The organism is Rhizobium sp. R693 (genome assembly GCF_002211315.1).
Classification (GTDB): Bacteria; Pseudomonadota; Alphaproteobacteria; order Rhizobiales; family Rhizobiaceae; genus Rhizobium.
This window is the reverse complement of record NZ_LOKY01000012.1, coordinates 112,381-225,055: the sequence shown is the minus strand read 5'-3', so window position 1 is coordinate 225,055 and position 112,675 is coordinate 112,381. Positions and strand designations below refer to the sequence as shown.

The following is a 112,675-nucleotide window of genomic DNA, read 5'->3' as shown; positions in this document are numbered from 1 at the left end:
AGCCGTCCGCCCAACCGCATTCAAACAGCTCCTATCGCCTGGATCAAAATACCGGGCTTGTGAACAATCCGCAGGAAGCGCGACAGACGCAGCGGATGGTACACAAGTCTAGACCGCGTCGTAAACGCGATTGGCGGCAAGAGCAAGCGACCCATTCGAGTACGGGAGAACGCTTAGCCTATGACTTCGTAGCAGACCTTTGCCGTGCCGGTGCTGACCATACCAATGTTCTGGGCGGCAGCGCGGGAGAGATCGAGCACGCGACCGCGAATGAACGGGCCACGATCGTTGACGCGAACGACGACACTGCGGCCGTTGTTGCGGTTGGTAACTTTCAGCTTCGTGCCAAATGCCAGTGAACGATGTGCTGCAGTATTGATGGCGGGGTTCATACGTTCCCCGGAAGCGGTTTTGGAGCGAAGTGCGTACCATGAAGCACCACCACAACCATTTGCAGCAAATCCTTCAACGGGAAGGATGGTAGAACAGGCTGCAATAGTTGTTGCGGCGACAATAGAACGGCAGATTTTCTTCAAAACGGATTGTCCCTCAACTGTTGAACTCGCGCCTTGTGGGCGGTGGGAGGGTTGAATCCGGCCAAGTGTGGCGAAAAAGTGCCCCCAATTATCACGGAATATTACAGAGCGTAACATTTGTGATGACTAGATGCGCGGCAGGGCGCCGTTGAAAATCAAGGAAATGGGAAAAAAGATAATGAAATCAAGTAAAATTCGAACGTTTTTTGCAAGGCCATATCCACGCAACTCAAGATCACAAAATTAACGAAAATAATTTTGCGTGATTGCCATAATTACTGCCCCATTTGAGCAAATTCAGGGGCTGTTAACCATAAACCGGTGCTGTATTTTGTGCGGCAAGCGAGCGAGGTAGAATTTTTCTGCCTTTTACCGATTTGCCCATGACGGGATTTAGCAACCGAAGGACGCAAATTTTGCAACCTGCTCCCGCTTGGCAAGCCGGGCTCCGATGCGCAAAGTGATACCGACCGCCCCTACATCAGATAAAAATCCGCAGGCCCTGTCGAAAACGACAGACCTCAGGCGTCTTTACCTTGCAAGGCCGCAACGCGCTAGCTGCGATGCGCCTCGTTTAGTTTTGGCAGGGAGGCTGCGAAGTTATGAGCATACCCTATCGTTGGATTATTGTTGCCGCCGGCGCATTGATGACTTGCGTTGCGCTTGGCGCGATGTTCTCGCTGGCGATTTTCCAGGAGCCCATCGCAATCGAAACCGGTTGGTCGCACGCGGGCATCGCGAGTGCGATGACACTGAATTTTATTGTCATGGGGATTGGTGGTTTCCTTTGGGGCACCGCAAGCGATCGCTTCGGTCCGCGCATTGTCGTTTTGATCGGCGCTGGCGGCCTTGGCCTGGCGCTTGTCTTGGCAAGCCGCGCGGGGTCGCTCCTGCAATTTCAGTTGACTTACGGCATTCTGGTCGGACTTGCCGCCAGCACCTTTTTTGCACCGATGATCGCGACGACGACCGGCTGGTTCGAGAAGAACCGCAGCCTTGCCGTCTCGCTGGTGTCGGCCGGTATGGGTGTCGCGCCGATGACGATCTCGCCCTTCGCACGCTGGCTGATTTCCGCCTATGATTGGCGAACCGCGATGCTGCTGATTGGCGTCACCGCCTGGGTGCTACTGATACCGGCAGCCTTGCTCGTTCGCCGGCCGCCGGCGGAAGCAGGCGCCGCCGCCGCCGCCCTCATATCGAACGGCGAGCAACCCAAGCTCTCGCAGGTGTTCCGCTCACCGCAATTCATTGTGCTCGGGCTGACATTCGCCGCCTGTTGTGCGGCGCATTCAGGCCCGATCTTTCACATGGTCAGCTATGCCACTATCTGCGGCATTGCACCGATGGCTGCCGTCAGCATCTACAGCGTCGAGGGGCTCGCGGGGCTGGGCGGACGGCTACTCTATGGCGGGCTTGCAGACAGGATCGGCGTGAAGCCCGTGCTTGTGGCCGGCCTGCTTGTCCAGGCGATTGCGCTGGCAACATACCTCTTCGTCAGCCGGCTCGGTGAATTTTATGTTCTGGCAATCATCTTCGGGAGTGCCTATGGCGGCATCATGCCGCTCTATGCTGTGCTTGCGCGGGAATATTTCGGCCCTCGCATCATCGGTACAGTGTTCGGCGCTGCGACCATGCTCTCCAGCCTTGGCATGGCATTCGGTCCGCTGATCGGCGGCTGGATCTTCGACACGTTCCACAACTACTCGTGGCTCTTCATCGGATCCGCGCTGGTTGGGCTCGGAGCGGCGGCGATCGCGCTGGCGTTCCCACCGCTCTCACGGGCAAAGACGACCGAACCGGCTCTCAGCGCCTCGGCCTGAGGCGCCGCTATCCTCGCCAGCTGTTGCTCTGCATCAGCTGTGCGAGGGAGGCGGGATAATTCGGGAAGGCGAATGTGAAGCCCGCCGCCTTGAGCTTGGCGTTCGAGACCCGCTTGTTCTCGCCGTAGAAGGACCGCGCCATCGGCGTGAGTTCGGCAGTCTCGAAAGGCTGCTCCGGCGGGGGCTCGACGCCTAGAAGGCGCGCGGCCTCGACAATGACGTCCTGTGGTGGGCCGGGCAGGTCGTCCGTCACGTTGTAGATGCCGCCGAGCCCGTGCGCGGCGAGAAACTGCGTCGCTGCGCCGATATCCTCGACCCGGATCCGATTGAAGACCTGATCCTTCTTGATCAGCCGTCGCGCGGTGCCACGTTCCAGATTGCAGAGGGCATTGCGGCCCGGGCCGTAGATACCGGAGAGTCGGAGAACCGCCGCCGGGATACCGACCTCGGTGCCGATGGCCATCCACCCATCTTCCGCTTCCAGCCGCTCCTTCGACCGGCCGGAAACCGGCGTGCAGGGCGTGTCCTCGGTGACCCAGTTTCCCTTGTGATCGCCATAGACGCCGACAGTCGAGAGGTAGCCGATCCACCGAAGCTTGGGCATCATCTCGCGCAACCGATTGCGCGTCAGTCCTATCAATGGATCGCCGCTTTCCCGCGGGGCAATGGATTGAACGAGACGCGTCGTATCGCGCATTGCCGCGCGCAAGTCGTTCCCCAGGGTTTCGCCATCGAAAAGGAACGCGTTAATGCCTTGGGCGCGCAGGGCAGCTGCCTTGTCGTCCGTCCGTGTGGTCCCGGATACGCGCACTCCATCAGCTATGAAGGCCTTGGCGATTGCCTTGCCCGAATAGCCGCAGCCGAAAATCATCACATCCATCACACAGCTCCTGCTAGCCGCCATTCGTTCAGGACATCGCTGTCCGACTCATCTGGCCTTTGTGCCGCAAAGGCAGAAAATTCACCAGCCTCGAGAAGGCGCGAAAGCGCCCACACCGCCATGCCCCGCACGACGGGCGAGGGGTCCTGCGACAGTGCCTGACATCGCTCGACAAATCGGCGGTCGCCCGAATTGCCGGCGGCGATGAGTACATTACGGATGAACCGATCGCGGCCAATGCGTTTGACCGGCGAACCGCTGAAGAACATGCGAAAGGCGGCATCGTCGAGGCTGAGCAGATACTCGATCGATGGCTCCTTCAGATCCTCGCGGGCCTGCAACTTCATTTCGGATGCCTCGTGGGCAAACTTGTTCCACGGGCAGGCGGCGAGGCAGTCATCGCAGCCGTAGATTCGATTGCCGATCAGCGGACGCAAAGCTGGATCGATCGGGCCCTTGTGCTCGATGGTCAGGTAAGAGATGCAGCGCCGCGCATCGATCTGGTAGGGGGCCGGAAAGGCATTGGTCGGGCAGATGTCGAGACAGGCGCGGCAGGAGCCGCAGTGGTCGACTTCGGGACTATCGATGTTCAGATCCGCGGTCGTGAACATCGAGCCGAGGAAGAGCCAGGAACCAAGCTCACGGCTGACGAGATTGGTATGTTTGCCCTGCCAGCCGAGGCCGGCGGCGGCTGCCAGCGGTTTCTCCATCACCGGAGCGGTATCGACGAAGACCTTCACATCAGCCCCGGCGCGCGCCGCAAAGCGCGTCGCGATCTCCTTGAGCCGTCCCTTGATGACGTCATGATAGTCGCGGTTGCGCGCATAGACGGAGATCGCGGCCTTGTCGGGCTTTGTCAGAATTTCGCGGGGATCCTCGTCAGGCCCGTAATTGAGGCCGAAGACGACAATCGACCGGACATCGCTCCAAAGCGTGCGCGGATCGCCGCGCCGGTCGCGGGTTTCCGCCATCCACTCCATCGTGCCATGCCGCCCCGCGTCGATGAATTCGCCAAGCCGCTCTTTGGCCTCCGGTATGGCATCGGGTCGGGTGATGCGACAGAGGTCGAATCCGAGAGCCTTCGCCTCCGAGCGAACGAAGGCGGTGAGAGTGTCGCGGCGTTTCTGTTCCTTGTTTTCCGTGGCCATCGAAGGCCCTCGTCAGAAATCCAGATCGGCGTAGTGCGAAACCGGTGTCAGACCGCGCACGCGTTCGGTAAGCAACGGCCGGAAGGATGGGCGTGACTTCAAGCGCTGATACCACTCCTTGACAACAGAAGCTTCCGACCAGTCGATCTCACCGAGATAATCGAGAATGGAAACGGCGGACGCCGCCGCCAGATCGGCATAGCTCATGCGGTCACCCGCCAGCCACTGGCGCGAGCCTGCGAGCCATGTGAGGTACTTCATGTGCTGGCGGATATTCGCCCGCGCCGTGCGAAGGATCTTCGAGTCGGGCGCGCCGCCTCCCTGGTCCGCCGTCATCTGCAGCTTGTAGACGCGCTCGCGGGCAAGCGGCTTGGTCACGTCGGTTTCCATCTTCTGCATGAACCACTCCGTCAGTCGGCGGATTTCGGCGCGCTGAAACGGATCTTCGGCAAGTAGGCGGCGATCACGCTTGAGCACGCCATGCGTCTCGTCGAGATACTCGGAGATCACGGCAGCGCCGCACAGCGCCCGCATACTGTCATCGACGTAGACCGGCAATGTTCCAGCCGGGTTCAGCGCGAGGAAGTCCCGGCGCTTCTCCCATGTCTGTTCCTCGATCAGATCTGCCTGATAGCCGTACTCCGTCAGGATCAGCCGAACGAAGCGTGATGCGGATGACATGGGGTGATGATAGAGCGTGGGCATCGATTCTCGGATTTTTGAGGGGTGTGGCACGTTGCAAGAGCGCGATCATTATAGCGCCCTAGTCATGACTCATTCGTTGAAGCTATAGGAGCTTGGCCCTTCCAATACAAGCGAGTCGGGTTGCGGACTGCCCGACAAAGGACGTCGACCTGCCCGGAAACTGTTTTTTACTTTTTCGCCCTGCCTTCGTCACTTCCAGACGCCATAACCCCACCGAACGCCCCCGACCAAACTCCACGGAGACAATTCATGGAATATGTGAACTCTATAATTCTAGGCATAATAGAGGGAATTACCGAGTTTCTGCCGATTTCGAGTACCGGACACCTTATCATCGCGGAGCAATGGCTCGGCCACCGCTCGGATATGTTCAACATTGTTATTCAGGCCGGCGCGATCCTCGCCGTCACCATCATCTACTGGCGCCGCCTGCTGGACCTGGTTCTCGGCTGGCGCGATCCGCGCAACCGTTCCTACGCCGCCAAGCTGATTGTCGCATTTCTCATCACGGCGATCCTCGGACTTGTCGTCAAGAAGCTCGGCTTCGAGCTACCCGAGACAGCGACGCCGATTGCCTGGGCACTGATCATCGGCGGTATCTGGATGATCTTCGCCGAATGGGCCGCGGCGCGCCGACCACCCCATAAGGAGATCACCTGGCTCGTCGCCATCCTTGTGGGCATCGCCCAGGTGGTTGCCGGCGTGTTCCCGGGAACATCACGATCGGGTGCGACGATTTTCGTCGCGATGTTGGCTGGTACCGGCAATCGTGCGGCAGCGACCGAGTTCGCGTTTCTGGTCGGTATCCCGACCATGTATGCAGCGAGCGCCTACGAATTGCTGAAGACCTTTAAGGATGGTGGAGCGGCAAACGAGGACTGGACGAGCCTCGGGATCGCTTTCGTCGTCTCGACGATCGTTGCTTTCGTCGCTGTAAAATGGCTGCTTTCCTATATCCGCAGCAACCGCTTTACGATGTTTGCCATCTACCGCATCATTCTCGGCGGCATTCTGCTCGGCATGGCGGCGACTGGGGCGATTGCCTGAGACGCGTGCTGATTGCCGCAGTCGCGCAACGACCGTGTGGATATAGCGGGTCTCAGCCTTTGATCGAACTGCGGATAAAGAAGAACCGGCGCGAAAGCGCCGGTTTTGTTATCGGCTGATGGAGCCGGTTTCGCAGGGATCGATGCCGTAGGCTGGCGAGCACTCACCCTTCACCGCTGCAACCGAACCGGGTGCAATGAAAGACCCTGCCAGAATAACCAGCGCCGCGCACGCAAACAGAAGCGCGATTGACCTACCCATCGAAGAAAGCCTTTCAAAAGTCGTTAGCGCGCCGTCAAGGCGCTGAGTCCATTGGGAGACGCGCGGGGTGTGTAGTCAGTGGAATGACAAATAGCAATAAATGTTCCTGCTAAATTTGGTGTTAATTCCGCTAATTTTTTCGTGCGGCTTTTATGCAACGAGTGCCTGCCGGACATGGAGAAAAAAGCATCCACAACTTGCGCGATTCCGGAAAACTCTTCCAAGAAAAATGCCGCCCGCGAGTTCGCAAGCGGCACTGCTAATTAGACGATAAGCAGTTGGCCTCAAGCGGCCTTGCCCGATCCGGTATACTGGCCGTGCGGACGATAGTGCACAAGATACGAGCCGATGACCGAACTCACCAGGGTTGGCGTGACGCCGATGCCCTTCAAGGTGCGGCCCTCGGCTTCCGCTTCTTTGGAGACGACGTTGTTCTTCTTCAGAAGACGTACCTGATCCGCGGTGATCGGCGGCGTGACGAACGGAACGAGCGAGGCAACACTGCCGATCAGCGAGGCAATGCTGAAAGGAAGCGAGACCAGGCGATTCTTGCGCCAGGTTGCCTTGAGCATCATTTCGAGACATTCGCGGAACGTCAGCACTTCGGGTCCGCCGAGTTCGAAGACTTCGCCTGCGGTCACCTTGCCCTCGACGGCCTTGGCAACGGCCTGGGCGACGTCGACGACATAGACTGGCTGGAATTTCGTCTTGCCGCCACCGATCAACGGCAGGAAGGGCGAGATACGGGCCATGTCGGCAAACTTGTTGAAGAAGCTGTCCTCGGGACCGAAAACGACCGACGGGCGGAAGATGATGGCATCCGGTTTGATCGCGTGGATCGCCGCCTCGGCGCGACCCTTGGTGCGGGCATATCCCGAATCGGAATGCGCGTGCGCGCCGATCGCCGAGATATGGATCAGTTTCGCGCCGACGCCGCGGGCCGCCTCGGCGACGGCACGTGCACCGAACTCCTGGACTGCTTCGAAGGAATTGCGGCCGGCCTCGTGCAGGATGCCGACGCAGTTGACGACAAAGTCGGCGCCTTCGACGGCGCGGTCGACCGAGTTGCGGTAGCGCAGGTTCGCCTGGACGAAGGATATCTGGCCGACATTGCCGATCGGCTGCAGGAAGCCGGCGAGGTCAGGCCGGCGGACGGCAACACGAATGCGATAGCCGCGCTTTGCCAACGCGCGGACGATATGCCTGCCGATGAAGCCGGACCCTCCGAACACGGTGACGAGTGGCGGCAGGTTGGCAAGGGTCATGGCAGGCTCCTCGAAAGGCTCAATTGTTTGGTCGATCTGGTTTCGTCTTAGACCAATCGCGGTGCGACGAAAAGGGCTATCGCGCCGCAGTTCTCACCGCTGAGAACCCGTTCTAGACGCCTTCGACGACGACCATCTCGGCGTCGGCGACTTCCTGGCGGATTTTCGCCGCGATCTGGTATTCCGGCGAATTGTAGCAATCGACGGCGTGCTGCATCGAAGGAAACTCGATCACCACGTTGCGTGCCCGCGCCTTGCCTTCAAGCTCGGTGATCGCGCCGCCACGGGCGAGGAAGTTGGCGCCGTACTTTTCGAAGGCCGGCTTCGCCGCCGCGACATAATCCTTGTAACGCTCCGCATCGCGAACATCGACGCGCGCAATCCAATATCCCTTTGCCATCTTAGATGCTCCCTGGCTCACTGATTATTGAAGGGCAGCCGACATCTCGGCGAGGATCGCCCGGGCAGCTTCCTTCGGATCGGCTGCCTTGACGATCGGGCGGCCAACGACGAGATGGCTGGAGCCGGCCTGCAGCGCGGCAGCCGGCGTCATCACGCGCTTCTGGTCGCCCTTGTCGGCACCGGCAGGGCGAATGCCCGGCGTGACAAGCGCCATGTCGAGGCCGATGATCTTGCGTACGGCCGAGGACTCCTCGGCGGAACAAACGATGCCGCCCATGCCGGCGAGATGAGCCTGTTCGGCGCGGCGCAGGACCAGCGTATGCGGATCGTATTCGTAGCCGGCGGAAATCAGATCCTGCTCGTCCATCGATGTCAGCACGGTGACGCCGAGGAGGCAGAGATCAGAGCCCTTCGCGGCCTCGACCGCGGCCTTCATGGCCTTCGGATAGGCGTGTAGGGTCAGCATCGACATGCCCATCTTGACGATATTTTCAACGCCTGACGCGACGGTGTTGTCGATGTCGAGCAGCTTCATATCGAGGAAGACCTTCTTGCCGCTCTTGGCAAGGTCGCGCGCGAACTCCAGGCCACCGGCAAAGGCGAGCTGATAGCCGATCTTGTAGAAAACGACGTCGTCGCCAAGCGTATCGACGATCTTTTCGGCTTCGCCAAGCGTTGGAACATCCAGCCCGACGATCAGGCGTTCGCGTGCATCCATCTCACATCCATCCATGCCACTCTTCGATGGGCGTCCAGTCGCACGATAGCCGCTGATCCGCAAGGCTGAAACAATAGAGATTGCCACCGCCGCCCGGCTGGTCGCCGTCGCGTTGGATGGGGCGACCCTGCAGATGACACTTCAGCAACGTGCCGACACCCCCATGCCCGATGAAAGCAACAGGCGAGGTGGGATCGTGCGACGCGAGAATATCGGTGACGGCCGAGACAATCCGCCGTTGCGCGTCGATGGCGCGTTCCCAGCCCCTGAAGCTCTCTGCGGGATGCGCAAAGAACCAGTCGGCCGCCTTCTCGAACTCCGGCGGCGGCAGGAAGCCGGTTGCCGAGCGGTCGTTTTCATGCATGCCGTGGACGATCTCGATGGTCAGCCCTGCCGTGGCGGCAAGGATCTCGGCGGTCTCGATCGCCTTCGTCTCGTCGCTGGAAATGATGCGCCGCAACTGCTTTGCCCAGTCGCTTTCGGCCGCTTTGTGGGCGCGCGTAGCGCCAATCTCCGACAGCCCCCATTTTGGTACGGGGACAGCCGGATCGATCTTCACTTGCGGATGGGTGATATAGAGGCCGAACAAAGGTTCAGCCGCGCCGGTAAATCCAAAGCTGCGCCGGCGGAATGTTCCGCACGATGAAGTCGAAGTGCTGTATGTGATAGCGATCCGGCCGCGCGATGATCGGCGAGACCGGGCCATAAGAGATCTGGACGACGGGGCGGCCAGCCGGCAGACGGTCGAGCAGACTTTCGAGAAGCGCGATGCGGGCCTGCATCGGGAAGTTCAGCAGCGGGACGGCAGACACGACGGAATCAAACTTCTGATCCTTCATGGCGCCGAGCGTCTTGTCGAGATTGAACGCATCGCCATTGATGAAGTTCACGCCCGGATAGAGTCGAACCAGGTGCTCGTAGAAATCCGTTGAATACTCGACGGCGACCAGGTTCTCCGGCTTCACGCCCCGTCCGAGAATCGCCTTGGTGATCGCGCCCGTGCCGGGTCCGAGCTCGAGGACTGGCAATCCGGAGTGCAGGTTGACGATGCTCGCCATCTTGCGTGCGGTAATGGAGGAGGTGGGAACAATCGAACCGACAGTCTTCGGCCCCTGCATCATTCCCTTGAAGAAGCGGATCTCTTCGTCAAACTTCTTGCCCAGCCGTTCCTTCAGGCGCAACGCCATTCCACCATCCTCCTAGATATGCAGCAACAAAGCAGCCCGGTCTTTAATTGCAGTTAGTCGGGCCGAAAAACAAGGCCAGACGTCGCAATTGGCAAAGTTTGTACGGCAAATGCGACGCGCGATTAGACGCGCATCGGCATCAGCACGTAGAGAGCGTCGTCGCCGGTCGTGTCGCGAATGAGCGTCGGCGAGCCGGCATCGGCAAGCAGGAAGATCGCTTCCTCGCCGGAAAGCTGTGCCGTAATGTCGAGCAGATATTTTGCATTGAAGCCGATTTCCATCGAGTCGGTATCATAGCCGACCGCGACTTCCTCGGTCGCGCTACCCGAATCCGGATTGTTGACGGTAAGCAGAAGCTGGCCGTCGGAGATGGCGAGCTTGACTGCCCGACCGCGCTCGGAAGAGATCGTCGAGACGCGGTCGACGGCCTGCGCAAACGTCGTGCAATCGACGCGCATTTCCTTGTCGTTGTTGGCCGGAATGACGCGCTGGTAATCCGGGAAGGTGCCGTCGATCAGCTTCGAGGTCATGACGATCGAGCCGATGCTGAGGCGGATCTTGGCGTCGGAAACTTCGACGGTCACGATCGCATCCGGCACATCGACAAGCTTCTGCAGTTCGCCCACGGTCTTGCGCGGGATGATAATGCCGGGCATGCCTTCCGAGCCGGACGGCGCATTCACGTCGGCGCGGGCGAGGCGGTGGCCGTCGGTTGCGACGGCGCGCAGCTTCAGGTCGCCCTTGCTCTCGATGGTGTGGAAGAAAATGCCGTTGAGGTAGTAACGGGTTTCCTCGGTCGAGATCGCGAACTGCGTGCGATCGATCAGCATCTTGAGGTCGGTCGCCTTCAGCTTGAAGGTGTGGCTGAAGGTACCGGCAGTGAGGTCAGGGAAGTCGGATTCCGGCAGGCACTGCAGCGAGAACTTCGAGCGGCCGGACTGAACCGACATCGAGCCGCCATCGGTGCTGGTCGCCAGCAGGACTTCGGAACCATCCGGCAGCTTGCGCACGATATCGTAAAGAAGATGGGCGGGAACGGTCGTTGCGCCGGCCTGTTCGACATTGGCTGGTGTCGCTTCGGTCACTTCGAGATCGAGATCGGTCGCCTTCATGTCGAGGTTCTGGCCCTCGGCGCGCAGCAGGATGTTGGACAGGATCGGGATCGTGTTCCGGCGTTCGACCACGCGATGCACGTGGTTCAGCGACTTCAAAAGGTTGGACCGCTCAATTGTAATACGCATGGGATGCTACCGCTTTCGACCGTTACTGCTTGAGCGCGCATGTTGCGCGCCGCAAGGAATGCTTTTGCCCAAGAGGGACCAGAGAGTGGACAGGCAAAATGGCAGGATTTTGCGACCGATTGCAAGAGGTACCAGCGGAAGCGTCAATGCAATTGCCGTTTTCCCGCGCAATGCTCACAGAAATCGCAGCGGCCTTGCCGAACTGCAAGACCTCGCCCATAAAGGCGCGAAGTCAAAGAAAGTGAAATTGTCTTGAGCAATGACGATGTGATGGCCGAAGGTGGCAGGCAACGCAGCTTTCGCCTGCACAATATGCCCATTCCGGCACGGCCGTTGCAGCCGGCGCTTTACCTCGTCGCGACGCCGATCGGCAATCTCGGCGACATCACGCTGCGTGCATTGGAAACACTTGCGGGCGCCGATGTGCTGGCCTGCGAAGACACCCGCGTCACCCGCGTCCTGCTTGACCGCTATGGTATTCAAAACCGGCCCTATCCCTACCATGAACACAATGCCGACGAGGCCGGGCCACGGCTCTTGCAGGCGCTGGAAGCCGGCAAGTCCGTCGCTCTCGTCTCCGACGCCGGGACGCCGCTGGTCTCGGATCCCGGCTATCGTCTTGCGCAAAACGCCATCGAGGCCGGCTATCGTGTCGTGCCGATCCCCGGGGCTTCGGCGCCGCTTGCCGCTTTGGTCGGCTCCGGCCTGCCCAATGACGCCTTTCTCTTTGCCGGGTTTCTGCCGACCAAGGACAAGGCCCGCCGCGATCGGCTGGCCGAATTCGAGGCCGTTCCCGCAACGCTGATGTTCTTTGAATCGCCGCACCGTATAGCCGCAACGCTGGCCGCCGCCGCCGATGTGCTCGGCGGTGATCGCGCCGCATCCGTCTGCCGTGAATTGACGAAGACCTACGAAGAGTTTCGGCGTGGCACGCTGGCGGAGCTTGCTGGCCACTATGCCGACGTCGACAGCGTCAAAGGCGAGATCGTGCTCGTCGTTGGTCCGCCTCCCGAGCGCGTTGTCGAAGCCGCGGATGTCGATGCGATCTTGGCCGACCTGGCCAGGACTTTACCCACCTCCAAGGCAGCCGCCGAAGCCTCGCGGCTCACGGGCATTTCCAAGAAGGAGCTCTACCAGCGCCTCCTCGACATGAAGGGTGGCGATGGGCGATAGGGCTGCCGCCAGCGACCGCCGCAGGCTCTCCGCCGGGGTTATATCTCCGAGTATCTCGCCGCAATCTATCTCATGCTGAAGGGGTATCGCATCGTCGCCCTGCGCTACCGTACGAAGCTCGGTGAGATCGACATCATTGCACGCAAGCGCAATCTGGCGATTTTCGTGGAAGTGAAGGCGCGCCGTGACCACATGAGCTCCATCGACGCGGTGTCGCCAACGGCGCAGAACCGCATCAAAGCTGCCAGCGATCTGTGGTTGGTGAGGCAACGCGATTATGCTGTGCTTTCGCAGCGTTACGACATTGTGGCCATCCTGCCTGGCCGCCTGCCGCGCCACTTTCCGAATGCCTTCTGAACTGCTTGCAATCGCGTGCAAAAAGCCTCCACTGTAACACTCCTGTCATCAAACCATTAAGGAGGCGTCATGGAAGGCCTCTATTGCACTCCTCACCCCAACAACTGGTGGAGAGGGATTAGCCATGTTCAAGAAGATTTCCATGGCCGCAATGGCGGTCAGCTTTTCGGCCTCGTCGTCCTTTGCTGCGACCAACATCACCTGGTGGCACGGTATGGGCGGCCGCAACGGCGAAGTTATCAATGAGGTTGCACAGAAGTTCAACGCCGCCCAGTCGTCCTGCGCTCTGACCCCGGTCAGCAAGGGCACCTACGAAGAAGCGCTTGCTGCCGGCATCGCTGCCTTCCGCTCCGGCGAGCAGCCGAACATCCTGCAGGTCTTCGACGCGGGTGCCGCAACCATCATCAACGCCAAGGGTGCTGTCGTTCCTGCCGAAGATCTGATCAAGGACGCCGGCTACAAGTTCGATCGCAATGCCTTCATTCCGGGCGTTCGTTATTTCTACGCTGCCGCTGACGGCAAGTTCGTCGGCATGCCGTTCAACTCCTCCGCTCCGATCATGTACATCAATCCGGAGGCGTTGAAGAAGGCTGGCGTCGAAGCCCCGAAGACCTGGGAAGAGTTCGAGGCGATTGCGCCGAAGCTCAAGGAAGCCGGCTATATCCCGCTCGTCCAGTCTCAGCTGACCTGGGAGTTCACCGAGAACTTCTTCTCGCGCAACAACATCCAGTTCGCCAGCAACAACAACGGCTACGACAGCGTCGTCGACACCAAGCTCAAGGTCACCGACCCGAACCTCATCATGATGTTCGAGAAGCTGAAGGCTTGGTCCGATGAGGGCTACTTCAAGTACTACGGTGCCGGCTGGAGCGACAACCAGAAGCCCTTCGAAGAAGGTAAGGTCGCCCTCTGGGTTGGCTCCTCGGGCTCCTTCGGCGGCCTGAAGAAGACGGCTACGATGCCCTTCTCGGCAACTTTCCTGCCATACTGGGGTTCGATCAAGGGTGCCGGCACCCACAGCTTCATCGGCGGTGCTGCACTCTTTGCGATGTCCGGCAAGTCGGCTGAAGAGAACAAGTGCGTTGCAGACTTCTTCCAGTTCCTGACCTCGCCTGAGATCCAGAAGTTCTACCACCAGGCAACCGGTTACGTCGCCATCACCGAGGCAGCTTACGAGCTCGCCAAGAAGGAAGGCTACTACGACAAGGAGCCGGTCGCTGAAGTCGGCATCAAGCAGCTGAAGCTGGAAGACGGCGAATGGTCGAAGGGCTACCGCCTCGGCTTCTACCCGCAGATCCGCGAAATCATGGAACGCGAATACGGCCGCATCTTCTCGGGCGAAACCTCCGTCAAGGACGCTTTTGACACCATCGAGAAGGAAGGCAACCAGCTCCTCGAGCGTTTCGCCAAGACGGCCGGCTGATCTAGCCGATTGCTGAAACAACGGTTCCGGAGGCGCCCGCCGTCTCCGGAACCGCTTTGCAAAAAGGTCCCGCCATGAAGCGCGTGCAGTTTTCGTCGCCAACGCTGCCTTATCTCTTCCTGCTGCCGCAGATGGCGGTCATTTTCATTTTCTTCTATTGGCCGTCCGTCCAGGCGGTCAAATCCTCGTTTTTCCTTGAAGATCCGTTCGGCTTCGGCTCCAGCTTCGTCGGCTTCGACAACTACAAGGGCGTTCTGCAAAGCGCTGAGTACCGCTCGATCGCCGGCTTCACCGCCATTTTCACGGCGCTCGTTACCTTCTTCTCGCTCTCGCTCGGCCTGCTTCTTGCCGTCAAGGCCGATGCCGTCATCCGCGGCAGCTCGACCTACAAGACGCTGCTGATCTCGGTGTATGCGATCGCTCCGCCGGTTGCGGGCCTGATCGGCATGATGTTCTTCGACCAGCACATCGGCCCGTTCGTGCGTTTCGCCGCCTTGTTCGGTTGGGACATGAAGATTGGCCTCAACTACTTCGACACGGCTTTTGCGATGGTGGTCGTATCCGTCTGGAAGCAGATCCCCTATAATTTCATCTTCTTCCTCTCGGGTCTCCAGGGCATTCCCGTTTCCGTTCGCGAAGCCGCGGCGCTCGACTGCCGCTCTGGCTTCCGCCGGTTCTGGACCGTGATTTTGCCGCTGCTGGCGCCGACCGCCTTCTTCCTCTTCGTCATCAACGTCACCTATTCGCTGTTCGATACCTTCGGCATCGTCGACGTGATGGTGAAGGACAAGGCCGCCAACAACCCGATCACGCTCGTCTACAAGGTCTATATGGATGGCTTCCGCGGCAACGACCTCGGCGGCTCCTCGGCCCAGTCGGTGATCCTGATGATCGTCGTCTTCGTGCTCACCGTCTTCCAGTTCCGCTTCCTTGAGCGGCGCGTTCACTACAATTGAGGAGCGCGGAATGTACCGTCTCAAGATATTCGACCACGTCATCCTGCTCTGCGGCGTCTTCGTGATGATGGCGCCCGTCGTCGTTGCCTTCTTCACCTCAACGCATGATGCCGCCGAAATCCATCGCCAGGGTCTGACCCTCACCTGGGGCAACCATTTCGCCGAGACCTACAGCACCGTGCTCAATCGCGAAGGCGGCTTCACCGGACAGGTGACAGGCATGCGCATGCTGATGAACTCACTGATCCTTGGGATTGGTTTTGCCATCGGCAAGATCATCCTGTCGATGCTCGCAGCCTATGCGATCGTCTACTTCCGTTTCCGGCTCGCAACTCTGTTCTTCTGGATGATTTTCACGACGCTGCTGCTGCCGCTCGAAGTCCGTATTCTTCCCTCATACGAGGTCATGCACCAGCTGCACTTGATCAACACCTATACCGGCATGATTGTGCCGCTTTTGGCGTCGGCCACAGGCACTTTCTATTTCCGGCAGTTCTACAAGTCGATCCCGGATGAATTGCTCGAGGCAGCGCGCATCGATGGCGCCGGTCCGATCAAGTTCTTCTTCGACGTGATCGTGCCGCTCTCGAAGACGATGGTGGCCGCCATCTTCATCATCATGTTCGTCTACGGCTGGAACCAGTATCTCTGGCCGATGCTGATGACCAACGACGAGAGCTTCTACACGCTGGTGCGCGGCATCAAGCAGATCCTGCTGGTCTGGGTCGGTGCGCAGATTCCCGATTACAACGAAGCCTTCGCCATCGCGATCCTCGCGATGCTGCCGCCTGTCATCATCGTCGTGGTGTTCCAGCGCTGGTTCATCAAGGGCCTCACCGAAAGCGACAAGTAAAGGAAACGCCGATGGCCGCCATCGAAATCAATCAGGTCTCCAAGATCTATACCGGGGACGTCCATGCGGTGAAGTCCGTGAACATTGACATCAAGGACGGTGAATTCATCGTCCTTGTCGGTCCCTCCGGCTGCGGGAAGTCGACGCTTTTGCGCATGGTCGCTGGGTTGGAGGAAATCTCCAAGGGTGAGGTCAAGATCGGCAACCGTGCCGTCAACAAGGTTGACCCTGCCGAACGCGACATCGCCATGGTCTTCCAGAACTACGCGCTCTATCCGCATATGACCGTTTACGACAATCTCGCTTACGGCCTGCGCAACCGCAAGACGCCGAAGGCGGAGATCGACGCCCGCGTTGCTGAAGCCGCCCGCATGTTGCAGCTTGAGGCCTATCTCGAGCGCAAGCCGCGCGCCCTTTCGGGCGGTCAGCGGCAGCGCGTCGCCATGGGGCGCGCGATCGTCCGGAAGCCGGCCGCCTTCCTGTTCGACGAACCGCTTTCCAACCTCGACGCCAAGCTCCGTGTTTCGATGCGCGGCGAGATCAGGCGGCTGCAGCGCCGTCTCGGCACGACCTCGATTTACGTCACCCACGACCAGCTGGAAGCAATGACCTTGGCCGACCGGTTGGTGGTTTTGAACGGAGGCGAAATCGAGCAGATTGGTGCCCCGCTCGACGTCTACCATACCCCGGCCTCCACCTTTGTCGCGAGCTTCATTGGTTCTCCGGCCATGAACCTGCTCAAGGGTGAGCTGCATGGCGACAAGCTCGCCTTGGGGCCAAGCGTGATCGACCTTGCGGGTCATGCGCCCGCATCCGGGCCCGTGACCGTCGGCATTCGTGCCGAGGACCTGCGCCTTGCCGGTCCTGGCGAACATGCCATGACGGTCGCGATAGGCTATGTGGAGGAACTCGGCTCCCAGCGTCTCGTGCACGGAAATCTTGGCGATCAGCAGCTGACGGCAGTCCTGTCTCCTGAAATAGAGTTGAAGTCCGAACTGCGGCTGATCGTGGCTGCCGAGAGACTGCATTTCTTCAACCATGAGACCGGGAAGCGCATCGGCGAAACGGCGTCTCCGCGGGCCGTCGCGGTGAAAACGGAAATCGCCTGACGTCTTCTGCTGATCGATCGCTCAAATTGTACGGACCGCCTGTACGGTGCCTTTACGACTCTCTGCTATCCCGACGCGGGTTTGATAGCGGCGGGGGTTGCTCATGGGTATTCATATGATGCTGGCAAGCGTGGTCGCGATGGCCGCGCGAGTGGTGCCTTTCCCGAATCTGCCGCAGCCAGAAGCAAAGACATTCGTAGCGAAGTCCGGGGACAACTTCGTCATGCACGTGACACCGATCAATCCGGACTGGATTGTCAGCGGCAATCCGCAGGCGCGCACCGGTGAACATTCCCGCAGCAACGACGATGCAGCCTATACGGCGATCTGGGACTGCACCGCCGGCGAATTCCGCTGGTACTTCTATTGGGACGAAACGGTGATGATCCTTGAAGGCGACGTCCATATCGTTGCCGAGGACGGCACGGAGCGCACGCTGAAGGCGGGCGACGTGGCGTTCTTCGCGGCGGGCACCTGGGCAAGCTGGCGCGTGGACAATTATGTCCGCAAGGTCGCGTTCCTTAGAAAGCCGTTTCCGAAGCCGGTTGCGCTTGCCTATCGGCTCCGCAGCCTGTTGCGCGGCGAGGCGCCGAAGAGCGGCATCGCGGCCTGAGGAATTCGCCCATCCGCCGCGCCGGACGTCATTGATTGGCGTTGCTTTCGGTGCCTCTGCAGCCTACATCTGTCCGGCATCAGCTAAGGGACGGAAATGGCCAAGATCAAGAATGTAGCGGTCCAAATGGACCATGTTGCCGGCATCAATATTGCGGGCGATTCCACCTTTGCGATGAGCCTGGAAGCACAGGCTCGTGGCTACAAGCTCTTCCATTACACGCCTGACCGCCTGAGCTTCAGAGATGGCAATCTGTACGCCACCGTCGAGCCGATGGTGCTGCGCGACGTCAAGGGCGATCACTTCGAACTCGGAGCGCCCGAACGCGTCGATCTCTCGACGATGGATGTCATCCTGCTGCGCCAGGACCCGCCGTTCGACATGGCCTATATCACCTCGACGCACCTGCTGGAGCGGATCCACCCGAAGACGCTCGTCGTCAATGACCCGGCCTGGGTTCGGAATTCTCCCGAGAAGATTTTCGTCACCGAATTTGCCGATCTGATGCCGAAGACGCTGATCACCAAGGATGCGGCCGAGATTCGCCGTTTCCGCGACGAGATGGGCGACATCATCTTGAAGCCGCTCTACGGCAACGGTGGCGCCGGCGTCTTCCACTCCACTAGAGACGACCGCAACCTGTCGTCGCTGCTCGAAATGTTCGGTCAGCTCTTCCGCGAGCCCTTCATCGCACAGCAGTATCTGCCTGATGTGCGCAACGGCGACAAGCGCATCCTGCTCGTCGACGGCGAGCCGGTCGGTGCCATCAATCGCGTCCCCGCTGAGCACGACAGCCGTTCCAACATGCATGTCGGCGGACGCGCCGAGGCGACTGAACTGACGGCACGCGAAATCGAAATCTGCAAGCGCATCGGCCCTGCGCTCAGGGAACGCGGCTTCCTCTTTGTCGGCATCGATGTCATTGGCGACTACATGACGGAGATCAACGTCACGTCGCCGACAGGCATTCGTGAGGTCCGCAAATTCGGCGGCGCCGATATTGCCGCCCTCCTGTGGGACGCGATCGAGCGGAAGCGCTAAGCGTCTCCTCGTAACCGCGTGCCGCAACGGGGGCGCGGTTTTTCGAGGGTAATCGCCCGTCTGCATATTTCCCACTCTACGCGATCCGGATAAATCGCCCGGCTTGTTCTGCCTCTGCAACCTGCCACAACCTGACCACATCGCTGGCTTGAATCTGTTCCTTTATTGTTCTTGGTTCATTCCGGTTTCTATGCCAGATTGCAATTGGCGACAATGATACGTCGTTAAACTGCAGTGTAGTGGGTTGCGGCACAGGGGATTGGGGCATGGTCGCACGCGTCAGCACGGTTGCATTTCAGGGCATTGAGGGTGTTCCGGTCGAGGTTCAGGTCATGGTCGCACCCGGGCGGGTTGTGACCCAGATCGTCGGACTTCCCGACAAGGCGGTGGCGGAAAGCCGCGAGCTCATGCACGCGGCGCTGCATGCCTCCGGCTTGGCGCTGCCCGCCAAGAAGATTACGGTCAATCTGGCGCCGGCGGACCGGCCCAAGGAAGGATCTCATTTCGACCTGCCGATCGCCCTTGGTCTGATGGCTGCCCTCCGCGCCATCCCAGCGGACGCGCTCTCCGATTACGTGGTGGTTGGCGAACTCAATCTGGATGGCACGATCGCTCCCGTTGCCGGGGCGCTGCCGGCGGCCATCGGCGCCAATGCCATCGGCAAGGGTTTGATCTGCCTGGCCGAAAGCGGCGCGGAGGCAGCCTGGGCAGGGCGTGATATCGATATCCTCGCGCCGCGCACCTGATTGCGCTTGCCAATCATTTTCGCGGCACGCAGGTTCTCTCCCATCCCGAACCGGCGTTCCGCGCGAATGCCGCCAGCCTACCGAATCTTGCCGACATCAAGGGGCAGGAGAGTGCCAAGCTGGCACTGGAGGTGGCAGCGGCCGGCGGCCATAATCTCTTGATGGTCGGCCCCCCAGGTTCCGGAAAGTCCATGCTTGCGGCGCGACTGCCCTCGATCCTGCCGCGCTATCGGCCGCCGAACTTCTGGAAGTCTCGACGATCCATTCGGTAGCCGGGCAACTATCTGGCGGAAAGCTCTCGGATCGGCGTCCGTTCCGCACGCCGCACATTCGGCGACGATGGCCGCCCTTGTCGGAGGGGGCTTACGCGCAAGACCGGGCGAGGCGTCGCTGGCTCATCACTGCGTTCTGTTTCTCGATGAGTTTCCCGAATTTTCGCCGCAGGCGCTCGATGCCTCGCGGCAACCGCTGGAGACGGGCGAATGCATCATCGCGCGCGCCAATCATCGTGTGGCCTATCCAGCCAACATTCAGCTTGTCGCGGCGAATGAACCCGTGCCGCTGCGGCATGGCGGGCGAACCCGGTCATAGCTGCGCATGCGGCCCGCGCTGCATGACCGACTATCAGGCACGGATATCAGGCCCGCTGATGGACCGCATCGATATCCGCATCGATGTGCCTGCCGTCTCCGCTTTCGATCTCATCCGACCGATGCCGGCCGAAGGAAGCGCGGATATCGCCCGCCGCGTCGCCCGTGCCCACGGCATCCAGCAAGCACGTTTTGAAGCAGCAGGGTCGGTGGGTATCGGCACTAACGCGAAATGTTCGACCGCCATGATCGAGAAATACGCCGCGCCGGATTCGGCTGGCGTGCAATTGCTCCGCGACGCAGCCGAGAAAATGAAGTTCTCGGCGCGAGGCTATCATCGCGTGCTGAAAGTGGCCCGCACCTTGGCTGATCTCGACGGGAACGAAACGGTGGGCCGCTTTCATCTTGCCGGGGCAATTTCCTATCGTATCGCAGGGGAACGATTGACGACGGCAGCCTGAAACGCAAAGGGGCGCCAAGAGGCGCCCCAGCTTCGATAGTAAGGAGTAGCTTTTTAGCTGCCGAGGCCGTCGAACAGGGCGGTCGAGAGATAGCGTTCGGCAAAGGACGGGATGATCACGACGATGTTCTTTCCGGCATTCTCCTCGCGGCTGCCGATTTTGATCGCGGCCGTCAGTGCCGCGCCGGAGGAGATGCCGACCGGCACGCCTTCGAGCTTGGCGACCTCGCGGGCAAGTTCCAGCGCCTCAGGGCTGCTCACAGTGACGATTTCGTCGTAGATGTGGGTGTCGAGGATTGCCGGCGCAAAGCCTGCGCCGATGCCCTGGATCTTGTGCGGTCCTGGCTGGCCACCGGAAAGAACCGGGGATTCCGCCGGCTCGACGGCCACCACCTTGATGCCGGGCTTCTTCGATTTCAGCACCTGACCGGCGCCGGTGATGGTGCCGCCGGTGCCGATACCGGAAACCAGGATATCGACCGCACCGTCGGTATCGTTCCAGATCTCCTCGGCTGTCGTGCGGCGGTGGATTTCCGGATTGGCCGGGTTTTCGAATTGCTGGGGGATAATGGCGTCAGGGAGGGTCGCCGCCAGCTCCTCGGCCTTGGCGATCGCCCCCTTCATTCCCTTGGGACCTTCAGTGAGCACGAGTTCGGCGCCGAGCAGCGCCAGCATCTTGCGGCGCTCGATGGACATGGTTTCCGGCATCGTCAGGATCAGTTTGTATCCCTTGGCAGCCGCGGCAAAGGCCAGCGCGATACCGGTATTGCCCGATGTCGGCTCGATCAGCGTCGTCTTGCCGGGTGAAATCTTGCCCTGTGACTCCAGCGACTCGATCATGGCGACGCCGATACGGTCCTTCACGGAAGCGATCGGATTGAAGAACTCCAGCTTGGCGAGGAGGTTGGCCTTGACGCCCTTCGCCTTGGCGAGCTTGTCGAGCCGCACGATCGGCGTGTCACCGATGGTTTCGGTGATCGAGGAATAGATACGGCCGCGGCCCGGTTTCTTCGACATGAGGCTCTCCCTTGGTGAAATGTGCGGAGAGAATAGGGTCAAAGACGGATGGAGGCCAGTGCGGCTTCATCCGCCAGACTCGGTCAGGCGAGAAAAAATCCTTTAGGAACCGGGCTTTGCCGAATGAATTTTTCAGGCCGCGCGGGTGGCAATGAAGGCTGCTGTGCCGGCGAGAATACCTGCGGCCGTCTTGTTCAGCGCCGCCAGCGCACGCGGCTGCTTGAGCATCAGCCGGGCGCGTGACGCAAGCAGCATATAGGGTATCAGAACCACCAGCAGGACGACGAAGGTGGTCGCCAAAAGGACGCCATATTCGCGAAGCCCGATGCTGTTGATGTCGATCAACGTCGGCACCAGTGCGACGTAGAAAAGCATGGTTTTGGGATTGCCGAGCGTCACCAGCAGGCCGGACAGGAAGCTCATGCCGACATTGCTCGCCTTCTTGGCTGCGATGTGCTGGGGCAGCAGCCCGGCCATCCAGAGCTTGTACGCGATGTAGCAGAGATAGAGCGCACCGGCGATCTTGATGACAATGAAGACTTCGGTGAACGTTTGTGCCACGAAGGCAAGCCCGAGAATGACGGCGGTGAGATAGGTCATATCGCCAAGCACAAGGCCGAGGCCCATGAAAAACGTCTCGCGAAAACTCGAGCCGAGCGCACGGGCGACGATCGCCGTGATGGCCGGTCCAGGAATTGCCGCCGCAATAAAGAGCGCCGCTGCGTATGCGAAAAGGGCGGTAAACGACATGACATGAGCTCCTGCTTCAGTCGCCTTCTACGCCTCGGCCCCATTGGTTTCAAGCATCCGAGTTCTGTCGCCGGGTTGCGCTTGCCGCTATTGACGCTCGCGATTGTGGTTCTAGTTCCAAGGCGGTGATTACGGCTGGTGGAAGCTGACAATCGAAGGCGATCTCTGCTCCGACACCTGCCAATGTCCGCCGCTCGCCAAAGGAGGAGACACCTGATGAGCCCCACCGCAGCCGAAAAGCGCAGACTCGCCCCGCTTGCCACACCGACGGATCTGAAGAGCAATGCCATTCAGGATATCTCGGCCGCTCTGGCCGCGCTGCTGGCGGATGTCTTCGCGCTCTACATCAAGACGAAGAATTTCCATTGGCATATGTCGGGACCGCATTTCCGCGATTACCATCTGATGCTCGACGAGCAGGCCGAGCAGATCTTCGCCACGACGGATGCGATTGCCGAGCGCGCCCGCAAGATCGGCGGTACGACGCTGCGCTCAATCGGCCATATCGGCCGCCTGCAGCGCATCAACGACAATGACGCCGACTATGTCACGCCGGAGGACATGCTGGCGGAATTGCGCGACGACAACAAGCAGCTGGTATCGCTATTGCGCGAGACGCACGATGTCTGCTCCGAGCATAATGATTTCGCCACCACGAGCCTGCTGGAAGTCTGGATTGACGAAGCCGAGCGCCGCACCTGGTTCCTGTTCGAGACGACGCGGCAGTCGAAGTAGCTTCGCTGGCAATGATCAGCCCGCCCGCGGGCGCAACAGCTGCGCGGGCGTCCAGCCGAGGTTCATACCTGCCGCGGCGACAAGGATGACGGCTGCACCGACCAGTTGCAGGGGCTGCAACGCATGTCCGAAAGCTACCCGGTCCACAAGGATCGCGGCGATCGGATAGATGAACGACAGCGCCCCTGTCAGATGGATCGGCAGCTTCTGGATCGCGCCGTAGAGCAGCACATACATCAGCCCGGTATGTACGACACCCATGGTGATCAGGATCGACCACGACTGACTGTCCCCGGGCAGGTCAGAGAAATTCATGGTCGGCAGCAGCATCAGCACGCCGGTGGCAACCTGGATCAGCGCGATAAGATGTGGCGGCGTGCCTTTCAGCCGTTTCGCTGCGAGCGCCGCGAGGGCGTAGAAGAACGCGGCGCCGAGTGCCAGCAGGATGCCGAGGCCGTAACCCTCGTGCCCGCCCGCGGTGGCCGGCTTTGCTTCGACGATAGCCGCCATGCCGGCAAAGGCCAGAGTCAGCCAGAACAGCTTTGTGGCGGTGATCCTTTCGCCAAGAAACAAGGCGCCCAGCGCAAGCAGCATGAAGGGTTGCGTGTTATAGACGGTCGTCGCGATCGAAATGGATGCATGGCTGTAGGATGCGAAGAGCAGCAACCAGTTGAGAACGATGGCGACGCCGCCGAAGACAGCGATGCCCGCCGATTTCAAGCTGATGATGCCCGGACGCAAAAGCCCCATACCGGCGCAGACGACGAGCAGGCTGACTGCGCCAAAGAGGCAGCGCCAGAACACCACGCCACTCACCGGTTGACCCGACATCACCACGAACCAGCCGATTGTCCCCGATATCAGCATTGCCGCGGTCATCTGGGCGGTGCCGGTGCGAATCTCGCTATTCATCACGTCTCTCCATCTCGATGGAGAAAGATTATTGTGGTCACGCCGCAATTTATATAGGTTGCATGAGGTTGATCGTGTCAATGACCTATCATTGTGAGGAGTAATGTCTATTTCGGCTAATGATAATGTTATCGACGATGTCGATCGGAGAATATTGGAAGCACTGGCCGAGAATGCGCGCATCTCGTTGAAGGAGCTGGCGCAGGCTGGCGGACTGTCTTCGCCCAGCGCCGCCGAACGCCTCCGTCGCCTGGAAGAGCGCGGGATCATTGCCGGTTTCACCATCGATATCGACGCCACAGCACTCGGATATCCGCTACAGGCGATCGTGCGGGTTCGGCCGCTGCCGGGGCAGCTGCATGTCGTTCAACGGATCATCCAGGACACGCCTCAGTTCGTCGAGTGCGACAAGGTCACGGGCGACGATTGCTTCATTGCCCGGCTTGTCGTTTGCTCGATGGCGGAGCTCGACACGATCCTCGATAAGGTGGCGGAGAAGGCCGAAACAAGCACCTCGATGGTCAAGGCATCGCCGGTCAAGCGTCGTCTGCCACCGCTCTCACGGCAGCGATAATCAGAAATCGGCCATCGGGGAGAGCATGGCCGGTCGATCGAATGCGATGGCCCGGGGCGCACGGATCATGAGATGCGTGTAGCTTTCGAGGGGTTGTGCCTGCCCACTCCACCCGAGCTTGTCGGGGCAAAACAGCACGTCGACGACTCCCGCGTCGATATCGAGCGCTGCGATGATTGTGGCAAGCGAAGGGATATCGGCGCCGACGACGTCGAGCAGCCTGAAATGTCCCGGCGCTTCCATCTTCCACGCAACTGCCGCCTGTTCCCGTCTCAGCCAACTGATCCTGACGCTGGGATCGAGCTGCGTGTTGATCACAAACATCGCGGCGCTCTCACGCACGGCAAGCACGTCCGAGACTGGTTCACGTGTCTTCAGGGCGGCCCGCAATAGTTCGAGATCTGTCTTAGTGAGCGGATCGAGATGTCGGGCCGGCAGCTGCGCCTTCGACGCAACCGGCGCGTTGCCGGAATAAGCATGCAGCGAAAGCGAGCGGAATCCGTAAGGTTCATATAGCGCCGGTTTATCCGTGTAGAGGACGATCGCTTCGAAGCCTTTCTCCTCGCACCAGGCAAGCGCCTTTTGGGTCAGGTCGCGATAGAGGCCAAGTCCGCGCCAGGGCGGCCGAACCGCACCGGATTGGAATGCGGCAGCATTCACCGTGCGGCCGTTGATGACAAGCGGCATGGCGAAGGCCGAAAGATTGGCAGCAAGCCGGCCATCAGCGGCAAACCAGCCGAATGGCATGCTGCTCGGGTCGGGTCTGCCCATTTGCTGCAGAGGGCCGATGTCGATGTCGAACGTGTCTTTCAGGAGATCGACCAGCGCCTGCCAGGCCTTGAGATCGTCGAAATAATCGCGACGGAAGGTTAGGCCGGAACGATCGATGTCCTTGGAGCTCATACTCCGGTTGATCCGAAGCCGCCTGCGCCGCGTGCGGTGGCGCTCGCCTCGGAAATCTCTGAGATATGTGCCTGGATCGCCGGGGCAATCACCATTTGCGCGATGCGCATGCCCCTGGTGATCTCGAACGGCCCCTCGCCGAGATTGATCAGTAGAACCTTGACTTCGCCGCGGTAGTCGCTGTCGATTGTTCCGGGTGTGTTGAGACAGGTGATGCCGTGCTTGAAGGCCAGCCCGGAGCGCGGACGCACTTGGCCTTCGTATCCCTCGGGAATTTCGAAGATAAAGCCAGTTGGCACTAGCGCGCGCTTTCCGGCCTCGATGATCATCGGCGCACCTGCGTCAACGGCGGCGCGCAGGTCCATGCCGGCCGCCCCCCTGCTTTCGTAGGCGGGCAGATCGAGATCCTGGCCGTTGGCGAGGCGGATGATGTTGAGCGTCGGGCGCGTATCGGTATGGATTGTCATGGGGCATTAGTTTGCGTCCGAAGCGCCAAGGTCAATTGCAATGCCGGGCTTTAATCGCTAGATACGCCGCAATTCCACAGGATTCACATCATGGCTGAAAGTCTCGCCGAGGCGGTCTCCCGCCGCCGCACATTCGCTATTATCGCGCACCCGGACGCGGGTAAGACCACGCTGACCGAAAAGCTGCTGCTGTTCGGCGGCGCCATTCAGCTTGCCGGCGAAGTCAAGGCAAAGAAGGATCGCATGCAGACGCGCTCCGACTGGATGAAGATCGAGCGCGAGCGCGGCATCTCAGTCGTCACCTCGGTGATGACGTTCGAATACAACGACAACGTTTTCAACATCCTCGACACGCCCGGCCACGAGGACTTCGCGGATGACACCTACCGCACGCTGACGGCCGTCGATGCTGCGGTCATGGTGATCGACGCCGCCAAGGGTATCGAGCCGCGGACGCTGAAGCTGTTCGAGGTCTGCCGTATGCGCGACATTCCGATCATCACCTTCATTAACAAGATGGACCGTGAAAGCCGCGATCCTTTCGAAATCCTGGATGAGGTCGAGGAAAAGCTGGCGCTCGATTGCGCGCCGGTCACCTGGCCGATCGGTCGCTCGAAGACCTTCTGCGGCACCTATCATCTGGCGAACAACGAGGTGCGCGCCTCCGACACGCAGGAGATCATGACCAAGGTCACCGATCCCGAGATGGTGTCCCACCGCCTGCCGGAAAACGAGCGCGACGCCTTCGTCGAGGAGACGACGCTGGCGATCGAGGCCTGTAAACCCTTCGACAAGAAGGCCTTCCTGGAAGGCCATTTGACGCCCGTTTTCTTCGGCTCGGCGCTGCGCAATTTCGGCGTTCGCGACCTTATCGATGCGCTCGGCGAGTTCGCCCCGCCACCACGCGATCAGGTCGCCGACATCCGCACCGTGCAGGCAACCGACAACAAGATGACCGCCTTCGTCTTCAAGATCCAGGCGAACATGGACCCGAACCATCGCGACCGTATCGCCTTTGCCCGCATCTGCTCCGGCAAGCTCGAGCGCGGCATGAAGGCGAGGCTGTCGCGCACCGGCAAGCAGCTTGGCCTCACCGCGCCGCAGTTCTTCTTCGCCTCGCAGCGTCAGCTTGCCGACACGGCCTATGCCGGCGATGTCGTCGGCATTCCCAATCACGGCACACTGCGCATCGGCGATACGCTGACGGAAGGCGAGTCGTTGGTGTTCCAGGGTGTGCCGAACTTCTCGCCCGAAATCCTGCGCCGCGTGCGCCTTGAAGACGCCATGAAGGCGAAGAAGCTCAAGGAAGCGCTGCAGCAGATGGCGGAAGAAGGCGTCGTTCAGCTGTTCCAGCCGGAGGATGGTTCGCCGGCTATCGTTGGCGTTGTCGGCGCGCTGCAGCTCGATGTTCTCAAGGAACGCCTGATGGCCGAATACGGCCTGCCGGTCTCCTTTGAAATGTCGCGCTTCTCCGTCTGCCGCTGGATTTCCGCCGATCAGCCTGCTGAGCTCGACAAATTCGTGACCGCCCGTCGCGGCGATATCGCGCGGGACCTCGACAACGACCCGGTATTCCTGGCGCAGGACAGCTTCTCGCTTCGCTATGAAGCCGAGCGCTATCCGGCGATCAAGATGGCCGCCCTCAAGGAATATCACGCCATCAAGGCGGCGTGATATTGGATCGGATATAGCGATCTGCCATGATGCCCTTTTGGAGCGTTTCATGGTTCGAGAGAATGAAATCAGAGAAAACGAAGTCGCCGTCGAACTGCCGCCGGCGACCGATGCCGGTCTGGTGTTCATCGGGCGTATTCTGACGCCCTGGACCTCGCGCAGGGAGACGCCGCGCCAGGGACGGCACGACGGTCCGCTCTGCAGGATCGAGATTTTCGAACCGTGGAAGCAGGCCCTCCAGGGTGTGGAGGCCTTCGAGCGGCTGGAAGTGCTCTATTGGCTGGATCGATCGCGGCGCGACCTCGTTCTGCAAAGCCCGGCCAACAGCGGGAAGGTGCATGGCACCTTTTCTCTCCGCTCACCGGTGCGGCCAAATCCGATCGGTACCTCGATCGTCAAGCTGGAAGGGGTCGAAGGTGGCGTCTTGCTGGTTCGTGGATTGGATTGCCTTGACGGTACGCCGCTTCTCGATCTGAAGCCGGACCGTACGCTGTTCAAGCCGATCGCGCCGCCGCAGCCCGGAGATTTCCAGACCGGCGACGACGCGGTGCATTATTGCAAGAAAGCCTGACGATCAGTCGACGGCGATCATGACATTCGGGGACTGTCGCAGCTGGAGCCTCCGCCGCAATCTCACTCGCCACGCGGATAGCGCTGGCTTTCCTCCAGCACGTTCAGGTCCATGTGATTGCGCATGTAGCGCTCGGAAGCCCGCTGCAGCGGCTGATAATCCCAGGGATAGTAAGCGCCGTTCCGCAGCGCCTCGTAGACCACCCAGCGGCGGGCCTGGCTTTCGCGCACGGCGGCATCGAAATTCTGCAAGTTCCAGCGTCTCTTGGCCTGGGCCGTGAGCCCCGCGAGAACATCGGCATATCCCGCATCGCATGCGAGGTTGTTCAATTCTCTTGGGTCGGCCTCGAGATCGAACAGCATCGGCGGGTCTTTGTCGCAGAGCGTCAGCTTGAAGCGACCGTCCCGCAGACAGACGAGCGGGGCTTCCGACCCCTCGGCGGCATATTCCATCGGCACCGGACCACGACCGCCGGTGCCAGTTGCGAGTGGCGTCAGGTCCTCGCCATCCGTCCACGGAGCCAGCTTGGCAATGTCGATACCCGCCAGCGCCGCGAGCGTCGGCGTCACGTCGAGCGTCGAGACCGGCTGCTGTATGAAAGCCGGTGCCCAGCCCGGCGCCGCGATCGTCAGCGGCACCCGCGACGAACCATCGAAGAAGCACATCTTGAACCAGAGGCCACGGTCGCCGAGCATGTCGCCGTGGTCGGAAACGAAAAGCACGATCGTATTGTCCGCCATCCGCCCGCGATCGAGGACATCGAGGATTTCGCCGATCTTGTCGTCGATGTAGGAAATATTGGCGAAGTAGCCCTGGCGTGCGCGCCGGATCTGCTTCGGCGTGATGTCGAACGCATCATAGTCGCAGGCCTTCAACAGGCGCTGGGAGTGCGGATCCTGCTGGTCGAAAGGAATAGCATCGACATCAGGATCGAGAGCAGGGGAATTCTCGTACAAGTCCCAATATTTGCGGCGCGCGACATAGGGATCGTGCGGGTGAGTGAAGCTCACCGTCAGGCACCAGGGGCGTTCGTCGTGACGGCGCGACAGGTCGTAAAGCTTGCGGGTCGCGTTGTAGGCGACCTCGTCGTCATACTCCATCTGGTTGGTGATTTCGGCAACACCGGCACCCGTGACCGAGCCGAGATTGTGGTACCACCAGTCGATGCGCTCGCCGGGCTTGGTGTAGTCGGGCGTCCAGCCGAAATCGGCGGGGTAGATATCGGTGGTCAGGCGTTCCTCAAAGCCATGCAACTGGTCCGGGCCGACGAAATGCATCTTTCCCGACAGGGCCGTGTGATAACCCGCCGCGCGCAAATGATGCGCGAATGTCGGGATATCGGATGCGAATTCGGCGGCGTTGTCATAAACGCGAGTCCGGCTCGGCAGCTGCCCCGACATGAAGGATGCACGAGCCGGCGCGCAAAGCGGACTTGCCGTATAGGTGCTGGCAAAGCGTACCGAGCGCTCCGCCAAGGCTTTCAGATGCGGCGCATGAAGGAAATCGGCCGGTCCGTCGGGAAACAACGTGCCATTGAACTGATCGACCATCAGAATGAGAATATTCGGGCGCGCCATGCATGTCGTCCTTGGGTTCGGGATCGGGAACTTAGCCGCGTCTGCGGAGCCATGCCAGTCCGCCTCGACCGGAAGCGCGACAGGAATCTCGGCCTCATCTCGCATATGCCATTTGATTGCTTTATTGATTATCGATATCGAATGACCTGTGAAGCTGGCATTTTTTGATATCCCCTCTAAGGATTTTTTATGGAAAGCCGCCGCGTCGAGCTTGGTTGGATGCGCTTATTCGCTGAAATCGGCAAGGCCGGTAGTCTGTCGGCCGCGGCAGGCGTTCTCGGCCTGACGCAGCCTGCCGTCAGCTATCAGATCCGCCGACTGGAGGAACAACTTGGCGTCAGTCTGCTGAAACGACAGCATCGCGGCGTTGAGTTGACGCCGGAAGGCCAGCGCCTGCTCGATGTTGTGGCAAGAAGCGTCAGCGAAATCGACGAGCTGGCGCGGCGCTTCCGTAGTGAAGCGGACAGGCCAACGATACGACTGCGCACGGACTTTGCGTTTTCTTCGCTCTGGCTGATCCCACGGATGCACGCGTTTCGCACGCTTTACCCGGATGTCGACATTCAGATTGTCGCGACACAACGAACGGAGAAAGGTCGTTCGGACGACGGCGATGTTGCCGTGGTTTTTGGTCGGCGATCGGAGTTCGATCGCGGCGCGGTTCTGCTCTTGCCGGAAAAGGTCGCGCCGGTCTGCACCCAAGGCTTCCTTGATCGCTACGGCCTCCTCTCAACGCCTGATGACCTTGCGCGGGCGCGTTTGATACATCTCGACACCGAGGAACCGTCGCCCTGGTTCGACTGGCGGCACTATCTAGCGGAGCTCGGTGTCCGTCGCGATAGTCAGGCGGGGCAGGGGGACCTAAGCTTCAACACCTACTCGCTGGTGGTGCAGGCGGCGATTGGCGAACAGGGCGTCGCCATTGGATGGATGGGGCTCGTCGACTCGCTGCTCGCGACCGGCATGCTGAAGACCGCCGGTCCCGCACTGGAAGCGCCCGATCGGGGCTATTGGCTACTCCCACCACGCGCGCGCGACGCCCAGAGTGATCTGCTTGCGAAGTGGCTGATGGCAGAGGCCGGCATCGCGTGATGCTGCCCGCCCTCAAGCGACGAGGTCATCGAGGAAATCTTCGCACCAGCGCGATACGTCGTGCACCAGCAGGTGATCCATCATCCGCTGCCAACGTTCCTGGCGTTCCTCAAGCGGCATATTCAAAGCCCGTGCCAGCGCGTTGGCTGTTCCCTCGATGTCGTAGGGATTGACCAACAAGGCGCCGTTCTTCAGCTCGCGGGCCGCGCCGGCGAAGCGGGAGAGCACCAGCACGCCGGGATCCTCGGGGTCCTGGGCAGCGATATATTCCTTTGCAACGAGATTCATGCCGTCACGAAGCGGCGTGACCAATCCGACCTTTGCCAGGCGGTAAAGACCGGCGAGGATCGGGCGGCTGACCGAGCGATTGATATAGCGGATCGGTACCCAGTCCACCGTCCCCAGCGCACCGTTCACCCGGCCAGCCTGCTCAGCGACGGTGCGTTGCATCTGTTCGTATTCAGGCACTTCCGAGCGGGATTTCGGTGTGATCTGGAGATAGGTCACCTTCCGCTGATGAGCCGGATTATTGAGGATGAAACGCTCGAAGGCATCGAGGCGCTGCGTGATGCCCTTGGAGTAGTCCAGCCGATCGACGCCGATGATGAGGTCGCGGTCCCTGATGCTCTGCCGCGCCCTCTGCACCAGATGGTGGCTGCCGGCCTTCTTGGCGAATTCGGCGAATGCGGCCGTCTCGATGCTGATGCCATAGGCCCCCCCCTTGAAAACCTTGTCGTTTGCCGTGAACCGGCCGTCCCCAATCGCATCGCCCATGTCCTCGCGGCGAAGGCACCCGGCAAAGTTTTCGAGATCATGGTCCGTCTGAAAGCCGACGAGGTCGTAGGCTGCCAGACCATGCATAATCTCCTCGTGAACCGGCATGGTATAGAGCACATCCGCCGGCGGCCAGGGAATGTGCAGGAAGAAGCCGATGCGGTTCTTGAAGCCCATTTGCCGTAGTTCGGCGGCCAGCGGGATCAGATGGTAGTCATGCACCCAGATGATGTCGTCCGGCCGCAGCAGCGGCGCCAGTCGATGCGCGAAGAACCGGTTGACGCGGAAATATCCCGCCATCTCCTTGCGGCCGTATTCCGCAAGATCCAGCCGATAGTGACAGATCGGCCAAAGCACGCGATTGGCGAAGCCGTAGTAGTATTCCTCGACGTCCTTGCCGGTAAGATCGGTCAGGGCGTAGGTAATCTTGCCCTCTTCCGTCAGGGACAGCGGGCCCGGCTCGTCGTTTCCGCTCGACTTTCCGGACCAACCCATCCAGATACCGCCCCGTTCCTCGAGTGCCGCCTTCAGCGCCACCGCCAGTCCACCGGCGGTGGCTGCGCCCTCCTTTGTCGGGGCTGGCACGCGATTGGAAACAATGACGAGACGGGACACAAAAATTCCTTTCCTGGGAGGGGCAGCACGTCGTGCTTGGGATCAAACGGCGAACTGCGCGATCAGTTCCCGCACCGCCGACGCGGAAGGCAACGTCAGCGTGGCGGCGGTTTCAGACGGCGAGCCGACCCGAACGGAGTGGCCGCCGTGGCGGTTGGCGACGCGAAACATCGCCTCGTCCGTGACGTCGTCACCTATGGCGATCGGACGCCTGCCGGCAAAGGGCGGCATCGACAGAAACACCTCAACGGCGTGACCTTTGTCGGCGCTGGCCGGTCGGATTTCGAGAACCATCTTGCCTCGCTGCAAGGTCCAGTTCGCTCCGGCCCTGGATAGCAGTCGCTCCATGATCGGCTCGACCTGCGCCTGCCTCTCCGGCGCCAGACGGTAATGGGCGGCGACGGCCGCTCCCTTGTCTTCCACAAGCACGCCTTCCAGGCCTTCGGTCTCCTTGCGGAGATCCGTCTTCAGAGCCTCGAATGCGGCTGATGTCTCGGCCTTGGCGACTTTGCCGTCGGGTCGGCGCAGTTGGGCGCCGTGCAAGCCGGCGATCGGAAATCGGAATGGCGAGAACAACTCGTCGGCATAGGCGAGTGCCCGTCCTGTAACCAAGGCAAGCGCTCCGCCGAGCCTCTGCGACGCGGCATCGAGCGCCGTCGGCAACCACGGCGGAACGACGATCGCATCCGGCATGTCGGCGAGGTCGAGCAAGGTCCCATCAATATCCAGAAAGAGAGCGCAATCTAGAAGGGAGGACGAAAGAGCGCTCAGCAATTCCATCTGCGCTGACGCCGGCTTCGGCACCGTGGCAGGAAATGGCTCACCGGGGTATGACATGGTGTCTTACCTATGTCGGTATCCAGCGAAGGCAACCCGAGTGATCAAATGTTGCGAGGAAATCTCAGATTTCCTCGTGCAATCCCGAAAGCAAGCGCACGTTCACTCAGCTGGCATTGCGGCGGAATGCCCTAAGAAAGCCTTGGCATCGGCCGTGAACGCTGCGCGCTGATCTGCTCGCGTATAAAACATGTGGCCGCCTCGATAGACTTTCAGCGCCACGCGTTCACCGGCAAGCGAAGGTGGCAGGTGATCAACGACATAACGGCTGACACCATAGGGCGTGACGAGATCGCTGTAGCCGTGGGCGATCAGCAGGCGGAATTTCGGATTGGAGGCGAGGAGCTGGCGGATGTCGTCTGTGACGCTCGCCTGCAGCCTCGAGCCGCCGCCGCGCTCGCCCCATTCCCACCTGCGGCCGATATCGGAGTCCAGCAGCGAATAGGTCATTTCGGTTTTGAAGCTGAGTTCATTCCGTGCGTAGTCGGCAAAGGCTCCGCCATAGGCTCGGGTGAAGCCGTCGAGGATCGCATCGTCGCCACGGTCGGAATCTGACTCCGGATAAGGATCGGGCGTCGAGAACGCCGCGTCGTAAGGGCTGACGACTCGGCCGTCCTGGCCTGATTTCTTGGCATAAGCATTACCGAGGAAGCCGCGGTTCTTCGCCACGACATCTTCGGGAATGCCGGTCATGCCGGCAATCTTCCCGTAGAAGGCTTTGGCCGCGTCACCGGTCGGTGCAGGGCCGGCGAGCGTCGTGAGATAGTCGTCAAGCGCAAATTTCTCCACTTCTCTTTGCCGTGTTTCATCAAACGCGTTGCGTCTGTCCATGTTCGCTGCGGCAAGCGACGGGAATTCGAGTGCCGCGCCAAGTGCAAACTGATCGGCATTGAACATCAGTTGCCCCTCGAGCAGCGGGGAAAGCATGATCGCGCCGGAGATGATGATGCCCTGGCTGTCCTTTAGAGCGCCAGCCACCTTGGCGGCGCGAAAGCCGCCATAGCTCTCGCCGAGAAGATACTTGGGCGAGCCGGATCGGTTGTTGTGTGCGACATAAAGAGCGATCGCCTTTGCGATGCTCTCCGCGTCGGAATTGACGTTGTAGTATTTGGAGGCGTCGTCGGCCTTGGCGGTCCGGCTCCAACCCGTTCCGATCGGGTCGATGAAAACAAGATCGGTAAAGTCGAGCCAAGTGTGCGGGTTGTCGATCAATCTTGCGTCGGCCCCGTCGTCGCCTTTCGGGCCGAAATCGAGGACACGCGGCCCCATAAGGCCGAGATGCAGGAATGCCGACGCCGCACCCGGGCCGCCGTTGAAGGCAAAGGTCAGCGGGCGGTCGGGGGCGCCGTTCTTGGCGACATAGGCCGTGTAGAATATGGCGCCTGTTTTGGTGCCGTCTTGTGCGAAGAGGTCAAGCGTCCCGGCTGTGGCCACATAGTCGAGGGGCCGGTCGCCGATCTTTATTGTGTGGTGGGTGACCGAGTCATCAGGCAGCAACTTCAGCACGCCCGGTGAGGCTTGTGTGCTAGGTTCGTCCCGACCGTCCTGCGACATAGCAGGAGCCAGCGGCGCAAGCAGCGCTATTGCAAGCAGAATGGCGGACAGGAAACGCAAGACTTCTCCTCCAGCAGAAGCGGCATGGGAGGCGTCAACCTAGCATCGCGCGATTGGGGAGGAAATCAACAGATGGTGAGGCGGACGTCAGTCCGCCTTCTCAATCGTGCGCGCATTCACATATTGCGCCCGACCAGCGTTCCAGCCATTGATGGCGGCGCCGGCACCAAGCACCACGAAAAGCACCGCCGACCATGCAAAGCTGCCGGTCCAGCTCCGGATGAGCCCGACCACGAGCGGACCGATCGCAGCAAGCAGGTAGCCGACGCACTGCGCCATGCCCGAAAGGTGGGCGGCCACATGCGGATCGCGCGAGCGCAGCACGATCGTCGTCATGGCGACAGCGATCAGGCCGCCCTGACCGATGCCCTGCAGCACGGCCCAGACCCAGACGGTTGAGAGCGGCGCAAACAGCAGGCCGAACAATGCAACGACGGCAACGGCGCAAAGCGACGCGTTGATCACGCGCTGATCCTTGCCGCGTACCGCGACCTGCGGGGCAACCAAGCATGCCGCGGCCTGAACCATCACCGATACTGAAACGATCGCTCCGGCGGTAACAGCGTCAACCCCGCGCTCACGCAGGATCGGAACGAGCCAGCCGAAGACACAATAGGCCAGGGCTGATTGCAGCCCCATAAAGAGCGTGACCTGCCAGGCCAGGCGGTCGCGCCAGAGCCCTTGGACGGAAAAGCCGCTACGCTTGACCTGATTTTTGGTGGACAGCACTTGCGGCAACCAGATGATCGCGACGATCAGCGCAGGTAGTCCCCATCCTGCCAGCGCACCGGAGAGAGAGCCGCCGAGAATGCGCTCGAGCGGCAGCGTAAAGCCCGCGGCGCTTGCCGCGCCGGCGCACAGTGCCATCGTGTAGAAGCCGGTCATCAATGCGGCACGATCGGCAAAGTCACGCTTGACCAGGCCCGGCAGCAGCACGTTCCCGACAGCGATGCAAGCGCCGGCGAGAGCGGTGCCGGCGAAGAGCAGCGGAATCGAGGAAAAGCCACGCAGCGCTGTCCCAAGCGCCAGCAGAACGAGCACGCCGAGAAGCGTGCGCTCTGCGCCGATCCGCTGAGCAAGCCGCGGCGCCAGTGGCGAGAAGGCGCCGAGGCAGACGACGGGCAGCGTGGTCAGCAGGCTGGCGCCGAGCGACGAGAGGCCGAGTTCGGTCTTGATTTCGGGCAACAGAGCGGAGGCACTGGAAAAGACAGGACGCAAATTGAAAGCAATCAGAACAAGGCTTGCCCCGAGCAGAAATCGCACCGCGGTGCTGCTGCCAACCGGCGGTTGCGGCTGCGGGACGCTATCGGCTTCGGCGTCGATAAGCTGTTCGTCCGCCAGATCGTAGGCGTAGGCGGAATCCTGAAGGGGTGTTGTCATGAATGAAGCATCCGGTCGAGAGCGCTGATGATGGGGGCCATGAAGCGGCGAACGGCTGCATCGGCCCGTTGCGGATCGCCGGTGGCGATCGCGTCGATGATGTCGGCATGCGCCCGCATATCAGGTTCGGGAATCTCGGCATCCAACGTCGCCTCAATGGTTTCGGCAATCGAGGCGGAAAAGAACTGATAGATTTCGATCATCGCGCGGTTGGCGCTGGCAGCAATAATCGCCTTGTGGAAGGCAAGATCTCGTTCGACGAAGGCGCTCTTGTCGCCATCTTCGAAATTGCCTCGCTTGGCGAGAAGTACCCGTAACTCCGCAATGATCTCAGGGGTTTGTCGTACCGCCGCCAGTCTCGCGGCCTCAACATCGAGCGCGCACCGGGCTTCGAAGAGGTCGCGCAGACCAGCGCGGCGCGCCATCGTGAGCGGCAGCCTCGTATCCGTGGTCGAGAGCACGTAGGTTCCAGAGCCCTGGCGCGTCTCGAGCAGCCCTTGCGACACCAGCACCCGCACCGCCTCGCGGACTGTGCCGCGACTGACGGAGAGCATGGACGATAGCGTTGCCTCGTTGGGCAATTTCTCGCCAACGGCCCACCGCTTCCCCAGGATCTCGGCGCGGATTGCCTCAATGGCCGTCTCCGCAAGCTTCGTTTTTGCAAGTGGTTCCATCGCCCATATTCGTAAAGTCATCTGATGACTTTACGAATACTCCCGGAGTATGGCCTTCGTCAATGCAGTGCTGAAAATGGAAAAGGGCCGCGTGAAGCGACCCTTTCCATGAGTTCTGGCCCTGTAAATGGCCGGACCGTCAAAGCGATCCTAGGAAGGTGGGCTTAGAGCGAGGGCTGCCTCGCTTTCATCACCACTTCCATGCCTTTTACGAGGTCTGAAATCTCATTAGACATTGGATCACCTTCCTTTCGTTCTGTTGTAGATGAGAAGAAGGTAGGATGATTCGCCCGCGATGCAAGAAAAAATCCCGACCAAGGTCTCGCCACAACTTTCGGGCTACGCGATTTCATCTCCGCGCCGCTGGCAATACTGCAATGTTTACAATGGTATATTGCCGTATTGCATCGACGTGCGGCTTCAACATCAAGGCCTGTGGATTAAGCCGGCTCAATGTGCTGCTTTGATGAAGGTGCCGTTCTGCAGTTCTCGCATCGCCTGCATGATCTCCTCGCGGGAGTTCATGACGATCGGCCCGTGCCAGGCGACGGGCTCCTCGATCGGCTTGCCTGAGACGAGCAGAAAGCGAATGCCTTCGTCGCCGGCCTGCACGGTTACCTCGTCACCGCTGTCGAAGACGACGAGCGTCCGGTTGCCGGACATATCACGGATGTTCAACTCTTCACCGTTGACTTCCTTCTCGACACGGACGCCGAACGGCTTGGAGGCGTCGCGGAACGTGCCGGAGCCTGCGAAGACATAGGCAAAAGCGTTGCGGTAGGTGTCGACCGGCAGGCGCTTCTTCTTGCCTGGCGGCACCGAGACATCGAGATAGATCGGTTCGGCTGCCACGCCATCGACCGGGCCCGCCTTGCCCCAGAAGTCGCCGCATATCACGCGAACGGCCGTGCCGTCGTCATCGACCACAACGGGAATGTCGGCGGATTTGACGTCCTGATAGCGCGGCGCCGTCATCTTCAGCGACGAGGGCAGGTTGGCCCAGAGCTGGAAGCCGTGCATGCGTCCGGCGAAATCGCCCTTCGGCATTTCCTGGTGCATGATGCCGCTCCCGGCCGTCATCCACTGGATGTCGCCGGCGCCCAGCAGACCGCGATTGCCGAGGCTGTCGCCGTGCTCCACCGTGCCGGCGAGCACATAGGTGATCGTCTCGATGCCGCGGTGCGGATGCCAGGGAAAGCCGCGGATATATTCCGCCGGATTGTCGTTGCGGAAATCGTCCATCATCAGGAACGGATCGGTCATCGACGGATCTCCGAAGCCGAAGACGCGATGCAGCTTCACGCCGGCGCCTTCCATGGTCGGAGTTGCAGTGCTCATATGCTTTACGGGACGGATCGACATGGCATCCTCTCGAAGGTTCAACTTGACCGGAAATATAGCCATCGATCCGGCCTCTGCGAAACCAGCGGAGGCGGGAACGCACTGTTCACAAAAGAAGATGCGGCATCGCGCAATGTGATCACGCCAACCGTCAGAAATTTGTCATCTTCTGCTTGCAAGCCACAACGCGGTTCAGATCTTATTAACCATCAGATTCGACAATTGTTGTCGCGTTTCAGCATTTCTTCCGCCTCCAACGGAGCGGATTCCGGAGTGGAAAGAGCATGTGTCGCTGGGCAGCCTATCGCGGAGACCCCCTCTATCTGGAGGAGCTGGTGTCCTCGCCCGCGCACTCCCTGATCGAACAGTCGCATTGCGCCACCCGGGCCAAGACCCCAACCAATGGCGACGGCTTCGGCATCGCCTGGTATGGCGACCGCCCGGAACCGGGCCGTTATCGCGATACCTTGCCGGCATGGTCCGACTGCAATCTGAAGAGCCTTGCGCGGCAGATCCGCTCACCTTTGTTCCTCGCGCATGTGCGCGCGGCGACGGGTGGCGGCACCCGTCGTGACAACTGTCACCCTTTCACCTTCGGCAACTGGTCCTTCATGCACAACGGCCAGATTTCGGGCTTCGAACGGCTGCGCCGTCCCATGGAGGCCATGCTGGATGATGAACTCTTCACCGCCCGCGGCGGGACGACCGATTCCGAACTGATGTTCCTGCTCGCCCTGCAGTTCGGTCTGCAGCAGACGCCGGTGGCCGCGATGGCGGAGATGATCCGCTGCGTTGAAGGCCTTGCCGAGAAGCTGCTTGGATCGGTGCTGCTGCGCTATACCGCGGCCTTCTCCGATGGCAAGGCGCTCTATGCGATCCGCTATGCGACGGACCGCAAGGCGCCGACGCTTTACGCCTCACCGCTCGGCAAGGGTTATTGCCTGGTGTCGGAACCGCTCAATGATGACGTCGATGCCTGGGCGGAAATCCCGGACGGCAGCGCGGTTACGCTCGGCGACAATGGTCTCGATATCGCACCGTTTCGTCCAGTACAGGCGGTGGCAAGGACCGGCCCGCTGGCGATCACTGCTTGAGTCTTTCGGCAATCATTGCCGCCAGCCTCGTTGCGACCTCTTCCTTCGCAAGATCCGGCCACAGCTCGATGCCACTGTGGGTGACGATCTTCACCCTGTTGCGGACACCGCCCATGATGCCTGTTGCCGGCGAAACATCGTTGGCGACGATGATATCGGCACCCTTACGATCAAGCTTTGCCCTGGCGTTACTCTCGACATCCTGGGTCTCGGCCGCGAAGCCGATCACCAGTTTTGGCCGCATCGTGTGATGGCCGACCGTCTTTAGAATATCGGGATTTTCAGTCAGCGCGAGCGTCGGAATGGATTCGCCCGGATGCTTCTTGATCTTCTGGTCGGCGGCTGATGCAACGCGCCAGTCAGCGACGGCCGCAACCATCACGGCAACATCGGCCGGCAGCGCGGCAAGCACGGCATCCCGCATTTGGTCCGCTCGCTCGACATGGATCACCTTTACGCCGACCGGATCCGGAATGGAGACCGGTCCGGAAACAAGCGTCACATCCGCGCCGAGCGTCGCAAGTGCTGCGGCGATCGCATGTCCCTGACGGCCGGAGGAGCGATTGGCGATGTAGCGCACAGGGTCGATCGGCTCATGCGTTGGCCCGGAAGTGACGATGGCCCGACGACCGGCCAGCGGCTTCGGCCGATCGATGAGCAAAGTTTCTGCCGCAGCAACGATCTCCAGCGGCTCGGCCATGCGGCCCACACCTGCTTCGCGGCTCTCCGCCATCTCGCCTGGCATGGGTCCGATGAAGCGAATGCGGTCGCCGCGCAGGGTCTCGACATTACGCTTCGTCGCGGGATGCGCCCACATATGCGGGTTCATGGCGGGTGCCGCAAGCACCGGTCGGTCGGTCGCGAGCAGAACGGTTGAGGCAAGATCGTCCGCAAGCCCGTTTGCCATCTTGGCGAGCAGGTCTGCCGTCGCTGGCGCGATCACGACAAGGTCGCAATCGCGCGCCAGCCGGATATGGCCGACATCCTGCTCGTCCTGCCGTGAGAAAAGGTCGGTGAACACATGGTCGGCAGCAAGCGCGCCGACGGCAAGCGGCGTCACGAACTCTTGGGCGCCCTTGGTCATCAGCGGTCGCACCGACGCGCCGCGCTCCCTGAGCCGCCGAATCAGGTCCAGGCTTTTATAGGCCGCGATCCCGCCTGATATGATGAGGAGGATGCGTTTGCCGCTGAGAACCATGGCTTTTTCCATCGACTATCTGATTGCATCAAACCCTAAGCCTTTGGGGAATAATAAGCAATCGGCACCGGAAGCGTTATCGGTCGCAGTGACAATGCCGCCCTTCTGTGGCATGGAGCGAAGCATGGGGACCATGCGGAGCATCTTGCGCGATCGGGTGTCGGCCAGCGCCGTCGCGCTGTTGTTCGCCTGTCTGCTTTTGATCCAGGGGCTGCTGAGCGGTACTGCCCAAGGTGCCATGGCGGCGTCCGCCGCTGATCCCTTCACCGTCATTTGCTCCTCGGACGGACACGGTTCCGTCAATGATGCCGGACACGGTAATTTGCCGGCGAAGAAAGCGCCGGAATGCCCGTGCGGCACGCTCTGCCGCCTGGCATCTGCAGCCATGCCGGCAATTCTCGGCGGGCAGGCGGGTCCTCTTTATGTCGCGGTCGAGACCGCGATCGACACAACGATCCGAGCGGATGAAGTCGTTTCTCTTGCTCTACGCGGACGAATCGCCGAACCGCGTGCGCCTCCCATCATGGCCTGACGTCGTCGTCGTCCGCCTCCACGCCTGTTGCGCAGAGGTCGATTTTCTTACGTTGGGAGTCCTCCATGTCCGATCTTATTATCGGTCGCGAGAGTGTTGGCGCTTCGGTGCGCTCCGCCTCCGACCTCTACCGCGCTGTCTGGCGTTGGCATTTCTACGCAGGCCTTCTCGTCCTGCCTTTCATGATTACGCTGGCAATCACCGGCGGCCTTTATCTCTTCAAGGATGAGATCGATGCGGCGATCCATTCCGATCTCAAGCGCGTCGCAGTGCAGCCGGGCGTAAACCGCGCAGCGCCTTCAGCGATGGTGGCTGCCGCCCTTGCTGCCCACCCCGGGATCGCGGTCAAGTTCACCGACCCGGCCACGCCCGACGCCTCTGCCGAAATCACCGTCGGCACCGAGGCGGAAGGCAAACTTGCCGTCTACGTTAATCCCTACACCGCTAAAGTGCTGGGTGCATTGCCGGATCGCGGCACCGTCATGTGGACGATCCGCTACCTTCACAGCTTCAAATATTTCGAAAGCTACGCACGCATGCTGATCGAGATCGCCGCCGGATGGTCGATCCTGCTGGTTGCCACGGGCATCTATCTGTGGTGGCCTCGTCGGCAGACCGGGGGCGTTTTTTCCGTTCGCGGCACGCCGAAGCGGCGGGTCTTTTGGCGGGACATGCATGCCGTGACCGGCATCTTCGTCGGCTTCTTCATCGTCTTCCTGGCCATCACGGGCATGCCGTGGTCCGGCATCTGGGGCGGCAAGGTCAATGAATGGGCGAACGGCAATAACTTCGGCTATCCCGCCGGCGTCCGCGTCGCCGTACCGATGTCCGACGAGCACCTCGATCACATTGCCAAGACCTCGTGGTCGCTGGAGCCGGCGCAGGTCCCGCAGTCTCCTGGGCACGCGCATCATGCACAGCCGATCGGTCTCGACGCCGCCGTCGCCACCTTCGACCGTCTTGACCTGCATCGTGGCTACGCCGTCAACATACCGACCACAGCGGATGGCGTGTTTACCGGATCGGTCTATCCCGATGACCTTACCAAGCAGCGGGTCGTACATCTCGACCAGTATTCCGGAACGCCGCTGATCGACATGAGCTACGCCGACTACGGCCCGCTCGGAAAGTCGCTCGAGTGGGGCATCAATACCCATCTCGGCCAGCAATTCGGGCTTGCGAACCAGCTCGTGCTGCTTGCCGCTTGTGCGGCGATCATCCTGCTTGCGGTTTCGGCTGCGATCATGTGGTGGAAGCGGCGCCCGGCGGGCTCGCTCGGCGTCCCGCCTTTACCTGCTGACAAGCGCGTGTTTCGCGGTCTGATCGCGATACTCGCTGTCGGCGGGGTGATCTTCCCGCTCGTGGGCCTGTCGCTCATCGTTATGCTCGGCTTGGATTGGCTCTACATCAGGTGCAGAAAATTACGATCGACCTGACATCGCTGGGAGGCGGACACGCTCGCGTCGCCTCCGGTCGATAGACAGCAGAAGGGCTGCGGATGAGAGGATCCGCAGCCTTTTTCACGCACCTCTGATAGCTGCCCTGTCCTAGAGGTTGCTCATCCCGCCATCGATGACGAGTTCGCTGCCGACGATGTAGGCAGCCTCGTCGGAGGCGAGGAAGATGATGGTCTTGGCAACTTCGCCGGCATCGCCGAAGCGGCCGACCGGGATCTGTGACTGGATCTGCGAAGCCATCGCCCTGGAGTCGGCTTCCGACATGCCGAACTTGCCATAGAGCGGTGTCGCGATCGGACCGGGGCTAACCGCGTTGACGCGAATGCCGCGGCCGATCAGTTCGCCGGAGAGCGTCTTTGCAAGCGTCAGCAGTGCGCCCTTGGTCAGGGCGTAGACGCTTGAGTTCGGCATGCCGATATGGGCATTGATCGACGTGTTGAGGACGATCGAAGCCTGCTTCGAAAACAGCGGCAGCAGTGCCTGGATCAGGAAGAACGGGCCCTTGACGTTGATCGCGATCGACTTGTCGAAGGCTTCCTCGCTCCATTGTTCGAGCGGGCCGAATTCGGCCACGCCGGCATTGACGAAGAGGATATCGAGATGTCCGAAGGCATCCTTGATCGCGCCGGCGACGGTCTTCTGGCCGGCGGCATTGCCGGCATCCGCCTGGATGACCAACGCCTTATCGCCGAACTCGGCGCGGGCCGCCTCGACACTCTTTGCGCTGCTGCCGGTGAGAGCGACACGAGCGCCCTCGGCGATGAATTGACGGGCAGTTTCGAGGCCGATGCCGCTGGTGCCACCAGTGATGAGGGCCGTCTTGTCTTGTAGGCGTGCCATTGTCGCGGGTCCTTGTGATTTGGGCGGGCCAGCGGCCCTTTGATGTCTGGGAGAATGAGACGAAAAGTCGGCTACGATAATCCGCTCTTTCGGAGAGCGTCCACAGTCAGAGCGGATAATCCGTGGCCTCAGGTGCGGGTAATCGATGCGCCACCGTCGACCAGCGAAGCCGTGCCAGTGACGAAGCTGGAGTCGTCGGATGCGAAGTAGAGCACGGAGCGGGCAAGTTCCTCAGACGCTGCGACACGTTTCAGTGCATGCAGATTGGTGATGAAGCTCTGCTTGTCCTCAGTGTCGTTCATCTCACGATACATGTCGGTGTCGACAGCACCCGGCAGAACCGCGTTGACGCGCACGTTCTTTTGGCCGAACTCGGCAGCGAGCGCCTGCGTCAGGCCGATGAGGCCTGACTTGCTGGCGGCATAAGCGGCGACGCCCGGGAAGGCGAAGCTGTAGCCGACGAAGGTCGAGGTGAAGATGACTGAGCCGCCGCCGTTCTCTTCCATCTGCCCGATCTGGTGCTTGGCAGCCAGAAAAGACGCGGTCAGGTTGATCGTCAGCGCCTCAGCGAAACCAGCCTCCGAAACGCCGGTGCTGGGGCCTGCTTCGCCAAGGATGCCGGCATTGTTGAAGGCAACATCGAGCTTGCCGTAGCGGCCAACCGCGGTAGCAACCAGCGCCTTGTGATAGTCTTCCGAGCGTACATCGCCGGCAACAGCCACGGCCTGTCCGCCAGCTGCTTTGATCTCTTCGACGAGGCTATCAAGTTCTGCCTGGCGGCGCGCGCCGACAACGACCTTTGCGCCTTCGGCGGCAAAGAGCTTGGCGGTTGCACGGCCAATGCCGGCACTCGCGCCGGTGACGATGGCGATTTTTCCATTCAAACGGTTCATTGTTCCATCTCCAGTGGTGGGTTGGGTTGGGATGGCGATTGCCGTCCCTTTCGATGGGCAGAAGATGGCATTTTCCATTCGTTCGGATTAGTCTCCAAATGGTGGAACTCGAATTCGGATTTGCCGAACGATGATCAGGGTTGAGGGAATAACGGCTTTCGTGGCGATTGTGGAATCCGGCTCGGTCAGTGAGGCCGCCCGGCGCCTGCGGCTGTCAAAGTCCGTCGTCAGCGAGCGGCTGGCGGAGCTCGAACGATCGCTTGGCGGTGTGCTCCTGCATCGCACCACGCGAAAACTCACCCTGACGGAAGACGGCACGGCCTTTCTGGAACGCGCGACGCGGATCGTCCAGGAAATCGAGGAAGCCACCGCCGAGATGGCGGTACGCCGCGGCACGCTTTCCGGTCCGCTGCGCATCGCCGCTCCCGTCACCTTCGGTCGCATGCATCTTGGCCCCGCACTCTACCCGTTCCTGGCCGAGCACCCCGACATCCAGCTGCTGCTCGACATCGACGACCGTCGCGTCGATGTCTCCTCGGAAGGGTATGATGCCGTGATCCGGCATGGCCCCATCGTCGACTCCCGACTGGTGGCGTGGAAGCTTAGCCGCAGCCGCCGGCTTTTGATCGCGTCACCGGACTATCTCAGCCGCCATGGTGTGCCAAAGACCCTTGCCGAGCTCGACGGCCATAAAGGCATTTTCTATACCAATCGGGGTGTCGCGGACTGGCGGTTCCAGACGCCGGATGGAGCGATCGTCGTGCGGGCAAGTCAGGCCCTCGGCATGAACAACGGCGACATGATCCGCGATGCCGCCGCCGCCGGTCTCGGCATCGCGCTTCTGCCAGCCTTCATCGCTGGTCCTGCAATCAGCGCGGGGCAGCTACAGGAGATCGACGTCGGCTACAAACCGGAAGCCGAGTTCATCTATATGGCGCATCCGGAGGGCCGCAATCCCTCCGCAAAGTTGCGCGCCGTCGCCGACCACTTACGCAAGACCTTCGGCGATCCGCCCTATTGGGATCCTGCCGGCTGATCAGATGAGGCTCATCATGTTTGCTGCGACGCGCGAGCGCTGAGCCCTCAGCACCGCAAGGCCGAGACGCGCTACCAGTGGCGGCCCCTCGATCGGCCGGTAGGCCACGCCATCGAGGGCCAGATGGGCGATCGAGGCCGGTACGATCGAGACGCCGAGATCGGCGGCGACAAGATTGACGACCGATGGGATCTGCGGCGCCTCCTGTGTCACCATCAACTCGAAACCGGCATCGCGGCAGCCGCGCACGATGTCGTCATAGAGGCTGAGGCCAACCGTGCGTGGGAACAGAATGAAAGGCTCGCTGGCAAGTGCCGAGAGCGGCACCTTCTCGTATTTCGCGAGCGGGTGGTGCGCCGGCAGGGCGATCAGCATCGGCTCATCGGCCAGCCGCTTCAGCGTGACGTCTTTCGGATCCTCCAGACCTGGCCTGATGAAGGCAACGTCGATTTCCTGCCGCAGCAGTTTCTCCATCAACCAGTTGCTATTCATCTCGCTCAGCGAAAGGCTGACATCGGGCCACTGTCCGCGAAAGCGGCGGATTGTGCCGCTGACCGCCGTGTTGAAGGCAGAGGATGCGGTAAAGCCAAGCGCCAGCCGCCCCGTCTCGCCGCGCGTCGCACGCTGTGCTGAGAGCTTCGCTTTCTCGGCCGCCGCGACGGCAGCCCGTCCTTCCGGGAGGAAGGCATAGCCTGCCTCCGTCAGCTCCGCCCCGTGCGGAACGCGATGAAACAGCGCGGCCCCGATCTCGTTCTCAAGGTCGCGGATTTGCTGGCTGAGCGGCGGCTGGCCGATGCCGAGCTTCGCCGCGGCGCGGGTGAAATTTCCCTCTTCGGCCACCGCCAGGAAATAGCGGATATGGCGCAACTCCATCGGTATCTCCAAAAGATATCAAGAATGGCAGTGTCATATATTGGACAAATGATGGCGCGCTGGCTAGATCAAAAGGCGTGAAAGGTTGGTGCCCTCATGCAACGCGCCGCAGACAAGCTCTTAGACGTCTCCGAAATCCACCCGCGTCCAAATCTCCAGCTCGTGCGAACGACGGCGGAACCGCAGGACAAACAGTTCCTGCTGCGCGGCACCTCGTCCTATCGGCGCGCCAGCCTTGCACTCTTCCTCTCCGGCTTTGCTACCTTCTCGCTGCTCTATTGCGTGCAGCCGCTGATGCCGATCTTCGCTGCGGACTTCGCAGTCAGCCCAGCCGCGAGCTCACTGTCATTGTCGCTGTCGACCGGTTTCCTCGCCGTCGCCATCTTCTTTGCGGCGGCCGTCTCCGAAAGCTTCGGCCGCCGCAGCCTGATGTTCGTCTCTCTGCTTGGCGCTTCGCTCTGCACGATCGCCTGCGCCCTCGTGCCGAGTTGGCACACGCTGCTCGTGATCCGTGCGCTTGAAGGGCTGTTGCTCGGCGGCGTGCCGGCCGTTGCCATGGCCTATCTCGCAGAGGAGATCGATCCCCGTGGTCTTGGCGCCTCGATGGGCCTTTATATCGCCGGGAATGCGTTCGGTGGCATGGCTGGCCGCGTCGTCACCGGCACACTGGCTGAATTTTTCTCCTGGCGCATCGCGTTGGGTGCGCTCGGCCTGCTCGGCCTTGCTGCGGCAATCGGCTTCTTCCTGCTGCTGCCCGCATCGCGCAATTTTACGCCGCGCAAGGGTTTTGATGTCCGGTTTCACGTGAGGGCCTGGGTCGGCCATATCAGCAATCCGGCACTGCCGCTGCTCTTCGCCATCGGCTTTCTCGCCATGGGCACCTTCGTCACGGTCTACAACTACATCGGCTTCCGCCTCGTTCAGCCGCCATACAACCTCAACCAGACAGAGCTTGGCCTGATCTTCACGGTCTACCTCTTCGGCATCGCCGCCTCGTGGATTGCCGGCATGCTCGGCGACCATATCGGTCACTTCATCGTTCTTCCGGCCGGCATCGCGGTCGCGGCCTTGGGTGTGGCAACAACGCTCTCATCCTGCCTGCCACTGATCGTCTTGGGCATCGTGCTGCTGACATCGGGCTTTTTCGTTGCTCACTCGGTGGCTAGTGCGCTCGTCGGGCGCCTTGCGCGTGCCACGAAGGGACATGCTTCCGCGCTTTACCTGCTGTCGTACTACGTCGGCTCAAGCGTTGCCGGGTCGGTCGGCGGCTACTTCTGGGGCGCCGACGGCTGGAATGCCGTCGTGCTCTTTACGCTGTCACTGCTTGGGCTCGGCACGGTGGCGGCGCTTGTCGCCGCAAGGGTGGCGAAACGGTAGTGATCATTTTCGAGAAACCATAAGCCGACTACACGCTTTTCAGCGTGCGCCGCGCCTGCTGCGACGCCGTCATGCCGCTACCGAGATACCAGAAAACAGAGATCAGGATAATCACGCCACCAATGATCGTGGAGAGAGTTGGCGTCTCGGAGAAGGCGAGCCAGACCCAGAGCGGGCCGAGCACGACATCCAGCAATCCGATCAATCCGGCCTCGCTGGATGGGATATAGCGGCCGCCGGTCATAAAGAGCAGGTAAGCAATTCCCGATGTCGTCGATCCGAAGACGGCAAGCACCAGGATTTCCTGCGGGCTCGGCAGCGTGTGAGACATCAAGGGCAGGCAGAGCAGCACACAGAAGCCGGATCCAAGCGCGTTGACCGGCGCCAGCCGCAGTGCGGGATAGCGCCGCGCTGCCACAAGCAAGATGCTGAAGGTTAGTGTCATCAGAAACGCCAGCGCATTGCCGGCAATGTCCTGGGGTCTCGCTCCGAAACCTGCAACGATAAGGACGCCGACGAAGGCGATCATACTGGCGATAAGCACACGTTTGCTGATCTTCTCCCTTAGCCAAAGATAAGCGATGGCTGCGGCGACGAAGGGAACGGTCGCATAGATCGCCAGAACGTTGGCCACGGTCGTCAGTTTCAGCGCGCCAATATAGCCATACATCGAAATGGCGGCCATCAGACCAAAGAGGGGATAGAAATAGAACGGCACCTTGCCGGGCTCCGCGCTGATGCGCTTCTTGGCCAGAATGATGATCGTCAGTGCCAGCCCGCCGAACAGCGAGCGCCATCCGAGCACGGTCCAGACATCGAGGTCGAGCGCGCGGACGAAGAGCCCCGCGGTGCTCCACATGATCGTAGCAATGCTGACGAGGAGCATACCGTAGGCGCGGGGCTGCATGGCGGGTCCGTTCGTTGGAGGCAGCGTCGGTTCGACATCCGACGATCTCTACCAGAGGCACACGACCGGCGATCGATCCGTTGCGCCACGCCATAGCGTAATCCGACAGAAAATGCGTCCGAGACAGGCGCCGCGAACTATCCGAGGCGGATGTAGGGAACGCCCTTTTTGGCGACCTCGTCCAGCGCCTCGTCATAGCCGGCGTCGGCATAGCGCATGACGCCAAGTGCCGTGTCGTTGGTGAGCGCATGGTCGAGCCGCTCGTCGGCGGCATCGGTGCCATCGGCTACGACGGTCACGCCGCAGCTCGTCATGTAGCCGGCATAGCCTCCACCGCCGGAATGGACAACGACGAGATCGGCCATCGACGAGCAGAGCATCATTGCGTCGATCAGCGGCCAATCGGCGATCGCGTCGGAGCCGTCCTTCATCCGCTCGGTCATGATGTTCGGATGCGCCATCGCGCCGGCATCGAGATGATCGCGCGAGAAGGCGACGGGTCCTTTCAGCTCACCGCCTGCGACGAGTTCGTTGACCCGGCGGGCGAGCATCGTGCGCTCGCCGTGGCCGAGCCAGGCAATGCGGGCCGGCAATCCCTCGAAAGGCACATGCTGACGCGCCAGCCGGATCCAGTTGGTGACGATCTTGTTCTCGGGGAACATTTCGAGCAGCAGATCATCGATCCGGGCGATATCGCCTTCCTCGCCCGACAGTGCCATCCAGCGGAAGGGACCGATTGCCCGCGCAAAGAGCGGCCGCAGATACGCTTCGGTGAAGATCGGAATGTCAAAGGCGTTGGCGACGCCGCCCTCTTTCGCCTGTGTGCGAATGAGGTTGCCGTTGTCGAAGACCTCGGCGCCCTTCTTCTGGAAGTCCAGCATGGCAGTGACGTGCTGCACGATCGAAGCACGGCTTGCCGCCATCAACTGGCCCTGGCCGTCGTCGCGCAACTCGCGAACCTGAGCAAGGCTCATGCCCTTCGGTACGTAGCCGTAGACCAGATCGTGCGCGGAGGTCTGGTCGGTGACGATATCGGGCACGATCCCGCGCCGCGCAATTTCGGGATAGATTTCCGCCGCGTTGCCGACGAGACCGACGGATAGCGCCCGCTTTTCCTTTACGGCGGCGTCGATCATGGCAAGTGCGGTATCGAGATCCGGCGCGATTTCCTGCAGGTAGCCGATCTCTTGCCGCTTCCTGGCGCGCTCGGGATCGATGTCGACGCAGAGGATGGCGGCGCCCGCCATGCGGCCGGCGAGCGGCTGCGCGCCGCCCATGCCGCCGAGCCCCGCCGTCAGCACGAAACGTCCGAAGAGATCGCCGCCGAACCGGCGCTCGGCAATGCGCATGAAGATTTCATAGGTGCCCTGGATGACGCCCTGACTGCCGATATACTGCCAGGCGCCGGCCGTCAGCCCGCCCCAGCAGATCAGCCCCTTCCGCTGCAGCTCGTAGAAGACCTCGGCCTTCGCCCATTGCCCGACGATGTTGCAGTTCGCCATGATGACGAGCGGCGCCTTCGCGTGCGTCTTCACAAGGCCGATCGGCTTGCCGGACTGGATGAGCAGCGTCTGGTCCTCATCCATTTCCGTCAGTGCCTTGACGATGCCCTTGTGCGCGGCCCAGTTGCGCGCGGCCTTGCCGAGCGCGGCATAGACGATGAGATTGTCGGGATCCTCGCCAACGGAGAGGACGTTTTCGAGAAGCCGCAGCAAAGCCTCCTGCCGCCAACCCTTGGCGCGCAGCTCCGGTCCGCCCGGAATCGGAAATTTCGGATGACGTGGATTGGGCTTCGGCATCTGGTCGTTCCTCTGTCTCTGTCGTTTTGGCCTCGGGGCCGATGTTTCGTTCACTTGGCGGGCAGTGAGCGCACGAAGGCCATGGCGGCCTCCAAGAGACGGCGCCGCATATCGTCATCGGCGTAAATCTCCACGCCGACCCTGACCCAGCCGTGCATGGCACGGCCACCGGAAAGCATCTGCGCGGCGCCGGGCAAGTCGAGCGCCCAGCCGTCGTTACCTTTGCCGAGGCGGATCAGCAGACCGTCCTGTCGGGCGCCGCAGAGGAGATTCCCGTCGAGCAGGAAGGCCAGCCCGCCGAACATCGGCTTTTCGCTGAGACCGGACATGGCGCCCAGCTCTTCCCTCAGCAATTCCTCGAGTCCGACGTCCCGCGCCATGCGATCAGGCCTTTGCCGCGAGCGCGTAGCGGGCAAGCTCGATGCCCATCGCCTTCTCCACCGGGGGGTAGACGGTCGGGTCGAGAACGCTGGCCGACAGCGGAATGATGCTCATCGGCACATGCAGGATGAAGACATGCATGCCGCCCTTCAACTGGCCGACGCTCAGCGGTTCGCCCTCGGGCGAGAGGGTTGTGATGACAGAGGGGAAGGTCGCGATCCGTTTGCCCTCGATGTCGTCGACGGCCATGTATTCGTTCATCACATGCATGGTCACCGCCTTGTCGCCGGAGCCGACGGCGATCGTGCCGATGTCGAAGGCCTCCTTGGTATAGACGACGTCCTTCTTGGTGATGATGCCTTCTGCGAGGATGTGGCCGCCGGTAGTCTTACAGATGGCGTCGATCACGGCCGAGCCGCCGACCTTTTCGGCGGCGATGATCGCTTCGCCCAGCGCCAGGGCCATCGAGATGCCGCCAAGTGCTGCGTGGGTGCGCACATAGGAGGCGCGTAGCGGATTGCGGCAGCTGGCGATGAAGCCGCCCGACTGGTCGGAGGCCGCGCGCAGGATCGGGGAGATCTTCGCCGTCGCCCCCTTCACGACAAGCTCGATGTATCGGTTCTCGGCGCGGTTTCCGCCGACCGCCGTCTGGATCATCTGCTCGGGCGAGCCCGCCATGCCGATCGAACCCATGTCGCCGGTCGGATGCGCGCGGATATCGCCGACGGCATCGACGACCTTGGTTCCGAGAATGGCGGAGGGCAGCCAGCCGTTCAGCGTCGACGACTTGCCGTTCTGGCCGATGATCAGGCCGGACAGTTTTTCGCCGAGTTCGTCCTGCAGCAACTGCACGGCCTTCACATAGTCGATACCCTGCATTTCCCAGGGGGTCGTGGAGGCGGGCGCGCCGATTGCAGCGGCGGTCGCGATCCAGTCGTCGTCCTTCAACTCGTCGATCGATACGAGTTCCGGCTTGCCGACGTTGACGGCGGCATAGCCGAGCATGCGGCCATGATCCGCCCAGCCACCGCCACCGGCGGCATAGACCGATCCGCCCTTGACGGCAGCTTCGACATCCTTCTCAACGAGTATGCGTCCCATCAGGCATTCTCCTGCTTCAAGCTCTTGTCCATGTCGATGACGGCTTCGAAAAGCACGGCCGCGCCAAGTGCGATGTCATCATTGTCAGCCCATTCGTCGGCGGAGTGGCTGCGCCCCTCCTTGCAGGGCACGAAGATCATGGCGGCAGGTGCTACCTTGGCAATCCAGGCCATGTCGTGGCCGGCGCCCGAGGCCATGCGGCGGTGTTTGGCGCCGACGGTTTCGCACGCCTTTTCGAGCGTTTTCAGCAGCCCTGCATCGCTCGGCGTCGGATAGTTGTCGGAGACGCGCATCGGGCTCTTGATCGACGCTCCGTAAGTGATGGCTAACTTTATGACATGCTCGTCCAGCCATTCGCAGAAGGCTTCCATGTCGTTGCGAACCTCCGCGCGCCCATCGATCAGCAAGACGACCTTCGAGGGAACGACGTTGGCCGCATTCGGCTCGATCCGGAACTCGCCGACCGTCGCAGCGAAATGCCCCGGTGTCTTCGCGCGGGCGGCTGCGGCATTGCGGATATCGAGAACCAGTTGCGCGGCGGCGACCAGCGCATCCGAGCGGCTATCCATCGGCGTCGTCCCGGCATGGTCGGCGCGCCCCTCGACGACAATCTCGATCCGGGTAATCCCGGCAATCGCGGTGACGATGCCGACATCCTTCCTCTCGTTCTCAAGGACCGGACCCTGCTCGATATGCAGTTCGAGAAAGCCGGCAATATCCGGCCTGTTTTGCTGCTGCAGCACGCCCGGACGGCCGCCAACCTCGGCAATCGCCTCGGCGAGATCACGCCCATCAGTCACGCGCGAAAGCCAGGCTTCCGGCAGTTGCCCGGTCATTCCCCGGCTGCCGATACAGGAAACGCCGAAGATGCTGACCTCCTCCGCGAGGAAATCGACGATCTCCAGGTCGTGATCGAGCTCGATGCCCTTGTCGCCGAGCGCACGAGCCACCTCAAGTGCGGCCACCACGCCGGCAATGCCGTCGAAGCGGCCACCATCAGGCACGGTATCCGAGTGCGAACCGAGCATCATCGTGCCGAGCCCTTCGATAGCGCCCCGCCGCTTGCCGATCAGATTGCCGCCGGCATCGATCCTGGTCTCAAGGCCAGCCGCCCGCATGCGCGCTTCGACATAGGCGCGCCCCTCGAGAAAGAGCGGCGAGAAGGCGCGGCGGGTCCAGGGATGACCGGGTTCGGTAATCCCCGCCAGGGCGTCGATATCCTCTGCGATACGATCCGCGTTGACCGGCAGGTTTTTGCTCATTCTGCGGCTCCGGCGATCACCTGCCTTGGCAGCGGACGCACAAATTGACCCGTGCCCGGTTCAGCCAGCACGGTCGCGCCGTCGGTGATCTTCTTGCCGCGCAGATAGGTCGCAGCGACCGTCCAGGGAAGGCGGATGCCGTTGTAGGGGCTCCAGCCGACGACATTGTTGCCGCTGGCTGCTGCGTCATAGACCGTTTCGCGCGGCTCGAGCACGACGATATCAGCGTCCTTGCCTGGCGTGAGCGCGCCCTTGATATGATCGAGGCGGAAATGCTTCGCCGGGTTTTCGGCCATCAGCTTGGCCGCCCAGGTCAGCGGGATGCCGCGCTCAGAGGCGCCCTTGATGAAGAGCGGCACCATCACTTCGAGCCCGGGCACGCCGGACGCGTTCGCGAGCATGTCAGGGTTGGTCTTGCGATTTTCCGACCAGCTGACGTGATCCGTCGAGACCAGCCAGACATTGCCCTCGGCGACCCTGCGCCACAGCGCCTCGACCTCGGCGCGCGGCCGGATCGGCGGATTGATCTTTGCCTTGCCGCCGAGGCGCTTGACGTCGTGTTCCTCGTCCAGCGTCAGATAATGAATGCAGCACTCCACCGTCGCCTCGAAGCCGTCGCGGCGATAGGCGCGAGCGATGTCATAGCCGCGTCCGAGCGAACAATGGACGACATGCGACGGGCAGCCCGTATTGGCGCCCGTCTCGAAGATCGTGTGCATCGCCAGCAGTTCGGTGATCGGCGGCCGCGACAGCCCGTGTGCCCGCCAATCCGTGATCCCGCTTGCCTTCACGCGCTCCATATAGGTGCGCACAGCCTCGTCATCCTCGTTGTGAACGCCGGCCGTCAGCCCCGTCGGGGCGATCGCCGCAAAGCATTCGTCCAGCAGGGCAGGCGGAATGCGTGGGAAGCGTTTCGGATCCGTGCCGAACGTCGAAAACTTGAAGGCGGCAACGCCTGCATCGACCATTTCGGCGATCCGCTTGGCACCTTCCTCGGGATCGATGGTGCCGTAGAGCGCAAAATCGACCCGCGCCTGCGGGCCGGCATGGGCGATCTTCTTCTTCACGGCTTCCGCCGAACACACAAGGTTGCCCTCGTCGTAGGGCATGTCGACGATCGTCGTCACGCCGCCGGCAGCGGCCGAGCGGGTCGACCAGATGAAGTCCTCCTGATCCTTTTGCGACAGCGAGTGAACCTGGGCGTCGATGGCTCCCGGCAGGATCAATGCCTTGCCGAGGAGATGGCGTTCGCGCGCGGCAGGCGGCACACCGAGGCCGATTTCCGCAATCTTACCATCGCGGACGGCGACGTAACCGGCTTCCAGGATGCGCTCCGGCAGAACGACCGTGCCTTGAAGAACGAGATCGAAATCAGCCATGCCGCTTTCTCCGTGGCACTATTGAAGGGATCAGATGGCGATCGGTTCCTGGGTCAGGCGCTGCTCGATGCGCGCCAGCGAGCCGAGCGCAAAGAAATCGTCGAAGGATGCAATCGGCACCTCTTCGATGAGCTTGGACATGAAGGCATCGGAACCAAGCTCCTCCTCGATCGCTTCCACTTCCGCCGACAGCGGCCGGTCGACCGTGTAGAAATCCGCATGCTTGCGAACGACATCGTAGAGCATTCCGCCGACGCCCTTCGGCTTGTCGCCGAGGATGTCCACGGCCTGTGCCGAAAGCAGCGCTTCAAGCGCGGCAAGGCGCATCAGGGCGCGCATCTGGCGTTCGAAACGCTCGATCACCAGCGGCAGGAACGCCGCCTCGTCCTCGAGGCCGGCCGCAACCACCAGCGACTGCGCCGAAACCGGGTTCGACATCGACAGCACGCGGGAAAAGATTTCGCCGGCCAGCTTGATGATCGGGCCGAAACCGGTGGCGATACGGCCGGGCGGCACGAGATTGACCGGCAGGTCGCGGCGCTGGCCGTTGCCGAGCAGGACGCAGCGGTTAAAGGCGTTGCGGGCGGCATGCGCCATACAGAGGGCGGCCGATTCTAGCAGGATCGTCACGTCAAGCGGCAGCGACCCGCCCGAGGTCATCACCCGGCCCTCGACGACGACGGGGTTGTCGTCGGAGCGGCCGGTGGCGGCCAGGATCTTGTGGCCTGTCGTCAGCAGGTTCTCGATAACGGCACCGAAGACCTGCGCGATCATCCGCAGGCTCAATGGGTCCTGAACGTGGGTTTTGACTGGCCATTGCCAAGCGTCCGATGCATTGCAGAGCCAGGAGCCGATCAAAGCCTCCCGTGAGGTGCCGACATGGCGAACGGAAAGCCACGGATCGCGGGAGGCGCCGAGCGCGCCTGAGGCCATCATGCCGGAGGCCAGCAGCACGCGAATGGAAGCGGCAGCATTCCGCGTCGCGTCCGCTGCTGCCGCAAAGCTCACGGCATTGACGCTGAGCGAGGCCAGACTGTCACGTGGGGCCATGGTGAAGGGTTTCATGCCGGCAGCGGCGAAGGCGTCGGCGGCCTGCATGCGTTTGCCGCGATGGACGGCTTCCCCGACTCCCGTCAGCACGGCGCCGATCTGTCCCATGAGGCCGATATCGGCGCAGCCAATGGAGCCGGTGCGGCGGACGACCGGAATGATATCCGCCTCAAGCATCTGCATGTACGCATCGACGAGTTCTGGTGTGCAGCCGACTTGCCCCGTCAGCGCAGTATTGATGCGGATGGCCATCGCGTTGCGCACGACCGAGCATGAAAATGGCGTACCGGTGCCGAAGTGATGCGCCCGCACCAGCCCGAGATTGAAGGCGTCGAGATCTTCGGGAGACCACTCGACATCCTTCATGGCGCCGACGCCGGTGGTCGCGCCGTAGACGGGCATCCCGGCCTTGATCGCATCCTCGACGATCCCGCGCGCGATCTCGACACGGGCCATGCCGGTTGCTGAAGCTGAAAGCGCCGCCTTTCCCGATCCAATCCTCACCATCTCGACAAAGCTGAGCGGTTGTCCGGAAAGTTCGATGCGGGGGCGTTCATGCTTCATCTGCCATATCTCCTTGAAAAGTGAGACTATGCGACGGCGCTATCTGATGGGATATCCCAAATATCGAACACAGCATGCCTTTGCATGCGATGGATCAGGTCACCACCCAGGCTATATAGAGAAGGGTGAGCGCGATAATCCAGAGGGCGAACCGACCGGAGCGATTGTGGCGCGCTTCGGATCTGCCGATCGCATCGGCCGTTTCGGCGTCGAATCGCAATCCGTGCTCGCTCATCTGCAGCAGTTGATGGTGGAACTTCTCCGTCTTGGCGGCAATCTCGGGTGCGGCTTCGGCAAGCTTGACCGCCGCCTTCAGCCCGTCCTTGAGATCGGTCACGATGCGCTTCGGGCCGAGGTTGTTGCGGATCCAGTCACCGACGACTGGTTCGGACGCCTTCCACATGTTGAAGCGTGGATTGAGCATGCGTGACACGCCTTCGACCACGACCATGGTCTTCTGCAACATGACCAGTTCCGGCCGCGTCGCCATGTCGAAGAGTTCGGTTACCTCGAACAAGAGCGTCAGCAGCTTGCCCATCGAGATGGTTTCGGCGGGCTGGCCATGGATCGGCTCACCGATCGCGCGGATCGCCTGCGCGAAGCTCTCAACATTGTGGTGGCCCGGCACGTAGCCTGCCTCGAAGTGGACTTCCGCGACCCTGATGTAGTCGCGGGTGATAAAGCCAAAGAGGATTTCGGCCAGGAAGCGGCGTTCCTTTTTCCCCAGTCGTCCGACGATCCCCATGTCGACCGCGACGATATCGCCATGCTCGTCGACAAAAAGGTTCCCGGGATGCATGTCGGCGTGGAAGAAGCCATCGCGCAGCGTGTGGCGAAGAAACGACTGGATCAGTGTGTCGGCAAGCAGGTTGAGATCGTGGCCCGCAGCACGCAGGGCCTCGACATCAGACATCTTCACGCCGTCGATCCACTCCATGGTGATCACGTCGCGGCCGGTGCGCTCCCAATCGACCTTCGGCACACGGAAGCCTGGGTCTTTCTCGGTATTCTCTGCAATCTCGGAAAGGGCAGCCGCCTCAAGGCGCAGGTCCATTTCGACCTTGGTCGTCTGCTCCAAGGTCTTCGTGACCTCCACCGGCCTCAGCCGCCGGCTTGAAGGCATGAAGCGTTCCTGCATGTGAGCGACGAGATACATCGCCTCGATATCATGCGAGAAGCGTTGACGTACGCCGGGGCGAACGACTTTGACGGCAACTTTCTTGCGTCCAGCGGGCGTATCGACTTCGGCGGCATGCACCTGGGCAATCGAAGCCGCTGCAATCGGGTCTCCGAAGCTTGCGTAAAGCTCCTCGATCGGGCGGCCGAGAGACCCGGAAATGCTCGCCTTGGCGGCTGCGAGCGGAAAGAACGCCATGCGATCCTGAAGCTGTGACAGATCATCGGCGAACTCGACGCCAACGACATCCGGGCGGGTTGCCAGGAACTGCCCGATCTTCACATAGGAAGGGCCGAGCCTTTCAACGGCTTGCGCCAGTCGGTCACTGCGCTTCTTCGATTTCGAACGATTGCGCGCGAACACACCGACAAACGACTTGGCAAGCCCGATCGAGGGCGGAAGATCTTCCGACGGCAGGGCCGAAATCACGCCTTCGCGCACGAGAATCCAGCCGACGCGCCAGAGCCGGAAATATGCTCCCAGAGTGCTCATGCCGGATTGCCTGCCTGCGAAAGCGAGCGGGTGAACGGTGTACCTCGAACCATGCCTCAGAGCTTCCAGCCGGAATGGAGGGCTGCGATACCGCCGGTATAGTTGGTGAAGCTCACGCGCGAGAAGCCGGCTTTGCGGATCATCTCGGCGAAGTTCTCCTGGTTGGGGAACTTGCGGATCGATTCGACGAGATACTGATAGGGCTCGGCCTCGCCGGTGATCGCCTTGCCGAACTTCGGAATGGCGTTGAAGGACCAGCTTTCATAGAGACGATCGAGCAGCGGCATGTCCACTTCCGAAAATTCAAGCACGAGCAGCCGGCCGCCGCGCTTCAGCACGCGATAGGCTTCGCTCAGCGCTACGTCGATGCGCGGCACGTTGCGGATGCCGAAGGCAATCGTATAGGCGTCGAAGCTGTTCGGATCGAACGGCAGATCCTCGGCGTTCGCCTCGACGAAAGTCAGGTTGTCGGAGAGCTTTTTCTTGGCGGCGCGCTCGGCGCCGACCGCGAGCATCGAACCGTTGATGTCGAGCACCGTCGCATGCGCCTGCCGGTTGGAGGCCTCGATGATACGAAATGCGATGTCTCCAGTGCCGCCGGCAACGTCGAGAACCTTGTAGCCGGGCTCCTTGCGCGGGTTCAGCGCCGCAATCATCGCATCCTTCCAGACGCGGTGCATGCCGACAGACATGACGTCGTTCATGATGTCGTAGCGTTTGGCGACCTTGTGGAAGACCTCATTGACGAGACCCTGCTTTTCACCATCCGCCACTTCGCGGAAGCCGTAGGATGTTTCCATGCCGCCTTCGGCGGAGGTACGGCTTTCTGACATCGAAATACTCCATCTATCTGAAATCGGCGCGGCGACCATAGCGAACGGACGCGCGCGGCGCTATCTGTGGGCCACGGTCAAAGCCGCGGCACCTTGGCGCTATAGCGCACAACGCCTCTGGTTGAAACATGTTAGATATAGATGGGTTAAGATGCCGGAATTGCCAGAAGTCGAAACCGTCCGACGCGGGCTTGCCCCTGCTATGGAAGGCGCGCGGATCGCCCGCCTGGAGTTGCGCCGCAAGGACCTGCGGTTTCCTTTTCCGGATGGTTTGGAGGCGCGCGCGACCGGCCGCAATATCGTTGCGCTGGGCCGTCGCGCCAAGTATCTGCTGATCGACCTCGACGATGGCACGACGATCATCGCCCATCTCGGCATGTCCGGTTCCTTCCGCATCGAGGCGGGGCCTCTTTCCGATGCGCCGGGCGAATTTCATCATCCGCGCTCGAAGGACGAAAAGCACGATCACGCGATCTTCCATCTGGAAGGCCCGAACGGGGCCAGCCGCGTCATCTATAATGACCCGCGCCGCTTCGGCTTCATGGATATGGCGCAGCGCTCCGAGCTTGGTCTCAATCCCTTCCTCTTCGGTCTCGGCCCGGAACCGACGGGCAACGAACTCAGTGCCGCCTATCTGGCGGAACGCTTCAAGAACAAGGCTCAGCCGCTGAAAAGCGCGCTGCTCGATCAGAAGAATATTGCCGGGCTCGGCAACATCTATGTCTGCGAGGCGTTGTGGCGCGCGCACCTGCGCCCGACGCGGGCTGCGGCGACTGTCGTCACCAAGACCGGCAAGCCAACCAAGCAGATGGATCTCCTCGTCTCCTCGATCCGCGATGTCATCGCCGATGCCATCAAGGCCGGCGGGTCGTCGCTGCGCGATCATATCCAGACCGACGGCTCGCTTGGTTATTTCCAGCACTCCTTCTCGGTCTATGATCGCGAAAGTCTACCTTGCCGCACGCCCGGCTGCAGCGGTACGGTCGCACGCATCGTCCAGGCAGGGCGTTCGACCTTCTATTGCCCTGCTTGCCAAAAATAACGGGAGGATTGTCCATGGCCTATGAAACGCTGATCGTCGAAACCCGCGGCGCGGTCGGGTTGATCACCTTGAACCGCCCGCAGGCGCTGAACGCGCTGAATTCGACGGTGCTGAAGGAGCTTCTGCAGGCCTACGAAGCCTTTCAGGCCGACGATGCCGTCGGCGCCATGGTGCTGACGGGTTCCGACCGCGCATTCGCCGCCGGCGCCGACATCAAGGAAATGCAGCCGCTCAGCTATGTCGATGTCTATAGCCGCGACCTGATGAGCGGCTGGGACGACGTTGCAAAGGTGCGCAAGCCCGTGATCGCGGCCGTCAGCGGTTTTGCGCTTGGCGGCGGCTGCGAGCTTGCGATGATGTGCGATATCATCATTGCCTCGGAAACCGCCAAGTTCGGCCAGCCCGAAATCACGCTCGGCGTCATCCCCGGCATGGGCGGCTCTCAGAGGCTGACGCGTGCCGTCGGCAGATATAAGGCCATGGATCTGATCCTGACAGGCCGCATGATGGACGCTGCCGAAGCCGAGCGCGCAGGACTCGTTTCGCGTGTGGTGGCGCCCGAGCGGCTGTTGGACGAGGCGCTGGAGGCGGCTGCCAAGATTGCCTCGCTGTCGCGTCCGTCCGTGCTGATGGCGAAGGAGGCGGTAAACCGCGCGCTGGAGACGACATTGGACGAAGGTCTGCGCTTCGAACGCCGCCTTTTCCATAGCCTGTTTTCGACCGAAGATCAGAAAGAGGGGATGACCGCCTTCATCGAAAAGCGCAAGCCTGCCTTCAAGAACCGCTGAGCCTTGGAGAAAGGCGGCGTTTCCTCGAAAATGCGCGTTGACGTGGGTCGGCTTTAGGGTTATATGCCCGCCCACGGTTCGGGAAGCCACTCCGGTTTTCCGATTATGCTCCCGCATTGCTGTATGAAGGGGCCGCAAGGCCCGCGGTGATGACGGAGTTTGTTCGAATTTTAGAGAGGCATCCATGGCCAATACAACTTCGGCGAAAAAAGCGACCCGCAAGATCGCCCGCCGTACCGACGTCAATAAGGCTCGTCGCTCGCGCGTTCGTACTTTCGTTCGCAAGGTCGAAGAGGCACTCGCATCTGGTGATGCTGCCAAGGCAAAGGAAGCTTTCCTCGCCGCGCAGCCGGAACTGGCTCGCGCCGCAAGCAAGGGCGTGCTGCACTCCAACACGGCTTCCCGCAAGGTTTCGCGCCTGGCAGCTCGTGTGAAGGCTCTGTCGGTTTCTGTGACGGCATAATCTTTCGTTAATAAGCCTATCATTATGATTAGCCCGGCAACTTTGTCGGGCTTTTTCGATTCTGCCGACTGGCTTCCGTATGGTTAATTCGGCGACGATTTCATGTCGAGCGTATGACACGAAAAAAGCAATAAAAACAAGTACTTGCTGTAGGATACTTCAGGTACGCCCGACTCGGGGCCTACAATCTGCGGTCTGGGCGGAGTCAAGAAGCTTTTTTATTTTTTTCTTTTTATGCGTGTCAAAAATGCCGCCGAGGGGAATCTCCTTGATTCAAAAGCGATTCTTTTTTGACACGGATGTGACGCTCAAAAACTGCCCCCGGAGTCAACGGGCCGCTCTTAATTTTGCGTAAAATTCATCGTTGATTCCCGCATTCGATCCTGCCTAAATGCCGATCAACAAGGGGTCCAGACATCACCTGTGAAGGCTTGGTCTGAAACTGCCACGTCGGCGGGGCGATGAACCTGTGCCACTTGTTACGGAGAGTTTAAGTCTCCGGTTTTTCACGCACTTGAGCATTTTTGACTGCGACGTGGCTGTCGCGGAACGGTGATGTTTTGTGTGTTGGTTGCACGCCTTGCGTGAAACCGGAATGGGGAAGAGAAGTCGTGGCAGGACGATTGGACGCCGGTGTTACGAGGAACGGCATCCAGTCCGAGGGAATGCAGCCGAACCGCATGATGCGGGCTCGCGCTTTCCCGGGAGCATCCTGTGAGTGGGGCAGTATTTGAGTGAACCGGCAGGCGAGTGGCTCATGAGGGTGCTACTTTCTAGCCATAGCGGGGAAATAATCGGGCGACGAAACAAAGTCGGCCGACGAATGGAAGGCGGCATGATGCAGATGAATACAATGACGGCGGATGTCCTGGAGAGTGGGGACAATGAACCGCAGGCGTTTGGCTCTATGTGCGCCGAAGCGGCAGGGGAAAAGGGAGACATGAAGCATGGTGTACTTTTCGAGCGTGTCAGCGCCCGCCTGAAGGCGCAAGTCGGTCCGGATGTCTATGCAAGCTGGTTCGCGCGGCTGAAATTGCATTCGGTTTCAAAGAGCGTCGTGCGCCTGACGGTGCCGACGACTTTCCTGAAGTCCTGGATCAACAACCGGTATCTTGAGCTGATCACCAACCTGTTCCAGGCAGAAGACTCCGAAATCCTGAAAGTCGAAATTCTTGTTCGCACGGCAACGCGTGGCGTTGGCAAACCCGCTGAAGAGCCGGTTTCTCCAGAGCCTGTCGCCGCTGCGCAGACGCGCCGCCCGGTGGCGCAGCATGCCGGCCAGATTGTACAGCAGGCGGTTTCGTCTGCAGCCGCAGCCCGTCCGGCCACTTCCGGCCAGCCGCTCTTTGGCTCGCCGTTGGACTCTCGCTTCACCTTCGACACCTTCGTCGAGGGCAGCTCCAACCGTGTGGCTCTTGCCGCCGCCAAGACGATTGCGGAAGCTGGACAGGGCGCTGTCCGCTTCAATCCGCTCTTCGTCCATTCCAGCGTCGGTCTCGGCAAGTCGCATCTTCTGCAGGCGATCGCCAATGCCGCGGTTCAGAACCCGCGCGCACTGCGCGTCGTCTATCTGACGGCAGAGTATTTCATGTGGCGTTTCGCAACCGCGATCCGCGACAATGATGCTTTGACGCTCAAGGACTCGCTGCGCAACATCGACCTCCTGATCATCGATGACATGCAGTTCCTGCAGGGCAAGATGATCCAGCATGAGTTCTGCCACCTGCTGAACATGCTGCTCGACAGCGCCAAGCAGGTCGTCGTCGCTGCCGATCGGGCTCCCTGGGAGCTGGAATCGCTCGATCCACGCGTCCGCTCGCGTTTGCAGGGCGGTGTGGCCATCGAGCTCGACGCCCCGGACTACGAGATGCGTCTCGAAATCCTGAAGCGTCGCCTCGCTGCTGCTCGTGTCGAGGATCCGTCTCTGGAAATCCCGGCCGATCTGCTGAACCACGTTGCCCGCAACATCACGGCAAGCGGCCGTGAGCTGGAAGGCGCCTTCAACCAGCTGCTCTTCCGCCGCTCCTTCGAACCGAACCTGACGGTCGAGCGCGTCGATGAGCTTCTTGCTCATCTCGTTGGTTCGGGCGAGCCACGCCGTGTCCGCATCGAGGACATCCAGCGCATCGTCGCACGGCACTATAACGTGTCGCGTCAGGAGTTGGTCTCGAACCGCCGCACCCGCGTCATCGTCAAGCCGCGCCAGATCGCCATGTATCTGTCGAAGACGCTGACGCCGCGGTCCTTCCCGGAGATCGGCCGTCGCTTCGGCGGTCGCGATCATACGACCGTGCTGCATGCCGTTCGCAAGATCGAGGAGTTGATTGCCGGCGACACGAAGCTCTCGCATGAGATCGAGTTGCTGAAGCGCCTGATCAACGAATAGTCGGGAAACCTTCTGTGCAAGTTGACGGCCGGGCATCGCTCCGGCCGTTTTCTTTTGCGCACAATCTTCTGTAGGCTGGCTTGGAGGAGCATGGGCTGGCGGTACAGGGGAGGGAGCCGGATGAGTTTCGACAGGATCGCTGTTCTCGGGCTGGGCAAGGTCGGGCGATTGGCCGCAACGCTCTTGCACGAGGGAGGCTTCGACGTTCTCGGCGTCGATGTTCAGGCGCCGACGGAGGGCCTGCCGTTCAAATGCAGGAGTGAAGACATCTCCGATCCTGCTGTCATCGGCGAACTGCTATCGAGCGTCGAGGCGGTGCTTTCCTGCCTACCCTATCACCTCAACATCGGCCTGGCGCGGGCTGCGCATCTTGCGGGCATTCACTATTTCGACCTGACCGAGGACGTGCCGACCACAAATTTCATTATCGAACTATCCAAGACCGCGCGCGGGCTGATGGCACCGCAATGTGGCCTCGCCCCTGGCTTCGTCGGCATTGTCGGGGCGAGCCTTGCGGATGGATTCGACAAATGCCGGTCCATTCGCATGCGGGTTGGCGCCCTGCCGCAGCATCCGACCGGTCTCCTCGGCTACGCCTTCAACTGGTCGCCAGAGGGCGTGGTCAACGAGTATCTGAACGACTGCGAAGTGATCGAGGGGGGCATTCGCAAGCTCGTCTCGCCGATGGAGTGGCACGAGACGATCTATGTCGAAGGCGTCAAGCTCGAAGCCTTCACAACGTCAGGCGGCCTCGGAACCATGTGCGACACCATGCTCGGCAAGGTCGAGAATCTTGACTACAAGACGATGCGCTATCCCGGGCACATGGATCTGATGAACTTCTTCTTCCATGAACTCCTGATGCGCGACAGGCGCAAGCTCGCCGGCGAAATCCTCACCAACGCCAAGCCGCCGGTCGAAGACGATGTCGTCTATGTCCATGTGGCGGCGGAGGGCACGGAGAACGGCAACCTGCGCCGCAAGGAATTTGTCCGCGCCTACTATCCGATCGAGATCGCTGGCGCTCGCCGCACCGCGATCGCCTGGACGACGTCGGCGTCGGTGGTTGCCGTGATCGAGATGGTGCGCGACGATCTGCTGCCGTCCACCGGTTTCTTGCATCAGCAATACATTCCGCTGGAGATGTTCCTGAACACGCCGACCGGCAGCCTTTTCAAGACCGGCGCGGCAGGTCGCTAACGTCTCAGGCTCGTCCAGTATGTCCCCTCGAAGGGCACAGCGGCGAAGCGCTCGTTGATCTCTGCGAGACTGCCCAGGGGATCGACATCGCCGAACAGGTCGGGCCTCACCCAGGATGCGATGGCCTCGGCGGCCAGTACGTTCAGCGGCACGGCGTTGAAGAAGTTCCACATGCCGTGCACGTTCCCCTCGCGCACTGCCTTCAGCGGGGCAAGGGCGGGCGCCTTGACGGTTTCCTGCAGCGACCGACGGGCCTCTGCAGGATCGACGCCGGGGCCGATCGAGAAGACGGTGTAGGTGCCGCCCGGCGAGCCTGTGGCGATATAGATGTCCGGCTCCGCCGCGATGATATACTCCGCCGTCACCGGTCCGCCCTGCGGCGGCAGGTTCTTGTCGGCGATGTTGCGTCCGCCGGCAAGCGTGATCAATTCGCCGAGGCCGGTTCGGCCGTATGCCCAGCTGCCCCGGGTTGCGCTAGGGAAGGCATCCATCAGCACCAGCGGCCCATCCTCGCCTTTCCCCGTCGCTCCCGCTCTGATGCGCTGCACCCGCTTTTCGAAAAACTGCGCATAGTTCTCAGCCTGCTGATCACACTCCAGGATGCGACCAAGGAGACGGATGTCCCGCGGGGTGTTCTTCAGTGGATCGACATTGAAATCGACGACGATGACAGGCACGCCAGTCAATTGGAGATAGTCGATAGCACGTTTCCCTTGCTCACCCTCTGCCTGCCACATGCCCATGACCGCCAGATCGGCCTCCAACGAGAGGGCGGCTTCGAAGTTCATGCCATCCGCCAGGCCGTTGCTGACGAGCGGGACGTCGGCGAGGGCCGGGAACTTGCCGCGGAAGGCATCGTAGATGAATAGGTTATCCGTCTTCATGTCAGTCGCCCAGCCGGCCAGCAGGCTGACCGGATCCGGGTGGATCAGCGACAATGCGACAAGATTGAAGCCTGTGCCGAGGATGATCGACTTCGGCTTCCTCGATATTGTCACGGTCCGCCCGACGGCATCGGTTACAGTCAACGGCCATTGCGTATCGGCCTTCAGCTGAGCCGGCGCGCAAAGCATGGCAGACGCCGCGCCGAGAAAGCCGCGTCTTGTAATGGTGGAGGGGATCATTGCACGTTCCTCTGGCTGGGAAGAGCGCAAAGCTTGCCGCAGCTCTGGACGCCGGGCAGCATGTAGCGCAGGCAGCATATCTTCCGACGGGCGACACGCTCTCCGTCTTCCTCGACATACCGGAGGCTGCCGCAAAGAGGATTGACGCCACCATCGGGCAGGCAGCCGCGCACAAAGATCGTGAGATCCGGGCTTTCAGGCGGCCGTGTCAACCGCAGCACGTAGTCGAGATACACAGCGGCATTGTTCCAGCACAGCTTGGCCGAAATGCCGGAGGCGGCAAGCTTCCTGACGGCCTCCGGGATATGTTCCTCGAGCAACGGCCCAATGGCTTCGAAGCCGTCCTCCTCGTGACCTCCGGCATTCCGGCCCCGATGCGGCACGCCGAACGCCCGTGGCAGGCCATCGTCCTGCAATGCGATTGTCATCCCGTCGAAGGCGACGGGAAGCTCCTGCGCGGCAAGGCGGCGAGCCAGCACATAGGGAATGGAGAGGGCGGAGAAGTAGTACAACGACCACATCGAGACGATGGCGCGCCGGTCACTGTCGCCGCAGGCCTCTGCATAACGGTCAATCGCCTGCTCGAACCCACCATCGCCGAAGAAGAGCGGCAGCGGTATCCCGTCGGGCAAGTCGGCGGAAAGAGCCATCTTCTCGCTGCACCATGCATGCTCGCCAGCAAAGGCCGGCGAGAGGACCGAGGCGCTGTGGTCCGGATCAGCGATATGGTGCCGCGCGCTCGCCATCAAGCTCACCATCTGTAACGCAGGCTACCGATGACGGTGCGGCCCTGGTCGCGGTAGCAGAAGCCAGCCGAGCAGACGGGCTCGCGGCGGTCGAAGAGGTTGGTGGCGTTCACCTGCAGGCTCAGGCCCTCGTATTTCTTGTCGAGCGCCGCGAAATCATAGCTGACGGCGGCGTCGAAGAGGACGCGTGAACCGTTCTGGGCCGTGTTGGCGTCGCTGGTGTAGCTCTTGCCGAGATACCGAGTGCCGAAACCGATGCCGAGACCGTAGATCGGGCTACTCTCCTGGAAGGTATAGTTCGCCCAGAGCGAAGCCATATGCCTCGGAACCGACGAAACGGAATTGCCAACCGTCCCGGTCGTTCCCTCCAGGATCTCGGTGTCGGTGTAAGTGTACGACGCCACCAGGGACAGGCCGTTGTCGAGGCTCGTATTTGCTTCGAGTTCCAATCCACGGGAGCGAATCTTGCCGCGCTGCACCTGTATGTTGGCCGGTCCGGTCGGCAGGTTCACGACCTCGTAGTAGAGGCTGTTCTTCTGGTCGATATTGAACAGCGCTGCCGTGAGCAGCGTATTGCTGTTCGGCAGCAGGTACTTGACGCCGATCTCTTCCTGTTCGCTTTCCGTCGGTTTGAAGGGCTGGTCCGTCTCCTGGTTGATGCCGGCATTGGGTGCGAAGGCGGTGGAATAGCTGGCATAAGGTACGACGCCGAAATCCGTTTCGTAGCCCAGGCCGATGCGGCCGGAGAATGCCTTGTCCTTTTGCGAAATGCTCGTCAGCGCATTCGTGCTGAGGTCGGTATTGTCGGTGTCCGTCGAGACCCAGTCGTAGCGACCTCCAAGGGTCAGTATCCATGTGTCATAACGGATCTGATCCTGCAAATAGGTGCCGACTTGCCATTGGTCCTGGACGGTACGCGTGTCGAAATCGATCGGTGCAACGAAAGCTCCTGCCGTCGGGTTGTTGGTGTCTAGCGGCGGCGAGACGCCACGGCCATCGAGCGAGCGCCAGTGCAGCTTGGTCAGGTCCAGGCCGGCAAGCAGCGTATGGTCGATCGCGCCCGTTTCGAACTGGGCTTCCAACTGATTGTCGATGACGAAGGCCGTCAGCCGCTCGTCGAACGTACCGGCGCTGCGGTCGAGGAGACTTGGATCGACCTTGTTGGGCGCGTAGGCAAAGGCCCAATCGGCGTCGATGTTGAGTGTCGAGATGCGGGCGTTCTGACGGAAGACGAGGACATCGTTCAGTCGATGCTCGAACTCGTAGCCGATGCGAGCCTGGTTTTGGACCGAGTCGTTGAAGGCCGGATTGCCTGCAAAAAAGTCCGTTACGTTGCCGGCCGGGTCATTGTAGTACGCTGCCGTGCCGCCAGTCTTGGTTCGTGAGTATTCGCCGAGAATGGTGAGTTTCGTGTCTTCGTCCGGCTTCCACATGAAGGCTGGCGCGATATAGACGCGGTCGTCGGGAACGCTGATCTGCTCTGTATTGGCATCGCGGTAGAGGCCCGTCAGACGATAATAGAAGGGGTCCGTATTGTTGACCTGACTTGAGACGTCAAACTGGGTTTGATAGCGCTGTTCGGTGCCATACTGCAGCTGAACCTCGTGAAAAGGCTCTTCCGTCGGCCGCTTGGTGATGAGGTTGTAGAGGCCGCCTGCGCCCGTCGCCCCATACAGCGCCGAGGAAGGGCCACGGAGGATCGAGACTCCCTCGAGGCCGTAAGGCTCGGTCTTGAAGAGTGACGAACCTGCGCCGGGCTGGCGAAGGTTGTCGCGGAAGATCCCGGTATAAGTCACGTCGAAGCCGCGCACCGAGAACGAATCGAAACGCGGATCGAAGCCATAAGCGCCGACGCGCGTGCCCGGCGTGTAGGCGACGGTATCAAGCAGGGTCTGCGGGTTGCGGTCCTTCAACTGCTGCTCGGTCACGGACGAAATCGACTGCGGCACCTCGATGAAGGGCGTGTCGGTCTTCGTGCCTGTCGCGCTGCTCTTGCCGACATATCCGTCTGCCTGGATCACGCCGCCGCTGCCGCCATTGACGATGATATCTTCAAGAACCGTCGCGCTGTCCTGCTGCTGTCCCGTGGCATCCTGAGCTGCGGCTGGCGCAAGAAGATGGATGAGCGCCACGCCCGTCAATGCTGATGTGGAGAGGATTCGAGAGGAAAAGCGGAGATTATTCATTGGCTTATTGCACCGGGTATGCTCATCGTGGATTTATCTGGAGCTTAATAGTCAAGAAAACGCCCGAAGAAAACCCAATTTCATGAATAATCTACTCCACTTTGCGATTTGTATGACAAATCGGCCACAGTCAGCTCAGGCTTGCGCCTCCGACAGCAGCCAGCGACGGAAGGCGGCCGCGGCCGGTCGCTCCAGCGCAAGGCCCGGATAGACGAGGTGGAAGGCAAGTCGGCTTGCGATGCCAAGCGGGAAGGGCGTGACCACCGCGCCTTCCTTCAGGTCCCGCTCAAGGAACGATCGTCGCATCAAGGCAAAGCCCAGCCCGGCCTTCATCGCGTCATAGGCTCCGTTGCCATGCATGAAGATCGGCCCGCGCGAGGGGTCGACCCCCGTGGCGCCTGCCGCCTCCAGCCAGAGCTGCCAGTCATGGCGATAGACGTCGTGGATCAACTGGAAACGAGTGAGCGCGCTTGGCGACGGATGGTCCCCCAGTTCAGCGGCAAGCCCTGGCGTACAGACTGGCACGAGCTCGTCATCGACGAGCCGCTCGCTGATCAGGCCGTCATAGCCGCCGAGGCCGTGGCGGATTGCAAGGTCGATGCCGTCACGCTGAAAATCGAGCACGCGGTGCGATGCGCTGATACGCACGTCGATTTCAGGGTGCATCGCCTCAAAACGTCCAAGACGAGGCACGAGCCAGTAGGTCGCAAATCCCGCCGTGCAGGTAACGTTGAGAACGGCGCCGCGTCCCCGCGCCGTGATTGCAGCCGTCGCTTCCCTGACGAGACGGAATGCAGCTCTGAGCGTCGAGAAGTAGTCCGCACCCTCCACGGTCAAGGCGAGCGCACGGGTCTTGCGCTCGAACAGCTTGACGCCAAGCGATGCCTCCAGGTCGCGGATCTGCAGGCTGACGGCGCCTGGCGTGACGTTGAGCTCTTTTGCCGCGAGCGTCATACTGAGGTGCCGGGCAGCAGCTTCGAAGGCTCGAAGCGCCGAAAGAGAGGGGAGATAGTCACTCATGGTTTAGCGCAGCTATATCATGGATCGAGAAAGACTCGTTTGCCTCTCGGCAGACACCACAATAATATCAGGAAGAAAGCCGTCGCAAAAGCTGACTCAAGCTTTGTGATGAGCGAGAATAAATCGAGAATTGCCACGTCCGCGCCGCGCAACAATCGGGTGGCGGCAGCCTGTGACGGGATGTATTCCGGTGGCAGGCTGACTAGGGAGAAGATGATGCAGCAGAAACAGATGGGCTTTGCCGAGTGGGGAATGCTGCTGGTGCTCTCCCTGCTATGGGGCGGCTCCTTCCTCTTCAACGGCATTCTGGTGAAGACCCTGCCGCCGTTCACGATCGTCACGGGCCGGGTTCTGATCGCCGCTCTGGCGCTGAACGTGATCGTCCGGGCAACCGGCCACTTCATGCCGCGCGACGGCAGGGCTTGGGCGGCCTTCTTCGGCATGGGCGTCCTGAACAACATGATCCCGTTCTGCCTCATTGTCTGGGGCCAGACGCATATCGCAAGCGGCCTTGCTTCAATCCTGAATGCCACGACGCCGCTGTTCGGCGTCGTTGTCGCGCACTTCCTGACTGCCGACGAAAAGATGACCGGCAACCGCCTGCTCGGTGTCCTCGTCGGCTTTGCAGGTGTCGCCTATATGATCGGCTTCGATGTGCTGCGTGATCTCGGCTCGAACGTGCTGGCGCAGCTTGCCGTGCTGGGTGCGGCACTCTCCTATTCCTTTGCCGGTATCTTCGGTCGCCTTTTTCGCCAGATGGGCATGGCGCCGCTCATTCCCGCCGCAGGGCAGGTCACCGCCTCGACGCTCCTGATGCTGCCGATCGCGCTCGTTGTCGACCAGCCCTGGACGCTGGCCGCCCCATCATTCGAAACCTGGATGGCATTGCTGGGCTTGGCCCTGCTGTCGACCGCGATTGCCTATGTGCTGTTCTTTCGGATCCTGGCAACTGCGGGCGCGACGAACCTTATGCTCGTGACCTTCCTGATCCCCGTCAGCGCCATCCTGCTCGGAGCGGCTATTCTCGGCGAGCAGCTGCAGGCCAAGCACCTGATCGGCATGGCGATGATCGCGATTGGCCTTGCGGCGATCGACGGGCGGTTGTTCTCGCTTGGCAGAAAGCGACCTGCCTAGCAGGCGAGATCGGCGACCACGGAATCGAGGATCAGCATCCCTGATGGCGTGCAGCGAAGCCTGGAATTGCCGATCCGCTCGATGAAGCCGTGCTCCAGCAGGAACTCTTCCCGCTTCGGGTCGGGATCGCGACCGGAAAGCTGCTGCCAGCGGGCGAGATCGACGCCTTCCTTCAGGCGCAGCCCCATCAGCAGCAGTTCGTCCGCCTGCTCCTCGTAGCCGAGTTGCTCCTGATCGATGGTGCCATGGCCGTCGCGCTCGACGAGATCGAGCCAGCTTTCCGGCTTCCGCTCGGTCGCGGTCGCGATCTTCATGCTGCCGCGCGTCAGCCGCCCGTGGGCGCCGGGGCCGATGCCGGCATAGTCGCCATAGCGCCAGTAGGTGAGGTTGTGGCGGCTTTCCGCACCCGGGCGCGCGTGGTTCGACACCTCATAGGCAGGCAGCCCTTCTCTATTGGTGATTTCCTGCGTCGCTTCATAGAGCAGCGCCGATTGATCGCCATCCGGAACGATAAGCTTGCCAGCCTTGTGAAGGCCGTAAAAGGGCGTGCCTTCCTCGATCGTCAGCTGGTAGAGCGAGAGGTGGTCGACCGCGTAGGAGATCGCCTCCTTCAGCTCGCGTTCCCATTCGTCGACGGTCTGGTTCGGGCGGGCATAGATCAGATCGAAGGACATGCGCGGGAAGATGTCACGCGCCAACTTGATCGCCTTCAAGGCGTCGGCAACGTCGTGCAATCGGCCGAGGAACTTCAGATCGCGGTCGTTCAGCGCCTGGACGCCGAGCGAGACACGGTTGACGCCGGCGGCGCGATAGCCGCGGAAACGCTCCGCCTCGACGCTGGACGGGTTGGCCTCCATGGTGATTTCGATGCCATCGGGCACATGCCAATGTTTGGCGATGCCGTCGAGAATGGCCGAAACCGTCGAAGGGTTCATCAGTGACGGCGTGCCGCCGCCGAGGAAGATACTCGTCACCGTCTTCGGTCCGCTCAATTGGCGTACCATCGCCATCTCCTTCAGGAAGGCCGCGGTGAAGCGCTCCTGATCGACCGGCTGGTGGCGGACATGGCTGTTGAAATCGCAATAGGGGCACTTGGCGGCACAGAACGGCCAATGCACGTAGACGCCGAAGCCGGGTTCGCCGGTATCGGGCAGAAGAGCGGCATAGCGCGTCAGGTCAGGCTGTTCCAATATGTCCACGTTTGCCCTTAGGCTTCCAGGCAGGTTTCGACGAAAATCTTGAAGGCGCGGGCGCGGTGCGACAGGGCTTCTGTATCGCCCGGCTTCCAGCCGTGCTTTTCTTCCGCGCTCATCTCGCCAAAGGTAGTGTCATAGCCCTCGGGTTGAAAGACCGGATCGTAGCCGAAGCCCTGGCTGCCGCGCGGCGGCCAGACGACAGCACCTTCGACTTCGCCGCGGAAAAGCTCCGTGTGGCCGTCCGGCCAGGCAAGGCAGAGCACACTGACAAAGCGGGCGGTGCGCTGCTCCGGCGTTGAGGCGCCGGCCTTGTCCATTGCTGCCTCGACCTTTTCCATCGCCATCGTGAAGTCGCGGGTGCCGTCCGGCTTCTCGGCCCAGTTGGCGGTGTAGACGCCAGGGTCGCCGCCAAGCGCATCGATGGCGAGGCCGGAATCATCCGACAGCGCCGGTAGCCCGGAGGCTTCAGCAGAAGCGAGCGCCTTGATCTTCGCGTTTTCCTCGAAGGTGGTGCCAGTTTCGTCAGGCTCCACGAAGCTCAGTTCAGCCGCTGACTTCGCGGTGAAGCCGAACGGGCCGATCAGGTCCTGGATTTCCCGGATCTTGCCGGCATTGTGGCTGGCAACGACGATGGTCTTGGTTTCGAGCTTGCGCATGATTGTCCTATTCGATTCCCCAGATGCGGGCTTCAGCGCATTCGAGGCTGTTGCCCGCCGGATCGCGGAAATAGATCGATCGGCCGCCTTGCGGCCAGGTGACTTCGGATTCGATGGCGACACCGTCGGACTTCAGCCGGGCGGCGATCACATCGAGATTTCCCCCAGAGACGCGGAAACAGGCGTGCCCTGCACCCGTCGTTCCGTGCGGCGGCACCTGCAGCGCGGTGGGCGAGGGCGGCTTGATCGTTTCCTTGGGGTTGAAGATCAGCAGCACGCCGGCGCCGCAGCGGAAGAAGACATGCCGGTTGCCGCCCCGCGAGATCTTCGAAAGACCGAGAACGCCTTCATAGAAGGCTTCGGCCTTGTCGAGATCATCGGCATAGAGCGCCGTCTCCAGCATGCCTTCCAGCATGTCGTTCATCCGGCGATCGCCTGCTTTTGCATGGCGACGAGCTCGGCAATACCGCCCTTGGCGAGTGCCATCAGCGAAGCAAATTCCTCGTCGGTGAAAGGCGTGCCTTCGGCCGTGCCCTGGATTTCGACGATGCCGCCGGCTCCGGTCATCACGAAGTTCGCGTCGGTCTCGGCCGAGGAGTCTTCGAGATAGTCGAGGTCGAGCACCGACTGGTTCGCGAAGATGCCGCAGGAGATGGCCGCGACATGGTCCTTGAGTACGCGCTCGACCTTGAGCATGTTGCGGCTCTCCATCCACTTGAGGCAGTCGTAAAGCGCGATCCAGGCGCCGGTGATCGATGCCGTGCGCGTTCCGCCATCAGCCTGGATGACGTCGCAGTCGAGGGTGATCTGGCGCTCGCCGAGCTCCTTGAGGTCGACGACGGCGCGCAGCGAGCGGCCGATCAGCCGCTGGATTTCCTGCGTGCGGCCACCCTGCTTACCCGATGCCGCCTCGCGCTTCATGCGATCGCCGGTGGCGCGCGGCAGCATGCCGTATTCGGCCGTGACCCAACCCTTGCCGGTGTTGCGCAGCCATGCCGGCGGCTTTTCCTCGACGCTAGCCGTGCACAGCACATGCGTATCGCCGAACTTCACCAGACAGGAACCTTCCGCGTGCTTGGAGAAATTGCGCTCGAAAGAGACCTTGCGCATCTGGTCGGTTTTTCTGCCTGAGGGCCGCATACTACTCTCCTAATCGTCATGCCGAAGACACAAGCAGCCTTCGGATAAATCATGCGTGCTATGGTGTTGAGAGCTTCTACGATTGGCAGCGCCCATTTGCAATTTCCCTTTTGCCGCTGCGGGGAGATTGGCTATATTTTGTCCGATCATCGTCAGCACGGGTACGCAAGGTTTCATGGAGTTCAGATCGACGTCGGTTTCAGATGCAGTGGCTGCGCTGGATGAACGCTCTAAGGAAATCTTTCGCCGCATCGTCGAGGGCTATCTGGAAACGGGTGAACCGCTCGGCTCCCGCAACCTGTCGCGCATCCTGCCGATGTCGCTATCGCCGGCGTCCGTGCGCAACGTGATGAGCGATCTGGAAGAACTCGGCCTCATCTATTCGCCGCATGTCAGTGCCGGTCGTCTGCCGACGCAGATGGGCCTGCGCTTTTTCGTCGATGCCTTCATGCAGGTCGGCGACCTCTCGGCCGAGGACCGCGCTAGCATTGACCGCCAGGTGCGCGCCGAAAGCCGTGACAATCCGATGGAATTGATGATGAACGAGGCTAGCCGCATGCTCTCGGGCATTTCGCGCGGCGCCGGACTTGTTATCACCTCGAAAAGCGATCCCGTTCTCAAGCATGTCGAATTCATCCGGCTTGAGCCAACCAAGGCGCTTGCGGTCCTCGTTGGCGATCACGACCAGGTGGAAAACCGCATCATCGAGCTCCCGGCCGGCGTGACGTCGTCGCAATTGACCGAGGCCGCCAACTTCCTGAACGCCCACATGACCGGCCAGACGCTGCCGGAACTGCGAAATGAATTAAGCCGACTGAAGGACGAGGTGCGCAGCGAACTCGATACACTGTCGCAGGATCTCGTCGAGCGCGGCATCGCCGTCTGGTCCGGCAGTGCCGACGAAGGCAAGCCGGCCCAGCTCATCATTCGCGGTCGCGCCAATCTCCTCGCCGGTCTCGCGGGCGCTGACGATCTCGACCGCCTGCGCATGCTCTTCGACGACCTCGAAAAGAAGGACAGCCTGCTGGAGCTTCTCAATCTCGCCGAGAGCGGGCCGGGCGTGCGTATTTTCATCGGCTCGGAAAACAAGCTCTTCTCGCTCTCCGGCTCGTCGCTGATCGTCGCGCCCTATCGTGATGACGACGACCGCATTGTCGGTGCCGTCGGCGTCATCGGGCCGACGCGGCTCAATTACTCACGCATTGTCCCGATGGTCGACTATACTGCTCAGCTGATGACACGATTGTCACGCGGCGCGAAGTAGGACAGCTACTCCGGCATCATGTCGCCAGAGCCACCCATCTCCGCGGGCATGTCTCTGTATTTCGGCAGACCGTCACGGATAGGCAGCACGCTTTCCTGATAGTTCACATGCAGCGTCGGAGTGTAGTCGAGATCGGGCAGAAGTGCCGCGTAAACGTCGGTGACGCCCCAGGTGGGGTGCTCGGTGTAGAGATGCCCGCCGCACAACTCGCAGAATTTCCGCACGCTCGTATCGGACTTCTGGTAGCCCTCCACGTGCTCGCCGCCTTTGGTAACGCGGACAGTGTGCGGCTGCCAGAGCGTGAAGGCGTTGACTGGCCCCGCCGACCAATGTCGACAGGAGGCACAGTGGCAATAACCCATAGCCACCGGTTCGCCGGTAGCAACAATCTCCACGGCGCCGCAGAAGCAGCGCCCGGAATAGCTTTTCTGATCGCTCATGGTAGCAGCTCCCTGACCTGGAAAGGTCGAAGCACCAAAGATTTAGATACGGCTAAAATAAATGACTTTAGAGCGGGCAAGTCAAGCTAGCCCTCTCGATCAACCCTGCACGAGTTGCCCTGCATCACGTGCTTTTCGGTCACGCAGACTTGATTTTTGCCCGTCAAAGCTCGATATCGGGCACATCCTAAAAGACACCAATCACCGGAGAACGTCATGACTGACGAAACGACGAAGAACGGACCAGACGCAGCCGCGGTCGAAGCCGCAGCGGACGCCGCCGCAAACGTCGAGAACGAAGCCACAGCACAGCCCGATCCGCTGGAACTTCTGAAGGGCGAGAATACAGAGCTGCGCGACCGCTATCTGCGCCTTGCCGCGGAGATGGATAACCTGCGCCGCCGCACGGAGCGGGAAGTCAAGGACGCCAAGACCTACTCAGCCGCTGGCTTTGCTCGAGACATGTTGGCTGTCTCGGACAACCTGCGCCGCGCCATCGATGCGATTCCGGAGGAAGCGAAGGCTGCCGCCGACGCCGGTCTGACAACGCTGATCGAAGGCGTCGAGATGACGGAGCGCTCGATGCTGTCTGCGCTCGAGCGCCACGGTGTCCGCAAGCTGGAGCCGGTCGGCCAGAAGTTCGATCCGAACTTCCATCAGGCCATGTTCGAAGTGCCGAACCCTGATGTGCCGAACAACACGGTCGTACAGGTCGTTCAGGCCGGCTACACCATCGGTGAACGCGTTCTGCGTCCTGCCATGGTCGGCGTCGCCAAGGGCGGCCCGAAGCTCGTCGAGTCCGAAACCAATTCGGTTTTCGACCAGAAGGACGCCTGATCTCTCTGGCGCCCCTATAGGCATTAGATGCGGGCGAAACGCTCGATCAGCAGATCGAAGAAGCCGTCCGCATCGACATCACGCATGACCCGCGCATTGCGCTTGCGGTCGGTGACGTGCCACCAGTCGACGACGGTCATGCCGACTGTCAGTGCCGATTTTACCTCGATCTCGACATTGCAGGTCCGGCCCTTGAAAAGCTCAGGCTTCAGCAGGTAGGCGATAACCGTCGGATCGTGCAGCGGACCGCCGTCGGAACCATATTTCTCGACATCGAAACGTTCGAAGAATTCCAGCATCTCGACCATGGCGATGGCCGGGCGCGTGCCGAGATCGGCCATGCGCTTGACGCGGTCCTTGCGCGTCAGAAGCTTGTGCGTGACGTCGAGCGGCATCATTACGATCGGAACACCGGAACGGAAGACGATGTCGGCGGCCTCGGGATCGACGTAGATGTTGAACTCGGCCGCCGGCGTAATGTTGCCGCCTTCGAAGAAGCCGCCACCCATCATGACCAGTTCGCGGACACGCGGGATGATGTCGGGCGCCTTCTGGAAAGCCAGGCCGATGTTGGTCAGTGGCCCAAGCGTGCACAGCGTCACCGTGCCTTCCGGCTCGCTGCGCAGTGTCTCGATGATGAAATCCACGGAATGCTGCGCCTGCAGCGGCATGACAGGCTCGTCGAGGACAGGGCCGTCGAGGCCGGTCTTGCCGTGCACGTGCTCGGCGGTGACCAGCTTGCGCGCGATCGGCTTGTCGGCGCCGGCAAAGACTTTCGTATCGGTCCGGCCACAGAGTTCGCAGACGATGCGTGCGTTGCGGCTCGTATAGGACAGCGGCACATTGCCGGCGACGGTGGTGATCCCGAGAACGGCGAGTTCCTCCGGGCTGCCAAAGGCCAGCATGATGGCGGCGGCATCGTCCTGGCCGGGGTCAGTGTCGATGATGATCTTTCTAGGGTCTGCCATTCCGATCGTTCCATCCTCGTGGTGCGCGTCTTCCTGGCATGCACCGTTTATTTATATTCCCGTCGCAAATCGGCACAGCCGGTACGGGCAGGTTTTGATGCGAGGCGGCGCTTGCTTTGTCAAGGTCGGACCCCTGCGCGCTCCCCGGCAGTGAGTGCGGATATCCGCCTTGCGTCCGTCGCCAGCAATTCCCATATTGGGGGCAATCGGATGCTGTTCTTCAGGTCCGGCAAGGTCGCTTGAATCAAGGACTTGAAGACGATGAGCCGCATTACGCCTTTCGCGAGCCCTTTGCTCTTGGGCTTCGACGCCATGGAAAAGACGCTTGAGCGCCTTTCGAAGGCTAGCGACGGGTACCCCCCCTACAATATCGAGCGCGTCGCCGCCAATCGCGCCTCCGGTGATCCGGAGAGGCTGCGTATAACCCTTGCCGTTGCCGGGTTCAGCGAAGAAGAACTGGACGTGTCGGTCGAGGAAAATCAGCTTTCGATCCGGGGTCGCCAAGTCGATCAGGGGGAACGTGATTACCTTTATCGCGGCATCGCCGCGCGTCAGTTCCAGCGGACTTTTGTTTTGGCCGACGGGATGCAGGTTCTGGGCGCCTGCCTCAAGAACGGATTATTGTCGGTGGATCTCATCCGCCCAGAGCCGAGCCGTATGGTGAAGAAAATTAACATTTCGGTCTCACAGTAGGACAACGGCGCAACTTGAGCCGTTGGTCCCTTCTGTTGGAGGTACAGGAATGTTGATGAAAGAAGCCAATTCTCACCTGACCAAAACCGAACTTGCCGGTATCGGCAACGGCGAGGTCGCCTACATCCGGAAAATGCGGTCTGAAGAAGTCTCCAAGTGCTTCCCTGAAGCGCCGGATATCGATCCGAGCGTTGACCTATGGGCGCTTTTCGGCGCCGATGGCACGCCGATCCTGTTGACGGACAACCGCTCGAGCACCTTCTTCAAGGCTGCCGAGGATGAGCTGAAAACGGTGAGCCTGCACTAAGGCAGGCTCAGACGCGCTTGAATGTGAGATAGGCGGAAGATCTGCCTTCGCGCCGCGCCTTGGCCTCGTAGCGTGTGCTCGGCCAGCCCTCGTAGGGCGTCAGCCAATCCGCAGCATTCTGGGCGAGCCATTCGAAGCCGCCGTGGTCGCGGCACTTGAGTAGCGTCCAGTTGACGTAAGTATCGATATCGGACGCGAAGCAAAACTGCCCGCCCGGCTTTAGGACGCGGTGGAAGCGGTCGAGATTGGTCTTCGATACAAAGCGGCGCTTCCAGTGCTTCCGCTTCGGCCACGGATCCGGGTAGAGCAGGTCGATGTGGTCGATCGAGGCATCAGGCAACCAATCCAGCAATTGCGTCGCATCATCGTTATAGACACGGACGTTCTTGGCGCCCGCTTTGTCGACGCTCGTCAGCAGCTTCTGCATGGAATTGATGAAAGGCTCGACGCCGATAAAGCCAGTGAAGGGCATTTCCACGGCACGATGGATCAGATGCTCGCCGCCGCCGAAGCCAATTTCCAGGCGCAGCCTTTCGGTCGACACCGGAAAGAGAGTTTTCAGCGGGTCGGGCGGAGCCGCTGAAAGATCGATGAGGAACGCCGGAAGCAGGGTGTTCAGTCGCTCTGCCTGATGTTCGCGCAGAGCCTTTCCCTTGCGGCGACCGAAGAAGGCTTCGGTCGCGCGTCCGCGGCGTTCCATGTCGGTCATGCTGCTTCCTTGACCTTAACGGCTTCCTTGAGCGCCTTGACGAGGTCAGTGCGCTCCCAGGAGAACGAGCCGTCGCGGCCGGCCTTGCGGCCGAAGTGGCCATAGGCCGAGGTCTTGGCGTAGATCGGCTTGTTGAGGTCGAGATGACGGCGGATGCCGGTCGGCGACAGATCCATGTTCTTGCGGATAGCGGCTTCGACCTGGTCTTCCGTCACGCCCTTGCCAGTGCCGTGCAGGTCGACATAGATCGACAGCGGCTGTGCGACGCCGATAGCGTAGGAGAGCTGGATCGTGCAGCGATCGGAAAGACCGGCGGCAACGACGTTCTTCGCGAGGTAGCGGGCAGCATAGGCGGCCGAACGGTCGACCTTGGTCGTGTCCTTGCCGGAGAATGCGCCGCCACCGTGCGGAGCAGCGCCGCCGTAGGTGTCGACAATGATCTTGCGGCCGGTCAGGCCCGCGTCGCCATCGGGACCGCCGATGACGAACTTGCCGGTCGGATTGATGTACCACTTGCAATCGTCGGCGACCGGCAGATCGCCGAGAGCTTCGAGGATATAGGGCTCGACGACTGCGCGAACCTTCTTCGAGTCCCAGCTTTCGTCGAGGTGCTGGGTGGAGAGAACGATCGACGTGACTTCGGCGGGCTTGCCGTTGACGTAGCGCACCGTCACCTGGCTCTTGGCATCCGGGCCGAGCTTTGCAACTTCGCCGTCGCCCTTCTTGCGGGCCGTGGCGAGCAGCTGCAGGATCCTGTGGGAATAGTAGATCGGCGCCGGCATGAGGTCAGGCGTTTCCTTGCAGGCGTAGCCGAACATGATGCCCTGGTCGCCAGCACCTTCGTCACCCTGCTGGTCGGCGGCATTGTCGACGCCCTGGGCGATGTCGGCGGACTGCGAGTGCAGGAGCACGTCGATCTTCGCCGTCTTCCAGTGGAAGCCGTCCTGCTCGTAGCCGATGTCCTTGATGGCGCGGCGGGCAGCGGCCTTGAACTTCGAAGGATTGATGACGTCCTTGCCGTCCTTGTCCTTTTTCATCAGGCTCGGCGGCAGGCGCACTTCACCGGCGATCACGACTCGGTTGGTCGTTGCCAGCGTCTCGCAGGCAATGCGCACGCCCCAGGGGTTGACGCCGGTCTTGGCTGCTTCGCGGTAGACCAGATCCACGATCTCGTCGGAGATCCGGTCACACACCTTGTCCGGGTGACCTTCGGCAACTGACTCGCTGGTGAAAAGGTAATTCGCGCGCATTCCGGGATTCCCCTCAAAGAACAAAAGCTGCCTAGTAGGTACTCAGTTCGTACACGAAAAACAAGCGTACAAGGACATAAATATATCTTTATATCTGCGGCGAAGTGGCAAAATATGCCCAAAAAACGCCAAAAAGCGGCCGTTGCGACCGCTTTCCTATTTTGCTCCAAATTTTGAGTGGCGATTATTCGCTGTCGGCCTCGGCGGCGAGCGCCTTCACAAGTTCGACCACTTTGCGACGGACCTTGGGGTCCGTGATCTTCACGAAGGCGCGGTTGAGTTGGAGTCCTTCGGACGATGAAAGAAAGTCGACCACATAGTTCGAGCTGGAGGCCTCCGACATGCCGGATAGACCGGAGGATTGTTCGCCTGGCGCGTCCTCGAAAAAGAAGGAGACGGGGACGTTCAAAATGCTGGAGATGTTCTGAAGGCGGCTCGCACCGACGCGATTGGTGCCTTTTTCGTATTTCTGGATCTGCTGAAACGTGATGCCGAGGCTCTCCCCGAGTTTTTCCTGGCTCATTCCTAGCATTGTTCGACGAAGGCGAATGCGACTGCCAACATGGACGTCGATGGGGTTCGGCCTCTTCTTGTTCTCAATCATGGTCCTGCCCTAACAATAATTTTCAACCTTGTTTAAACCGGCATGCCCAAACCCATCCCCAAAACGTCACGTTGCAAAGTCCTGATTAACCACCTTGAAACATACGCTAAGAACGCCGATCCCAACCACTATGCAATTTTAGGGGTTTTCGGTCAATTCTGCTTGAAAACAAAACCAAAACGCGAAACGAGCGCAATTGCAAACAGAAGTATTTCGATCAACCGGAAGTAAGTTTGGCGCGGGTAGCCTGGATCGCGTTCCGCGCTGAAGCTCTCAATGGTTGCGTCGATGAAGCCGGTTTCATTGAGGCCCAGTCCGGCAATGACCTCGCCACGGGCGTTCACGATCGCTGAAATTCCACTGTTGCCGTTGCGAATCAGCGGCAAACCGGCCTCCACGGCACGCAACCTGGCCTGCTGAAAGTGCTGGTAGGGGCCGGGCGTTGCACCGAACCACGCATCATTCGTGACATTGAGGATGGCATTGGCCGCGCCAAGGTCGCCTGTCATTTCATCGGGAAAAATGATCTCGTAGCAGACGAGCGGATAGAACTTGATCCCCGTCGGCAAAGTCAGCAGCTGACGCGTGGCGGCGGGTGAGAAGCCACCCGGCATCTCAACGACGTTCTGGATGCCGAAATCGTCGAGGATGCTTTCGAAGGGCACGTATTCGCCAAACGGCACGAGGTGCACCTTGTCGGCGGCGCCTGCGATCTGGCCACGACCGTCGATGATATAGATCGAATTGTAGTAGCGCGGCGGATTGCCCGGCCCCGTGTCTTCCACCCGAACGGCGCCGGCGATCAGGATCTGATTGTCGTCCAGGGTGTCCGCGATCCGGCTGAGCGCATCCTGATTGTCGGTCAGGATGAAGGGAATGGCCGTCTCCGGCCAGACGATGATGTCTGGTTTCCGCCCACCGTCCTTCGGAGGCTCGACGGAGAGTTTCAGATGTTTTTCGAAGATAGCAGCGCGATCAGCGTCGCTGTCCATCTTCGCCGTCTGTTCGATCATCGGCTGAACGAGACGGATGACCGGGCTCTTGGAGTCGGCTGCGGGCGTCGGCTGTGGGCCATAGAGAACATAAGCGCCGTAGCCGATATGCGCCGCGAAAAGCAGGGCTGCCAATGAAAGGCCGAGCTTCGCGCCCTGACGTGTTCCGAGAAGCGCAGGCGCGCCGAAGATGAAGACCGAGAGCGACGTTATACCCATGATGCCGATGACATGCGCCGATTGCATCATGAGAGGCACGGGCGTCATGCCGTAGCCGACAGCGTTCCAGGGAAAGCCGGTGAAAAGGACGCTCCGCAACCACTCGAGCAATCCGAAGCTCGCCGCAAGCGCCGCAATCCGCCCCATGCCGTCGGACCACAGGGTTCGCGCCAGGGCGGCAGCAACGCCGTAGAAGATGGCGAGCACCGCAGGCAGGCCGAAAATCGCCAACGGCAGCGCCCAGGCGAAGGCCTCGGCATCGATCATCAAGGCATGGCCGAGCCACCAGAGGCCGGCGACGAAATAGCCGAAGCCGAATAGCCAGCCGACGGCGAAGGATGGCCACAGCCGACCAAGAAACCCGCTTTCAGGAGCGGCGGCGGAGCCGTCGATCAGCCAGACAAGCAGCGTGAACGACACGAACATCGCGGCAAAGAAGCCGAAGGGAGGTAAGGCCAGAACGCCGATGGCGCCTGCAAGGACGGCCAGTACAACCCTCTTGAACCCCCAGGCCAGGATAACCCTGTCTGCAAGCCGCTCCATGCGCACTCCCATCACGCTGCGAATCAACCCGACCGCAGTCTTTCAAAAAAGCCGCCGTTTGTCGTGGTTTGCGGCAATCAGTTGGTTGTGGGAGCGTCTGTTTGCCGCTCTTCGCCGTGATCCGAGCCGGACGTGCCTTCACCGTCGATCTTGACGCGACGGCGGATCGCCTGGCGCTTGCGAGTGATCCTCACGCGCTTGATCCGGCGCGGGTCCGCATCAAGAATATGGAACTCGAAACCGGGCAGGGCCTGTACGACCTCACCGCGCACGGGAATGCGCCCGAGTTCGGAGAAGATCAGGCCGCCCAGCGTGTCCACTTCATCGACCTGCTCGGTAATGTCGAAGTCCGGTCCGATCGCTTCGGCGATCTCCTCCAGTTCGACACGGGCGTCGGCAACGAAGACGTCTTCGGACACGCGCTTGAACATGACTTCGTCGTCGTCATGCTCGTCGTCGATGTCACCGACGACCATCTCGACGATGTCCTCGTGCGATGCCAGCCCATCGGTGCCGCCATATTCGTCGATGACGAGTGCCATCTGCGTGCGGTTCACCTGCATGCGGCGAAGGAGATCCGAAGCAAGCATTGAAGGCGGCACGAAGAGGATCTTGCGGATGATGCCGGCCTCTGACAGCGTCTTCTGCAGGTCGACGCGGCTGAGGTCGAAATTCGGCTTGGCGGCGCGCGTCGGCTTCTGCAGGTGCTCGGGGGAAACCTCGACCAAAGGCTCTGCCGGCTTGAGTGCCTTGGTGCTGCCGCGGCGCTTGTTGCGCGCCTGCTTGGCGATGTAGGACAGGAGGTCGCGGATATGCACCATGCCGCGCGGGTCATCGAGCGTATCCGCGTAAACCGGCATGCGCGAACGTCCAGACTCCTCGAACAGGATCATCAGTTCACCGATGGTGATGTTCTGGTCGACGGCCTCGATATCAGCGCGCGGCACCATCACGTCGGCGACACGCACTTCGCGGAAGCGAAGGATGTTGTGCAGCATCGCCCGTTCGTCGGGTGAAAACACGGCGCCGACGGCAGCGTCGGTCATCAGCGCATCGGCGATGTCCTCGCGAAGGCGCGAGCCCTGCTGTGGTCTCAGGATGCGCGCTGCGCGCGACCAGAAGGATTGGGATCGTCCGGACTGCCTACTACTACTGCCACCCTCATCGGAGGAGGAGGATTGATCGGCGTCCTTGGCCTCAGCGGCCGGTCTCGTCGTAAAGTCGCTCATGGTTCCATTTTAAGGTCTTGACCCTCGTATGGGTCAGATAGGCCGAGTACCGCCAAAATGCGAGTCTCGAGCCCCTCCATTATCTCGGCTTCAGCGTCATTATTATGATCGTAGCCGAAGAGATGCAAGAATCCATGCACTATCAGGTGCGTCAGGTGGTCGTCAAAGTTCTTTTCGAGCTCTACCGCCTCCCGCTCCACGGTTTCTCTTGCGATAATGATGTCGCCCAACATCGGACCCGGCACCTTGCCTGGCTTTACCGGGAAGGCGGGAAAGGAAAGCACGTTGGTCGGCTTGTCCTTGCCGCGCCATTCGGCGTTGATGTCCTGGATCGAGGCGTCGTCGGTGAAAACCAGCGAGACTTCCGGGATCATCTTGGGAAAAGGCTGCCTTTCGCTCTCGCGAAGATAGGTTGCCGCCGTTTCGAGTACGCGATCCGCCAATGCATGCAACGCATCTTCGGAGGGCCAATTGCCCTCCTCGATGCTGATCTGGATATCAAGTTCCGCCATCAGTCCTGCCGGCTAACCTCTTCGGTTTCCGCTGCGTAGGTGGAATCATAAGCCCTGACAATCCGCCCGACGAGCGGATGGCGCACGACGTCCGTATCCTTGAAGCGGACGATCGAGATGCCCTCGACGCCATTCAGCAGTTGCAGCGCTTCCACTAGCCCAGACTTGACGCCCCGCGGCAAGTCGATCTGGCTTGGGTCGCCAGTGACGATCATGCGGGAGTTCTCGCCGAGACGCGTCAGGAACATCTTCATCTGCATCGACGTGGTGTTTTGCGCTTCGTCGAGGATAACGGCGGCATTGGCGAGCGTACGACCTCGCATGAAAGCGAGCGGCGCAATCTCGATGACGCCAGCGGTAATGGCGCGATCGACCTTGTCGGCCGGCATCATGTCATAGAGCGCGTCATAGAGCGGGCGAAGATAAGGGTCGACCTTCTCCTTCATGTCACCTGGCAGGAAGCCGAGGCGTTCGCCGGCTTCGACCGCAGGGCGCGAAAGAATGATCCTCTCAACGACGCCGCGTTCCAGCAGTTGAGCGGCATGGGCGACGGCGAGATAGGTCTTGCCGGTACCGGCCGGACCACAGCCGAACACGAGTTCAGCGCGCTCCAAGGCCCTGAGATAGGCATCCTGCGTCGGTGTGCGGGCAATGATGGTCTTCTTGCGCGTGGAAACCTGGGCCATCGTCAGCTTGGCCTTCTTCTCCATTGTCGGCAGGCTCAACTGGTCGTCGGCGGCCATCGCCATACGGATCGCGCCTTCGACGTCGGAGCGTTCCACGCTGCCGCCCTTCTGGAGCTTCTCATAGAGGTAATCGAGCGTACGCCGCGCCTGATTGGTAGCGACGATGTCTCCTGAGATAACGACGGAATTGCCCCGCGCTCGCGCGTCGATGTGCAGACGCTCTTCAAGGAGCTTGAGGTTCTGGTCGAACTGGCCGAACAGTTCACTGGCGAACCGATTGTTCTCGAACGTCAGAATAAAGTGATTGGCGTCGCTCGCAATGCGTGGGTGGCGCGGTGAAGAAGAAACCAATTCTTGTCCGTTCAAGCGGTCAGGCTCCTTGGGTTAGACCTCAGCCTTTGCAATCTCGGCAAACAGGCTGTTGGTTCCGGTTCCGGTGATTCGCACATTAATAATGTCACCGATTTGCAATGCTTTTGCATCAACATTCACGGACTGAAGCCAGGGAGAACGGCCGATAAGCTGTCCTGGCATGCGACCGGGCTTTTCGAGCAACAGTTCGATCGTTTTCCCGACACAGGATTCGGCAAATTCCTGCTGCTGCTTCAGGAGAAGCGCCTGCAGGTGTTCCAGCCGTTCTGCCTTGATCTCTTCCGGCACCTGGTCCTTCAGTTCCGCGCCGGGCGTGCCCGGCCGTGTCGAGTACTTGAAGGAGAAAGCCTGCGCATAGCGCACCTCCTCCACAAGTCGGAGTGTATCTTCAAAATCCTGGTCTGTCTCCCCCGGAAAGCCGACGATGAAGTCGCCGGAGAGAGCGATATCGGGGCGGGCTGCGCGGATGCGCTCGATCAGTGTCAGATACTCGGCGACCGTATGGCGCCGGTTCATCGCCTTCAGGATGCGGTCGGAGCCGGCTTGCACCGGCAGATGCAGGTACGGCATCAGCGCGCGCAGATCCCGATGCGCCTCGATCAGGCGATCGTCCATGTCACGCGGATGGCTGGTAGTGTAGCGCAGGCGCGCAAGGCCCGGGATCTCGGCCAGCCGGTAGAGCAGGTCGCCGAGAGTCCATTCCTGACCATTAGCGCCGACACCGTGCCAGGCGTTGACGTTCTGGCCGAGCAACGTGATCTCGCGCACGCCGCCTTCGACGAGCTTCTGCGCTTCCTCGACGATCTGGCTGACCGGCCGCGACACTTCCGAGCCGCGTGTATAGGGCACGACACAGAAGGTGCAGAATTTGTCGCACCCTTCTTGAACGGTGAGGAACGAAGTGACGCCGCGCGAGCGGATTTTCTTGCTCTCCGCGATCGGCAGATGCTCGAACTTGTCTTCGAGCGCATATTCAGTGTCGACGATGCGATGCCCTTGCTTCGCCTTGCGCAACGCTTCCGGCAGGCGGTGATAGGTCTGCGGACCAATGACGACGTCGACGGCGGGTGCCCGGCGCAGGATTTCTTCGCCTTCCGCCTGCGCCACGCAGCCGGTAACGCCGATCATGAACTCCCGGCCCTCCTTGTTGCGCTCCTTCTTCATATCGCGCAGGCGGCCGAGCGCCGAATAGACCTTTTCGGCAGCCTTTTCGCGGATATGACAGGTATTCAGCAGAACAAGGTCTGCCTCCTCCAAGACTTCCGTCAAATCATATCCGTCGCGGGCGAGGGCATCGCTCATGCGCGTCGAGTCATAGACGTTCATCTGACAGCCGTAGGTCTTGATGAATACCTTGCGGCTGTTGCTGCCATCGCGGAGACCGGTCTCCGGGGCCTGAAGAAGGGCGCTGTCCTGGGTCATGGCCGGCTATTTAGTGGTTTTTCATGCGCGAGAAAAGGAAATCTTGTCTTACGCCGTGTTGCGGCCGCGCAGGGCTGCGCCAAGCATCGAGCGGATTCGCTGGGCAATCGTCGCGCTGACGTCCTTGCGGTTGCTGTCGGCGCGATATTCGATCGCCTCACCGAAACAGACGTCTACCTCAAAGGCGCCGCATCGCAGCATGTCTTTCAAGTGCGGAAGCATCTCGACATCGCCGGGCCACGAGGCAAGTGGGCGATGATAACGCCCCATCGGCAGACCGTGCACGCCCGTATAGGCAACCGCGACCGGCTGGACGACAACGGCACCGGTCGGCGAAGCCGGAACCGCCATGGCGGCAGCGCCAAACAGCGAGGATTTGACCTCCAGAAGACGGTTTCCATCCGAGGTCGTGCCCTCCGGGAACAATACGACGATCTCGCCATCCGCCATGCGGGAGGCAATCTCGTTCGCCTGATGGCCGGTCCTGCGCTTTTCCTCGCGCACCACGAAGACGCTCCTCTGTAGCTTCGCCAGAGTGCCAAAGATTGGCCAGTCGCGCACCTCGATCTTGGCGATGAAGGCAACGTCGGCCACAGCCGACAACACCATGATGTCCATCCATGATGAATGGTTGGCGCAAAGCATCAACGGCCTGTGCGTTTCCATCTTGCCATGGACGCGGATGCGGATGCCGAAGCAGAAACAGACGATGCGATGCCAGATGCGCGGCAGCCAGCGCCGCAGCTTCCAATCGAAGCGGAGCGCCAGGAGTTGCCAGGGCATGAGCAGGATGCTGGCGAAGAGAATGACGATGCCGGCAAGCGCCACGCGCAGCCAGGCGATCAAGACGAAGACTCCGCGACTGCGATCATGGCCTCAGCGCTCGTCCGGCTTGAGCGGGATGCCATAAAGCTCGAGCCGGTGATCGACCAGCTTGAAGCCGTGCTCGCGGGCGATGCGTTCCTGCAACGCCTCGATCTCGGGCGAGTGAAACTCGATAACGACACCCGACTTGAGGTCGATGAGATGGTCATGATGCTCTTCCGGCACGGTCTCGTAACGCGAGCGGCCGTCTCGGAAGTCGTGGCGTTCGATGATGCCGGCATCCTCGAACAGCTTCACGGTACGATAGACGGTGGAGATCGAAATCTTCGCGTCCACCTTCACCGAACGCCGGTAAAGCTCTTCCACGTCGGGATGGTCGGCGGATTCTTCGAGAATACGCGCAATCACGCGGCGCTGTTCGGTCATGCGCATGCCGCGTTCAGCGCAAAGCTCCTCGAGGGTCTTGGCGACGTCAGTCATGGGCTGCCTTCCGATAGTCAACGTTTAAGCAACGGAACTAGCGAAGAACGCGCTTCATGACAAGCGCTGTGGAAACGGCGCCCTTGGCATCCTTGTAATATCCCTTGCGTTCGCCGACTTTCTCGAAGCCGAGCTTGCGGTAGAGCCCGAGCGCTGCCGCATTGCCATCATCGACCTCCAGAAAGATGCTTTCGCCACCGCGCAGCTTCGCTTCGCGCATCGCGGCCTGCATCAGCCGCCAGCCGAGGCCGGCGCGCGCGACCTTCGTCTGCACGGCGATCGTCAGGATTTCCGCCTCGCCGGCAACCTGGCGCGCCAGCACAAAACCCGGCAACGGCTTCTTGAGGAAGGCGTTTGTCTGGCGGGCCACGAAGCCGAAGACGGTGTCCTGGCTGAGCAGGCTGTAGAACTCGCCATCGCCCCACGGGCGGGCGAAACGCTCGCCGTGCAGCGCGGCGACCGCGCGGCAATCATCGGCATCCATCGCGACGATTTCGAATTCCGGCTTCAACGTCAAATAGGATTCCAACATGGTCATACTCGCGCAATTGCAAACCCGGCCTGCGGCTTGGCGTCGGGTCCACGCAGATAAAGAGGCTTTGGCTTTCCGGCAGACGGATCGGCGGAGGCGCCGATGCGTGCCACAATGGAAATCGGGAAATGGTTGGCATGGTCGCCGGTCGCGTCCGGCTTCAGGAGAGGCGTGGCCGAACCGGTGATTTCGCCCTCGAACGCCGCGGCGAACGCCTGCGCTTCCTCGACGGTCACGGCGCGCGCTTCGTCGAACGGTTCGCCGTCGACATTGAACGCCTGCAGATAAATCTCGTTTCGCTTGGCATCCATGGCCGCGAGCACGGGGCACCCCGGCGTTTTCAGCCGCTGCGCTTCGGCCATCACCGCAAGCGTGGTCACCCCGACCGCCGGAACGCCGAGCGACAGCGCAAAGCCGCGCGCGGCGGCGACACCGACGCGAATGCCGGTAAACGAGCCTGGACCGATGGTGACAGCAATGCGATCGACAGCCGAAAGCGACATATCCGCCTGCTCCAGCACGCGGTCGATGATTCCCATCAAATGCTCAGCATGCCCCTTGCCGATCATGTCCGATGCCTCCCCCAGCATCGTATCCCTGCCGCTGTCATAGAGAGCGGCAGCGCAATCCACACCTGCGGTGTCGAGCGCCAGTATGATCATGGCATCAATTTCCGAATAAAGCGTTCCTGAGCGTCCATACCTTCACCCTGCCGCGCTTGCAAATGCTGCGCCAGGACGAATGCCGGGACAGAGTGTCGTCGTCAGGCGGCGACGACTTCCTCGACTTCCGGAACGAAATGGCGAAGCAGGTTCTGCACGCCATGCTTCAGCGTCGCCGTCGAAGACGGGCAGCCGGAGCAGGAGCCCTTCATGTTGAGATAGACCTTGCCGTCCTTGAAGCCGCGGAAGGTGATGTCGCCACCATCCTGCGCGACGGCCGGGCGTACACGTGTGTCCAGCAGTTCCTTGATCGTCAGAACGATCGACTCGTCTGCTTCATCGAAGAACTCGCCGCCGGCATCGAGATCCTCGGAAAGAACCGATGCATCGCCCATCACAGGCTTGCCCGACATGAAGTGTTCCATGATCGAGCCAAGGATGGCCGGCTTCAGGTGCTGCCACTCGGCATTGTCCTTGGACACGGAGATGAAATCGTAGCCGAAATAGACACCGGTCACGCCAGGAATCTCGAACAGGCGGGCCGCGAGCGGCGATGCCTGAGCCTCGTCGGCGCTACGGAATTCGGCTGTTCCGTTCTCCATTACGACCCGACCCGGCAGGAACTTCTGCGTGGCGGGATTCGGCGTGGCTTCGGTCTGAATAAACATGTCGCTCTCCGTGCGGCGGGCAGCGGCCCAGGCCGTCTTTAGAATTCTTCAAAAAAGAAAATAAGCCGATTGGCAACTCTATTCAAGAGACTGGCACTCAAGAAATGGCTTTATGCGAGGGCATCCAATTCCTCGTCCGTCAATGTGTCAGGCAGGACGGTGACGGGGATGGGAAATGTCGCACCACGCCCGGCGATCGACGACACCAGCGGTCCTGGACCTTCCTTGGCCGAGCTTGCGGCCAGCACCAGGATCGCGATATCGCGGTCTTCCTCGATGACGGCGTTGATCTGCTCCGTGGCGCTTCCTTCGCGGATGACGATCTCAGGGTCGATGCCGATCGTTTCGCGAACCACATGCGCCGCCTTGGCGACCACGGCTTCGGCTTCCTCGCGCGCCTCGGCACGCATGATCTCCTCCACCCCCAGCCACTGCTGGAAGTCGCCCTCCGGTATCACGTACATCAGCACAAGGCCGCCATTCGAGTTCTTGGCGCGCCGGCCGGCATAGTGAACGGCACGGGAGCATTCGGGCGTATCGTCAATGACCGCCATGAATTTGCGGCGATGACCTTCGAGCCGGGAGAGTCGTTTTGATACCATGCCGCGGACTCTGACACCTGAACCTGAAAATTTGCAAGCCCTCGTTTTTGATCCCTCGAGGGGGGCTCTGTCGAGGTCTAGGTCAGGCCGGAACCAGTCCGTAAAGGCGCATGATTGCTTTCACATGCTCGATATCCGGCTTGCCCTGAACATTGATGGCCAGAGCCATCTCCTCGAAGTAGCGTCTGCCGATCAAGCCGGGTGTCATGGTGATCAAAGCCTTGGCGGTTTCGCCGTGCAGATTTTCGTGGGTGTGGACGTAGCCACGTGGGATGAAGAGGGTACCCCCCGATGCGATCTCGTGTTTGCGCCCGTCAAGCGTCGTGGTCATCGTGCCGGACAATCCGTAAATCACTTCGTCGACGTCACGGTGATAATGGGCGGCCGGGACACGTGCCTGAGGCGGGACCGTGAATTCGAACATCACGAGACTTCCGGCGCTCTGGTCCTCGTCGATCAGAAGCCGGATCTCCATGGCGCCGATCTGGATGAGGTTGCGATCTCGCACCGAAGCCTCCTGACGGTCTGTTTAGGAACAGTACGCCGCAGGTAGAGGTTCGACAAGTCCGGGGCCGCATGTACGCCGCCCCGGACGATTTCGGCAGAGCCGGGATCTCAGTACAGGAAGCCGACGATGTCGCGCACTTCCTTCATCGTCACTTCGGCGCGTGCCCGTGCCCGCTCGCCACCGTTGCGCAGGATCGCGTCGATGTGGCTGGTGTCCGACATCAGCCGGCGCATCTCGGCGGTGATCGGCGAAAGCACGTTGACCGCCAGGTCGACCAGTGCCGGCTTGAAGACGGAAAACTGCTGACCGCCGAACTCGGCAAGCACGTCCGCTTTCGATTTGTCGGCGAGCGCCGCATAGATGCCGACCAGGTTGTCCGCCTCCGGACGGCCCTTGAGTCCATCGACTTCGCAGGGCAAGCCTTCCGGATCGGTCTTGGCCTTGCGGATCTTCTTCGAGATTGCGTCCTCGTCATCCATCAGGTTGATGCGCGAGAGATCCGATGGATCCGACTTCGACATCTTCTTGGTGCCGTCGCGAAGCGACATGACGCGCGGCGCTGGACCATCGATCAGCGGCTCGACCATCGGGAAATAGGCATGCACCGGCTCATCGCCGACGGTGATGTCGATGCCGTAGCCCGTCTTGCGGATATGCTCCGCATAGTCGAGGTTGAACTTCATCGCGATGTCGCGGGCGAGTTCAAGGTGCTGTTTCTGATCGTCACCGACCGGGACATGCGTGCCGCGGTAAACGAGAATGTCGGCAGCCATCAGGCTCGGATAGGCGTAGAGGCCGAGCGAGGCTTGCTCACGGTCCTTGCCGGCCTTGTCCTTGAACTGCGTCATGCGGTTCATCCAACCGATGCGCGCGACGCAATTGAAGATCCAGGCAAGCTCGGCATGCTGCGGCACGGCCGACTGGTTGAAAACGATATGCTTTTCCGGATCGATGCCGGACGCGATGAAGGCGGCGGCGATCGAACGGATCTGGTTCGGCATGTCGTCATGGACGAGCTGCGCCGTCAGAGCATGCATGTCGACCACGCAGTAGATGCAGTCGTTGCCTTCCTGGAGTGCCACGAACTTGCGGATTGCGCCGAGATAGTTGCCGAGATGGAGATTGCCGGTCGGCTGGACGCCGGAGAATACGACTTTCTTGAATTCGCTCATTATGTCCTCGATTAGGCTGGTGGAGGGCCCCAGGGTCTGTAACCCATGTTGCTAACGTCGCGGCTTATGCACGCGCGCGATACGGCAATCAAGGGGTTCAGCCTGCGGCGTGTTCGATCAGATCGAAGGTGTTGCCGTAAGGATCCGAAAACACGGCGACGGTCCCGTAGACTTCGTGTCGCGGCCTTTCGAGAAATTGCACGCCCTTGGCCAGCATCGACGCATGGTCACGCGCAAAATCATCGGTCTTGAGGAAGAAGCCAACCCGCCCGCCTGTCTGGTTGCCCATCGCCGCCATTTGCCGGTCGTTGGCAGCCTGCGCGAGCAGAAATGCCGCTCCATCTTCGCCCTTCGGCCTGACCACGACCCATCGCTTGCCGTCCGGCTGGACGTCGTCCTGAAGGCAGTCGAAGCCGAGCGCGCCGCAGTAGAAGTCCTTGGCCCGATCGTAGTCGTCGACGATGAGTGTTACGAGAAAGAGCGATTGGGACATTACAGGGCTCCGATTTGCGATGTGGTGTTGTTGCCAAGCACGGGCGGCCGGTCAAGGGAGAGCGGGCTGCCGTCGTTCGGCCCTTGTGCTTCCGTCATGCCGGGCTTGATCCGGCATCCGGCAACGCCGCGTCTGCGGCGCAGATGAGTCTTTCGCGCTCGAGGACTTGAGCGCGCCCGACCCCGGATCAAGTCCGGGGTGACGGAGAGAAGCAACGGCGGGGCAACGGCACACGTCTTCGCCTTCACGCGATCCTTTTGGCCCGTGGCTTGACCTGCATTTTCACTCGGACGGGGCGCTGGAAATTGCCTTGTTGAGTAAAACAATATGGCGCTGTCGAGCGCCCCGTTCGGCGGTCTGTGCCCGCAACTCCGGTCCCTCTGCCGCCTTGCCCGTGGAAGCTCTTGCTTCCCCTGGGGGCATGTGTGCCACGCAGGCACGTCCGGGGCTCAACTCGACGCCGCATTCGCGCTGGCGCCGCCGTCCCCGGAGGGAGACCATTTTCTGCGGACCCCTGATGCGGAAGCTCACGTCCTTCCTCCGCACCCGGCGCCGGTCCCGCCTCGCCTCAACGCCTTGCGGTGTATCCGCGACGGGACGATCTTATTGTAGGAGGAGCTCACCGAGCGGGGAAATTTGGTGACAGATTTTTTCTGTGAGTATTTCTCACAAATTTACGTGAAGGGAAATTTATACCTCTTTTTAGGTATCGCCAATTCATCAATTAGCAGTAAATTATGGCATTCTTCCGTTGCGTAAGGTAAACAATTTCACAAAAAGGCCATTTTTAGGGAGAGCGTTCCATCCGCCAGAAACTTACCCCGGTCGCCCGGTGTATTTCGAGGGGAGGGAACCATGCAGTCCGCATTTTCCATCGCACTCGCCGGCCTGTTCTGTCTGTCGTGTTTCGACAGTGCCGACGCCCAGAATGCCAGAAGAGTTGCAATACCGTCGCTCAAGTATAAAGAAACGCTCGCCTATTCTCTGCAGACCGTCAGCGTCAAGGCGAACTGCTTCCCGCCGCAACTGCGCGACGTTCTTGCCTATATCGCCGCCAAGACCGGTCGCCGTCCAATGGTAACCTCGGGGCTCCGGTCGCACGGTCGATCACATTCACAGCATCGCTATTGCGCAGCCGCCGATATCCGGATCCCCGGCGTATCGGAGCGCACGATCATTGCTATCGCTGAATCGGCACCGGGAATTGGCGGAATCGGTCGCTATTGCAACGGCATCGTCCATGTGGACGTAGGTCCAAAACGACGATGGACCTACTGCTGAAGCGCTGCGCCGGACCGCTAACTAGCCGTCCACCTTTGCGACCGGCTTGCGGTTCAGGTTGCGCCGGATCATGCCGAGGCTTGCGCCGCCGATCAGGAACGCGGTCGCGAAGTAGACAGCCATGGCGATGACGATCAGCAGACCGAGCGTGCCGACCTTGGTCGTCAGATGCGCAGTTGAGGCGAGCCACGGTTCCCAGCGGTGCTGCAGGTACATTATTACGCCGCCCATGACACCAGCGGAGACGACGAGCAATGCTGCGCGTCGCGCCAGCGCCCATTCCCACGTCAGATGACCGCGGCGGAGCAGCGTCGTGAAGAGTAGGACGGTGCTGATCCAGCCGGCCGTTGCTTCCGCAACCGCAATGCCGGGAGCGCCGAGGAACGGGAAGAGCGTCAATGCCGTCGCGCAGTTGACGCCAACGGCAATCGCCGAAAAGCGCATCGGCGTCTTGGTGTCTTCGCGCGCGTAAAATCCCGGTTGCAGTGCCTTGATCAGCACGAAGGCAGGGAGACCGACGCCATAAACGGCGAGGATGGAGCCGACGATCGCGGTGTTTTCCTGATGGAAGGCGCCGCGTTCGTAGAGCACGCGGATGATCTCGTCGGAGAGGATCCAGAGCGCAAAGGCGGCCGGTATTGTCAGGAACAGCACGAATTCCATCGACCGGTTCTGCAAGTTCGCCGCCTCGCGCAGATTGCCGCCCTTCAGCGCCCGCGCCAGTTCCGGCAGCAGCACCACGCCAACAGCAACGCCGACGACGCCGAGCGGCAGCTGGTAGATGCGGTCCGCATATTGAAGTGCGGCGATCGCGCCTTCGCGTGAGGAGGCAATTGCCTGGCCGATCATCTGATTGATCTGGGTAATGCCGCCGGTGACGGCAGCAGGCACCGCCAGGATCAGCAGGCGCTTGACGTTCGGCGTGATGCGGGGAAAGCGAAAACCGATGCTCATGCCGGCATGCAGGACGCCGACATAGACGACGACGAGCTGCAGGATGCCCGCAACCAGCACGCCCCAGGAGAGATACCAGGCGGTCTGAAGCGGTTCCGCGCCGGTATAGAGCGCATAAAACAGCGCCCCGATCATCACCACGTTGAGGAAAACCGGCGCTATGGCCGCCGCGAAGAAATGATGCAGCGAATTCAGCATCCCGCTCATCATCGCCGTCAGCGACATGCACATGAGATAGGGGAACATCACCGCCGCCATGCGCACGGTGATCGAGAATTTCTCCGCATCGTTGGCAAAGCCCGGCGCGATGACGAAGCGCACGAGCAGCGGCATGCAAAGCTCCATCACGATGGAGATGAGCAGCAGCACCGAAAATAGCACGCCGAAGACCTCTTCGGAGAAGCGCTTGGCGCCATCCGTGCCGTTCGCCTCGATCTCCTTGGCAAACAGCGGCACGAAGGCGGCGTTGAACGCACCTTCGGCAAAGAGCCGGCGGAACAGGTTTGGAAAGCGGAAGGCAGCATAGAAGACGTCGGCCATCGGACCGGTGCCGAGGGCTGCCGCCATCAGCGTTTCACGGGCGAATCCGAAGATACGGCTGCCAAGCGTGGCGCCGCCGACGGTGGCGAATTTTCTGACGAGGCTCATACGTTTTGGCTCATGCGGGCGAATCCGCCTTCTTTTCTGTCTGCGTCGCGGCGCGGGCCGTGGTCGGCGGCGCGATGATGCCGGAGGGCATGCGCTCGCGCAGCTCGTCCTGCTCCTCGGCCATCACGGCCTTCAGGCGCGCGGTGATGTTCGAGCGCTTGCTGTCGCCCGAGATTTTCTGGCCGACGAGGTCGGTCACGTAGAAGGTATCGATGACCTTCTCGCCGAAAGTGGTGATGCGGGCCGACTGAATGTCGAGCGACAGGTCCGAAAGAACCGCGGTGATTTCCGACAACAGGCCCGGTCGGTCGAGGCATTCGACCTCGATAACGGTGAACTTGTTTGACAGGCTGTTGGAGATGTTGACCGACGGCGGGATGACGAAGGCCTTGCTCTTCTTGCGGTTCTTGGTCCGCGTCGCAATCACTTCGGGCAGCCGCTTGCGGCCGGAAAGCACGTCCTCGATCATCCGCCCGATGGTGCCGGCACGGCGCAGCTCGTCGGCATCGTCCTTGAACTCGCGGCTGACATGGATCGTATCAAGTGCACGGCCATCCGAGGTCGTGAAGATCTGCGCGTCGACGATGTTGGCGCCCGCCGCGGCACAAGCGCCGGCGATGACGGCCAGAAGGCGCGGATGGTCAGGCGACAACACGGTGATCTCGGTGATCGCGTGGAAGCTGTCGGTGCGAACCATCGTCGCCAATGCCTGGCCGGCCTTGTCCGCCTGTCGGATAAAGCCTGCATGCCGGACCTGGTCTTCCAGAGGAACGGAGAGCAGGTAGGGCTGATAGTGCAGCTTGCTGTAGATCTTGCGGTCCTTCTGGCTCCAGTCGGAGAGCGCGTTGTAGAGCGCTTCGGCCGCGAAGTTGGCGCGCTCCTTGCGCGAAACCTCCGAGAAGCCGCCGGCAAGCAGCAGTTCCGTTTCATAATAGAGCGTGCGCAGCAACTGGCCTTTCCAGCCGTTCCAGACACCGGGACCGACGGCGCGGATGTCGCAGATCGTCAGGATCAGCAACATCTTCAACCGGTCGAGTGATTGCACCACATCGGCAAAGTCGGTGATCGTCTTGCGGTCGGTAAGATCGCGCGTCTGTGCGACCATCGACATCGCCAGATGTTCTTCAATCAGCCAGACGACCATTTCGGTCTGCTTCTGCGACAGGCCGAAACGGGTGCACAGCTTGCGAGCGACGCGGGCGCCGGCAATCGAGTGGTCCTCCTGGCGGCCCTTGGCGATGTCGTGCAGCAGCACGGCGACATAGAGAGCCTCGCGGTCTTCGATGCCGGGCATCAGCTTGTTCGCGAGCGGGTGCAGGTCGTCGGCCTTGCCCTTGTCGATCTCCGACAGCACCTCGACAGTGCGGATCAGATGCTCGTCCACCGTATAGTGGTGGTACATGTTGAACTGCATCATCGCGACGATCTTGCCGAACTCGGGGATGAAGCGCCCGAGCACGCCGGCCTCGTTCATGCGCCGCAGGATCAGCGCCGGATCGCGCTTCGAGGTCAGGATCGACATGAAGAGGCGATTTGCCTCGTCGTTCTCGCGCAGATTGTTGTCGATCAGGCTGAGCGAGCGGGTCACGCGCTTCAGTGCGTCCGGATGGAATTCCAGCCCATTGATGTCGGCGACATGGAACAGGCGGATGATACTGACCGGATCATTCTTGAATACATCGGGGCTTGCGAGCGCGATACGGCCGCGATCCTCGACGAATTCGGTGCTGCCGGCGATCTTGCGGCTGCGGTTTGCAAAGCGGCTGATGACGCCGGTCAGACCCGGCGTCGATTTCGCCTGCTGGTCCTCGAGCGCCGCGCAGAGAATGCGCGTCAGGTCGCCGACGTCCTTGGCGACGAGGAAGTAGTGCTTCATGAAGCGCTCGACGGCCGAAAGGCCGGGACGCGAGTGATATCCGAGCGCCTCGGCGATCTCGCGCTGGATATCGAAGGACAGCCGCTCTTCGGCTTTTCCGGTCAGGAAATGCATGTGGCAGCGCACCGCCCAGAGGAAGTCGTCGGCCTTCTGGAAGACGTGGTATTCGTGCTTCGAGAGAACGCCCAGCGGCACGAGCTCAGCCGTGTCGCGGACATGGTAGTAGTATTTCGAGATCCAGAAGAGCGTATGCAGGTCGCGCAGGCCGCCCTTGCCTTCCTTGACGTTGGGCTCAACGAGATAGCGCGTGTCACCGGCCTTGCGGTGGCGCTCGTCGCGCTCGGCAAGCTTGGCGGCGATGAATTCTGGCCCGGTGCCGGTGACGATCTCCTTGTCAAAACGCGTCTCAAGCTGCGTCCCCAGCGAGCGCAGGCCGCAGATGTAGCGCATTTCAAGGATCGCGGTACGGATGGTCATGTCTGATTTCGACAGCGCGATGCATTCTTCAATCGTGCGTGTCGCGTGGCCGACCTTGAAGCCCATGTCCCAGAGGACGTAGAGCATGAATTCGACCGCCTTGTGCGTTTCCTCGGCAGGCTTCGGCTGGAACAGGAACAGGAGGTCGATGTCGGAGCCCGGCGCCAGCGTGTCGCGGCCATAGCCGCCGACGGCCGTGACGGCGAACTTGTCCTTCTGTTTCGGGAAGACATGGGCGCAGACGAACTCGTAGAGAACCGTCGTAATCTGGTCCTGCAGCCACGAAATCCGCCGGGCGCAATTGATGCCGCTGCCATCGGCCGAAAGCAGCTCGCGCGCCTTCTGCCGGCCTTCGCTGCTCGCCTTCTTGAGGGTCGCCAGCAGATCCGATCGCATGACGTCGGGCCGCGTCTTGTTGGCCTCTGCCATGGCGTCGCACATCTTCAGGAGATAGTCGGTGTCGAGGATATCGGAGAAATCGATTTCGTTCGTCGTCGCCATGCGCGGGGCGGCTTCCTGTTTACGCGGCGCAGCCGCTTCCTGCTGCACCTCTCGTTTCGTCTGCATGCGCTATAGCCTCTTTGCCCGCCGATGACACGGGCTTTCCTACTGCAGAACCCTTAATTTTGGCGAAAAGGTGTTGTCGCGCGTGAAACCGTGGGCATCAGGCAATCAGGCAGCGATCTGTGCCTGCACGGAATAGAGCACCTGACGTGTCTCGCTGGCGATTTCTTCCAGCGTCTCTTGGTCGCACTCGCGGTAGCCGGCTTTGGCGACGCAAGACGATAGCTCCAGAATCCTGGCGCAGCAGCGGATGATCTGCAGCAGGCCGAAGGGCGAGGCCCAGCCGCGCGGCGTGCCGCGCTCGTCCGCAAGCCGTAGCGCTTCAAGCGCGCTGAAGATCGCCGCAAGCCTCTGGGTTTCGTTGAACAGCCGGTCCATGAACATCGGTCAGCCCTGCTTCAGCTTCTTCTTGAGGTCGTAGAGCGCATCCATTGCCTCGCGCGGGGTCATGTCGTCGAGGCTCATGCCTTTCAGCGCTTCCTCCACCTTCGAGGGGCCACGGCTGGCGTCGTCGCGACGCACCGCCACCTGGAACAGCGGCAGATCGTCGATGAGCTGGCTCGCCGGGTTCTTGCGGTCGGCATCTTCAAGACGCGTCAGCACGTCGCGGGCGCGCGCCACCACCGAGGCCGGCAGGCCGGCAAGCCGGGCGACCTGGATGCCGTAGGAGCGATCCGCAGCACCGGGGCCGACCTCGTGCAGGAAGATCACGTCGCCGTCCCATTCCTTTACGCGCATCGTGGCGTTCGATAGCCGCGCAAGCTTTTCCGAAAGCACCGTCAGCTCATGGAAGTGAGTGGCGAAGAGGCCTCGGCAGCGGTTCGCCTCATGCAGGTGCTCGACGGCTGCCCAAGCGATGGAGAGACCATCGAAGGTCGCGGTGCCGCGACCGATTTCGTCGAGGATGACGAGCGAGCGGTCTGTAGCCTGGTTGAGGATCGCTGCCGTTTCGACCATCTCGACCATGAAGGTCGAGCGGCCGCGTGCGAGATCGTCGGAGGCACCGACACGCGAGAACAGCCGGTCGACAATGCCGATATGGGCGGAGATCGCCGGCACGAAGGAACCCATCTGTGCGAGGATGGCAATCAGCGCGTTTTGGCGCAGGAAGGTCGATTTGCCGCCCATGTTCGGGCCGGTCAGCAGCCAGATCGCGCCATCCTTGCCGTCGGAGACCGGCGAGAGATCGCAGTTGTTGGCGACGAAGGGGCCAGAAGATTGCCGCCGCAGCGCCTGCTCGACGACAGGGTGGCGTCCACCTTCGATCGCAAACATCTTCGAGCCATCGACGAGCGGCCGGCAATAGGCCTGTTCGTCGGCCAGAAGCGCAAGGCCGGCGGCAACGTCGATGACCGCGAGCGCGCGGGCGCCTGCCTTGATTGCCTCGGCCTCGGCGACGACGGCTGATGTCATGTGGTCGAAGGCCGCCAGTTCGATCGCAAGCGCCTTGTCGGCGGCGTTGGCGATCCGGCTTTCCAGGTCGGCAAGCTCGGTCGTGGTAAACCGCATCGCGTTCGCCATCGTCTGGCGGTGAATGAAGCGGCCTTTTGCCTCCGGCGTGTCGGTCATCGGTCCGGCATTGCCGGCAGTGACCTCGATGAAATAGCCGAGGATGTTGTTGTGCTTGATCTTCAGCGATTTGATGCCGGTTTCCTCGGCATATTGCAGCTGCAGGCCGGCAATGACGCGACGCGATTGATCACGCAGCGCCCTGACCTCGTCGAGTTCGGCATTGGCGCCGTCCCGCAGGAAGCCGCCGTCGCGCTTCAATAGCGGCAACTCGTCGCCAAGCGTCTCGGACAGCAGTGCTGAGAGGCCGGAGGGGAGGGCCTGGAGGCTTAAAAGCGCAAGCTGCAGCTCTTCGGGCAGCAGCGCTTCAGCAAGCAGCCGGGCGAGATCGCCCGCGGCATTCAGACCTTGGCGGATGGCGGCGAGGTCGCGTGGCCCGCCGCGGTCGAGCGCCAGGCGCGAGAGCGCGCGCGGCATATCTGGCACATGCTTGAGGTGGTGGCGCAAGTCGCCGCAAAGCGACGGCTCCTCCATCAGGAAGCCAATCGAATCCAGCCGCTCATTGATGCGGACGGGATCGGTCAGCGGCGACATCAGCCGTTCGGCGAGCAATCGTGCTCCGCCACCGGTGACGGTGCGGTCGATTGCCTTCAGCAGCGAGCCGTTGCGGTCGCCTGACAGCGTGCGGGCAAGTTCGAGGTTGGCGCGGGTCGCCGGATCGATGAACAGGGTGGAGGCGCCGCTTTCACGCTCCGGTCGTCCGAGTGGCGGGCGTTCGGCGATCTGCGTTTTCTCGACATAGGCGACGGCCGCCGCCGCAGCAGCAAGCTCGGCGCGCGAGAAGGTGCCAAAGCCATCGAGTGTCGAGACATTGAAATAGCGTGCGATCCGCCCTTCGGCGGTGGCGCTGTCAAAGAGCACGGCCGGCTGCGGAACGGCGGTGCGGCCGAGCACGTCGAAAACAGGCTTCAGGTCAGGATCGTGAAAGATCGTATCCGGCACGATCAGTTCGCGCGGATCGATGCGCAGGATATCGGCAAGCAGTCGCGAGTTTTCGGTCTCGGCCAGCCGGAAAACCCCGGTCGAAATGTCGATCCAGGCAAGCGCCAGCACCGGTTCGGCGCTGCCGCGAATCCGGGTAAGCGCCATCAGATAGTTCGATTCCGATGGCGAAAGCAGCTTTTCCTCGGTGATCGTGCCCGGGGTCACCAGGCGGATGACGTCGCGCTTTACGACCGACTTGGAGCCGCGCTTCTTGGCTTCTGCCGGGTCCTCGACCTGCTCGCAGACGGCAACCCGGAAGCCGAGCGCGATCAGTTTCTGCAGATAGTCGTCGGCCGCATGAACAGGCACGCCGCACATCGGAATATCCTGCCCCATATGCTGGCCGCGCTTGGTCAGCGTGATGCCGAGCGCGCGCGAAGCGTCCAGCGCATCCTCGAAGAACAGTTCGTAGAAATCGCCCATGCGATAGAACAGCAGCGAGTCAGGGTTGTTCGCCTTGATCTCGATGAATTGCTCCATCATCGGTGTCGCCGAGGCGCGGCTTTCTTCCGTGGCCAGCTCGGCAGCCGAAAAGGCTTCTATTCCAGTGTCTATTCGTTCGTTCACGGAGATGCATTTTTTCCAAAAAAGAGGTGCCAACCCTAGCTGCCCACAGCTATAGATGACAACCGCGATTGAGGAAGAGCAAGGCGTCACCCACAAGACGTTGGAGGAAAAATGCCCGATACCGAGAAGAAGCAGCGGCCGGTTACATCAGTGACCGACAACGAGGCTCTTGAGTTCCACGCCATGGGGCGGCCCGGAAAGCTGGAGATCAACGCCACGAAGCCGATGGCGACGCAGCGCGATCTGTCGCTCGCCTATTCGCCGGGCGTTGCAGTTCCGGTGAAGGCAATCGCCGCCGATCCCGCTACCGCCTATGATTATACGACACGCGGCAACATGGTCGCGGTCATCTCCAATGGCACGGCGATCCTTGGTCTCGGCAATCTCGGCGCATTGGCCTCCAAGCCTGTCATGGAGGGCAAGTCGGTGCTCTTCAAGCGCTTCGCCGACGTCGATTCCATCGATCTCGAAGTCGATACCGAAAACGTCGATGAATTCATCAACTGCGTCCGCTTCCTCGGTCCTTCCTTTGGCGGCATCAATCTTGAGGATATCAAGGCGCCGGACTGCTTCATCATCGAGCAGCGCTTGCGCGAGCTGATGGACATTCCGGTTTTCCATGACGACCAGCACGGCACGGCGATCATTGCTGCCGCCGGTCTCATCAATGCGCTGGAATTGACCGGCCGCCACCTGAAGACGACGAAACTCGTCTGCAATGGTGCAGGCGCAGCAGCGATCGCCTGCGTCGAACTCATCAAGGCAATGGGCTTCGCGCCCGAGAATATCGTCCTTTGCGATACCAAGGGTGTGATCTACCAGGGCCGCACCGAAGGCATGAACCAGTGGAAGTCGGCGCATGCGGTCAAGACCAAGGCGCGCACGCTCGAGGAAGCCATGAAGGGCGCGGACGTGGTCCTTGGCCTCTCGCAGAAGGGCGCCTTCTCGGAAAAAATGATCCGCTCGATGGCCGACCGACCGATCATCTTTGCGATGGCCAATCCCGATCCTGAGATCACGCCGGAAGAGGTCGCCCGCATCCGCGACGACGCCATTATGGCAACGGGCCGATCCGACTATCCGAACCAGGTCAACAACGTTCTCGGTTTTCCCTATATCTTCCGCGGCGCGCTGGATGTTCGAGCCACCACCATCAATGACGCCATGAAGATCGCTGCAGTCCAGGCGCTGGCAAACCTGGCCCGCGAGGACGTGCCTGATGACGTCGTTGCCGCCTACCAGGGCAACCGTCCGCGCTTCGGCGCGCAATATATCATTCCGGTACCGTTCGATCCGCGCCTGATCTCTGCAATCCCGGTTGCCGTAGCGCAGGCTGCGATTGACAGCGGCGTCGCCCGCAAACCGATCGCCGACATGGCTGCCTATGCCCGCGAACTTTCCGGCCGCCGAGATCCCATCGCCTCGACGCTGGCGAGCCTCTACGAACGCGTTCGCCGCCGCCCGAAGCGGGTGGTCTTTGCCGAAGCCGAAGAAGAGCAGGTCATGCGTGCGGCAATGTCCTACGCCAACCAGCAGCTCGGCACCGCGATCCTTCTCGGCCGCGAAGACCTGATTCGTGCGACCGCCGAGCGCGCCGGCATCGATCTCAATCGGCCGGGACTGGAAATCGTCAACGCACGCATTTCCACCCGCGTCGAGACCTATATCGACTACCTCTATGCGCGCCTGCAGCGCAAAGGTTACCTGCACCGCGATGCCCAGCGCCTGATCCATCAGGACCGCAACCACTTCGCTGCCTGCATGGTGGCGCTTGGCGACGCCGACGGGATGGTGACGGGCATCACTCGCAACTATTCAACGGCGCTCGAAGATGTGCGCCGCTGCATCGACATGAAGCCGGGGCATCAGGTAATCGGCGTTTCGGTTGCGCTCTGCCGCGGCCGCACCGTCTTTGTCGCCGATACCGCCGTCCACGATATGCCATCGGCCGCCGAGCTCGCCGATATCGCCGTCGAAGCTGCGGGTTTCGCGCGCCGCATGGGTTATCAACCGCGTGTTGCCATGCTTGCCTATTCGACCTTCGGCCATCCCTCGGGCGAGCGCTCCGAGCGCGTGCGCGAAGCCGTAAAGATCCTCGACAAGCGCCGCGTCGATTTCGAGTATGACGGCGAGATGGCGGCCGACGTGGCACTGAACCGCAAGGTGATGGAGCAGTATCCGTTCTGCCGCCTGTCGGGACCGGCGAACGTCCTGGTCATGCCGGCCTTCCACTCGGCCTCGATCTCAACGAAGATGCTGCAGGAGCTCGGCGGTTCGACGGTTATCGGCCCGATCCTCGTCGGCCTCGACAAGGCGGTTCAGATCACTTCGATGGGCGCGAAGGATTCCGACATCGTCAACATGGCCGCAATCGCCGCCTACGCCGGATCATGAAATGGAAATGAGCGGGAGGTGTCCTCCCGCTCCATCCTTCCATCGGTGGAAAAAATCAGCTCGCGAACCGTCCAGCGTCAGCGCCGTAATAGTTCAGGTAGCGATCGGAAATGCTGGCGATCGGCAAAACGATCAGAACATCCGTCGTGTTGAAGGCCTTGTCGACGACGGCCGTCGAGCCGACCATGGCGCCGAGGCGGAGATAGCCCTTGATCAGCGGCGGCAACGCCATCAAAGCTCGCTTCGGATTGACCGCTTCAACCGGCATCAAATCCATGTCGCGTGCCAGGTGCGGAAGGGCGGCAACGGCCCACTCATCCTTGGCGGCAACGTTATGATGCAGGAATGACAGCGCTAGCGCGTGGCTTTCCGGGTGGATGCCGGGGAAGGAGGCGCAGCCGAACATGGCGCTCATGCCATGCTTCAGCGCATACGCCCAATTGCCCTGCCACAAAAGTTCGACGGTGCGCTTGGTGCGGTAGTCGGGCAGCACGCACGAGCGACCGAGCTCCATGAACCGCTTATCCGGATGGCGGGCAATGAGTTCGTCGATCGCGAATTCCGAAGCCGAGTAAAAGCCACCATTCGCCATCGCGACTTCCTGTCGCAGCAGGCGATAGGTGCCGACGATCTGATCCTCGCTGTCGCCCTCGATCGAGCGATCGAGCACCAGGAGGTGGTCGCAGAATGCGTCGTAGGAATCGAAATCACGTTTGCGGCGCATGGCTTCCGGTGAAAGCTGCGCACCCATTTCTTCGACGAAAACCCGGAAGCGAACAGCCTGGGCGGCATCGATCTCGCTGGCTGTGCGGGCAAGCCGGGTCTCGAGATTGCCGATGCGGCCGAGGATATCGCCGTCCTTTGGCGCAAGCGTGCTCGACGGCCGATGAACCTCGGCGACGACGTCACAGTTGAGGGCGTCTACTGACATGGCGATTCTCCCGTTGCCGGCTTTTGACACGCCATAAAACACTTATATGCGACAGGAAAGTGACATCATATACCCGGTCACACGCAAGAAGCGTGCCGGTTGTTTGATGGCTACCGCGCCTCCGCGCGGCGGGCCGAAAGCGCAGCAACAGCTTGGACTTCCGTCAGCAACCTTATCGGGTCAACCGGCTTTACCATGACGCGGTTTGCACCATTCAGCAAGACTTGTCTACGGGATTCGTCGCGCTTGTCGGCCGTCAGTACGATGATCGGGACGGGTGGAACATCGAGCCGCCGTTCATGGCCGCGTAGCCGGCCAAGCATATCGATGCCGTCGCCCCCGGGCATGGAAAGGTCGCTGATGACGATATCGGGGCGCACGCTTCCCTCAGACAGCGCACGGTCGAGGAGCGTTTCGAAATGTTCGACATGCTCGACGGTGTGGCCGGCTTTTTCGAGCATCGCGCGAATGAGCATCGCGTTGATCGGATCGTCTTCCGCCAAAAGGATCCGCAGCCCGCTCTGGATTCCGGCGTCAGGGATGGCAACGCTAAACCCGGGCTGGTTGTCGTTCAGCGCATCGCGCTTCTCCATGCCGCGCATCCGTCCACGCAGGACGTCGATCAGCGACTGCTCGCGCAGCGGCCGTATCAGCCAGGCGTCGAACAGGTCGAGCGGGTGGGCGTTGCGCTCCTCGGGGTTGACCAGAAAGGTCTTGCGCAGGCCCAATGCCGCGATCTCGGCCCGGTCGGCGAGGTGGTCGGCAAACTCCGCCGACATGCGGTGATCGACGATAATGTCGGTTGGGCGGCGGCCGCTTGCGGCCATGGCGAGCAGCATCTCGTGTGCGCTTGCGCCATCTGTGACCAGATGGCAATCGCCGCCGAGTGTTGCGATCGTCTCCGATATCGCCATGCGCGCCGCGCCGGCAGGAGCCAGCAGCAGCACGAGGCTGCCGGCAAGCACGCCATTGCGGCTGCCGCGGCTTTCCTCCGGTATGTCGATCGGAAACCGAATGATGAATTCGCTACCTGTTCCTTTTTCGCTGGCGACCGCAAGGGAACCGCCGAACTCACGCATGATACGCGCGGAGATGGACAGACCTAGGCCCGTCCCAGCACTCCTTTCGATCGGCGTTCCGCCTTGCTCGAACTCACCGAAGACGCGGTTCTGTTCTTCCCGAGTCATACCCGGACCGGTATCGTTGACGCTGATCAGGACGTCGCTGGCCTCCAGCGAGGCTCGCACGAAAACACCGCCTGCCTGGGTGAATTTCACGGCGTTGCCGATCACGTTGAACAGCACCTGACGCAGGCGCGCAGGATCGAAGCTCATCAGTTCAGGCAGGTTGGAGGAAACAGTGGCACCGATCTCGATACCCTTGTCATGGGCACGGTGGGAGAGCATTTCGACGACGCTCTCAAGAAGCTTTCGCAGCGATTCGGCCCGCGGCCGCAGCTGAAAGCGACCGACCTCGATGGTCGAGAAGTCGAGCAGGTCCTCGACCAGCTGTGTCAATGCATAGCCGGATTGGCGGATGCCGGTGAGATAATTCTGCTGTTCCTGCGTCTGTCGGGTTTCGGTCAAGAGATGCGTCATGCCGAGGATGCCGGAAAGCGGCGTGCGGATTTCATGGCTGACTGTGGCAAGCAGGCGTGACTTGGCCGCGCTGTTATACTCGGCCTTTTGCCGAGCCTCCTCGCGAGCCTGTGCCGTCAGCCGCTCTTCGGTGACGTCGCGGGCGATGCTCTGCAGCAACAATCGTCCATCGCCAGGATCGCGGGTAACGACGTCACGCCAGAAGTAGATACGCTGACCTTCGGGCGTCGAGATCTCCACTTCGAAGCGATGCGGTGCAGGGCCGGGACGAAAGGCAATCCCGATCTCCTCACAAGTCAGTCCCTCCGGATTGAGCCTGCCGGTCAGCCGACGAAATACCTCGTTGGCGCCGACGATACGCCGGTCCATGTTGCGGGTGACAGTAATGTCGCCAAGCGCATCATGGATATCGGCGAAGAGAGCTGCCCCCTGGCTCCATGCGGATGAGACGCCGCTCTGATGCTTCCGCGCGGGGCTCTGCCTCGCGGTCGAAAGGACTGCGAGAAGGACGACAAAAGACAATGCGGCAAAGCCTAGGCCGATCGACAGCAACAGCGGGTTGCCCGCCTCGGCCATGGCAACAAGGACAGAGCCGGCAACAACGCCAAGGCCGCCCAACCACCATGACAGCAACGTGCGGCCGACGCGATCACGCTGGAATGGCGAAACGACCGCGGTTTGGGGCGCAACAGCATTCGAAACCCGCTCGCCGTTGCGATGAGCGGTATGCCACCGGAACGCGGCGGCAAGTCTTTCGTGCAATTGACCGAGACCGTGCATGGTCCCGTGATAGCATTGCGGCGGTTCCAAATGCCTTCAGCAAACCGCTAAGATTTTAGCGGTTTGCGTTTTTAGGTTGTATCAGCTCGTCCAGAATCACGCATCCCGCGCCGATCGTGATGAAACTGTCAGCCAGGTTGAAGACGGCAAACGACCATGTCTCGGTATGAAACAGGATGTAGTCGATCACATGCCCGTAGAGGAAGCGATCGATCAGGTTGCCGAGCGCGCCGGCGATGATCAGCGCATAGCCGAGATGAGCAAAGGTCCGTTGCTTGCCGGTGCGATGCCAGAGCCAGATGACGAAAGCAACGATGATCAGGCGCATGCCGACGATGAACCAGCCGTCCATGCCCTCGAGCATCGAAAAGGCGACGCCAAGATTGTAGGTCCGGTAAAGCGCCAGCATCGGCATCAGGTGCACCGGTTCCTGCAGCGGCAGCATGTGGTCGACGACGATCTTGACGATCTGGTCGAGCACGACGGCAATGACGATGAAGATCAGGATCGGCAGCGGCCGGGCAAACAGGGTCGGTCGTTCTAGCGTCTGTTCGGTCATTTGGCCTCGTCGAGTGAGAGGAGATGGCGGCGTGCCTCAAACAGCATGACGGCGCTGGCGACGGCCAGATTGAGCGAGTCGGCGCGGCCCTGCTGCGGAATGCGGGCAAGCGCGTCGGCTTCCTTGGCAAGATGCTCCGGCAGACCGGATTGCTCGTTGCCCATCAGGATGACCACTGGCTTCTTCTTGTAGTCAATCGTCCGGTAGTCGACTGACCCGGCCAGATGCGTGGCGACGACGGAAACGCCGGCGCGGTTCTTCCAGGCAATAAATTCGTCCGCCGTGGCGCGCGCAACGGGAACGGCAAACACCGAGCCCATGGTGGCGCGCACGGTTTCGAGCGAGAACGGATCGGTCGTCTCACCGACGAGGATGACGCCGGAAGCGCCGGCAGCGTCGGCCGTGCGAATGATCGTGCCGAGATTGCCAGGGTCGCGGACGCGGTCGAGCGCAATCCAGGTTTCACCCTGTTTCGGATGGATCTCGCGCAATGGTCTCCAGCGGCTCTCGAAGATACCGACCACCATCTGCGGATTGTCGCGGCGGGTGATCGAGGAAAGCACTTTCTCGCTAACCTCGAGCACCAGTCCACCCGAGGCGACGGTCCTTGCCGCCATCTGTTCGACGAGCGGCTTGCCCTTGGCTGCCTTGGCGTAAACCAGCGTGCGGATCGTCCAGCCGAGCTCGATGGCATCGATCACCAGCTTCAGCCCTTCGGCCATGAAGGTGCCGCTCTGCTCACGCGTCTTCTTGTCGCTGAGCGCCTTGATGTCCTTGATGATGGGATTGGCGAGCGAGGTGACCTCTTTCACGTGCCCGACCTTATGCGGGCCGTGGCCCTTGTGTTCATGGCTCATTTCGGCACCCAGCGGGAGAAGAGGGATGTGGAGAGCGCGCGGCCAGGCGCCTTGCCGTCCATCCCGGCCTCGCGAATGACCAGCTCGCCTGACTCGACGACACCGCCGGCGCCGCGCATCGTCTCGCGCATCAGCTCATGGATCGAATAGAAGCTGGCGCGGATCGAATAGGCTGTCAGCACCAGCCCGACTGCCTTCGGCGAGAGGATCTCGCGACAGATGTCGAGCATGACAGGCAGATGCTCGAAGAGATGCCAGACCTCGCCATTCGGCCCACGGCCGAATTTCGGCGGATCTGTGAGGATGATGTCGTATTTGTTGCCGCGGCGTTCCTCGCGCTGGATGAACTTCATCGCGTCTTCGCAGATCCAGCGAATCGGCGCCTTCTCCAGCCGGCTCAGGGCCTGGTTTTCGCGCGCCCAGCCGATCGCCTTTTTCGACGCATCGACATGCGTAACCTCTGCGCCTGCCGCTGCCGCAACGAGAGAGGCGACGCCGGTGTAGCCGAAGAGGTTCAGCACCTTCAGTGGTCGCCCGGCGGTCTCGACCTGCTGCTTCATCCAGGTCCAGTGGACGATCTGCTCGGGAAAGACGCCGACATGCCGGAAGGAGGTAAAACGGCCAAGGAAATCCACGCCGAGCAGGTTGAGCGGCCAGGTCTCGCCGAGTGCCTCCTTGGGAAAGCGCCAGCGCCCTGTGCCTTCCTCGTCGGTATCGCCGGTGAAGACGGCGTCGACCTTTTCCCAGACCTGCTTTGGCAGAGATGGCTGCCACAGCGCCTGGCCTTCGGGGCGCACGATCCGGTAAGGGCCGTATTGTTCAAGCTTCTCGCCATTGCCGCTGTCGATCAGATGGAAGTCACCCGCGCCAAGGGATTCGAGAATGACGGGAATGCGCTCAGCCGGACGTTCTCCGGTGCGCACCATCAACTGCCGCTCAACCGCCGTCGGCACAGACGCCGGTTCGCGGGCCTTCTCGCGAGCCGGCGCAGGCTTTGCAGCGGGCTTTGTCGGGCGCGGGCTGCGATCGTCGGCGCGGCGTCCGCCGGAGGGGCCGGCGGCGGATTTCTGGCCTGGCCGGCGTTCTTTCTGTCTCAACGTGATTTTCCGCGTGCTTCAATTCGATAGAGCTCGTGCAAATAGCATTCCGTTTCACCTTGGCAAAGCGCTTTCCGGCTGTGATAAATTGAGCCAGGTCGAAATGGGAGGATTTCGGATGGACTTGACCGGCGAAGAACGGATTATGGCGCCGCGGGATGTCGTATGGGCCGCGCTGAATGATCCTGAGATATTGAGGCAGTGCATTCCGGGCTGTCAGAGCCTGGAGATGAAGTCGCCGACCGAGTTGGCGGCGGTGGTTAAGGTGAAGATCGGCCCCGTTTCGGCGACCTTCAACGGCGAAGTCACGCTTTCCAATATCAACGTGCCGGAGAGCTACACGATCTCAGGCGAAGGCAAGGGCGGTATCGCTGGCTTTGCCAAAGGCGGGGCTGATGTCGTGCTCAAGGACGACGGCGGCGAAACGGTCCTGCAGTACGAAGCAAAAGCCCAGGTCGGGGGCAAGATCGCGCAACTTGGAGCGCGATTGATCGACTCGACATCGGCGAAGCTGGCGCAGCAGTTCTTCTCCAATTTCAACGCCGCCGTCAGTGCCAAGGCCGCGGAGTAAGGGTCCGAATTGATAGATTTCTCCGTCATCCAAACGCAGCCGCAATCTGTAAAGTGGACGATCAGACCGCCACGTCCGTCAGACCTGGAAATTCTGGCCGACATTTATCTGGCCGTGCGTCGCGAGACCTTCGTGTGGGTCGATCCCTTAAGCTTCCGTCACGAAGATTTCCAAGCACACACGCAAGGCGAACACCTGTGGCTCGCGGAGGCCCCGAATGGCGAGACCGCGGGCTTCATGACGCTGTGGCCGCCGGACGATTTCATTCACATGCTCTATGTCAGCAAATCCTGGCAAGGGCAGGGTGCCGGTGCCGCGTTGCTCGCGGCGCTGCCGGACTGGCCGCACAACAAGTATCGTTTGAAATGCCTGGTGAAGAACAGCCGCGCGAATGCCTTCTATCGTTCCAAGGGGTTCGTCGCTACGGGATCAGGCACGTCAGCGGAAGGCGATTACGAAGAGATGAGCTTTTATCCGGGTGGATAATCGACCCTCGCCGACTCTACTGCAATTGCGGTTTCTTGAGGAAGGCGTTGCGATCGGCGGACCTGACGCGCAGCCACGCCTCGCGGCCATCGCGCAGTACACGCATCGGGATTTCCGCGCCTGCGGGGCCGCTGCTCCAGACCTTGCGATAGAAATCGGCAAGTCCATCGACTTCGCCATCGCGGATTTCGGAAATGATGTCGCCTCGCCGCAAACCGGCGTCAGCCGCCGGGCTTCCCTCGGCCACGCTCATCACGACCACATCGCCATTGCTTTCCGCGGAGAAGGCGCCGAGCCACGGGCGCGGCGGCTTGTTCACGCGGCCGCGGGTCATTAGATCGTCGAGAATTGGCGGAAGCAGGTTGATCGGCACGATCATGTTGATGTCGGCAACCTCGCCGTTTTGGCTCATCTGCAGGCGCAGGGAGCCGATCCCAAGCAACTTGCCCTCGGCGTCAATGAGTGCAGCGCCTCCCCAGGAGGGATGCGCGGGTGTCGTGAAGATCGCCTCCTCAAGCAGATATTCCCAATAGCCAGCGAACTCCTGCTTTGCCACGATCCTGGCTTCCACGAACTGGCCGATGCCGTCCGCCAGCACGACTGGGTCGCCGAGGCTGGCTCCCGTGCCGTCGCCAAATTCCAATGCAGGCAGGCCGAGGTCGCCCAGCGCCTGAAGCAGGCCGAACCCGGTCTCCTGGTCATAGGCGAGCGGATGGGCTGCGATGACACGCCCGTCAAGCGAGGTCAGCCACACTTCCTCGGCCTCGGTGATCAAATAGCCAATGGTGAGGACCAGTCCAGACTCCCTGATAACGACGCCGCTGCCTTCCCGGCGTGTGCCGAGTGTGCCGGCCGTAAAGGCGTCTTCCGGAATTGAGGAGCTAACGGCCACGACTGACCGCAGGATTTCGTCGATATTCATGGTCTCATCCTCGCAAGGCGCGGCGCGTGTGTCGCGAAACGACTGTGCCTGGCAGACGTGCAGTGGGGCCTATCTCATATAGCTATGGAGGTGGGCTTGTGGCTGCAAGTGCTTGCGCCTCGGAAATTCAGCCTGCGCTCTGGCCTTTGTACGCTGGCGAGCGCGTCACCGCGACGGCAACTGCCCGACAATTTCCTCGGCGCGGGTCTTATGGCGGCCCGCCTCTGCCTGCCAGCGAACGGCTTCCTTGGCCTCGCTGCGAGCGCGCTTGCGGTGTTTGCCCTGGTTTAGCCAGGTGGCGGCCGAGCCAACGACCATGCCGATGATCAGCGCGATGAAGATGAACACAAAGAACGGTGCCGACAGCGAGAGCACCCGGTCTTCCGGCAGGAATGGATTGAAGGCAAGCGTCACAACCTGCCTGTTGGCGACGCAGAAGATGATGAGGATGATTCCGAGTGGCAGAAAAATCAATAGGTTGGTGATCTTCTTCGCCATGCTCGGTCTCCGTATTTCAACGCGCGCCATCTTTGGCGCGTCGCTTTGATCTGGTCAGCAGGATAGTGGGCCGGGAGCCAAGTTCAAGTGCGGTCTTGCCGCACGCAGCCGTGAGGGCGGGATCAATCCTCTTCGTCAGCCTGTCCCGGATTGAGGCGCTCGCGAAGCTCCTTGCCGGTCTTGAAGAAGGGAACCCACTTCTCCTCGACGAAAACGGTATCGCCGGTGCGCGGGTTGCGGCCGGAGCGGGACGGGCGATTTTTTACCGAGAACGCACCGAATCCGCGCAGCTCGACGCGGTTACCCGCCGCGAGTGCGTCGGTGATCTCGTCGAGCACCGCGTTGACGATATTTTCGACGTCGCGATGGTAAAGATGCGGGTTGCGGGCTGCAACTATCTGCACCAGTTCGGACTTGATCACGTTCGCCCCCTTAAATTATTGATTTCTTATCAGTCGTGGCCAACCTGCCAAACTGAAAGGAGCCCGTCAAGGAGCAACTTTTGAGGCAGGATTCCGCCGAGATCGCGAGCCTTGGCAAGATCGTCGTAACCAAGCAGCGTTAGGATCTGAGACGCGCTGTCTGCGAGCAGGAATGGCGTGCTGCTCTTCCTGTCCCAATCGACCTCAGGCAGGCTCTTGCTGACCTTGCGTGTCTCAAGGTAGGCCCTGATCTCGTCATCGCCGCCGATCTGGTCGATCAGCTTGAC

The 112,675-nt window shown here is 61.2% G+C and carries 111 protein-coding genes and 1 pseudogene (2 of these 112 running past the window's edge); 35 read left to right on the top strand and 77 right to left on the bottom strand.

The window, feature by feature from the left end; all coding sequences use genetic code 11:
• Both ATY79_RS13000 and ATY79_RS12995 read right to left on the bottom strand, forming a co-directional pair.
• On the bottom strand, nt 1-20 hold the 5' portion of the coding sequence (locus ATY79_RS13000) for an RsmB/NOP family class I SAM-dependent RNA methyltransferase (RefSeq protein WP_088704077.1). It extends 1,270 nt beyond the left edge of the window; only the first 20 of its 1,290 coding nucleotides appear in the window; it begins with the start codon at nt 18-20; its stop codon lies off the left edge, out of view.
• Between the two features lie 153 nt (nt 21-173).
• Nucleotides 174-536, bottom strand: coding sequence for a septal ring lytic transglycosylase RlpA family protein (locus tag ATY79_RS12995; protein ID WP_088691078.1), 363 nt, complete (start codon nt 534-536; stop codon nt 174-176).
• 602 nt (nt 537-1,138) lie between these two features.
• Between ATY79_RS12995 and ATY79_RS12990 the strand changes: the two genes are divergently transcribed.
• Entirely contained in the window at nt 1,139-2,356 is a 1,218-nt protein-coding gene (locus ATY79_RS12990) for an MFS transporter (RefSeq protein ID WP_088704076.1), read from the top strand.
• Nucleotides 2,357-2,363: 7 nt separating this feature from the next.
• Here ATY79_RS12990 and ATY79_RS12985 read toward each other — a convergent pair whose 3' ends face one another.
• The 3 genes from ATY79_RS12985 to ATY79_RS12975 are packed head-to-tail and all read right to left on the bottom strand — an operon-like array spanning nt 2,364 to nt 5,089.
• Nucleotides 2,364-3,236 carry an SDR family oxidoreductase gene (locus ATY79_RS12985; protein ID WP_088704075.1) on the bottom strand — a complete coding sequence of 291 codons (873 nt, stop codon included), beginning with the start codon at nt 3,234-3,236 and terminating at the stop codon, nt 2,364-2,366.
• Nucleotides 3,236-4,384 (bottom strand): tRNA epoxyqueuosine(34) reductase QueG, encoded by a 1,149-nt coding sequence (gene queG / locus ATY79_RS12980; protein ID WP_088704074.1) that lies wholly within the window; start codon nt 4,382-4,384, stop codon nt 3,236-3,238. The genes ATY79_RS12985 and queG overlap by 1 nt, the downstream gene beginning before the upstream one ends.
• Before the next feature lie 12 nt (nt 4,385-4,396).
• A complete protein-coding gene (locus ATY79_RS12975) occupies nt 4,397-5,089 on the bottom strand; it encodes a glutathione S-transferase family protein (RefSeq protein ID WP_088691082.1) in 693 nt (230 codons plus the stop codon).
• A 249-nt stretch (nt 5,090-5,338) separates the two neighbouring features.
• Between ATY79_RS12975 and ATY79_RS12970 the strand changes: the two genes are divergently transcribed.
• On the top strand, nt 5,339-6,136 hold the full coding sequence (locus ATY79_RS12970; RefSeq protein WP_088691083.1) for an undecaprenyl-diphosphate phosphatase: 798 nt from the start codon (nt 5,339-5,341) through the stop codon (nt 6,134-6,136).
• Between the two features lie 108 nt (nt 6,137-6,244).
• Here the strand turns inward: ATY79_RS12970 and ATY79_RS30865 are convergent, their stop codons facing one another.
• The 7 genes from ATY79_RS30865 to dnaN all read right to left on the bottom strand — a co-directional run bounded on the left by ATY79_RS30865 (nt 6,245) and on the right by dnaN (nt 11,210).
• Nucleotides 6,245-6,397, bottom strand: coding sequence for a hypothetical protein (locus tag ATY79_RS30865; protein WP_016552420.1), 153 nt, complete (start codon nt 6,395-6,397; stop codon nt 6,245-6,247).
• A 284-nt stretch (nt 6,398-6,681) separates the two neighbouring features.
• Nucleotides 6,682-7,662, bottom strand: coding sequence for a complex I NDUFA9 subunit family protein (locus ATY79_RS12960; protein WP_088704073.1), 981 nt, complete (start codon nt 7,660-7,662; stop codon nt 6,682-6,684).
• 112 nt (nt 7,663-7,774) lie between these two features.
• A complete protein-coding gene (locus ATY79_RS12955; RefSeq protein WP_088691085.1) occupies nt 7,775-8,062 on the bottom strand; it encodes a DUF1330 domain-containing protein in 288 nt (95 codons plus the stop codon).
• A gap of 24 nt (nt 8,063-8,086) precedes the next feature.
• The gene (pyrF, locus tag ATY79_RS12950) at nt 8,087-8,782 is read right to left on the bottom strand and encodes an orotidine-5'-phosphate decarboxylase (RefSeq protein WP_088704072.1); all 696 of its coding nucleotides are present in this window, start codon (nt 8,780-8,782) and stop codon (nt 8,087-8,089) included.
• A gap of 1 nt (nt 8,783) precedes the next feature.
• Nucleotides 8,784-9,371 carry a histidine phosphatase family protein gene (locus ATY79_RS12945; RefSeq protein WP_088704071.1) on the bottom strand — a complete coding sequence of 196 codons (588 nt, stop codon included), beginning with the start codon at nt 9,369-9,371 and terminating at the stop codon, nt 8,784-8,786.
• A 4-nt stretch (nt 9,372-9,375) separates the two neighbouring features.
• A complete protein-coding gene (gene pmtA, locus ATY79_RS12940) occupies nt 9,376-9,969 on the bottom strand; it encodes a phospholipid N-methyltransferase PmtA (RefSeq protein WP_088691088.1) in 594 nt (197 codons plus the stop codon).
• Between the two features lie 122 nt (nt 9,970-10,091).
• Nucleotides 10,092-11,210, bottom strand: coding sequence for a DNA polymerase III subunit beta (gene dnaN, locus ATY79_RS12935; protein ID WP_088691089.1), 1,119 nt, complete (start codon nt 11,208-11,210; stop codon nt 10,092-10,094).
• Nucleotides 11,211-11,480: 270 nt separating this feature from the next.
• Between dnaN and rsmI the strand changes: the two genes are divergently transcribed.
• The 9 genes and pseudogenes from rsmI (at nt 11,481) to ATY79_RS31900 (ending at nt 20,532) form a co-directional block, all read left to right on the top strand.
• A complete protein-coding gene (rsmI, locus tag ATY79_RS12930) occupies nt 11,481-12,383 on the top strand; it encodes a 16S rRNA (cytidine(1402)-2'-O)-methyltransferase (RefSeq protein WP_088704196.1) in 903 nt (300 codons plus the stop codon).
• 42 nt (nt 12,384-12,425) lie between these two features.
• Entirely contained in the window at nt 12,426-12,740 is a 315-nt protein-coding gene (locus tag ATY79_RS12925) for a YraN family protein (protein WP_088704070.1), read from the top strand.
• A gap of 124 nt (nt 12,741-12,864) precedes the next feature.
• Nucleotides 12,865-14,163 (top strand): extracellular solute-binding protein, encoded by a 1,299-nt coding sequence (locus ATY79_RS12920; RefSeq protein ID WP_088691091.1) that lies wholly within the window; start codon nt 12,865-12,867, stop codon nt 14,161-14,163.
• Nucleotides 14,164-14,237: 74 nt separating this feature from the next.
• Nucleotides 14,238-15,119, top strand: a complete 882-nt coding sequence (locus ATY79_RS12915) for an ABC transporter permease subunit (RefSeq protein ID WP_088704069.1) — start codon at nt 14,238-14,240, stop codon at nt 15,117-15,119.
• Nucleotides 15,120-15,129: 10 nt separating this feature from the next.
• Nucleotides 15,130-15,972: a sn-glycerol-3-phosphate ABC transporter permease UgpE gene (gene ugpE, locus ATY79_RS12910; RefSeq protein ID WP_088704068.1), complete on the top strand. Its 843-nt coding sequence runs from the start codon at nt 15,130-15,132 to the stop codon at nt 15,970-15,972.
• An 11-nt stretch (nt 15,973-15,983) separates the two neighbouring features.
• Nucleotides 15,984-17,081, top strand: a complete 1,098-nt coding sequence (ugpC, locus tag ATY79_RS12905) for a sn-glycerol-3-phosphate ABC transporter ATP-binding protein UgpC (protein ID WP_088704067.1) — start codon at nt 15,984-15,986, stop codon at nt 17,079-17,081.
• 103 nt (nt 17,082-17,184) lie between these two features.
• Entirely contained in the window at nt 17,185-17,694 is a 510-nt protein-coding gene (locus ATY79_RS12900; protein ID WP_088704066.1) for a cupin domain-containing protein, read from the top strand.
• 96 nt (nt 17,695-17,790) lie between these two features.
• Complete coding sequence (gshB, locus tag ATY79_RS12895; protein ID WP_088691096.1) at nt 17,791-18,735, top strand: glutathione synthase; 945 nt, start codon at nt 17,791-17,793, stop codon at nt 18,733-18,735.
• A gap of 266 nt (nt 18,736-19,001) precedes the next feature.
• Nucleotides 19,002-20,532, top strand: a pseudogene (locus ATY79_RS31900) (YifB family Mg chelatase-like AAA ATPase).
• 53 nt (nt 20,533-20,585) lie between these two features.
• Here the strand turns inward: ATY79_RS31900 and cysK are convergent.
• Nucleotides 20,586-21,548 (bottom strand): cysteine synthase A, encoded by a 963-nt coding sequence (gene cysK, locus ATY79_RS12885; RefSeq protein WP_088704065.1) that lies wholly within the window; start codon nt 21,546-21,548, stop codon nt 20,586-20,588.
• Nucleotides 21,549-21,680: 132 nt separating this feature from the next.
• Nucleotides 21,681-22,298, bottom strand: a complete 618-nt coding sequence (locus ATY79_RS12880; RefSeq protein WP_088704064.1) for a LysE family translocator — start codon at nt 22,296-22,298, stop codon at nt 21,681-21,683.
• 216 nt (nt 22,299-22,514) lie between these two features.
• Between ATY79_RS12880 and ATY79_RS12875 the strand changes: the two genes are divergently transcribed.
• Nucleotides 22,515-23,033, top strand: a complete 519-nt coding sequence (locus tag ATY79_RS12875; protein ID WP_088691108.1) for a DNA starvation/stationary phase protection protein — start codon at nt 22,515-22,517, stop codon at nt 23,031-23,033.
• A 15-nt stretch (nt 23,034-23,048) separates the two neighbouring features.
• Here ATY79_RS12875 and ATY79_RS12870 read toward each other — a convergent pair whose 3' ends face one another.
• Complete coding sequence (locus ATY79_RS12870) at nt 23,049-23,945, bottom strand: DMT family transporter (protein WP_088704063.1); 897 nt, start codon at nt 23,943-23,945, stop codon at nt 23,049-23,051.
• 103 nt (nt 23,946-24,048) lie between these two features.
• Here ATY79_RS12870 and ATY79_RS12865 point away from each other — a divergent pair, with 103 nt between their 5' ends.
• Nucleotides 24,049-24,519 carry an Lrp/AsnC family transcriptional regulator gene (locus ATY79_RS12865; protein WP_088704062.1) on the top strand — a complete coding sequence of 157 codons (471 nt, stop codon included), beginning with the start codon at nt 24,049-24,051 and terminating at the stop codon, nt 24,517-24,519.
• Here the strand turns inward: ATY79_RS12865 and ATY79_RS12860 are convergent, their stop codons facing one another.
• Entirely contained in the window at nt 24,520-25,422 is a 903-nt protein-coding gene (locus ATY79_RS12860; protein WP_088704061.1) for a GNAT family N-acetyltransferase, read from the bottom strand. It abuts the gene before it with no gap.
• Complete coding sequence (gene dut, locus ATY79_RS12855; RefSeq protein WP_088704060.1) at nt 25,419-25,889, bottom strand: dUTP diphosphatase; 471 nt, start codon at nt 25,887-25,889, stop codon at nt 25,419-25,421. Before dut ends, ATY79_RS12860 begins: the two co-directional genes overlap by 4 nt.
• Before the next feature lie 90 nt (nt 25,890-25,979).
• On the opposite strand from dut, the gene ATY79_RS12850 reads away from it, so the two are divergent.
• Nucleotides 25,980-27,563 carry a peptide chain release factor 3 gene (locus ATY79_RS12850; RefSeq protein WP_088691113.1) on the top strand — a complete coding sequence of 528 codons (1,584 nt, stop codon included), beginning with the start codon at nt 25,980-25,982 and terminating at the stop codon, nt 27,561-27,563.
• 49 nt (nt 27,564-27,612) lie between these two features.
• The gene (gene tsaA / locus ATY79_RS12845; RefSeq protein WP_088691114.1) at nt 27,613-28,134 is read left to right on the top strand and encodes a tRNA (N6-threonylcarbamoyladenosine(37)-N6)-methyltransferase TrmO; all 522 of its coding nucleotides are present in this window, start codon (nt 27,613-27,615) and stop codon (nt 28,132-28,134) included.
• Nucleotides 28,135-28,196: 62 nt separating this feature from the next.
• Here tsaA and betC read toward each other — a convergent pair whose 3' ends face one another.
• Nucleotides 28,197-29,711: a choline-sulfatase gene (gene betC, locus ATY79_RS12840; RefSeq protein ID WP_088704195.1), complete on the bottom strand. Its 1,515-nt coding sequence runs from the start codon at nt 29,709-29,711 to the stop codon at nt 28,197-28,199.
• A 189-nt stretch (nt 29,712-29,900) separates the two neighbouring features.
• On the opposite strand from betC, the gene ATY79_RS12835 reads away from it, so the two are divergent.
• Nucleotides 29,901-30,803: a LysR family transcriptional regulator gene (locus ATY79_RS12835; protein WP_088704059.1), complete on the top strand. Its 903-nt coding sequence runs from the start codon at nt 29,901-29,903 to the stop codon at nt 30,801-30,803.
• Nucleotides 30,804-30,815: 12 nt separating this feature from the next.
• On the opposite strand, the gene otsA is transcribed toward ATY79_RS12835, so the two are convergent.
• The 6 genes from otsA to ATY79_RS12805 all read right to left on the bottom strand — a co-directional run bounded on the left by otsA (nt 30,816) and on the right by ATY79_RS12805 (nt 38,059).
• Entirely contained in the window at nt 30,816-32,192 is a 1,377-nt protein-coding gene (otsA, locus tag ATY79_RS12830; RefSeq protein ID WP_088691116.1) for an alpha,alpha-trehalose-phosphate synthase (UDP-forming), read from the bottom strand.
• Between the two features lie 42 nt (nt 32,193-32,234).
• Entirely contained in the window at nt 32,235-33,029 is a 795-nt protein-coding gene (otsB, locus tag ATY79_RS12825) for a trehalose-phosphatase (protein WP_088704058.1), read from the bottom strand.
• Nucleotides 33,030-33,131: 102 nt separating this feature from the next.
• The gene (locus tag ATY79_RS12820) at nt 33,132-34,583 is read right to left on the bottom strand and encodes a carboxypeptidase (protein WP_245312378.1); all 1,452 of its coding nucleotides are present in this window, start codon (nt 34,581-34,583) and stop codon (nt 33,132-33,134) included.
• A 147-nt stretch (nt 34,584-34,730) separates the two neighbouring features.
• Nucleotides 34,731-36,023, bottom strand: coding sequence for an MFS transporter (locus ATY79_RS12815; RefSeq protein ID WP_088704056.1), 1,293 nt, complete (start codon nt 36,021-36,023; stop codon nt 34,731-34,733).
• On the bottom strand, nt 36,020-36,697 hold the full coding sequence (locus tag ATY79_RS12810) for a FadR/GntR family transcriptional regulator (RefSeq protein ID WP_088704055.1): 678 nt from the start codon (nt 36,695-36,697) through the stop codon (nt 36,020-36,022). The genes ATY79_RS12815 and ATY79_RS12810 overlap by 4 nt, the downstream gene beginning before the upstream one ends.
• A 450-nt stretch (nt 36,698-37,147) precedes the next feature.
• Nucleotides 37,148-38,059, bottom strand: coding sequence for a pirin family protein (locus ATY79_RS12805; protein WP_088691485.1), 912 nt, complete (start codon nt 38,057-38,059; stop codon nt 37,148-37,150).
• Between the two features lie 263 nt (nt 38,060-38,322).
• Here ATY79_RS12805 and ATY79_RS12800 point away from each other — a divergent pair, with 263 nt between their 5' ends.
• On the top strand, nt 38,323-39,132 hold the full coding sequence (locus ATY79_RS12800; protein WP_088704054.1) for a class II glutamine amidotransferase: 810 nt from the start codon (nt 38,323-38,325) through the stop codon (nt 39,130-39,132).
• On the opposite strand, the gene coaBC is transcribed toward ATY79_RS12800, so the two are convergent.
• Nucleotides 39,122-40,330 carry a bifunctional phosphopantothenoylcysteine decarboxylase/phosphopantothenate--cysteine ligase CoaBC gene (gene coaBC / locus ATY79_RS12795; protein ID WP_088704053.1) on the bottom strand — a complete coding sequence of 403 codons (1,209 nt, stop codon included), beginning with the start codon at nt 40,328-40,330 and terminating at the stop codon, nt 39,122-39,124. The genes ATY79_RS12800 and coaBC overlap by 11 nt on opposite strands.
• A 124-nt stretch (nt 40,331-40,454) precedes the next feature.
• Between coaBC and ATY79_RS12790 the strand changes: the two genes are divergently transcribed.
• Both ATY79_RS12790 and ATY79_RS12785 read left to right on the top strand, forming a co-directional pair.
• Nucleotides 40,455-40,862 carry a DUF2946 family protein gene (locus tag ATY79_RS12790; protein WP_088691486.1) on the top strand — a complete coding sequence of 136 codons (408 nt, stop codon included), beginning with the start codon at nt 40,455-40,457 and terminating at the stop codon, nt 40,860-40,862.
• A gap of 65 nt (nt 40,863-40,927) precedes the next feature.
• Nucleotides 40,928-42,298, top strand: a complete 1,371-nt coding sequence (locus tag ATY79_RS12785) for a PepSY domain-containing protein (RefSeq protein WP_088704052.1) — start codon at nt 40,928-40,930, stop codon at nt 42,296-42,298.
• 111 nt (nt 42,299-42,409) lie between these two features.
• Here the strand turns inward: ATY79_RS12785 and ATY79_RS12780 are convergent, their stop codons facing one another.
• Both ATY79_RS12780 and ATY79_RS12775 read right to left on the bottom strand, forming a co-directional pair.
• Complete coding sequence (locus ATY79_RS12780; RefSeq protein ID WP_088691124.1) at nt 42,410-43,159, bottom strand: SDR family oxidoreductase; 750 nt, start codon at nt 43,157-43,159, stop codon at nt 42,410-42,412.
• Between the two features lie 128 nt (nt 43,160-43,287).
• Entirely contained in the window at nt 43,288-44,052 is a 765-nt protein-coding gene (locus ATY79_RS12775; protein WP_088704051.1) for an SDR family oxidoreductase, read from the bottom strand.
• A gap of 130 nt (nt 44,053-44,182) precedes the next feature.
• Here ATY79_RS12775 and ATY79_RS12770 point away from each other — a divergent pair, with 130 nt between their 5' ends.
• On the top strand, nt 44,183-45,088 hold the full coding sequence (locus ATY79_RS12770; RefSeq protein WP_088704050.1) for a LysR family transcriptional regulator: 906 nt from the start codon (nt 44,183-44,185) through the stop codon (nt 45,086-45,088).
• Here ATY79_RS12770 and ATY79_RS12765 read toward each other — a convergent pair whose 3' ends face one another.
• Entirely contained in the window at nt 45,089-45,961 is an 873-nt protein-coding gene (locus ATY79_RS12765) for a LysR family transcriptional regulator (RefSeq protein WP_088704049.1), read from the bottom strand.
• A 96-nt stretch (nt 45,962-46,057) separates the two neighbouring features.
• Between ATY79_RS12765 and ATY79_RS12760 the strand changes: the two genes are divergently transcribed.
• The gene (locus ATY79_RS12760) at nt 46,058-47,338 is read left to right on the top strand and encodes an MFS transporter (protein ID WP_088704048.1); all 1,281 of its coding nucleotides are present in this window, start codon (nt 46,058-46,060) and stop codon (nt 47,336-47,338) included.
• A gap of 28 nt (nt 47,339-47,366) precedes the next feature.
• Here the strand turns inward: ATY79_RS12760 and ATY79_RS12755 are convergent, their stop codons facing one another.
• The 9 genes from ATY79_RS12755 to ubiE form a co-directional block, all read right to left on the bottom strand.
• Nucleotides 47,367-48,245, bottom strand: coding sequence for a DMT family transporter (locus ATY79_RS12755; RefSeq protein ID WP_088704047.1), 879 nt, complete (start codon nt 48,243-48,245; stop codon nt 47,367-47,369).
• Nucleotides 48,246-48,382: 137 nt separating this feature from the next.
• The gene (locus ATY79_RS12750) at nt 48,383-50,044 is read right to left on the bottom strand and encodes a urocanate hydratase (protein ID WP_088691130.1); all 1,662 of its coding nucleotides are present in this window, start codon (nt 50,042-50,044) and stop codon (nt 48,383-48,385) included.
• 50 nt (nt 50,045-50,094) lie between these two features.
• Nucleotides 50,095-50,424: a TfoX/Sxy family protein gene (locus tag ATY79_RS12745; protein WP_088691131.1), complete on the bottom strand. Its 330-nt coding sequence runs from the start codon at nt 50,422-50,424 to the stop codon at nt 50,095-50,097.
• A gap of 4 nt (nt 50,425-50,428) precedes the next feature.
• Nucleotides 50,429-51,526 carry a DUF917 family protein gene (locus tag ATY79_RS12740; protein ID WP_088691132.1) on the bottom strand — a complete coding sequence of 366 codons (1,098 nt, stop codon included), beginning with the start codon at nt 51,524-51,526 and terminating at the stop codon, nt 50,429-50,431.
• On the bottom strand, nt 51,526-52,788 hold the full coding sequence (locus tag ATY79_RS12735; protein ID WP_088691133.1) for a Zn-dependent hydrolase: 1,263 nt from the start codon (nt 52,786-52,788) through the stop codon (nt 51,526-51,528). Before ATY79_RS12735 ends, ATY79_RS12740 begins: the two co-directional genes overlap by 1 nt.
• The gene (locus tag ATY79_RS12730) at nt 52,785-54,167 is read right to left on the bottom strand and encodes an amidohydrolase family protein (protein WP_088704046.1); all 1,383 of its coding nucleotides are present in this window, start codon (nt 54,165-54,167) and stop codon (nt 52,785-52,787) included. Before ATY79_RS12730 ends, ATY79_RS12735 begins: the two co-directional genes overlap by 4 nt.
• A 30-nt stretch (nt 54,168-54,197) precedes the next feature.
• The gene (locus ATY79_RS12725) at nt 54,198-55,781 is read right to left on the bottom strand and encodes an aromatic amino acid lyase (protein WP_088691135.1); all 1,584 of its coding nucleotides are present in this window, start codon (nt 55,779-55,781) and stop codon (nt 54,198-54,200) included.
• A 94-nt stretch (nt 55,782-55,875) separates the two neighbouring features.
• Nucleotides 55,876-57,450: a 2-polyprenylphenol 6-hydroxylase gene (gene ubiB, locus ATY79_RS12720; protein WP_088704045.1), complete on the bottom strand. Its 1,575-nt coding sequence runs from the start codon at nt 57,448-57,450 to the stop codon at nt 55,876-55,878.
• A gap of 56 nt (nt 57,451-57,506) precedes the next feature.
• The gene (gene ubiE / locus ATY79_RS12715) at nt 57,507-58,283 is read right to left on the bottom strand and encodes a bifunctional demethylmenaquinone methyltransferase/2-methoxy-6-polyprenyl-1,4-benzoquinol methylase UbiE (protein WP_088691137.1); all 777 of its coding nucleotides are present in this window, start codon (nt 58,281-58,283) and stop codon (nt 57,507-57,509) included.
• 151 nt (nt 58,284-58,434) lie between these two features.
• Here ubiE and mutM point away from each other — a divergent pair, with 151 nt between their 5' ends.
• The 5 genes from mutM (at nt 58,435) to ATY79_RS12690 (ending at nt 64,162) form a co-directional block, all read left to right on the top strand.
• Nucleotides 58,435-59,325: a bifunctional DNA-formamidopyrimidine glycosylase/DNA-(apurinic or apyrimidinic site) lyase gene (gene mutM / locus ATY79_RS12710; RefSeq protein WP_088691138.1), complete on the top strand. Its 891-nt coding sequence runs from the start codon at nt 58,435-58,437 to the stop codon at nt 59,323-59,325.
• A 14-nt stretch (nt 59,326-59,339) separates the two neighbouring features.
• A complete protein-coding gene (locus ATY79_RS12705) occupies nt 59,340-60,113 on the top strand; it encodes an enoyl-CoA hydratase (protein WP_088691139.1) in 774 nt (257 codons plus the stop codon).
• Between the two features lie 184 nt (nt 60,114-60,297).
• On the top strand, nt 60,298-60,576 hold the full coding sequence (gene rpsT / locus ATY79_RS12700; protein ID WP_088691140.1) for a 30S ribosomal protein S20: 279 nt from the start codon (nt 60,298-60,300) through the stop codon (nt 60,574-60,576).
• Between the two features lie 838 nt (nt 60,577-61,414).
• A complete protein-coding gene (dnaA, locus tag ATY79_RS12695) occupies nt 61,415-62,962 on the top strand; it encodes a chromosomal replication initiator protein DnaA (RefSeq protein WP_088691487.1) in 1,548 nt (515 codons plus the stop codon).
• A 120-nt stretch (nt 62,963-63,082) separates the two neighbouring features.
• The gene (locus ATY79_RS12690; protein WP_088704044.1) at nt 63,083-64,162 is read left to right on the top strand and encodes a saccharopine dehydrogenase C-terminal domain-containing protein; all 1,080 of its coding nucleotides are present in this window, start codon (nt 63,083-63,085) and stop codon (nt 64,160-64,162) included.
• Here the strand turns inward: ATY79_RS12690 and ATY79_RS12685 are convergent.
• The 4 genes from ATY79_RS12685 to gcvA form a co-directional block, all read right to left on the bottom strand.
• On the bottom strand, nt 64,159-65,286 hold the full coding sequence (locus ATY79_RS12685; RefSeq protein WP_088704043.1) for an ABC transporter substrate-binding protein: 1,128 nt from the start codon (nt 65,284-65,286) through the stop codon (nt 64,159-64,161). The genes ATY79_RS12690 and ATY79_RS12685 overlap by 4 nt on opposite strands.
• Entirely contained in the window at nt 65,283-66,032 is a 750-nt protein-coding gene (fhuF, locus tag ATY79_RS12680; RefSeq protein WP_088704194.1) for a siderophore-iron reductase FhuF, read from the bottom strand. The genes ATY79_RS12685 and fhuF overlap by 4 nt, the downstream gene beginning before the upstream one ends.
• 5 nt (nt 66,033-66,037) lie before the next feature.
• Complete coding sequence (locus tag ATY79_RS12675) at nt 66,038-68,218, bottom strand: TonB-dependent siderophore receptor (RefSeq protein WP_088704042.1); 2,181 nt, start codon at nt 68,216-68,218, stop codon at nt 66,038-66,040.
• Between the two features lie 135 nt (nt 68,219-68,353).
• Nucleotides 68,354-69,238: a transcriptional regulator GcvA gene (gene gcvA / locus ATY79_RS12670; protein ID WP_088704041.1), complete on the bottom strand. Its 885-nt coding sequence runs from the start codon at nt 69,236-69,238 to the stop codon at nt 68,354-68,356.
• A gap of 216 nt (nt 69,239-69,454) precedes the next feature.
• Between gcvA and ATY79_RS12665 the strand changes: the two genes are divergently transcribed.
• On the top strand, nt 69,455-70,372 hold the full coding sequence (locus ATY79_RS12665; protein WP_189638015.1) for a DMT family transporter: 918 nt from the start codon (nt 69,455-69,457) through the stop codon (nt 70,370-70,372).
• On the opposite strand, the gene hemW is transcribed toward ATY79_RS12665, so the two are convergent.
• From hemW to rph, 4 genes are read right to left on the bottom strand one after another with little or no spacing between them, the layout of a single operon-like run.
• Nucleotides 70,369-71,571, bottom strand: coding sequence for a radical SAM family heme chaperone HemW (hemW, locus tag ATY79_RS12660; RefSeq protein WP_088704039.1), 1,203 nt, complete (start codon nt 71,569-71,571; stop codon nt 70,369-70,371). The two genes, ATY79_RS12665 and hemW, sit on opposite strands and share 4 nt — an antisense overlap.
• A gap of 8 nt (nt 71,572-71,579) precedes the next feature.
• A complete protein-coding gene (gene rdgB / locus ATY79_RS12655; protein ID WP_088704038.1) occupies nt 71,580-72,224 on the bottom strand; it encodes an RdgB/HAM1 family non-canonical purine NTP pyrophosphatase in 645 nt (214 codons plus the stop codon).
• 7 nt (nt 72,225-72,231) lie between these two features.
• The gene (locus ATY79_RS12650) at nt 72,232-72,648 is read right to left on the bottom strand and encodes a VOC family protein (RefSeq protein WP_088704037.1); all 417 of its coding nucleotides are present in this window, start codon (nt 72,646-72,648) and stop codon (nt 72,232-72,234) included.
• Nucleotides 72,645-73,364, bottom strand: a complete 720-nt coding sequence (rph, locus tag ATY79_RS12645; RefSeq protein WP_088704036.1) for a ribonuclease PH — start codon at nt 73,362-73,364, stop codon at nt 72,645-72,647. The genes ATY79_RS12650 and rph overlap by 4 nt, the downstream gene beginning before the upstream one ends.
• A gap of 175 nt (nt 73,365-73,539) precedes the next feature.
• Between rph and hrcA the strand changes: the two genes are divergently transcribed.
• A complete protein-coding gene (gene hrcA, locus ATY79_RS12640; protein WP_088691150.1) occupies nt 73,540-74,628 on the top strand; it encodes a heat-inducible transcriptional repressor HrcA in 1,089 nt (362 codons plus the stop codon).
• A 5-nt stretch (nt 74,629-74,633) separates the two neighbouring features.
• Here hrcA and ATY79_RS12635 read toward each other — a convergent pair whose 3' ends face one another.
• Nucleotides 74,634-75,068, bottom strand: coding sequence for a GFA family protein (locus ATY79_RS12635; protein WP_088691151.1), 435 nt, complete (start codon nt 75,066-75,068; stop codon nt 74,634-74,636).
• 216 nt (nt 75,069-75,284) lie between these two features.
• Between ATY79_RS12635 and grpE the strand changes: the two genes are divergently transcribed.
• Nucleotides 75,285-75,905: a nucleotide exchange factor GrpE gene (grpE, locus tag ATY79_RS12630; protein WP_088691152.1), complete on the top strand. Its 621-nt coding sequence runs from the start codon at nt 75,285-75,287 to the stop codon at nt 75,903-75,905.
• A gap of 23 nt (nt 75,906-75,928) precedes the next feature.
• On the opposite strand, the gene ATY79_RS12625 is transcribed toward grpE, so the two are convergent.
• A complete protein-coding gene (locus tag ATY79_RS12625) occupies nt 75,929-76,873 on the bottom strand; it encodes a nucleoside hydrolase (protein WP_088691153.1) in 945 nt (314 codons plus the stop codon).
• 261 nt (nt 76,874-77,134) lie between these two features.
• Between ATY79_RS12625 and ATY79_RS12620 the strand changes: the two genes are divergently transcribed.
• Together ATY79_RS12620 and ATY79_RS12615 are read left to right on the top strand one after the other, a co-directional pair.
• Entirely contained in the window at nt 77,135-77,566 is a 432-nt protein-coding gene (locus ATY79_RS12620) for an Hsp20 family protein (protein ID WP_088704035.1), read from the top strand.
• Between the two features lie 49 nt (nt 77,567-77,615).
• On the top strand, nt 77,616-77,873 hold the full coding sequence (locus tag ATY79_RS12615; protein ID WP_088691155.1) for a DUF1150 family protein: 258 nt from the start codon (nt 77,616-77,618) through the stop codon (nt 77,871-77,873).
• A gap of 7 nt (nt 77,874-77,880) precedes the next feature.
• Here ATY79_RS12615 and ATY79_RS12610 read toward each other — a convergent pair whose 3' ends face one another.
• From ATY79_RS12610 to ATY79_RS12530, 17 genes are all read right to left on the bottom strand, one after another.
• Nucleotides 77,881-78,582, bottom strand: coding sequence for a tRNA (guanosine(46)-N(7))-methyltransferase TrmB (locus ATY79_RS12610; RefSeq protein WP_088704034.1), 702 nt, complete (start codon nt 78,580-78,582; stop codon nt 77,881-77,883).
• Nucleotides 78,579-79,832, bottom strand: a complete 1,254-nt coding sequence (gene metK / locus ATY79_RS12605) for a methionine adenosyltransferase (protein ID WP_088691157.1) — start codon at nt 79,830-79,832, stop codon at nt 78,579-78,581. The genes ATY79_RS12610 and metK overlap by 4 nt, the downstream gene beginning before the upstream one ends.
• A 184-nt stretch (nt 79,833-80,016) precedes the next feature.
• Nucleotides 80,017-80,436: a helix-turn-helix domain-containing protein gene (locus tag ATY79_RS12600; RefSeq protein WP_088691158.1), complete on the bottom strand. Its 420-nt coding sequence runs from the start codon at nt 80,434-80,436 to the stop codon at nt 80,017-80,019.
• Nucleotides 80,437-80,588: 152 nt separating this feature from the next.
• Entirely contained in the window at nt 80,589-82,190 is a 1,602-nt protein-coding gene (lnt, locus tag ATY79_RS12595; RefSeq protein ID WP_088704033.1) for an apolipoprotein N-acyltransferase, read from the bottom strand.
• Nucleotides 82,191-82,267: 77 nt separating this feature from the next.
• Nucleotides 82,268-83,419, bottom strand: coding sequence for a hemolysin family protein (locus tag ATY79_RS12590; protein ID WP_088704032.1), 1,152 nt, complete (start codon nt 83,417-83,419; stop codon nt 82,268-82,270).
• A complete protein-coding gene (ybeY, locus tag ATY79_RS12585) occupies nt 83,416-83,931 on the bottom strand; it encodes an rRNA maturation RNase YbeY (RefSeq protein WP_088704031.1) in 516 nt (171 codons plus the stop codon). Before ybeY ends, ATY79_RS12590 begins: the two co-directional genes overlap by 4 nt.
• Entirely contained in the window at nt 83,931-84,983 is a 1,053-nt protein-coding gene (locus ATY79_RS12580; RefSeq protein WP_088691162.1) for a PhoH family protein, read from the bottom strand. Before ATY79_RS12580 ends, ybeY begins: the two co-directional genes overlap by 1 nt.
• 18 nt (nt 84,984-85,001) lie before the next feature.
• Complete coding sequence (gene miaB, locus ATY79_RS12575) at nt 85,002-86,411, bottom strand: tRNA (N6-isopentenyl adenosine(37)-C2)-methylthiotransferase MiaB (RefSeq protein ID WP_088691163.1); 1,410 nt, start codon at nt 86,409-86,411, stop codon at nt 85,002-85,004.
• Between the two features lie 48 nt (nt 86,412-86,459).
• Nucleotides 86,460-87,257 (bottom strand): lysophospholipid acyltransferase family protein, encoded by a 798-nt coding sequence (locus ATY79_RS12570; protein WP_088704030.1) that lies wholly within the window; start codon nt 87,255-87,257, stop codon nt 86,460-86,462.
• Between the two features lie 30 nt (nt 87,258-87,287).
• The gene (locus ATY79_RS12565) at nt 87,288-87,716 is read right to left on the bottom strand and encodes a Fur family transcriptional regulator (RefSeq protein WP_007789354.1); all 429 of its coding nucleotides are present in this window, start codon (nt 87,714-87,716) and stop codon (nt 87,288-87,290) included.
• A gap of 37 nt (nt 87,717-87,753) precedes the next feature.
• On the bottom strand, nt 87,754-88,248 hold the full coding sequence (locus tag ATY79_RS12560; RefSeq protein WP_088691165.1) for an N-acetyltransferase: 495 nt from the start codon (nt 88,246-88,248) through the stop codon (nt 87,754-87,756).
• 2 nt (nt 88,249-88,250) lie between these two features.
• Nucleotides 88,251-88,910 (bottom strand): tRNA (adenosine(37)-N6)-threonylcarbamoyltransferase complex dimerization subunit type 1 TsaB, encoded by a 660-nt coding sequence (gene tsaB, locus ATY79_RS12555; protein ID WP_088704029.1) that lies wholly within the window; start codon nt 88,908-88,910, stop codon nt 88,251-88,253.
• Between the two features lie 101 nt (nt 88,911-89,011).
• Entirely contained in the window at nt 89,012-89,578 is a 567-nt protein-coding gene (locus ATY79_RS12550) for a NifU family protein (protein ID WP_016552506.1), read from the bottom strand.
• 110 nt (nt 89,579-89,688) lie between these two features.
• The gene (locus ATY79_RS12545; RefSeq protein ID WP_007789346.1) at nt 89,689-90,180 is read right to left on the bottom strand and encodes a universal stress protein; all 492 of its coding nucleotides are present in this window, start codon (nt 90,178-90,180) and stop codon (nt 89,689-89,691) included.
• A gap of 82 nt (nt 90,181-90,262) precedes the next feature.
• Nucleotides 90,263-90,688 (bottom strand): cupin domain-containing protein, encoded by a 426-nt coding sequence (locus ATY79_RS12540; protein ID WP_088691167.1) that lies wholly within the window; start codon nt 90,686-90,688, stop codon nt 90,263-90,265.
• A gap of 107 nt (nt 90,689-90,795) precedes the next feature.
• Nucleotides 90,796-91,860 (bottom strand): tryptophan--tRNA ligase, encoded by a 1,065-nt coding sequence (gene trpS, locus ATY79_RS12535; protein ID WP_088691168.1) that lies wholly within the window; start codon nt 91,858-91,860, stop codon nt 90,796-90,798.
• Nucleotides 91,861-91,957: 97 nt separating this feature from the next.
• Nucleotides 91,958-92,353, bottom strand: coding sequence for a VOC family protein (locus ATY79_RS12530; RefSeq protein ID WP_088691169.1), 396 nt, complete (start codon nt 92,351-92,353; stop codon nt 91,958-91,960).
• Nucleotides 92,354-93,208: 855 nt separating this feature from the next.
• Here ATY79_RS12530 and ATY79_RS12525 point away from each other — a divergent pair.
• Nucleotides 93,209-93,634, top strand: a complete 426-nt coding sequence (locus ATY79_RS12525; protein WP_088704028.1) for a D-Ala-D-Ala carboxypeptidase family metallohydrolase — start codon at nt 93,209-93,211, stop codon at nt 93,632-93,634.
• Nucleotides 93,635-93,655: 21 nt separating this feature from the next.
• Here ATY79_RS12525 and murJ read toward each other — a convergent pair whose 3' ends face one another.
• The 4 genes from murJ to mutS all read right to left on the bottom strand — a co-directional run bounded on the left by murJ (nt 93,656) and on the right by mutS (nt 101,273).
• On the bottom strand, nt 93,656-95,236 hold the full coding sequence (gene murJ / locus ATY79_RS12520) for a murein biosynthesis integral membrane protein MurJ (RefSeq protein ID WP_088691171.1): 1,581 nt from the start codon (nt 95,234-95,236) through the stop codon (nt 93,656-93,658).
• A 10-nt stretch (nt 95,237-95,246) separates the two neighbouring features.
• The gene (locus tag ATY79_RS12515) at nt 95,247-98,156 is read right to left on the bottom strand and encodes a [protein-PII] uridylyltransferase (protein WP_088704027.1); all 2,910 of its coding nucleotides are present in this window, start codon (nt 98,154-98,156) and stop codon (nt 95,247-95,249) included.
• A gap of 105 nt (nt 98,157-98,261) precedes the next feature.
• Nucleotides 98,262-98,537, bottom strand: a complete 276-nt coding sequence (locus tag ATY79_RS12510) for a hypothetical protein (protein WP_088704026.1) — start codon at nt 98,535-98,537, stop codon at nt 98,262-98,264.
• A gap of 3 nt (nt 98,538-98,540) precedes the next feature.
• Complete coding sequence (mutS, locus tag ATY79_RS12505) at nt 98,541-101,273, bottom strand: DNA mismatch repair protein MutS (protein ID WP_088704025.1); 2,733 nt, start codon at nt 101,271-101,273, stop codon at nt 98,541-98,543.
• Nucleotides 101,274-101,384: 111 nt separating this feature from the next.
• On the opposite strand from mutS, the gene ATY79_RS12500 reads away from it, so the two are divergent.
• On the top strand, nt 101,385-103,667 hold the full coding sequence (locus ATY79_RS12500) for an NADP-dependent malic enzyme (protein ID WP_088704024.1): 2,283 nt from the start codon (nt 101,385-101,387) through the stop codon (nt 103,665-103,667).
• A 55-nt stretch (nt 103,668-103,722) separates the two neighbouring features.
• On the opposite strand, the gene ATY79_RS12495 is transcribed toward ATY79_RS12500, so the two are convergent.
• The 5 genes from ATY79_RS12495 to ATY79_RS12475 all read right to left on the bottom strand — a co-directional run bounded on the left by ATY79_RS12495 (nt 103,723) and on the right by ATY79_RS12475 (nt 109,489).
• Nucleotides 103,723-104,598: a GNAT family N-acetyltransferase gene (locus tag ATY79_RS12495; protein WP_088704023.1), complete on the bottom strand. Its 876-nt coding sequence runs from the start codon at nt 104,596-104,598 to the stop codon at nt 103,723-103,725.
• A gap of 110 nt (nt 104,599-104,708) precedes the next feature.
• A complete protein-coding gene (locus ATY79_RS12490; protein ID WP_088691177.1) occupies nt 104,709-106,976 on the bottom strand; it encodes an ATP-binding protein in 2,268 nt (755 codons plus the stop codon).
• A 55-nt stretch (nt 106,977-107,031) separates the two neighbouring features.
• Nucleotides 107,032-107,535 carry a signal peptidase II gene (gene lspA, locus ATY79_RS12485; RefSeq protein WP_088691178.1) on the bottom strand — a complete coding sequence of 168 codons (504 nt, stop codon included), beginning with the start codon at nt 107,533-107,535 and terminating at the stop codon, nt 107,032-107,034.
• Complete coding sequence (locus ATY79_RS12480; RefSeq protein ID WP_088691179.1) at nt 107,532-108,392, bottom strand: RNA methyltransferase; 861 nt, start codon at nt 108,390-108,392, stop codon at nt 107,532-107,534. The genes lspA and ATY79_RS12480 overlap by 4 nt, the downstream gene beginning before the upstream one ends.
• On the bottom strand, nt 108,389-109,489 hold the full coding sequence (locus ATY79_RS12475; RefSeq protein ID WP_088691180.1) for a class I SAM-dependent methyltransferase: 1,101 nt from the start codon (nt 109,487-109,489) through the stop codon (nt 108,389-108,391). Before ATY79_RS12475 ends, ATY79_RS12480 begins: the two co-directional genes overlap by 4 nt.
• Before the next feature lie 118 nt (nt 109,490-109,607).
• On the opposite strand from ATY79_RS12475, the gene ATY79_RS12470 reads away from it, so the two are divergent.
• A complete protein-coding gene (locus tag ATY79_RS12470) occupies nt 109,608-110,060 on the top strand; it encodes a carbon monoxide dehydrogenase subunit G (RefSeq protein ID WP_088691181.1) in 453 nt (150 codons plus the stop codon).
• 9 nt (nt 110,061-110,069) lie between these two features.
• A complete protein-coding gene (locus ATY79_RS12465) occupies nt 110,070-110,546 on the top strand; it encodes a GNAT family N-acetyltransferase (RefSeq protein ID WP_189638014.1) in 477 nt (158 codons plus the stop codon).
• Nucleotides 110,547-110,562: 16 nt separating this feature from the next.
• Here the strand turns inward: ATY79_RS12465 and ATY79_RS12460 are convergent, their stop codons facing one another.
• The 4 genes from ATY79_RS12460 to sppA all read right to left on the bottom strand — a co-directional run.
• A complete protein-coding gene (locus ATY79_RS12460) occupies nt 110,563-111,468 on the bottom strand; it encodes a S1C family serine protease (protein WP_088691183.1) in 906 nt (301 codons plus the stop codon).
• 165 nt (nt 111,469-111,633) lie between these two features.
• On the bottom strand, nt 111,634-111,966 hold the full coding sequence (locus tag ATY79_RS12455; RefSeq protein WP_088691184.1) for a LapA family protein: 333 nt from the start codon (nt 111,964-111,966) through the stop codon (nt 111,634-111,636).
• Nucleotides 111,967-112,088: 122 nt separating this feature from the next.
• Entirely contained in the window at nt 112,089-112,388 is a 300-nt protein-coding gene (locus ATY79_RS12450; RefSeq protein ID WP_003544934.1) for an integration host factor subunit beta, read from the bottom strand.
• A gap of 29 nt (nt 112,389-112,417) precedes the next feature.
• A protein-coding gene (sppA, locus tag ATY79_RS12445) for a signal peptide peptidase SppA (protein WP_088691185.1) crosses the window boundary here: on the bottom strand, nt 112,418-112,675 show its 3' end. The gene runs 693 nt beyond the window's last position; the window shows 258 of its 951 coding nt (coding positions 694-951); the start codon falls outside the window, past its right edge; it ends in the stop codon at nt 112,418-112,420.

Coding starts and splice junctions, on each gene's coding strand:
- ATY79_RS12990 (WP_088704076.1), top strand. CDS start 1,139: ATGAGCATACCCTATCGTTGGATTATTGTTGCCGCCGGCGCATTGATG.
- ATY79_RS12985 (WP_088704075.1), bottom strand. CDS start 3,236: ATGGATGTGATGATTTTCGGCTGCGGCTATTCGGGCAAGGCAATCGCC.
- queG (WP_088704074.1), bottom strand. CDS start 4,384: ATGGCCACGGAAAACAAGGAACAGAAACGCCGCGACACTCTCACCGCC.
- ATY79_RS12975 (WP_088691082.1), bottom strand. CDS start 5,089: ATGCCCACGCTCTATCATCACCCCATGTCATCCGCATCACGCTTCGTT.
- ATY79_RS12970 (WP_088691083.1), top strand. CDS start 5,339: ATGGAATATGTGAACTCTATAATTCTAGGCATAATAGAGGGAATTACC.
- ATY79_RS30865 (WP_016552420.1), bottom strand. CDS start 6,397: ATGGGTAGGTCAATCGCGCTTCTGTTTGCGTGCGCGGCGCTGGTTATT.
- ATY79_RS12960 (WP_088704073.1), bottom strand. CDS start 7,662: ATGACCCTTGCCAACCTGCCGCCACTCGTCACCGTGTTCGGAGGGTCC.
- ATY79_RS12955 (WP_088691085.1), bottom strand. CDS start 8,062: ATGGCAAAGGGATATTGGATTGCGCGCGTCGATGTTCGCGATGCGGAG.
- pyrF (WP_088704072.1), bottom strand. CDS start 8,782: ATGGATGCACGCGAACGCCTGATCGTCGGGCTGGATGTTCCAACGCTT.
- pmtA (WP_088691088.1), bottom strand. CDS start 9,969: ATGGCGTTGCGCCTGAAGGAACGGCTGGGCAAGAAGTTTGACGAAGAG.
- dnaN (WP_088691089.1), bottom strand. CDS start 11,210: ATGCGTATTACAATTGAGCGGTCCAACCTTTTGAAGTCGCTGAACCAC.
- rsmI (WP_088704196.1), top strand. CDS start 11,481: ATGGCCGAAGGTGGCAGGCAACGCAGCTTTCGCCTGCACAATATGCCC.
- ATY79_RS12920 (WP_088691091.1), top strand. CDS start 12,865: ATGTTCAAGAAGATTTCCATGGCCGCAATGGCGGTCAGCTTTTCGGCC.
- ATY79_RS12915 (WP_088704069.1), top strand. CDS start 14,238: ATGAAGCGCGTGCAGTTTTCGTCGCCAACGCTGCCTTATCTCTTCCTG.
- ugpE (WP_088704068.1), top strand. CDS start 15,130: ATGTACCGTCTCAAGATATTCGACCACGTCATCCTGCTCTGCGGCGTC.
- ugpC (WP_088704067.1), top strand. CDS start 15,984: ATGGCCGCCATCGAAATCAATCAGGTCTCCAAGATCTATACCGGGGAC.
- ATY79_RS12900 (WP_088704066.1), top strand. CDS start 17,185: ATGGGTATTCATATGATGCTGGCAAGCGTGGTCGCGATGGCCGCGCGA.
- gshB (WP_088691096.1), top strand. CDS start 17,791: ATGGCCAAGATCAAGAATGTAGCGGTCCAAATGGACCATGTTGCCGGC.
- cysK (WP_088704065.1), bottom strand. CDS start 21,548: ATGTCGAAGAAACCGGGCCGCGGCCGTATCTATTCCTCGATCACCGAA.
- ATY79_RS12880 (WP_088704064.1), bottom strand. CDS start 22,298: ATGTCGTTTACCGCCCTTTTCGCATACGCAGCGGCGCTCTTTATTGCG.
- ATY79_RS12875 (WP_088691108.1), top strand. CDS start 22,515: ATGAGCCCCACCGCAGCCGAAAAGCGCAGACTCGCCCCGCTTGCCACA.
- ATY79_RS12870 (WP_088704063.1), bottom strand. CDS start 23,945: ATGAATAGCGAGATTCGCACCGGCACCGCCCAGATGACCGCGGCAATG.
- ATY79_RS12865 (WP_088704062.1), top strand. CDS start 24,049: ATGTCTATTTCGGCTAATGATAATGTTATCGACGATGTCGATCGGAGA.
- ATY79_RS12860 (WP_088704061.1), bottom strand. CDS start 25,422: ATGAGCTCCAAGGACATCGATCGTTCCGGCCTAACCTTCCGTCGCGAT.
- dut (WP_088704060.1), bottom strand. CDS start 25,889: ATGACAATCCATACCGATACGCGCCCGACGCTCAACATCATCCGCCTC.
- ATY79_RS12850 (WP_088691113.1), top strand. CDS start 25,980: ATGGCTGAAAGTCTCGCCGAGGCGGTCTCCCGCCGCCGCACATTCGCT.
- tsaA (WP_088691114.1), top strand. CDS start 27,613: ATGGTTCGAGAGAATGAAATCAGAGAAAACGAAGTCGCCGTCGAACTG.
- betC (WP_088704195.1), bottom strand. CDS start 29,711: ATGGCGCGCCCGAATATTCTCATTCTGATGGTCGATCAGTTCAATGGC.
- ATY79_RS12835 (WP_088704059.1), top strand. CDS start 29,901: ATGGAAAGCCGCCGCGTCGAGCTTGGTTGGATGCGCTTATTCGCTGAA.
- otsB (WP_088704058.1), bottom strand. CDS start 33,029: ATGTCATACCCCGGTGAGCCATTTCCTGCCACGGTGCCGAAGCCGGCG.
- ATY79_RS12820 (WP_245312378.1), bottom strand. CDS start 34,583: ATGTCGCAGGACGGTCGGGACGAACCTAGCACACAAGCCTCACCGGGC.
- ATY79_RS12815 (WP_088704056.1), bottom strand. CDS start 36,023: ATGACAACACCCCTTCAGGATTCCGCCTACGCCTACGATCTGGCGGAC.
- ATY79_RS12810 (WP_088704055.1), bottom strand. CDS start 36,697: ATGGAACCACTTGCAAAAACGAAGCTTGCGGAGACGGCCATTGAGGCA.
- ATY79_RS12805 (WP_088691485.1), bottom strand. CDS start 38,059: ATGTCGATCCGTCCCGTAAAGCATATGAGCACTGCAACTCCGACCATG.
- ATY79_RS12800 (WP_088704054.1), top strand. CDS start 38,323: ATGTGTCGCTGGGCAGCCTATCGCGGAGACCCCCTCTATCTGGAGGAG.
- coaBC (WP_088704053.1), bottom strand. CDS start 40,330: ATGGTTCTCAGCGGCAAACGCATCCTCCTCATCATATCAGGCGGGATC.
- ATY79_RS12790 (WP_088691486.1), top strand. CDS start 40,455: ATGGGGACCATGCGGAGCATCTTGCGCGATCGGGTGTCGGCCAGCGCC.
- ATY79_RS12785 (WP_088704052.1), top strand. CDS start 40,928: ATGTCCGATCTTATTATCGGTCGCGAGAGTGTTGGCGCTTCGGTGCGC.
- ATY79_RS12780 (WP_088691124.1), bottom strand. CDS start 43,159: ATGGCACGCCTACAAGACAAGACGGCCCTCATCACTGGTGGCACCAGC.
- ATY79_RS12775 (WP_088704051.1), bottom strand. CDS start 44,052: ATGAACCGTTTGAATGGAAAAATCGCCATCGTCACCGGCGCGAGTGCC.
- ATY79_RS12770 (WP_088704050.1), top strand. CDS start 44,183: ATGATCAGGGTTGAGGGAATAACGGCTTTCGTGGCGATTGTGGAATCC.
- ATY79_RS12765 (WP_088704049.1), bottom strand. CDS start 45,961: ATGGAGTTGCGCCATATCCGCTATTTCCTGGCGGTGGCCGAAGAGGGA.
- ATY79_RS12760 (WP_088704048.1), top strand. CDS start 46,058: ATGCAACGCGCCGCAGACAAGCTCTTAGACGTCTCCGAAATCCACCCG.
- ATY79_RS12755 (WP_088704047.1), bottom strand. CDS start 48,245: ATGCAGCCCCGCGCCTACGGTATGCTCCTCGTCAGCATTGCTACGATC.
- ATY79_RS12750 (WP_088691130.1), bottom strand. CDS start 50,044: ATGCCGAAGCCCAATCCACGTCATCCGAAATTTCCGATTCCGGGCGGA.
- ATY79_RS12745 (WP_088691131.1), bottom strand. CDS start 50,424: ATGGCGCGGGACGTCGGACTCGAGGAATTGCTGAGGGAAGAGCTGGGC.
- ATY79_RS12740 (WP_088691132.1), bottom strand. CDS start 51,526: ATGGGACGCATACTCGTTGAGAAGGATGTCGAAGCTGCCGTCAAGGGC.
- ATY79_RS12735 (WP_088691133.1), bottom strand. CDS start 52,788: ATGAGCAAAAACCTGCCGGTCAACGCGGATCGTATCGCAGAGGATATC.
- ATY79_RS12730 (WP_088704046.1), bottom strand. CDS start 54,167: ATGGCTGATTTCGATCTCGTTCTTCAAGGCACGGTCGTTCTGCCGGAG.
- ATY79_RS12725 (WP_088691135.1), bottom strand. CDS start 55,781: ATGAAGCATGAACGCCCCCGCATCGAACTTTCCGGACAACCGCTCAGC.
- ubiB (WP_088704045.1), bottom strand. CDS start 57,450: ATGAGCACTCTGGGAGCATATTTCCGGCTCTGGCGCGTCGGCTGGATT.
- ubiE (WP_088691137.1), bottom strand. CDS start 58,283: ATGTCAGAAAGCCGTACCTCCGCCGAAGGCGGCATGGAAACATCCTAC.
- mutM (WP_088691138.1), top strand. CDS start 58,435: ATGCCGGAATTGCCAGAAGTCGAAACCGTCCGACGCGGGCTTGCCCCT.
- ATY79_RS12705 (WP_088691139.1), top strand. CDS start 59,340: ATGGCCTATGAAACGCTGATCGTCGAAACCCGCGGCGCGGTCGGGTTG.
- rpsT (WP_088691140.1), top strand. CDS start 60,298: ATGGCCAATACAACTTCGGCGAAAAAAGCGACCCGCAAGATCGCCCGC.
- dnaA (WP_088691487.1), top strand. CDS start 61,415: ATGCAGATGAATACAATGACGGCGGATGTCCTGGAGAGTGGGGACAAT.
- ATY79_RS12690 (WP_088704044.1), top strand. CDS start 63,083: ATGAGTTTCGACAGGATCGCTGTTCTCGGGCTGGGCAAGGTCGGGCGA.
- ATY79_RS12685 (WP_088704043.1), bottom strand. CDS start 65,286: ATGATCCCCTCCACCATTACAAGACGCGGCTTTCTCGGCGCGGCGTCT.
- fhuF (WP_088704194.1), bottom strand. CDS start 66,032: ATGGCGAGCGCGCGGCACCATATCGCTGATCCGGACCACAGCGCCTCG.
- ATY79_RS12675 (WP_088704042.1), bottom strand. CDS start 68,218: ATGAATAATCTCCGCTTTTCCTCTCGAATCCTCTCCACATCAGCATTG.
- gcvA (WP_088704041.1), bottom strand. CDS start 69,238: ATGAGTGACTATCTCCCCTCTCTTTCGGCGCTTCGAGCCTTCGAAGCT.
- ATY79_RS12665 (WP_189638015.1), top strand. CDS start 69,455: ATGCAGCAGAAACAGATGGGCTTTGCCGAGTGGGGAATGCTGCTGGTG.
- rdgB (WP_088704038.1), bottom strand. CDS start 72,224: ATGCGCAAGCTCGAAACCAAGACCATCGTCGTTGCCAGCCACAATGCC.
- ATY79_RS12650 (WP_088704037.1), bottom strand. CDS start 72,648: ATGAACGACATGCTGGAAGGCATGCTGGAGACGGCGCTCTATGCCGAT.
- rph (WP_088704036.1), bottom strand. CDS start 73,364: ATGCGGCCCTCAGGCAGAAAAACCGACCAGATGCGCAAGGTCTCTTTC.
- hrcA (WP_088691150.1), top strand. CDS start 73,540: ATGGAGTTCAGATCGACGTCGGTTTCAGATGCAGTGGCTGCGCTGGAT.
- ATY79_RS12635 (WP_088691151.1), bottom strand. CDS start 75,068: ATGAGCGATCAGAAAAGCTATTCCGGGCGCTGCTTCTGCGGCGCCGTG.
- grpE (WP_088691152.1), top strand. CDS start 75,285: ATGACTGACGAAACGACGAAGAACGGACCAGACGCAGCCGCGGTCGAA.
- ATY79_RS12625 (WP_088691153.1), bottom strand. CDS start 76,873: ATGGCAGACCCTAGAAAGATCATCATCGACACTGACCCCGGCCAGGAC.
- ATY79_RS12620 (WP_088704035.1), top strand. CDS start 77,135: ATGAGCCGCATTACGCCTTTCGCGAGCCCTTTGCTCTTGGGCTTCGAC.
- ATY79_RS12615 (WP_088691155.1), top strand. CDS start 77,616: ATGTTGATGAAAGAAGCCAATTCTCACCTGACCAAAACCGAACTTGCC.
- ATY79_RS12610 (WP_088704034.1), bottom strand. CDS start 78,582: ATGACCGACATGGAACGCCGCGGACGCGCGACCGAAGCCTTCTTCGGT.
- metK (WP_088691157.1), bottom strand. CDS start 79,832: ATGCGCGCGAATTACCTTTTCACCAGCGAGTCAGTTGCCGAAGGTCAC.
- ATY79_RS12600 (WP_088691158.1), bottom strand. CDS start 80,436: ATGATTGAGAACAAGAAGAGGCCGAACCCCATCGACGTCCATGTTGGC.
- lnt (WP_088704033.1), bottom strand. CDS start 82,190: ATGGAGCGGCTTGCAGACAGGGTTATCCTGGCCTGGGGGTTCAAGAGG.
- ATY79_RS12590 (WP_088704032.1), bottom strand. CDS start 83,419: ATGAGCGACTTTACGACGAGACCGGCCGCTGAGGCCAAGGACGCCGAT.
- ybeY (WP_088704031.1), bottom strand. CDS start 83,931: ATGGCGGAACTTGATATCCAGATCAGCATCGAGGAGGGCAATTGGCCC.
- miaB (WP_088691163.1), bottom strand. CDS start 86,411: ATGACCCAGGACAGCGCCCTTCTTCAGGCCCCGGAGACCGGTCTCCGC.
- ATY79_RS12565 (WP_007789354.1), bottom strand. CDS start 87,716: ATGACTGACGTCGCCAAGACCCTCGAGGAGCTTTGCGCTGAACGCGGC.
- ATY79_RS12560 (WP_088691165.1), bottom strand. CDS start 88,248: ATGTTGGAATCCTATTTGACGTTGAAGCCGGAATTCGAAATCGTCGCG.
- tsaB (WP_088704029.1), bottom strand. CDS start 88,910: ATGATCATACTGGCGCTCGACACCGCAGGTGTGGATTGCGCTGCCGCT.
- ATY79_RS12550 (WP_016552506.1), bottom strand. CDS start 89,578: ATGTTTATTCAGACCGAAGCCACGCCGAATCCCGCCACGCAGAAGTTC.
- ATY79_RS12545 (WP_007789346.1), bottom strand. CDS start 90,180: ATGGTATCAAAACGACTCTCCCGGCTCGAAGGTCATCGCCGCAAATTC.
- trpS (WP_088691168.1), bottom strand. CDS start 91,860: ATGAGCGAATTCAAGAAAGTCGTATTCTCCGGCGTCCAGCCGACCGGC.
- ATY79_RS12530 (WP_088691169.1), bottom strand. CDS start 92,353: ATGTCCCAATCGCTCTTTCTCGTAACACTCATCGTCGACGACTACGAT.
- ATY79_RS12525 (WP_088704028.1), top strand. CDS start 93,209: ATGCAGTCCGCATTTTCCATCGCACTCGCCGGCCTGTTCTGTCTGTCG.
- murJ (WP_088691171.1), bottom strand. CDS start 95,236: ATGAGCCTCGTCAGAAAATTCGCCACCGTCGGCGGCGCCACGCTTGGC.
- ATY79_RS12515 (WP_088704027.1), bottom strand. CDS start 98,156: ATGCAGACGAAACGAGAGGTGCAGCAGGAAGCGGCTGCGCCGCGTAAA.
- ATY79_RS12510 (WP_088704026.1), bottom strand. CDS start 98,537: ATGTTCATGGACCGGCTGTTCAACGAAACCCAGAGGCTTGCGGCGATC.
- ATY79_RS12500 (WP_088704024.1), top strand. CDS start 101,385: ATGCCCGATACCGAGAAGAAGCAGCGGCCGGTTACATCAGTGACCGAC.
- ATY79_RS12495 (WP_088704023.1), bottom strand. CDS start 104,598: ATGTCAGTAGACGCCCTCAACTGTGACGTCGTCGCCGAGGTTCATCGG.
- ATY79_RS12490 (WP_088691177.1), bottom strand. CDS start 106,976: ATGCACGGTCTCGGTCAATTGCACGAAAGACTTGCCGCCGCGTTCCGG.
- lspA (WP_088691178.1), bottom strand. CDS start 107,535: ATGACCGAACAGACGCTAGAACGACCGACCCTGTTTGCCCGGCCGCTG.
- ATY79_RS12480 (WP_088691179.1), bottom strand. CDS start 108,392: ATGAGCCATGAACACAAGGGCCACGGCCCGCATAAGGTCGGGCACGTG.
- ATY79_RS12470 (WP_088691181.1), top strand. CDS start 109,608: ATGGACTTGACCGGCGAAGAACGGATTATGGCGCCGCGGGATGTCGTA.
- ATY79_RS12460 (WP_088691183.1), bottom strand. CDS start 111,468: ATGAATATCGACGAAATCCTGCGGTCAGTCGTGGCCGTTAGCTCCTCA.
- ATY79_RS12455 (WP_088691184.1), bottom strand. CDS start 111,966: ATGGCGAAGAAGATCACCAACCTATTGATTTTTCTGCCACTCGGAATC.